Consider the following 110,512-nt stretch of genomic DNA (forward strand, 5'->3'; position numbering starts at 1 on the left):
CCCACGCGGTGCCGTCCCAGCGCTGGAGGGTGCCCGGGGTGTCCCGGTACTGGCCGGCGTAAGCGCCGTTGAAGCCGCTCGCCGGGACGATGCCGCCGAGTGCCGCGGTCGCGTAGCGGAGGTTGGTGACCGCCGTGTCCCAGGCGAGCCCGCCCGCCCCGGCCGAGGCGCCGGCGGGGACGAGGATCCGGTAGAGCGGCAGGGCCTGGCCGCCTGGGGTGTTGGGCACGACGGGCGTGGCGGCAGGCGTGCCCTTCACCAGCCGTACGGTCGCGGTGGCCGCCCCCGACCCGTCGAACTCGTCGTCGAGCACGGCGAGTTCGACGAGGTCGATCCGGGAGTACTGGGCGTCGCCGTCCGGCACGACGAGGGACTCCGGGTCCGTCACGGCCACCGGGTAGCACCCCTGGGGGATCAGCGCGCTCTGCACGAAGGCCCGCCCGGTCCCGATCGTGAACGTCATCGTCCCGGTGCCGCCGGTGAGAACGAACCCGCCGGGCACGATGCCGCCGCGCGCCTTGAGCGGGATGTTCTCGGCCGTGCTCGCGTTGACGGTGAGCAGGCCGGAGAGGGTGAGCCGGGTGTTCTGTCTGGTCTGGTCGGTGGGGCTGAGCCAGGAGGCGGTGACGGTCATGCGATCACCACTCCGCCGAGCGCCAGCGGACGGACAGCTGGGCGCCGGTGCCGTAGGTGTCGGGGCGGAACGCGAGCTGGGCGCGGCCCGGTTCGAAGGCGAACAGTTCCTCGGGGCTGCTGTCGGCGGCGGCCGTGTGGCGGCGGGAGGCGGTGGCGTTGAGGGTGACGGTGCCCTCCGCCGTGTCCACGACGAGCTCGTCGCCCGCCGCGAGGCTGATCTCGTAGCGGAGCCTGCGGCCCGAGGTCCGGTCCGTGACCGTGGGGTTGGCGCACGGGCCGGTGAAGGTGAGGACGGGGTGGGTGGGCGCCGAGCCGTTGTTGTCGGCGCTGACGTCGCCTGTGGAGGCGGCCTGCCCCCAGTGCAGCGGCCAGGTCAGCGGCCAGGTCAGCCCGCTCTCCGGCTGCGGGGCACCGGTCACGGCCGCCTGCTCGTCGACGGCGTACCGGCGCGGGTCGGTGGCGTACCACTGCACGGACGCCTTGGAGACGCCCTGCGTGGTGTACGTCCGGTCGGCGGCGAGCACGCGCTGCGCGACCCGGGCCCGCACGGCGAGCGTCTCACCGTGCAGCCGCACCGCGAGCCAGCGCTCCGAGTCGCCGAGCAGCAGGGCCTGGCGCAGGACGCGCATCGCGGCGAGCGAGGAGTCGGTGTCGTCGGACGGCGGTACGGTCCACACCGTGCCGCCGACCTTGCGGGGCTTGGCGTAGCGCGCGCCCGGCCAGGCGCCGTGCGCGGTCGGGTGGTCGGCGTCCGTCGTGTCGTAGTCCGGCAGGTCCTCCCACCCGGTGAGCCCGTCGCTGCCGATCTCGTACGGCGTACCGGGGCCGAGCAGCAGTCCGGCCCACTGCATCTGCCCGTCGCGGGTGATGAGTGAGCCGGGGGGAACGTCGTCGGTGTACGCGGTGGTGGTCAGGTCGGCCATCGGGCCTTCACCTCACAGAGGTCAGGGGCAGGCGTGAGCGGAGGCCAGGAAGAGCAGGTCGGTCGCGGTGGCGTGGGCGCCGGCGCCGTGGCTCTCGTGGAACTCCTTGATGCGGTGGGGGGCTTGGGCCTTGGTGCCGGTGCGGCGGGCGAGGGCGGTGAGGGGGAGCACCTTGCCCGGCCGGGCCGCGCCGGGGACGGCGACCCCGCCCTCCGCGAGCATCGGGATCTTGCTCAGGTGCACGCCGAACTTCTTGCCGAAGAAGCTGAAGCTGAGCTTGTTCAGCCCGTCGATCACCCAGTTCGCGAAGGCGATCAGCCCCTGGATCGGGCCCTTGATCACCCCGGCGACGGTCTGCGCGCCGGTGGTGACGAACTGGCCCATGGCGTGGAGGGTGCTGGCGGTGGCGTCCTTGATCCGGGTGAAGCCGCGGGGGATGTCCTTGGTGATCCAGTCCAGGACGGGGCGGACGGCGTTCTTGAACCCGCTCCAGATCGCCGACACCCTCCCGCTCAGCGCCCGGGTGTCGCCGGTGGTGAGTGCCTTGAGGACGGCGAAGCCGGTGCCGATGAGGGTGCCGAGCGCCTTGAGGACGCCGGTGATGACGGTGAGGCAGCCGGTGACGTACATGTTCACGGCACCGGCGATGGCCTTGAGGATCGGGGTCAGGATGGTCAGGTAGCTCTGGACGTACTGGAGGATCAGCTTGGCGAGCTGGTCCGTCAGCCGCTGCCCGGTCTCGGAGTTGACGGCGATGTCGATCAGCCAGCCGGCGACGGGGAGCAGGATGCCGGTGACGAAGCCGATGGGGTTGGCCCGGGTCAGGACGTTGATCAGGATCATCACGCCGGAGGCGATGGTCATGGCGGTGCCGAAGGTGTCGAGGAGACCGCCGAGCACACCGGAGGCGGCGATGAGGGAGCCGACGAGGGCGAAGACTCCGCCGAGGCCGGCCTTGAGCTTTCCGAGGGACTTTCCCGCGCCCCGGACCCTGCTGCCGACGGATTTGATGTCCGAGGCGGATCCGGTGGCGGTCTGCCCGGCCTTGGTGACGGAACGGGCGGCGTTCCCTGCCGCTTCCGTCACCTTGCTCAGGGCCACGGATGCCTGGTCGGCACCAGTACGCAACCGGGTGACCGCGTCAGAGGCGGAGCCCAGGACCGACTTGGCCGTCTGCAGCGACTTGGTGGCCTGAACGACGGCACTCTCGGACTTGTCGAGCGCTCTGACCGCGACGGCCAAAGCGCTTGCCATGCTGCTCATCCGCGCGCTTTCGCCAGGAACATCAGCGCGTCGGCGGTGCGCTGCGGGCTGCTGGTCTCGGCGGCGTGGTAGTGCTCGATGTGCAGCCCGCCGGCGATGTCGCTCGCGCCCGATGCCCGGCCGCGCGCGGCCGCCCGCTTCAGCAGCCGGTCGAGCTTGCTCAGCGGCAGTACGGCCTCCGCCTCACCGGCCTCGGCGAGCAGCGCCGGGACACCGCCCGAGCGAGGCATGACGACACCGCCGGTGGCCAGCGCCGGGATCCTCGGCAGGCTGACGCCGAACGTCTTGCCGCCGACCATCGGCACCCAGCCCGGGATGGAGACGTGGATGCCGTTGAGGGCGCCGATCGCGGAGTTGATGATGCCGATGACCGCGTTGACGGGGCCGCGGACCGCGCCCTTGATGCCGTCGAAGGCGCGGCTCGCGATGCCCTTGAGCCCGCCCCAGATGCTGGAGAGCCGGTCCTTGACCGCCTTGAAGGCGTTGGGGATCGCGGACTTGATCCAGCTGACGACCGGGGAGATGACGGCCTTGATGCCCTTCCACACCCCGGAGACGACCGTGCGGATCGCGTTGAGCACGCCGCTGATGATCGTCTTCCACATGGTGACGTAGGTGCGGATGACGGTGGCGACGGCCTTCACGATGTTCGTGATCGCCGTCTTGATGCCGCTCCAGACCGACTTGATCAGCTTGCCGGCGTTCTTCATGATCGGCCCGATGGCCTTCATGACGTTGCTGATCACGGTCTTGATGACCTCGAAGGCCTGCTTGAGGACCTTCTGCATGGTCTTCGAGTTGGTCACCATGTCGATGACCTTGTCGATGAGCGGCTGCAGCAACTGCATGAGCAGGCCGAAGAAGTTGCCCTTCATCGACTTGTTCATCTTGTCCTGGCCCTTGGCCGCCTTGCTCGCCCCGGACTCGTACTTCCCGAGGTTCTTGCCTGCGCTGGATCCGGTCTTGCCGGCCTTCCCGAGCGACTTCTCGGCCTGGTCCGACGCGCTCTTGAGGTCCTTCAGCTCCTTCGTCGAGCCCTGGGCCGATCCCTTCAGCTGCTTGAGAGTGGCTCCTCCGGACTTGGCGTTCTCTCCCACGCTCTTCGCGGCCTTGCCGGCAGCATCAGCCTGGGTCCTGAAGTTCTTGAGAGCCGTGGATGTGCTACTCAGCGAGCGAGCGAGTCCCATGGTTCATCCGTCCTTTCGGTGAGTACCGACCGCTATGCGGCGGCCTGCGCCACTCGCTCCATCTCCTGCGAAAGATTGGTCAGAGACCGCGCCAAGGTCGTGGCAACCCGCCGGGCATCCTTCAGGTTCTGGATGTCTGCAGGGCGTATCGGACCCTGCGGCTGCGGGGTGGTCGCTTTCTTCCCGTACTTGAAGAAACTGTCTGACTTTTCTTCGAATCCTCCCTTGTCCATTGCCTTCTTGAGCAGGCTGGTCCAGGAGACGAACTGAACGCCGAAGAGGGCCAGGATGGCCAGGGCGAGCGCTTCCCACTTGCCGGCAAGCAGATTTTCCACGACCTTTCCGATGCCCCCGAGAAGCCCATCCGACCAGTTGGAGATTCGTATCTTCCAGTCCTCGTCCTCCTTTTTCTCGGCAGAGGAATCCTTTCCGGAAAGTTGCTTGATTTTCGCGTCGAAGTCGGCCCGGCTGAGCATCTCCTGCCTGATGCGCTTGACGTCCGCGTCAACCAGGCCGAGTTGACCCTTGACCTCCACTATTCTGTTGTATATGTCCGCATTGCTAGGTTCGCTCATTTTTGATGACCCTCCAGTGGGTTCACCTCGTGGTGGTGAAGTCCGTACAGTGGGGCAGACTTGGCTGTTTTTCTCGTCGGAGGTGGGCGCTGTGAGCGTCTGGGCCTATGTGGTGATCGCAGCCGCCTGTGTCGGCGCACTGCTGTTGGACCTGCGCGGCGTGCGTATCTATCGCGCACTGCGCGTTCGGGGCGTTTCCGTGAAAGCCAGATGCGTCGGCATCGAGAAGGACAAGAGCGGCCAATACGTCATCAAGTTGAATTTCACGAACGTCCAGGACGGCCGCGTCTACCAATTCAAGGAGGCCAACTACAAGACTCCACCGCTCGAGATCGGTGAGGAGTCGGATGCGCTCTATGATCCGGCCGGATACGCGCCGGCCTCTCTCGTCTCGCGGCACACCTTGAAACGCGCCTTCCCTTATCTCTCCTGCGTTGCGCTGCCACTGTTGGCGGCGGCGACACTCGCGTTTGCGAGTGGATTCTGATCCTCGTCCCGCCGCGCGGCGGAAGTCTGGTACCTCTTCGTCTCCGTGGGGCTGTTGCCGGCCGCGGGGATTTTCTTCTTTGTTTCTTTCTCGGCTCGGGAGAGTAGCCGCAGGGTCCCGGAATTCCAGCCCAGGCCAAAGTTTGTCGCCGTAACAGCCGGAGCGGGTGTGGTCGTCTTGGGGCTCTCCGTGTTCCTTCTCGTCGCCCGGCCGACCTTCGTCGAGGGGAGGGAGGAGCGGCGGCTGTCTCGACGCAGTTGTTCGCGGTACTCGTCCCGCCGGCCGGAGTTGGATCGCGGCCATGCGCCGCAGGCGCTGCCCCCTGATGCCGAAGCGGCCCGCCTCCGTGTTGGAGATGGTGCTGGGGCGGGCCGGGCGGCGGTTCGCGGCGCCGTCGCTCCGGGTGGTGGTGGTCGATCGGGAGCCGGGGCGGATGCCTCAACTTGCCCTCAGCAGCGACCCGTTGGGTGAGAGCGGGAGGGGGCTGCGGTTGGTCGTGGCGGTGTCGCGGCGGTGGGGGTGGCACCGGGCGGGGTGCGGCGAGAAGCCGGTGTGGTGCACGTCGTGGTGTGAGTCGGAGGCTACGGGCGGCTTCGGCGGGCTTCCGTGAGGGCGTCGGTCCAGCCGGCGGCGTAGGCGCGGGACTCGCGGGTAAGCAGTTCCTCGTACAGCCGGTCGAGCAGTGCCTCGCGATCGGGCGCGGGGGAGTGCAGGAGATGGGCGAGGCGGGAGTAGGTGTCGATCGGCTGGTGCGGGAAGTTGCTCGTGCCAGTCGCCATGTCGTCGTCCTGCTTTCCGGTCTGTCCGCTGGGCTGGTGGTACAGGTGGGCGCTCCTGACGCGTTCGAAGCGTCTGTTCGAACTAGTGTACGAGTAATCCTACGGTGTCGCTCCGTGTTTGCCGAAGCCTCTTTCTTTCACTCTCCGTTGCCGCCCGGTCCGGACCTGCGGTGATGGCGGGGTGCAGTGGATGTTGTGTCAGAGTCGTGGAGGAGGATCCGGCCGTTCTCCCGTCGGTGAATCGAAAGTGAACGGTGCGGCCTGACAACGGACCTGAGGGCCTGTCATGCGACGGTGGACGGCCAACGGGCGGCCGTCCTCGCGCGGGGGCGCGATGGGGCAGGGACGAGAGCAAGGCCTACGGGGTGGACGGGGACGCGAGCAGCGCGCGGCAACGACACGTGATCGACTGGCTGGAACAGGCCTCCGATCTGCCACATCTCATCGCTCGTCTCTCCGAGCTGGTCCTGAGTTTCGGGTACGAGCCCGAGGACCTGGTGATCCTTCCGCGCGGTGAACTCGACCGGCGGGAGATGGCCGGGGGACGGGGAGCGGGGCGGTGAGGTGATTCCGCTGCCCTATGTCCAGCTTCTTCGGCCGCCGTCCGAATGGACGCGGGTAGAGCAGCGTGGCGAGCGGGAGTGGTCCGTCGCGGACGGGACACCGTGGGACGGCGTCGTCGACGAGGTCGAGGACTTCGAGGGCGACGAGGGTGCGGACGCCGGGCCCGGGGCCGACACCCTGCTGTCCGCGCGTGACGTGCGGGGGAAGCGGGTGGTGCCGGCCGCCGCCGAACGGCGTTCGGTCGTACGGCGGAACGGGCGGCCCAGTGTGCCTCCGCTGAAGCGGGACGCCTCCGGTGGTGGCCGGGACAAGGGGCGTCGGGGGGACGGTGGCGGTGAGGAGCGGGAGCAGCAGGAGTCTGCCGATGCTCCCGGCCGCCGCCTCTCCGACAAGGCCCGGGCCCTCGCGGACGAGCTGGAGGGCCGGGCCCCCGGTCGGCGCCGGGACGAGTGAGCAGGCCGACCGGGGCGGTGCCGTACAGCTGAATCAGCCGAAGAAGCGGGCCAGTTGTACGGCAGAGGGGGCCGAGTCGGAGGCGGGCGGGGCCGCACCCGGGTCCGGTTCCTTTGCGTCCGCCGGTTGTTCCGCGTCGTACGACGGTCTCGGCACCGGTGCCGGAGGTTCCGGCTGGTCGCCCTCCTCCGAGTTGACGCTTGCGAACATCCAGTTCGCGGCCGCCAGATGGTCCACCGCGGCGGCGAGGAGATGGTCGGACACCGACCACTCGGCGGCCTCGCCGTGCAGCTCCCTGTTCAGCGCGCTGTCGCGCGGCAGGTGCTTGATGAGCAGCGCGAGACGCCGTGCGGTCAGCGTCTCGCGGTGCCAGTCGAGCAGGTCGGTGCCGTAGTAGCGGAGCAGGTCCGCTTCGAGGGCCTCGGCGTGTTCTTCGACGAACCCGACGAGGCTCAGCCTTCCCCCAGGCCGAGCCCGGTCTCCTTGCCGTAGGCCTCCAGGATGGCGGCGATGTCCTGCATGGTGACCTCGTGCTGTTCGAAGCGGGTGAACTGCTTCTCGCCGAGCAGCAGGCGCAGCAGCCCGTCCACGTCGTTGTCGTCGAGCTTGCGCAGGGCCTTCGCGGTCGCGCGGGTCAGCTCCGTGGGCAGGGTGTAGCTCTCGCTGTCGAGTTCGAACGACCAGGTGCGGCCGAGGGCTTCGAGGCGCTGGGCGCGCGCCGCGTTGACGTCGAAACGGGCCATGGGGACTCCTTGGAGAGAGGCAGAAGGAAAAGGGGAGCAGCTCCGGGGTGGGGCGGACCGGGGTCCGCCCCACCCCGGGGGGTCAGGACGCGGCGTACGCGGCGTCCTTCATCACGAAGCTGGCCAGCGCCGAGCCGTCGGCGGCGGCCATCGCCGTGTAGGTGATGCCGAGCTGGGCCGCCGACTTGCGGGCCAGCTTGATGTCGTCCGCCGCGGTGACCTGGCCGCGCGGGATGCCGAAGCGGTAGGTGACGGTGGTGCCGTCGCTCGCCCGGACATCCGTGAACTCCAGGCCGAGGGCACGCACGTCCGCGAACGGCCGGTCGGCGATGTCGTACTTGTAGACGCCGGTCGAACCGGTCACCGCGTCCACCGTGCCGCCGCCCATGAAGAAGGGCAGCGTGTCCTCGTTGAACTGCATCAGCGAGAACTTCAGGGTGAGGTCGCGGTCCGAGTACACGAAGTGCACCGGGCTGACGGCCTGCCACACGTCGACCGGCTCCAGCTTGTCCTTCTTGGAGAAGGTGACGCCGTCACCGGAGGTGAAGCCGAGGTTCTTCCAGCTGGCCCAGTCGGTGGCGGTGTCGGAGGAGAAGGTCGTCGGCACCTTGGTGTCGGCGGTGGCGACGTAGAGGCGGCCTACGCCGGCGATGCGGATCTCGGAGGAGTTGGTTCCTGCCATGGTGGTTTCCCCTTGATATGAGGTGGGTTGTTCGGGCGGGGTGCCGTACCCGGGGTGTCCGGGTACGACGAAGGCCCCGCCGGGGTGGCGGGGCCTTCGGTCTGTGGGGCCGACGGTCAGTAGACGTCGACGTACACCTTCATCACGGTGACGTAGCGGTTGGCCGCCGAGTAGAGGTAGTCGGGCAGCCAGCGCGGGCCGTCCTGTTCCTCGACCTCCGTGACGAGGTTCGTGCCGTAGCGGTTGTTCGCCATCGACAGCAGGATCTGGCGGGCGTCGTTGGCCAGGACGTGTGCGGCGTGCTTGGTCGGGCCGTACACCTCCAGCTCGATCAGCGGCTGGTCGACGTGGCGTTCGCCGACCCAGGCGCCGCCGCGGCGGTTCACGAAGACGGCGGCGGTGGTGCCGTCGAAGCCGGTCGGTGCCTGTACGGCGACGGTGGCGCCGGAGAGCCGTGCGTCGTCCTCCAGGACGTCGACGATCATCGCCTCGACGTCGGGGAACGAGGCGGGTGGGGTGGGTGTGGTCATGCGTCACCTCGGGGCAGCGGGTGGGATGCGTGCGGAGGGGGGCGGGGCGCCGGGCACAGCTCCGCCGCTGCAGCAACTGTGACAGGGAGCGTGCGCGCACGCAACTAAATCTGCGAGGTGATGGAGAGGAGAGAGGGGGAGGGGCCTGAGGTGGGGGGTTTACTGCGGGCGCGTTGTGGCTGGTCGCGCCCGCGCGGCGGTAGCCGCACATTCAATGCAGCCCCGCGCCCCTGGCGGGGCGCCCGCGCCCCCCGTGAAGAGCGCCCGTCGGCCCACGGGTCTCCTTGATGGCGCGTCCAACAAAAGGGCGTTCAGTCCGCGATCGTCGTTGCCGCGTCCACCGGCTCGTCGTGTGCGTCGTTGGGCAGGAACTGTTCCACCACCCGCACGAACATCTCCCGTCGGTCGGCCGGGACTCCCAGCAGGTCGGCGACCTCCTCCAATGTGGGCCGGCGGCCGAACTCCGCGCTCGGGGCCGGGGAGGCCGGGTAGTCGTGCGGGTCGGCCAGTTCCTCCGCCGTCAGGCGGCCGGAGCGGATGAGCATCTCGCGGACCTGGACGCCCAGTACGCGGGCGAGCCGGCGTGTGGTCTCCAGGTCCGGCATGCTCTGGCGCTGCAGCAGGCGTGTGACGGCGGCCCGGTGCACCCCCGCCTCGTCCGCTATCCGCGACTTGCCGCCGCCGCGTGGACTGTCGATGTCGTAGCCGCGGTCGCGCATCAGGTCTTCGACCCACGCGGCGAACGCGTCCAGATCCTGGCTGGTCATCTGAGGGCTCGCTTCCTTTGGAGGGCAGCAAGCTTAGCTTGCTTGCGCGCACAGAATTACGTGCTCTCGTGCAAGCACTGAGGAAAGTCCGTGCCATGCGGGGAGATTCGGTGGCTGTGTGCGCCCGAGTGATCCCGGTCCTTCCATGATCTACCGAAAGGGTCACTGGCATATTTGTTGCGAGCGCGCGCGCAATCTGTAAGTCTTGACGGCGCTCGCCTCACACCAGCCCCACCGGAGCCACATTGGGAGGCCCCATGTCCGTCACCGGCAGCTCATGCCCACCGCCCGCCTGGCAGGCCACGGCCGCCTGCGCCGGGCTCCCGCCCCGGGTTGTCTTCTCGAAGAAGGTGAAGGAGGCCGCCCCCGCCCTGCAGGCCTGCGCCCGCTGCCCGGTACGGCGCGACTGCGAGGAGACCGTCGCCCCCGCCGCCAACTGGTTCGACGGCGTCTGCGGGGGCCGCCTCTGGCGCCGGGGCCGCCCGGTCGAGATCCCCGCGCGTCTCCTCCCGGTCATGCAGGGCCCGGTCGTCCAGGGCGCCCTGCGCCGCGGAGGCTCCGTTGCCTGATCGCCGTACGACCCCCGCACACCCACCCTCCGAAGACCGCGCCGCCGACAACGCCGCTCTCTGGATCGGCCTGCTTCTCCAGCAGTTCCCCGAGCTGGCCGTCGAGCTCGCCCCCGGCCGCGGCGCCGCCCCGGGCCGGCCGGCCACGCCCGCCCCGCCGCCCGCGGACCTCGCCGACCGGCTCCGGGAGGAGCGCGCCGAGGCGCTGCTGCTCCGGCAGACTCAGGGACTCGTCGCCCCCGGTCACAGTGCCGCGCCGCTGCGGCTGCACATCTCCGACACCATCCGCGACATCACCGACGGCGTGGTCGAACTGGAGGAAGCAGTGCGGGACCGGCTCGGGCTGCCCCGCGTCCGCCGCGCCTCCGTGCCCGAGCGGCTGCGCCGGATCGTCGGCCTCCTCGACGGCATCGCCGCCGACCCCGTCCTCGCCGCCCACGTCCGGGACGAGACCCGCCGGATGGCCCGGCGCTGCGCCCGCGCCCTGGGCGACACCGAGACCGTGGTCCGCGTCTCCGGGCGCTGCCCCTGGTGCGACTCCGTCTCCCTGCGCGCCTTCCCGGACCGCGCCGCCGTCCTCTGCGTCAACCCGGCCTGCCGCTGCACCGCCCCGGACTGCGGCTGCCACGACGACCCGGCCTACCGGCACACCTGGGACGAGGGGGAGTGGAGCCACCGATGACGAGCCCGGGTTCGCCCACTCTCGTCCCCGGGCCGCTCGCCGCCCAGGAGGCCGGCGTCGCCCCGGCGACCATCAGGAAATGGGTCCAATTGGGCCACCTCGAGGCCGCCGGAAAGGCCGGCCGGGCCGCCCTCTTCCGCCTGGAGGACGTCTTCGCGGCGGAACGCGCGGCCGCCCGGCGGCCGTAGCCGATCCGGGCCCGGTTTCAGACCTGGATCCAGGTCCGGGCCCGGACCAGGGGCGGGGGCATCCCGGCCTCCGCCCCTAGGGGATTCCCAGCTCGAAGATCACGTAGTGCGCGTACCACCCGGACGCGATCGCCGCCGTCGAGAAGAACACCGCCAGGCTCGGCCACCTCAGCCGGCTCATCGCCGCCGCCGGGGCCAGGAGGAGGGGGAAGACGGGGAGCAGATAGCGCGGGGTGTTCCCGAACATCTGCTGGGTGCCGAGGACCGTCACGATCGAGGCGAGGGTGTACGCCGTGAGCACCAGCGGCGGCCGTTTCCGCAGCATCAGCGCGACCAGGAACGGCAGCGCCACCACCAGCTGCACGGCGATCAGGTCCGGGACGGAGAAGGCGAAGAGATAGTCGCCGCGCCCCACCGCCACGTTCCGCAGCACGTCCAGGGTGTACGCGCCGAAGTCGAAGTAGTGGGACCAGGCCTCGCGCTGCAGCGCGAAGTAGGCGCCGGGGCCGCCCATCGACCAGCCGACCCAGGCGATATAGGTGAGCAGGCCGAGCGGGGCCGCGATCGCCGCGTACAGCGGGGCGGCGACCCCGTGCTCGCGCCGGCTGTCCGGTCGTAGCAGCGTCACCAGGGCGGCCAGGCCCACCGCGCCGATCAGTACGGCCGCCGTCGGACGGCTCAGGCCGGACAGGAACGCGAGCAGGCCCGCGGTCACCCAGCGGCGCTTCATCACGGCGTGGCAGGTCCAGGCGGCGATGGCGACGAAGAGGGATTCCGTGTAGACCGCCCACTCGACGCCGGCGGCGGGGGCCACCGCCCACAGGCCTGCGGCGATGGCGCCGACGCGGGCGCCGGCGAGCGTCGAGATCACGGCGTGGATACCGGCCGCCGCGACGAAGGAGCACAGGACCGAGACGAGGACCGCGGCGCCGTAGAGGCCGAGGCCCGTCACCTCCGAGACCGCTCGGATCAGGCCCGGGAACAGGGGGAAGAACGCGACCGAGTTCTGTTCCGCCGTGAACTGGCCGCCGGGGGCGAGGGGCTGCAGGGGCTCGGGGTGGTAGCCCTTCTGCGCGACCTGGAGGTACCACCAGCCGTCCCAGGTGGACAGGACGTCCCACCAGTGGGCGCCGCCGCCGAAGCGGGGGTCTTTGCGGCGGAAGTCGCCGGCGTAGGTCAGCAGCCAGGCGAAGACCAGGAGACCGGTGAGCTTGGCGGCGCCGTAGAGGGCCAGGGGTGGGAGGTAGGGGCGGAGCGCCGGGGGGAGGCGGCGGGGGCGCGGCGGGGTTTCGGTGGTCGGCGCGGTGTTGCTCTGAGCTGTGCTCATGGCGGTGGGGCCCCCTGGAGAACGCCGGAGCGGCTGCCGCGCGTGGTCGTCGGGCGGCTGCGGGTTCGTTGTGGCTGGTCGCGCCCACGCGGCGGAGCCGCATGTTTATGCAGTCCCGCGCCCCTGAGGGCGCGTTCCAGCAACCGGCGATCGGAAGATCCGATCAGCGTCGCACAGGTGCCTGGCTGAACCCGTCAGTCCGCGCCGCACTCCGTTCGCGTGTCGTTCGTCTTCGTGGTATATCGGAAGGCCTCCCAAAACCGCAGCTCAGGTCCTCCGCAACCGGTCCCCCTCCTTTTGTTTTGACCGGAGTGAATGCGCTGGGTACGCTCAGACCTTGTGCCTGGGGTGTGCCCTGACCCTCGTGCGTGCCTTCAAACCGCACCTGAGCGATGAAGTGGCCACCGTGATCCGCGCCCCCTTCTGCCATCCGGCAGGAGTTCGCGGAATCCGACACACCCGACCGCGTGGGTCGGCGACGTTCCAGGTTAGCTTCACCATCGGCACACAGAAACCGGAGAAGTAGTGCCTACGATCCAGCAGCTGGTCCGCAAGGGCCGGCAGGACAAGGTCGAGAAGAACAAGACCCCCGCACTCGAGGGCTCCCCTCAGCGCCGGGGCGTCTGCACGCGTGTGTTCACGACCACCCCGAAGAAGCCGAACTCGGCCCTGCGTAAGGTCGCGCGTGTGCGTCTGACCAGCGGGATCGAGGTCACCGCTTACATTCCGGGTGAGGGACACAACCTGCAGGAGCACTCCATCGTGCTCGTGCGCGGCGGCCGTGTGAAGGACCTGCCCGGTGTTCGCTACAAGATCATCCGCGGCTCGCTCGACACCCAGGGTGTCAAGAACCGCAAGCAGGCCCGCAGCCGCTACGGCGCCAAGAAGGAGAAGTAAGAATGCCTCGTAAGGGCCCCGCCCCGAAGCGCCCGGTCATCATCGACCCGGTCTACGGTTCTCCTCTTGTCACCTCCCTGATCAACAAGGTGCTGCTGAACGGCAAGCGCTCCACCGCCGAGCGCATCGTGTACGGCGCCATGGAGGGCCTGCGCGAGAAGACCAGCAACGACCCGGTCATCACGCTGAAGCGCGCGCTGGAGAACATCAAGCCGACCCTCGAGGTCAAGTCCCGCCGTGTCGGTGGTGCGACGTACCAGGTTCCGATCGAGGTCAAGCCCGGTCGCGCCAACACCCTCGCGCTGCGCTGGCTCGTCGGCTACTCCCGCGCCCGTCGCGAGAAGACCATGACCGAGCGTCTGCTCAACGAGCTTCTCGACGCTTCGAACGGCCTCGGTGCGGCCGTCAAGAAGCGCGAGGACACGCACAAGATGGCCGAGTCCAACAAGGCCTTCGCGCACTACCGCTGGTAGTCGCTACCCCCATCGAGACCGAGAGAAGACCGAAGCCTTATGGCTACCACTTCACTTGACCTGGCCAAGGTCCGCAACATCGGGATCATGGCCCACATCGACGCGGGCAAGACGACCACCACCGAGCGGATCCTGTTCTACACCGGCGTTTCGTACAAGATCGGTGAGGTCCACGACGGCGCCGCCACCATGGACTGGATGGAGCAGGAGCAGGAGCGTGGCATCACGATCACCTCTGCTGCCACCACCTGTCACTGGCCGCTCGAAGACGTCGACCACACCATCAACATCATCGACACCCCGGGCCACGTCGACTTCACCGTCGAGGTGGAGCGCTCCCTGCGCGTGCTCGACGGTGCCGTGACGGTGTTCGACGGCGTCGCCGGTGTCGAGCCCCAGTCCGAGACGGTGTGGCGTCAGGCGGACCGCTACGGCGTGCCGCGTATCTGCTTCGTCAACAAGCTCGACCGGACCGGTGCCGAGTTCCACCGCTGCGTCGACATGATCAGCGGCCGCCTGGGCGCCACGCCGATCGTCATGCAGCTCCCGATCGGTGCCGAGGCCGACTTCAAGGGCGTCGTCGACCTGGTCACGATGAAGGCCTTCGTGTGGTCCGCCGAGGCGGAGAAGGGCGAGATGTACGACGTCGTCGACATCCCGGCCACCCACACCGAGGCTGCCGAGGAGTACCGCGGCAAGCTCGTCGAGACCGTCGCCGAGAACGACGACGAGATCATGGAGCTGTACCTGGAGGGCCAGGAGCCTTCCGTGGAGCAGCTGTACGCCGCGATCCGTCGCATCACCATCGCGTCCGGCAAGTCCGACGGCGTCACCGTCACCCCGGTGTTCTGCGGTACCGCGTTCAAGAACAAGGGCGTCCAGCCCCTGCTCGACGCGGTCGTTCGCTACCTGCCCTCCCCCCTGGACGTCGAGGCCATCGAAGGCCACGACGTGAAGGACCCGGAGGTCGTGGTCAAGCGCAAGCCGTCCGACGAGGAGCCGCTGTCCGCGCTGGCGTTCAAGATCATGAGCGACCCGCACCTCGGCAAGCTCACCTTCGTCCGGGTCTACTCGGGCCGCCTGGAGTCCGGCAGCGCTGTGCTGAACTCCGTCAAGGGCAAGAAGGAGCGCATCGGCAAGATCTACCGCATGCACGCGAACAAGCGTGAGGAGATCGAGTCGGTGGGCGCCGGCGACATCATCGCCGTCATGGGTCTGAAGCAGACCACGACCGGTGAGACGCTGTGCGACGACAAGCAGCCGGTGATCCTGGAGTCCATGGACTTCCCGGCGCCGGTCATCCAGGTCGCCATCGAGCCCAAGTCCAAGGGTGACCAGGAGAAGCTGGGTGTCGCCATCCAGCGTCTCGCGGAGGAGGACCCCTCCTTCCAGGTCCACTCGGACGAGGAGACCGGCCAGACCATCATCGGTGGTATGGGCGAGCTGCACCTCGAGGTGCTGGTCGACCGTATGCGCCGTGAGTTCCGGGTCGAGGCCAACGTCGGCAAGCCGCAGGTCGCGTACCGCGAGACGATCCGTCAGGCCGTCGACCGCGTCGACTACACCCACAAGAAGCAGACCGGTGGTACCGGTCAGTTCGCCAAGGTGCAGATCGCGATCGAGCCGATCGAGAGCGGCGACGCCTCGTACGAGTTCGTGAACAAGGTGACCGGTGGTCGTATCCCGAAGGAGTACATCCCTTCGGTCGACGCCGGTGCGCAGGAGGCCATGCAGTTCGGCATCCTCGCCGGTTACGAGATGACCGGTGTCCGCGTCACGCTCCTCGACGGTGGCTACCACGAGGTCGACTCCTCCGAGCTGGCCTTCAAGATCGCCGGTTCGCAGGCCTTCAAGGAGGCCGCGCGCAAGGCCAAGCCCGTGCTCCTCGAGCCGATGATGGCCGTCGAGGTCACCACGCCCGAGGACTACATGGGTGAGGTCATCGGCGACATCAACTCCCGCCGTGGCCAGATCCAGGCCATGGAGGAGCGGGCCGGTGCCCGCGTCGTGAAGGGCCTCGTGCCCCTCTCGGAGATGTTCGGTTACGTCGGCGACCTGCGCAGCAAGACGTCCGGCCGGGCCAGCTACTCCATGCAGTTCGACTCCTACGCCGAGGTTCCGCGGAACGTCGCCGAGGAGATCATCGCGAAGGCCAAGGGCGAGTAAGTACCGCGTTCCACGCGGCGCGCACACACGCCTTAGGCTTGACCCCGGAGCCTCACGGGTCGTTCCTCCGCATTCGCGGTGGAATGGCCCGGGGCCCGGGACCCAACAGCAAAGATCACCTGGCGCCGATCGCATCAAACCGATCGAATCAAGGCGTACAGAACCACTCCACAGGAGGACCCCAGTGGCGAAGGCGAAGTTCGAGCGGACTAAGCCGCACGTCAACATCGGCACCATCGGTCACATCGACCACGGTAAGACGACCCTCACGGCCGCCATTACCAAGGTGCTGCACGACGCGTACCCGGACCTGAACGAGGCGACCGCGTTCGACAACATCGACAAGGCGCCCGAGGAGCGTCAGCGCGGTATCACGATCTCCATCGCGCACGTCGAGTACCAGACGGAGACCCGTCACTACGCGCACGTCGACTGCCCCGGTCACGCGGACTACATCAAGAACATGATCACGGGTGCCGCGCAGATGGACGGCGCGATCCTGGTCGTGGCCGCCACCGACGGCCCGATGCCGCAGACCAAGGAGCACGTGCTCCTGGCCCGCCAGGTCGGCGTTCCGTACATCGTCGTCGCCCTGAACAAGGCCGACATGGTGGACGACGAGGAGATCATGGAGCTCGTCGAGCTCGAGGTCCGTGAGCTCCTCTCCGAGTACGAGTTCCCGGGCGACGACCTGCCGGTCGTCAAGGTCTCCGCGCTCAAGGCCCTTGAGGGCGACCCCGAGTGGACCCAGTCCGTCCTGGACCTGATGTCCGCCGTCGACGAGGCCATCCCGCAGCCCGAGCGTGACGTCGACAAGCCGTTCCTGATGCCGATCGAGGACGTCTTCACGATCACCGGTCGTGGCACCGTCGTCACCGGTCGTATCGAGCGTGGTGTCCTCAAGGTCAACGAGACCGTCGACATCATCGGCATCAAGACCGAGAAGACCACCACCACGGTCACCGGCATCGAGATGTTCCGCAAGCTGCTCGACGAGGGCCAGGCCGGTGAGAACGTCGGTCTGCTGCTCCGCGGCATCAAGCGCGAGGACGTCGAGCGCGGCCAGGTCATCATCAAGCCGGGCTCGGTCACCCCGCACACCGAGTTCGAGGCGCAGGCCTACATCCTGTCCAAGGACGAGGGTGGCCGCCACACGCCGTTCTTCAACAACTACCGTCCGCAGTTCTACTTCCGTACCACGGACGTGACCGGCGTCGTGACCCTCCCCGAGGGCACCGAGATGGTCATGCCGGGCGACAACACTGAGATGAAGGTCGAGCTCATCCAGCCCATCGCCATGGAAGAGGGCCTGAAGTTCGCCATCCGTGAGGGTGGCCGCACGGTCGGCGCCGGCCAGGTCACCAAGATCAACAAGTGATCTCGGCCCGCAAGGGCTGACCAGGCAGGTCTGAAGGGGCCCGTACGACTCCGGTCGTACGGGTCCCTTTGCCGTTCGAAACTATTCGGCGCGTACGACCCCTGGTTCGCACGGGCCGCCCCCTCCACCATTTGTCATGCCGCTGACCAAATTCGGATGGAGGGGTGAGTCATGTCCGTGCGTCGAAGGACTGTCCTGGGTGCGGGGCTCGCCGCCGTGCCCGTGCTGTCGTCGGGCGTGGCGTGGGCCGAGGACGACAGCGCACCGCGGGTGACCGACCCCGGCGCCTGCATCTCCTTCACCGGCGGGGCGTTCTCGCTGGTCGGCGCCCCGGTGGTGGTGAGCGACGAGGACCACCCCGGAGTCGTGCGGGTGGCGGGCGACCTCCGCGACGACCTCGAACGGGTGACAGGCGTCCGGCCGGGCTCGACGATCGCCCGGCGCGTGGTGCTGGTCGGCACGATCGGCCGCAGCCCGCTGATCGACGGCCTGGTGGCGTCGGGCAGGCTGGACGTGACAGGGGTGCGGGGGAAGTGGGAGACCTCGCTCCAGACGGTCGTCGACCACCCGCTGCCCGGCGTCGACCGCGCGTTCGTCATCGCGGGCAGCGACCCGCGCGGCACGATCTTCGGGGCCTACGACGTCTCGTACGGCATCGGGGTCTCCCCCTGGTACTGGTGGGACGACGTGCCGCCGGTCCGCCGCGACCGGGTGTGGGTGCTGCCGGGCCGCCACACGCAGGGCACCCCGGCCGTGAAGTACCGGGGCTTCTTCATCAACGACGAGAACCCGGCGCTGGGGACCTGGGCGCCGGCGTACTTCGGCCCGGGGAAGGCGCCGGGCTACCCGGGCGGCTTCAACGCGGACTTCTACGCCCGTGTCTTCGAGCTGCTCCTGCGGCTGAAGGGCAACTACCTCTGGCCGGCGGTGTGGGGGCGGGCGTTCGCGGAGGACGACCCGGAGAACCACCGGCGGGCCGCCGCCTACGGCGTTGTCATGGGCACGTCTCACGAGGCCCCGATGATGCGCGGGATCGAGGAGTGGAACCGCCACGCGGGCGCCGGCACCGACCCTTACGGGGGAACCGGCGAGTGGTCCTACCGCCGCAACGCAAAGGCGATCCGGGCCTACTGGCGGGCCGGCATCCAGCGCATGGCCGACCAGGGCTTCGAGGGCGTGGTCACCCTCGGCATGCGCGGCAACGGGGACACGAGTCTCCCCGACGGCGACGGCATCGAACTCATGCAGGAGATCATCGCGGCCCAGCGGCAGATCATAGAGGAGGTGACGGGGCGACCGGCCGCCGAGACTCCGCAGGTGTGGACCCTCTACAAGGAGGTCCAGCGCTACTGGGACCGCGGCCTGCGCGCCCCGGACGACGTGACCGTGGTCCTCACGGACGACAACTGGGGCAACATCCGCAAGCACCCCTCCCCGGCGGAGCCGCGCGGCGGCGGATACGGCCTCTACTACCACTTCGACTACGTGGGCGCCGGCCGCAACTACAAGTGGGTCGACACCGCGAACCTCCGCAACGTCTGGGACCAGCTCCACCAGGCGCACGCCTACGGCAACCACGGCCTGTGGGTGGCCAACGTGGGGGACCTGAAGGGGAACGAGCTGCCGGCCGAGTTCTTCCTGAACTACGCCTGGAGTCCTGAGCGTTGGAGCTTCGACCGGTTGGGAGAGTGGGAGCGGAGGTACGCGAGGCAGAACTTCGGCGCGGCCGTGGCCGAGGAAGTCGCCGAAGTGCTGGCCGACTACGGCCGGCTGCAGGCGCGCCGCAAACCGGAGCTGCTGAACCGCCGGATCACGCTCGCGGACGACGGCCAGGTGCTGTACGACGACCGGCAGACGCCCTTCTACTTCGGCCACGGTGAGCTGGAGCGGGTCACGGAGGAGTGGCGGGAGCTGGGAAGACGGGCGGCGCGGATCGCCCGCCGGCTGCCGGCGGCCGCACAGGACGCGTGGTTCGAACTGGTCGGGTACGGGGTGACGGCGACCGCGAACCTGTACGCACTGCGGGCGGCCGAGTTCACCAACCTGCTGTACGCACGGCAGGGCAGAGCCGCGACGAACTCCCTGGCCGCGCAGGCGGAGCAGGCCCTGGACCGGGACTTCGCCCTGGCCGACCGCTTCAACTCGCAGGTGGCGGACGGCAAATGGCAGGGCTTCCAGACCCAGCCGCACATCGACTACGGGGACGTGGACCGCTACGGCCCCAACGCGCCCTGGCAGCAGCCGGAGAAGGACAACGTGGCCCTGCCGGACGTCCTCTTCCCGGCCGTACGGCGGATCGAGGTGCCGGAGGCGGCGGGGCTGGGGGTGTCGGTGGACGGCGAAGAGGACGTCCCGGGCGCGTCCGCGCGTACCTTGCCGCCGTTCAGCCCCTACCAGACCCGCCCGCGCCAGTACGTCGAGGTGTACAACCGGGGCCGTACGCCCTTCGACTACCGGGTGGAGGCGTCGGTGCCGTGGCTGGTGGTGGACCGGCCACGGGGGCGGGTGGCGCAGCAGGTGCGGGTGGAGGTGCGGGTGGACTGGTCGCGGGCACCGGGTGGACGGTCCTCCGGGGCGCTGACGGTGAGCGGGGCGGGGGAGTCGGTGACGGTGACCTGTGTCGCCGAGAATCCGTCCGCGCGGGGGCTGCGGGGTTTCGTCGAGGCGGGCGGCTATGTGGCGATCGACGCGGAGCACTACGACCGTGCGGTGGGGGAGTGGCGCCGGCTGGAGGGGATCGGCCGGACCGGGGCGGGGATGACGGCATGGCCGGTGACCGGGGGCTGGATCCCGGATGCCCGGCCCCGGCTGGAGTACGAGGTGAGCCTGCTGTCGGCCGGTGAGGTGACGGTGTGGGCCCACCTGTCCCCGCGGAATCCGACGCTGGGCTCCGGCGGTCTGCACTACGCGATGTCCTTCGACGACGACGAGCCGCAGTCGGTGGACATCACCGCGGGCGCGGACGACGGCCTGCTGAACACGGTCTGGGCCCGGAACACGTCCGACAACGTGAACAGGTCGGCGACGAGGCACATGATCGCCTCCGCCGGGGTCCACCGTCTGAAGTTCTGGGCGGTGGACCCCACGGTGGTGGCGCAGCGGCTGGTGATCGACACGGGCGGCCTGACAGCGACGTATCTGGGGCCGCTGGAGAGCCGGCGGATCCGCACGTCACCCCCTGGTACGGCCAGGTAGGCGTCATCGGCACCAGGCCGACCGGTGGGGCGGTCGTCGGTGAGGCGCCTGAGGCGGGAGGATCCACTGCCTGCCTCGCGTGCCCCGGCGCTCAGGTCCACAACTGGACCAGTCGGCCCACCACCCTGTCGATCTCCAGGGCGCACGCGCGCAGCTCCCTCGGAGACCCGCTCCAAGGGTCCGCGATGTCGTCCTCGGCCGGGGGGACGGGCGAGACGGCCCCCCGGCGTGCGGTCGCGGCCGCGAGCACGGCGCCGAAACCGCGGGTACCCCTCGCTCCCGTCTCCCCGTCCCCGTCCGCGAGCCGTACGAACTCCTTCAGGGTGAAGCAGCGCCGCATCGCCGACGGCGCGAGGCGCACGGCCGCCTCCCGGTGCTCCCGCGCCAGTCCCAGCACCAGTGCCGCGTCGTCCACGAGCCGCGCGGTGAGCGGACGCGACGCGAAGCCGGAGCCGTCACCGCCGAACTCCGCCAGCACCGCCCTGACCGAGTCCTCCAGGGGGGAGCGGTGCCACGCCTGGGTGCCGGCGCTCTCCGGCAGCAGGGCCGAGCCGGGCGGCAGCCGGGCCGCCAGCAGCCGTTCGGCGAGGACCGAGCGCTGCACATTGGCCGTGCAGACGAACAGGATGCGGGTCATCCCTCATCTCTCGCGGGCGTCTTCGCCGGCGCGGCCGCCTCCCTCCGCGGAGCCGAGGCGCGGGGCGCAGGCAACTCGCGGTGAGGTCCGTATCCGTAGACTCCGTACCGTCCGTAGCGGCCCCCCTTGGGCGTGGGGGCCATGCTGAAGACGGTGCCCAGGACACGGACGCCGACGCGCTCCAGCGATTGCGTGGCGCTGCGCACCTGGTCCCGGGTGGTCTTCCCGGCGCGGACGACGAACAGCGCGCCCTGGGCGAGCGAGGCGAGTCCGACCGTGTCGGCGACCGGCAGCAGCGGAGCGGTGTCGACGATCACGACCTCGTAGGCGGCCGTCAGGGCGCGCAGCACCTCCTCCATGCGCGCCGAGGCGAGCAGTTCCGTGGGGTTCGGCGGTACGGCACCGCTGGCCAGCACGGACAGGCCGCCGCCGACCTGTTGCATGACGTCCTCGATCCGGGCCTGCCCGATGAGCACCGTGGTGAGGCCGGCGCCCTGCACCAGGCCGAAGGCGGCGGCCACGCAGGGACGACGCAGGTCACCGTCCACCAGGCAGGTGGAGACCCCTGCCTCGGCGAGCGACAGGGCGAGGTTGATCGCGATGTCGGTCTTACCCTCACTGGGCACCGAGCTGGTCACCATGATGATCCGCGGCGGGGCGTCGACCTGCGAGAACTGCAGGTTGGTACGCAGCTTGCGAAAGGCCTCGGCGCGCCTGGAGTGCCCTTCGGCACTGACGAGCGGCTGCTTGGGGGTGTTCTTGTCGTAGGGGATGGAGGCGAGCGGCGGCAGCGCGGTGAACTCGCCGAGCGTCTCGCTCGCCTTGAAGGTCGTGTCGAGGGTCTCGCGCAGGGCGACGACCCCGGCACCGAGCAGCAGCCCGCCGAGCACGCCCGCGGCCAGGTTCAGCAACGGGCGGGGCGAGATCGGGGCTACGGGCGCGACGGCCTCCTGGGTGACGCCCAGGGACACGGGCGAGACGGGTGTGTCCTCGCGTGACTGCTTCTTCCCGGCCCTCGCCGAACCCGCCAGGGGCCGAGGGGTCTCAAGCCGCTCGACGACCGAGCCGAACTGCTTCGCCACGGCGTTGGCGATGCGCGCCGCCCGCCCGGGCGCGGTGTCCTGGACGGTGATGTCGATGAGCACGGTGTTGAGCGGGGCACGGGCGGTGATCCGAGAGGCCAGCTCCTCCGGTGTGGTGCGCAGCTTCAGCTCCTTGACCACGTGCTCGGTGACCTGACGGGTGGTCACGATGGCCGCGTACGACTGGACACGCGCCTGGGAGAACGTCTGGCCCTCGTTCAGCTGGGCGGTGTCCTCTCCGCTGCGGGTGGCGACGAAGAGCTGGGTCCTCGCCTCGTAGACCGGGGTGCTCAGGTTCGTCGCGGCGATGGCCGCCCCGACCGTGAGAACCAGACAGACCACGACGGTTGGCCAGCGTCTGGCAAGAGCCTTCAGGAATCCGTGGAAATCCAAGCTGCACCCCTCATAGAGCCGAGGGAACGGCCCGAATCACGGCGATTTGTTCCCTTCGTGTGCAGCCGACCATAGGGACTCGGGCGCTTCGAGTGACGGAGCCACCCCCGTTTCGCCACGCCCGGAGGTGAGGACTCCCCCATCCGGTGACTCCTGGCGGCACTCGGCGAGGCGCTATCCGTATGTCCCGTTTATTTCATGTATCCAGGTTCCGGTAGCCAGATCAGGTCGACGGCCGACGTCGCGATCTGGCCCGGACCGAAGCCAAGGAGTGCGCAGAACATGATGACATCGCCCAGATGGCGCGCTGCTCTCGCGGCAGCGGCATCGGCCCTCGTGCTCGCCGCGGTACCGCTGGTGGGGGCGCCACCTGCCCAGGCGTACGGGGGGTGCCACGTGTACCCGCCGGTGACGCCGAAACTCACCCTCAGCCGCACTGTGGTGCCCGCCGGAGGCAAGCTGGCCTTTCGCGGCACGTGTTTCGCGCCGTTCCAGCGGGTCGTCGCGGAACTGCACTCGCACGAGGTGGTCCTGGGCACGTTCAGGGCGAACGCGCACGGGGTCGTCGAGGGCACTGTGATCATTCCCCGCAAGACCAAGCCGGGATATCACATCTTCGAACTGGAGGCCAGCAAGCCCTTCCTGGAGCTGTCCGCCCGTATCAAGGTGGTGCGTGCGTGAGCACGAGCGGGACCGTGAAGGACCCCGGCGACCCGGCCGGCGCGACCACAGTGTGCCGGCGCCGTAGTTCATGACGCAGCTCGACCGCCGTACCGCGGCACCATGGCGTCTCGGCCCCGTCCGGGACGCCGTCCGCCCGTCCGGGGCCGTCCGCCGTCGCCGTTGGGGGTATGTCCTCCTGGTCGTCGTGGCGCTCCTGCTGACCGGCGCGGCCTGGATCATGGTCACCGGGCTCCTCGCCCGTTCGGAGTTGCTCGCGGCCCAGCGGGACCTCGAGACGGTGCGGCAGTCCTTCGCGGCCACGCCGGCGCAGGGCTCGGCCGGGGCACGGCGGCGGGCAGTGCGTTCCGCGGCCGACCACGCGGCGCGGGCGCACCGCCTCACCACCGGGCCGGCCTGGTACTGCGCCGCCCAGCTGCCCTTCGTCGGGGACCCGGTCAGGACCGTGCGGGGTGCCGCGTACGCGGCGGAGCGGCTGTCCGTCGGTGTGCTGACCCCGCTGGACCGTGCCCTGCCGGACTCCGCGCAGGATCGCCCCGGCACCGGGATCTCCGGGGTGCTCGTGTCCCTGCGGCGGCACACGCCGGACGTCGTCCGCGCCGCAGACGTAGCAACCCGGGTCCGGGCCGACGTGCACGGATTGCCACGTTCCAGCTGGCTGCCGCCGGCCGACCGGGCCCGTGCCGTGCTCGAGGGGCAACTCGACCGCCTCGCACCGGTGATGACCGACGCCTCCGTGGCGGCCCGCGTCCTGCCGTCCATGCTCGGCGTCCAGGGTGAACGGCGTTACTTCGTCGCGTTCCAGAACATCGCCGAAGCGCGCGGCACCGGGGGCCTGCCGGGGGCCTTCGCCGTCCTGCGGGCCGAACGGGGCCGGCTGTCCTTCGAGCGTTTCGGCAGCAACACGGAGATGGAGACCGTGCAGCCGCACGTCGGCCTGGGAGCCGAATTCGACGCCCGCTATCAGGGCAGCGATCCCACCCACGTATGGGCCAACTCCAACATGAGCCCGCACTTCCCCTACGCGGCCCGCATCTGGGCCGCCGCGTGGCGCGAGCACACCGGTGAGCGCGTGGACGGGGTGATCGCCCTCGACCCGGTCGCTCTGGGCCGTTTCCTGCGGGTCACCGGCCCGGCCCACATGGCCGACGGCACCCTGCTCACCGCGGACAACGTCGTGGACCTCACCGAACGGGCCAGCTACGCGCTCTACGACGACGTCACCAGGCGCAAGGCGTTCTTCATCGACACGGCCCGCGCAGCCGCCGGTCCCTTGATCGGCGCGGCTGACGACGCGCGCCGCCTGCCGGCCCTGGTCGTCGCCGCGAACGCCGTCCAGCGGGAAGGCCGACTGAGGGTGTGGAGCGCCCATCCGCAGGAGCAACGGCTCCTGGAGTCCCGCCCCTACGCGGGCACCCTCCCGGACACCCCCGGCCCCTTCGCGGGCCTGCTGGTGAACAACGCGGCCGGCTCGAAACTGGACTACTACCTCGACCGTGGCATGGTCTGGGAGGCGGACGGCTGTTCCGGCGGCGACCGCCGGGTCACCGTCACCGCGACCCTGGCCAACCGGGCCCCGGCCGCCGGCCTGCCCGGTTACGTCACGCTACGGGAGGACCGCCCTGCCTACCTCACCCGCCCGGGAGACAACCGGCTGCTGGTGTCGTACTACGCCGGGGCGGACGCCGGGCTCACCGATGCCACCCTCGACGGCCGCCCGGTGCAGTTGGAGGCCGGCGTCGAACGCGGCCACTCCGTGTTCACGCTGGACCTGGAGTTGCCCGCGGGGGCCCGCCGCACGCTGGTCCTGCACCTGCTCGAACCCCATGCGAACGGTGTCCCCACCCTGTTGCAGCAGCCCCTGACGACACCCCTGCGGGTGACGCTGAAGCCAGGGGCCGCCTGCGGAGGATGAGCGGCTATGGGTCACGGTGCCCGGCCGCCGGGACGGCTGAGTTTCGCATGGCACGGCGACCGAGACCGCCTCTCGCGGAGGCCGCACCCGTCGAGGTGTACCAGGCATAGGTGGCATGGATCCCGTCGTGCAACGGGATCTCGGGCTTCCAGCCCAGCGCGGTGATCCGTGAGATGTCCAGAACCTTGCGCGGTGTCCCGTCCGGCTGCGAGGGGTCCCACTCGACCTTTCCCCGGTACCCGGTGATGGACGCCACCGTTTCGGCGAGTTCCCGGATGGTCAGGTCCTCTCCGGTGCCCACGTTGACGGGCAGGCCGCCGTCGTACCGTTCGAGGAGGACGAGACAGGCCCGGGCCAGGTCGTCCACGTGCAGGAACTCGCGGTGCGGTGTGCCGGTTCCCCAGTTCACGACCTTCGGCGCCCGCTGGACGCGTGCCTCGTGAAAGCGCCTGATCAGCGACGGAAGTACGTGCGAGCGCTCGGGGTGGAAGTCGTCACCGGGGCCGTACAGGTTCGTCGGCATGGCACAGATCCACGGCAGACCGTGCTGCTTGCGCACGGCACGGACCTGCATGATGCCGGCGATCTTGGCAATCGCGTAGGCCTCGTTGGTCTCTTCCAGGGGCCCGGTCAGCAGGGCCTCCTCCCGCAGGGGCTGGGCGGCTTCCCGGGGGTAGATGCAACTGGAGCCCAGGAACAGCAATCGCTCCACACCGTGGCGCAACGCGGCGTCCATGACGTTCACCTGGATCCGGAGATTGTCGGAGATGAAGTCCGTGGGCCAGGTCGCGTTGGCCTTGATCCCTCCCACCCGCGCCGCGGCCAGGACCACCACGCGCGGCCGGTTGACGGAGAACCAGTCGAGGACGGCAGACCGGTTCCTCAGTTCCAGTTCCCTGGAGTCGGGTCCGAGCAGGCCGGTGAATCCTTCCGCGCTCAGATGTCGCCACACCGCGGAGCCCACGAGTCCTCTTCGGCCGGCGACAAGGATCCGGTCCGAGCGGCGAAGCGGTCGGTGCTTGATGACGGCTGATGCCCCGTCAGTGCTCACATTCACGGGCATGCGCTCCTGTCACCAGTACTTGACGTAGCAATTCGGGCACAGTGCAACAATAATCGAGAATCCGCTACAAATTGCCTACTCTGACACCGGATCCAGAGGCTACGCTCAGTGGGGAGCGCGTGTGGCAGTCAAGAAGGCCCTTGTCACCGGTATCACCGGCCAGGACGGCTCCTATCTGGGGGAGTTGCTGCTGGAAAAGGGATACGAGGTCCACGGCACCTCCCGTCGCGCGCCGGATCTCACGCGCCGAAGCGACGGCCGGCCTGTGGGAGACCGGAGTACGGAGCACCGCCTACGGGTGCACTACGGCGATCTGAGCGACGGTTCGCGGCTGGCTGCTCTGCTGGAGCAGGTGCAGCCGGACGAGATCTACCATCTCGCGGCGCAGTCCCATGTGCGGGTGTCGTTCGACGAGCCGGAGTTCACCGGCAACACCACCGGTCTGGGCACCGTCAGGCTGCTGGAGGCTGTCAGGATCACCGGTCTGCCGTGCCGTTTCTACCAGGCTTCCAGTTCGGAGATGTTCGGCGCCGCGCCGCCGCCCCAGCACGAGGGCACGCCTTTCCATCCCCGTTCTCCCTATGGGGTCGCCAAGGTCTACGCGTACTGGGCGACCCGTAACTACCGTGAGGCCTATGGCATGTATGCCGTCAACGGGATCCTCTTCAACCACGAATCGCCCCGGCGTGGTCCCACGTTCGTCACCCGCAAGATCGCGACGGCCGCCGCCCGTGTCAAGGCCGGTCTGCAGGACTCGCTCTACCTGGGCAATCTCGAGGCCCGGCGTGACTGGGGTTATGCCCGTGAGTACGTCGAGGCCATGTGGCTGATGCTGCAGCAGGAGCAGCCCGACGACTACGTCATCGCCACCGGTACCAGCCACAGTGTCCGCGACTTCGCGGAGCACTGTTTCGCCCATGTCGGCCTGGACTGGCGTGATCATGTCCGCTTCGACGAACGCTATCTGCGTCCCTCGGAGGTGGACGACCTGGTCGGCGACGGCTCCAAGGCCCACCGGATCCTCGGCTGGAAACCCTCCACCCACGCCCCCGAACTCGCACGCCTCATGGTCGACGCCGAACTCGAGTCCCTGAATTCCGTGGGCGGGGCATCCGCGAGGCGGGTGGTCGGCTGACCTGATCCGTTCGGCTGGACACATGACCCCGAAAAGGGCCGCCTGTCCAAAAGCAGCCCGAATGCGTGCCACCCTGACCGCGACAAGGAAAGCCATCCCGGACCAGCGGCGTGAGAGAAGGCATACATGCGGATTTTGTTCTCGCCGGACATGTTCGTCAAGCAGAGATTCGGCGGAATCAGCCGGTACTTCGCGGAACTCCATGCCGGACTGAGAGAAGGTGGCGTCGATGCGCGCATCTTTGCCGGGTTGCACAGCAACGAGTACATCGAGGGGCGTGCCGTCAGGCATCTGCGCCGGATTCCTTCCACTCCCCGACTCGTCCTCAGCCGCGGTGCTTTCACGGCCTATGCGAACGCCCAACGGAAACGTCCGGTCATTCACCCGACCTACTACACGGCACGGCCGGTGTCCAGGAAATTTCCGCATGTCTGCACCTTTTACGACCTGATCCACGTCCGGTTCGCGCCCAGTGACGCCATCATCGACCGGCAGCGGTTCTGGGCCCGCCGGTCCGACCGGATCATCGCCATCTCGCACGCGACGGCCGACGACCTGGTGGACCTGATGCACGTGCCCCGACACAAGATCACCGTCATCCACCTCGGTACGCATGTCCCGCGTCAGCTGCCACGGAGGGACCCGGACGACTACTTGCTGTACGTGGGAACCCGGGACGGCTACAAGAACTGGTCGATCGTCACCGACGCCCTGAGGGCACCCGAGCTGGCCGGCCTGCGTCTGGTCTGCTGCGGCAGAGGTCCGACGGGCAAGGAGATCGAGCTTCTCGAAGTGCGCGGGCTGCGCAACCGGGTCGATTTCGTGCAGGCCGACGAGGAAACCCTGGACCGCCTCTACCGACGGGCTGTCGCACTCGTCTACCCCTCGCTCTACGAGGGGTTCGGCCTGCCTCCGCTCGAAGCGATGGCCCGGGGAGTTCCCGTCGTGGCTTCCAGGGCCTCCTCCATTCCGGAGGTCGTCGGTGATGCCGCCGTGCTCTTCGACCCGGAGGATTCCGAAGCCCTCGTGCACGCCGTCAGCACGCTCCTCGACGGCGCGACCCGCGAAGTATTCGCAGAGCGCGGTCGAGCCCGAGCGGAGATGTTTCCCTGGAGCAGAACCGTTCAGCAGACGATCGACGTCTACCGGGATCTCGTTTCCTGAGCCGAGGAGAAAAACGCCCGCAGTCAACACGTGGCGGCAATACGGGAAATCAGCGGGCTGGTTGCCTAGCCTGAAACGACCGTCATCCCCGCTTTTTGCGGCAGGGGATTCACCACCCATCCCAGAACCGATCCGCAGGGAGCTCGTGTGGGCGTCAAAAAGGCTCTTATCACCGGTATCACCGGCCAGGACGGATCCTATCTGACCGAACTTCTGCTGCAAAAGAACTACCAGGTCCATGGCATTGTCCGCCGTGCGTCGACGTTCAACACCCAGCGGATCGACCACCTCTACCAGGACCCGCACGGCACGGACGTCCGGCTCTTCACACACTACGGCGATCTGAGCGACGGTTCGCGGCTGGCTGCTCTGCTGGAGCAGGTGCAGCCGGACGAGATCTACCATCTCGCGGCGCAGTCCCATGTGCGGGTGTCGTTCGACGAGCCGGAGTTCACCGGCAACACCACCGGTCTGGGCACCGTCAGGCTGCTGGAGGCTGTCAGGATCACCGGTCTGCCGTGCCGTTTCTACCAGGCTTCCAGTTCGGAGATGTTCGGCGCCGCGCCGCCGCCCCAGCATGAGGGCACGCCTTTCCATCCCCGTTCTCCCTATGGGGTCGCCAAGGTCTACGCGTACTGGGCGACCCGTAACTACCGTGAGGCCTATGGCATGTATGCCGTCAACGGGATCCTCTTCAACCACGAATCGCCCCGGCGTGGTCCCACGTTCGTCACCCGCAAGATCGCGACGGCCGCCGCCCGTGTCAAGGCCGGTCTGCAGGACTCGCTCTACCTGGGCAATCTCGAGGCCCGGCGTGACTGGGGTTATGCCCGTGAGTACGTCGAGGCCATGTGGCTGATGCTGCAGCAGGAGCAGCCCGACGACTACGTCATCGCCACCGGTACCAGCCACAGCGTCCGCGACTTCGCGGAGCACTGTTTCGCCCATGTCGGCCTGGACTGGCGTGATCATGTCCGCTTCGACGAACGCTATCTGCGTCCCTCGGAGGTGGACGACCTGGTCGGCGACGGCTCCAAGGCCCACCGGATCCTCGGCTGGAAACCCTCCACCCACGCCCCCGAACTCGCACGCCTCATGGTCGACGCCGAACTGAATCGGCTGCTGCGCCCCTCGATCCCCGGGGCGGCCGACCGGGCGTCCCTGACCCCTGCGGCCGGGTGACCCATGGCTTCGGCATGCGGGATCTGCGGCGGAACGACGCGGATCACCCATCGGGGCACCGTGCTCGGACGGCATGAAGCGACCTATCGCATGTGCGGCGACTGCGCGTACTGGTTCGTCGAGGAGCCGCATTGGCTGGACGAGGCCTACTCCGAGGCCGTCGCGGCCATCGACACCGGTGTCGTGCAACGCAATCTGGACCTGTATCCGAGGCTGACCTCGGTGCTCGGCCGCATGTTCGACCCTGCCGGGGTCTATGTGGACTACGGAGCCGGATACGGTCTGCTGGTGCGATTGATGCGTGACGTCGGCCTGGACTTCTACTGGCAGGACGCCCACTGCGAGAACCTCTTCGCCCGGGGCTTCGAGTGGAACGCCGCTCGCGACAAGCCCGCCACTGCGGTGACCGCCGTGGAGGTGCTGGAACACGTGACGGATCCGGTCGCGTTCGTGGACACCTCGCTGCGGGAGACCGGCGCCCACTCCTTCATCCTGACGCAGCACCTCCACGACCTCACCGCCGACCCGTCGTGGTGGTATCTGGCGCCGCAGGCCGGCCAGCACATCTCCTTCTACGCGCCCCGGACCATGCATACGCTCGCGGAACGGCTCGGCATGACGTACCACGCGGCCGGCACGCTGCATCTGCTGACGAAGCGGACGTTCCGCGACGGCACGTTCGCCCGCGCCGCGCGACTGCACCGCCTCACCTATCCGTTGCTCAGGCGCCGTTTGGGTTCGCGGGTCGTCCAGGATCATCAGCTCCTCACCGGGCGGTCCTGCCACACCGGCTGAGGTAACACGCCGACGCGGCGGACGAGGGTGCCCAAGCGCATCGCGGACCGGCGAACCGGACACCCTCGCCACCCGCGCCCCCGGCCCGCACGGATGCGGCCGCTGCCGTCCGCCGGCCCTACCGCGGTCGCCGCGCCGTCACGGCCGACTCGACCGTGGCCCTGAGCGCACGGACCCGCACACTCCAGTCCCCGACCTCGCGCACCCGGCGCAGCGCCTCGTCCACGTGCGGCTGCCACCGATGCGGTGCCGCGAGGATGTCCAGGACCTGCTCGGCGGGTGCCGTCCAGTCGACCTCGACCACGGGGTTGTACCCCATGAGCCGGACCAGTTCCGCGGGTGCGTGGCCCAGCACCAGGCATCCCGAGGCCATGCTCTCGAAGTAGCGCTGGGTCGTGGTCTCGACCTCACCCGCGACTCCCGGATGGGTGAGCGAGCGCGGGAAGCAGACGGAGATCACCGTGTTCGAAAAACCGCGGTACAGGTCCGCCTCACGAGGAAACACCACGTCGCCGATCCGCTGCTCGTAGAGGTGCCGCCGAGTCGACCGTGCCGTGACGGCATCACGCACGGCGTCGTGCCACTTCTGATGGCGCCGCCCCAGTTCCAGCACGCCGATACTCCTGGCCGCGAGGGGGCGGCTCGGGTCATGCAGGGACAGCCGCGTCGCTTCGGGAAGGTGGACCACCCGGGTGTCCGGCAGTGCGCGCGCGAGGAAGAGGGCGGACTGTTCCGCCGCCACGAAGACGGCGGGGGGTCGCAAGCGGCGCAGGTGGCGCGTCCACAGCTCCCACTGCGGCTGCCAGACGTCCCAGCAGTACGGCACCACGTCCCCTGCCAGGGCAGCCGTGTAGAGCCTGCCGAACCCGGGCCCCATCATCGGCACGATGATCGGCCCGTTGCGGCGGCGAAACCGGGCGGGGAGACGCAGTCCGGGCTCGGCGAGAACGTATCCGATCTTTCGCCCCACCGGCTGGGGGCGAACCCGCACGCCCTGCTCGGCGAGCGCTCTGACGAAATACCGGATCGCGGAGTGGCACGCTCGGCCCGAAGGCGGGGGCAGGGAAACACGGAGAGGCACCGGCCGGTCCCGCTCCCGCTGCACCCCCGCATTCCTCATTTCATCGTCCACCATTCCACCATTCGCAAGAAAACAAGGCGCGTCTTTCAGTGCCGGATACTTTCAATGCCGGAGCAAGGAAATATAAACTCCGCGATACGGGGCGGCGTGTATTTCACGACCTCGAACGAGCCGGGGGTCTGCTCATCGGGTGAGAGTTCCGCCTGACCCAGCGGCGCGTCTCACTTCCCCCGAGGGCAGCCGTACACACTCGATCAGACCCTTTTTATCCCGCCTGGAGGGCGAATGTGGCTGTTCGGGGAGACCATGCCCCAGGTACCGGTAGCACGACATCCGCAGACAAGGGTCATACAGGAGCAGCCGTCGGCCGGCCGCCGCACCGGCAAACCGCTCTGGTACGCGCCCGCCGTCGTCCTCGGCGACGCGATCGGCGCCTTCCTGCCGGTGTACCTGACGATCGCCCCGCTCGCCGCCGCCCGTGCCGTGGCCTGCGCGACCGTCGCGGCTGCTGCCTGGCTGCTCGTGCGGGCCTCACGGCACCGCTATGCCGAGCGCCGTCTCGGTGAGGGCGAAAACCTGCGCCCCGTGCTGCAGGACTGGCTCGTTCTGGTCGGTCTGCTCGCGGTGGTGAGGTCGGCGACAGGCGAGGAGTCCTCCTTCTTCCTCGCCCTCGCCGCCCTGGTGCCCTCCGTGTCCGTGAGCGCGACCGTGCACGCTCTGGTCCACCGGCACTTGGTCGCCCGGCGCCGTGGTGGCGAAGGCGTCCGCCGGGCGCTGGTGATCGGCGAGGCGGACGCCGTCGACGGCCTGGTCGGCCACCTCGCGCGGCGGACGGACCACGAGTTCGTCGTCGTCGGCGTGTGCCCGATCGGTGACGAGGACCCGCAGGCACTGGCCCCCGTGGCCGCCCGCCTCGGCAGACAGACACCACCGCACATGGTGGCCGACGCCGCCCCGGTGCTGGAGGCGGCCCGGCGATTCGGCGTGGACGCGGTTCTCGTCGTCCCGGGACCGCACATGACCGGAACACGCCTGCGCCGGCTCTCCTGGGCCCTGCACGGCGAGGGATGCCGGCTCGTGGTCGTCCCGGGCCTGACCGAGGTCGCCGGTCGCCGGGTGGGAATCTTCTCTGTCGCCGGGCTCACCATGCTGAACGTCGCCCCGCCCCTGACCCGCGGGCTCGCCGCACTCCTCAAGTCGGTGACCGACCGGCTGGGCGCGGCGCTGCTGATCGTGCTGCTCGCCCCGGTGTTCGCGGCGGTCGCTCTGGCCGTGCGCCTGGACTCCCCGGGGCCCGTCGTGCACCGGCAGACGCGCATCGGCCGTGGGGGAGTGCCCTTCACCATGGCGAAGTTCCGCACCATGGTCGCCGACGCGGAGCGGCTGCGGCAGCAACTGGCCGGGACCAACGAACAGGACGGCCTGATGTTCAAGATCCGTAACGACCCGAGGATCACCCGGGTCGGCCGGGTGCTGCGGAGCTGCTCCCTGGACGAACTGCCCCAGCTGTTCAACGTGGTACGGGGACACATGTCCCTGGTCGGCCCACGTCCACCGCTGCCGGACGAGGCCGCCGGTTACGACGAGGTCGAGTCGCGCCGCCTGGCCGTCAAGCCGGGTCTCACCGGCCTCTGGCAGGTCAGTGGCCGCTCGGACCTGTCGTGGGACGAGACCATCGCGCTGGACCTGAGATACGTGGACAACTGGTCGCCGTCCGGGGACCTCGGTGTACTGATGCGGACGGTGCGGGCGGTGGTGGCGCGAACCGGCGCCTACTGACCGCCGACAGCACCACGACCTCCCGGGAAGGACCATGCGGCACATCACCGGCAGACGCCTCCGTGATCTCTCCGGCCCCGACGAAAGCACCGGCGGCACCACGGACGTGCTCGACCTCGCCGACCGGCTCTTCCAGTGGGCCGACGCCCGCGCCTGGGCGGGCCCCGACCCGTACGACGGGCTCACCGGACCGCTGGGACGGCTGGCCGCGCACCGTGTGCTGCGCCAGGTACTCCTGCAGGCCGTCAAACGCAGCCCGGCCGACCTGCGACCGGCCCTGGGCATCCGCCCGCTGCGCACCGCCACGGCCACCGGCTGCGCCGCCGGTGCCTGCGCCCGGCTCTCCGCGTCACCGGTGTGGCGCGAGCGGGCCGTGCGCCTGGGCCGGTGGACGGCGGCCGAGCAGTTGTCCGGGCGCTACGCCGGGCTGTGGCGCTACGAGTTCGACGTACAGACCCGCTGGTCGTACTACCCGGCCTCGGTCCCCAACCTGGTGGCCACCACCTTCTGCGCGGACGGCTGCCTGGACGCCGGGACACTCGGCGGCGAGGCGGCGGGGGCGCTCGCCCGCGGGCTGCTGGCGCACCTGCACAACGGCGAGTTCTTCACCTACACCCCGACCAGCGGCGTCCTGGTCCACAACGCCAATCTCATGGGCGCCGCGCTCGCCGCCCGCCTGGCCCGCACCACGCCCCTGTCCGCGGCCCTGGCGGACCGGCTGGCCGACGCGGCCCGTCGAGCGGTCGAGGTGAACCTGGCGGGCCAGCGCCCCGACGGCTCCTGGCCGTACGGCCCAGGACCGGGCCTGGACTGGGTGGACGGCTTCCACACCGGGTACGTGCTGCTGCGCCTCGACCAGGCCGCGACCCTGCTCGGCATGGACGTGCGGGCCCCGCTCGAACGCGGGGTGGACCACTATCTGCGGCACTTCTTCGACGGTCCGCTGCCCCGCTACTTCGCGGGTGCCCGGACCCGACGCGACCCGAACAACGACGCCACGGCGGTACGGATGGCGGCGTGGGCGGCCGAACGCGGCTTCACCGGCACCGGTTTCGCCAGGGAGGTGCTGGCGGCGGTCGTGGACCGCTACCCCGGCCTCGGCACCGGCACCTCCAGGAGGAACAGCGCCCTGTGGGAGTCACCCCGATGGAGCGCCGCCCCCCTCCTGGACGCACTGACCGCCCTGCACGTCGTGCTGCCGTGGTGAGACCGCGTGCGGTCACCCCGGCCGGCCGGTCGACGGCGGCCGCCTCACAGCGGGCAAGGACGTCCCCGGCCCGCCCGCCGCGCTCCTCGCACGACGACCGGGCGGGGCACGTGCGGCCCCCTGCCGTTGCGGCCGGCGAGGTCCAGCCGCCGCACCCGCGAGCTTGGCCCCCGCCCGGCTCCGGCTCCGGCTGCGGCCCTCAGCCGGCCCCGGCCGCCTCGTACCCCGCCAGGACCTCCGCCGTCCGGCCCGCGCCGCCCGCCGCGTACCGCTCCCACCACACGGCCGCACACAGCAGCCCGAACACGGCGAGGCCACGGTCACGTCGGCCGTGCACGTGCTCGGCGACGAAACGGTCCGCCGTGCGTCGGTCGAAGAGGTCGTCGAACAGCGGGGAGCGCCGTACCTCGGTCCACAGCCGGTCGCCGTGCTCGCGCAGTAGCGACCGCACCGGCGCCCCGAACCCCGTCTTGGGGCGCCGGGCGACGAACTCCGGCACGCCGGAGGCCACCGCGGCCGCGCGGAAGCGCGCCTTGCCGTTCCCCATCCGCAGCTGCTCCTCCGGGGCGGCACCGAGAGCGGCGGCCACCACCGGCTCCGCCAGGAACGGCACCCGCAGCTCCACGCTCGCACGCATCGACGCGCGGTCGCCGTACAGCAGGTTCAGTCCCGGCAGGAACAGCCGCCGGTCGCACTCCGCCAGCGCCGCGAGGGGCGTTCCGCCCGCGTCCAGCACGGTGCCGGCCACCTCACGGTGCCGCTCGGTGACCGCGTCCAGCCGCACGAGGGGTGACAGCGCCGCCCACTCCTTCCCGGAGTAGTACGACTGCGTCGCCCACGCCCAGTCGCGGGCACCGAGCTGGAGCAGCCGCCCGAACTTGTCCGCGCGGCCCCGGTAACGACGGGGCGCGGGAACCAGTGTGGCGGCGCCGAAGGTCGGGCGCGTCCAGGCGGGAAGCTGTTGCAGCAGCAGGACGGCCTGGTAGCGCTCGTAGCCCAGGAACAGCTCTTCGACGCCCAGCCCCGACAACAGCACCGTTGCCCTGTCGCGGGCGGCGCGGGACAACTGCATGAGGGCGACGGCGGCGGGGTCCCCGAACGGCAGCTCCATGGTGGTCACCAGCTCGGGGATCCGGCGCAGCACGTCGACGTCGAGGTCGACCCAGGCCAGCGGCAGGCCGAACTCGTCGGCTACCCGGGCGGCGTAGGGCGCGTCCTCCTCGAACGGCTCCGTGCCGGGCATCGCGGTGCGCGACCTGGCGCTGAAGGCGGGTCCGGTGAAGCCCTCCCTGAGGAGTTCCACGCCCAGCCAGGTGCTGTCCAGGCCTCCGCTGAGCAGCAGCCCCACCTTCACATCGGCCCGCACCTGACGCGCGACCGACTCACGGACAGCGGCGGCGATGTCCGCGGCGGGCGCGAGGGCGGGAGCGCGCCACCAGGTCGACGCCTCGTCGTACGCGGGCCCGCGCCGGGACAGCACCGTCCCGGCCGGTACGGCACGCACGCGCTGCCAGCCGGTCCGCGGCGGCGGTGTCCACAGGAACATGGCACCCTGCGCCACCGCGACCGGGTCGGCGCCCCCGGTCAGCCCCGCGGCCCGCAGCGGTTCGATCTCGCTGGCGAGGCCGACCATGTGCCCCGCCGCGTCGGCCGCCACGTACAGCGGTTTGACGCCCAGCCGGTCACGTCCGTAGCGCACCTCGCCGTCGGGCAGGACGAGGGCGAAGGCGAACATGCCGTCCACCTGGTCGAGCAGCCGTGGCGCGTCCGGTTGCAGCAACAGTTCGTAGAGGACCTCCGTGTCGCCCTCGGTCGTGAACCTCACGTGCCGCCCGCGCAGCAGCTCGCGCAGGTACGGCGCGTTGTAGACCTCGCCGTTGTAGACCAGCACGCCCCGTTCGGGCGAGCCGAAGGGCTGACCGCTCCTCGGATCGAGGTCCACGACGGCCAGGCGGCGGAAGTGCAGCGCCGCCCGCCAGCCGGGGCCGACGAGGGTGAGGTGGCCGCTCGCGTCGGGGCCGCGGTGGGCGAGCGCCCCGCACGGGTCGGGCAGCGACCGCGACCGGCTGTGCGCGGCCCCGTTCAGCAGGACGAGGAAGCCGCACATCACAGCACCTCCGTGGTCGACGTGAGGCCGTCCGCAGGCCCGCCCGGGTCGGGCACGGTGGCAGCGACGGCAGGGAGCTGCGGGCGCCCAAGGGCTCCGGCCAGGGCCGGTGTCGCAGGAGTGCAGTCGACCGGCCGGTCCTCCGTGAGAGAGCGGGCCGCCCGGCAGGTGACGAGGGAACTCTCCAGCGCCGAGGCGAAGCCCGCGGCGGCGGCGGTCCCGGTGTCGAGCGACTCCCCGCGGACCAGGCGGACCAGGGTGCGCATCTCCGCGGCGTGTCCCTTGGGCGCACCCCGGTACGTGGTCGTCTTGGGCCTGCCTCCCGTCCACACGGTGAGCGTGCGGAAGTCGTCGATCCTCGCGGCCACCCCGTCGCCGGCGACCTCCAGGAGTTCCTTGGGCGCGCCGGGCGGTGTGAGCCCCCCGTACACGACGGACGCGGACGAGCCGTCGTCGTACGCGATCTGGAGGGTGACGCTCTGCGCGGTGGCGGGGTCCGCGGTGTCCACGCCGGTGGCCCGCACCCGGACCGGCCGGCCGGGCACGAGGAAGCCTGCGGTGTCGACGAAGTGGCACACCTCGCCGAGCAGCCGGCCGCCCTGTCCGGGCTGGAAGTACCAGTGGTCGGCCGGGAGCCGGCCCGCGAACACCCGGTAGACGACCTGGAGCGGCGCTCCCGCGGGCAGCACGGCCCGCAGGTCCGCGACGGCGGGCGCGAACCGCCGGTTGAACCCGGCCATCGCCGGGGCGCCGGAGGCCGACCATGCCCGGGCGACGTCCTCCAGTTCCGTCTCCGTGAGGCCCACCGGCTTCTCGCAGTACAGGGCCCTGCCACCGCGCAGCACCCCGGCCGCGTACCGGCCGTGGCTGTTGTGGCGGCTGAGCACCATCACGCAGTCCGCTCCACCCGACGCCAGGCCGGCGTCGACGCTCTCCGCGACCTGGTCGAACCCCCACCGCCGGCCCTGGTGCGCGGCGGACAGGCCGCGTCCGCCGGCGACCCAGGAGAAGGCGACGCCGGCTTCGCGCTTCAGCTCGGGAAAGAGCGTCCGCGTCGCGAAGTTGCCCGCGCCGATGGCCGCGATCCGCAGCGTGCCGCGCGGGGCGGTCCAGGTGCGGGGTGCGGTGCGCGGGGCCGGCGGCGACGGCAGCTGCGCGGTGCCGGGGTAGCGCAGCAGCAGGGCGACGCTGCGATCACCGGGCGACGGCTTGAGCGCCTCGTACGCCTCGGCCGCGTCCTCCACGGCGAAGATCCGCGGCTTCAGGTCGGCGAAGTCCACGGCGCCCGTCTGAAGGAGCCGCAGCACCTCGGCGAGGTTGCGCCGTTCCGTCCACGGCACATAGCCCTCGGGGTAGGGATGGCCGCCCTCTTCGAAGCGGGGGTCGTAGCGGCCGGGGCCGTAGGACCTCGCGTAACGGATCGTCAGTTCCTTGTGGTAGTACGACGACCGGGGCGGCGCGACGCCCACGTCGCCGACGACCACCACGGTGGCCCGGTCGCGGGCGAGACGGCCCGCGAACTCGACGGGGTCGGGACTGGGTGTGGCCGCGGTGATGAGCACGGCGTCCGCGCCGGCGCCCGCCCAGCGCCGCAGGACCAGGCGCGGCAGACCGTCCGCGTCCCGTGGGAAGGCGGTGAGCCCGGCGGACTCGGCGAGCGCCACCATGGCCGGGTCGGGGTCGATGCCCACTGCGTCGTAGCCGTAGCCCCGCAGCAGCCGGAGCGTGATCTGGCCGAGCAGGCCGAGGCCGATGACGGCGATCCGGGAACCGGGCGCGACCTCGGCCTGGTGGATGCCCTGCAGCGCGATGGCGCCGACCGTGGCGAATGCGGCCCACCGGGTGTCCACCCCGTCCGGCACCGGCACCACGAGGTTGCCCGGGACCGCGACGATCTCCGCGTGCGACGCGTAACGGGCCCCTGCGGCGGCCACCCGCATGCCTGGGCGGAGGTCGTCGACGCCCTCCCCCGTCCGCAGCACCGTCCCCGCGCAGGAGTAGCCGAGCTGCACCGGCCGGTTCAGACGGTCCCTGACGGTCCGGTAGGTGTCCGCGAGCCCTGCCCGCTTCACGCTGTCGATCACCTGGGCGACCTGGTCGGGGCGCTGCCGCGCCTTGCCGATCAGGCCCTTCGCGCCGGTGGAGACGGTCGCCCGCTCCGTACCCGCACTGATGAGCGACCAGTCGTTGCGGATGACCACCGTCCCGGCGGCCGCCTCGGGGGCGGGAACATCCGCCACCGTGATGGAACCGGTGCGCGGGGACAGGAGCACTGTCTTCACTTACCTGCCTTACGGAAGTAATCGCTGGTCGGGAGGGTGGCCGCGAGCCACGGCGCACTGTAGGGGCGGGCCGTTCCCCGCCACGCGGGTCCGTCCCGCGCAAAGGGCCAGACGGACGAAGATCTCCATACGCGGGGGTGAACGCGCCGACGGCATGACCCGGAATCGTCGCGGAACACCCATTCACTGGTGCCCGCGGAGCGCCTCGTCCGCTCCGCGGACACCACGGCCACCGGTGTGGTCCGCCCGGGGTGCGGTCCGGCGCCGCTCGGAAGGAGACTCGGGTGAAGCGACTGATGGTCGTCTACGGGACAAGGCCGGAGGCCATCAAACTGGCCCCGGTCATCGAGGAGCTCGGGCGATCCCGGATGTTCCGGCCGACGGTGACGGTGACCGCCCAGCACCGCGGGCTGCTCGACCAGGTACACGCGTTGTTCGGCATCCGCACCGACCACGACCTGGACATCCTCACCCAGGGCCAGTCCCTCGCCGACATCACCGTGCGCGCCCTCGAGGGACTGTGCCCCCTGCTGCGGCGGGAACGCCCGGACGCGGTGCTGGTCCAGGGCGACACCACGACCGCGTTCGTCGGGGCCCTCGCCGCCTTCTACAGCCGTATCCCCGTGGTCCACCTGGAGGCAGGCCTGCGCACCGACGACCGGTACGCGCCCTTCCCCGAGGAGATCAACCGCCGGCTCGCCACCCAGTTGGCCTCGCTGCACCTGGCGCCCACACCGCACGCCCGTGACAACCTCCTGCGGGACGGTGTCCCCCCGCCGTCCGTCCTGGTCACCGGGAACACGGTCATCGACGCCCTGCGCTGGGCGGTCGGGCGCAGGGCGCACTACGGCGACCCGGCGCTGGCCGACCTCGACGACACAGCCCGCCGGGTCCTGCTGGTGACGGCTCACCGCCGTGAGTCGTGGGGCAGCGGCATGGAGCGCATCGGCGGCGCCCTCGCCGACCTCGCCCGTACCGAGCCCGACCTCCTCATCGTGCTGCCGCTGCACCCCAACCCGGTGGTACGGGCGGCGATCCTGCCCCAGCTGTCGGGGGTGCGGAACGTCCGGCTGACGGAGCCGCTCGAGTACGGCGCCTTCGCCCGGCTGCTGGACCGCTCGCACCTGATCCTGACCGACAGCGGCGGCCTCCAGGAGGAGGGGCCGGGCCTGGGCAAGCCGGTGCTGGTCATGCGGGACACCACAGAACGTCCCGAGGCCCTGAGGGCGGGCGCGTCCCGGCTGGTGGGCACCGACCGGGAACGCATCGTGAAGGAGGTGCGGCGCCTCCTGCACGAACGGGAGGCGTACGCCGCGATGGCGAAGGCCGTCAACCCCTATGGCGACGGGCGCGCCGCGGACCGGACCGTACGGGCGATCGGCCACTGGATGGGGGTGTGCGGCCGCCCGGCGGAGTTCACGGGCGGCGGTGGCGGGTCAGCGCCACAGACCACGGGTGTCGAACACAGCCTTGCCGCGCAGCGCGGTCCGCTTGACGTCTCGGAAGGCGTCGTGGTCCACGAGCAGGACGACGATGTCCGCGTCCCGCACGGCGGTGGTGACGTCGACCAGTTCGGCCACACCCGTGCATGCCAGTGACCCGGGCAGCTCACGGATGTGCGGCTCCGCCACCAGCAGCCGGCCGACCCGCAGCTCGGCCAGCCGTGTGGTGATGCGCAGGGCGGGGCTCTCCCGCAAGTCGTCGATGTTCGCCTTGAAGGCCAGGCCGAGGCAGGCGATCACCGGGTCCTTGAACCGTCCGGCCGTACTGACCACCTCGGCGAGCACGTGATCGGGCCGCTCGTCGTTGACCTCGCGGGCGAGGCGGACGAGCCGGGCCTGCCGGGGCGCGGCGGAGACGATGAACCAGGGATCCACGGCGATGCAGTGCCCGCCGACGCCCGGCCCTGGCCGCAGGATGTCGACGCGGGGGTGCCGGTTGGCCAGGTCGATGACGTCCGCGGCGTCGATGCCGAGTTGCTCGCAGATCACGGAAAGCTCGTTGGCGAAGGCGATGTTGACGTCCCGGAAGGCGTTCTCGCTGAGCTTGGCCATCTCCGCCGTCGTGGCGTCGGTGAGCAGGCACTCTCCCTTGGCGAACACCTCGTACAGCGTCCGCGCCCGCTCGGCGCAGCCCGCTCCGACGCCCCCGACGACCCGGTCGTTGGTCACGATCTCGATCATGGTCCGGCCGGGCAGGACTCGCTCCGGGCAGTGGGCGACCCGCACGTCGGGGGCGTCCGCCGCCTGATGCGGGAACGTCAGGTCGGGCCGGTGTCTGCTGAGCCACCGGCACAACTCGACGGTGGTGCCGGGCGGCGAGGTGGACTCCAGGACGACGAGGTCGCCCGTCTTGAGCACCTCGGCCACCGAGGCGGCGGCGGCCCGCACGTACGACAGGTCCGCGGTGCGGTCGTCCTGGAGCGGGGTGGGCACGGCGATGACGAACGCGTCGGCGGCCTCGGGCACCGTGGTCGCCCGCAGTCGGCCCATGGCCATGGCCTCGCTCACCGCCATGGCCAGGTCCGGCTCGACGAAGGGGGTACGGCCCGCGTTGACGAGGTCGACGGTGACCGGGTTGACGTCGACACCGACGACGTCGATCCCGTTGGTGGCGAGGGCGGCGGCGGTGGGCAGGCCGATGTAGCCGAGGCCGACGACGCAGACGGTGGAGAACACCGGGAGGATTCCTTTCCTCGAAGTGCCGGGGAACGAAAGGCGTGCCGCGGACGGGGACCGGTCCCGAGGAAGTCCGCGGAAATCTCCGGAAGGCACCCCACAGAATGGACCGAAGAACACGCATCGTCTGCCCAGCGCGCCGCACCGAGGGTGAACTCACCTGTTCCCTCCGCACGGCGGCGGCATGTCGTCGCGCCCTCGGTGTAGCACTTGAGTACGGCCGCACGGCACGACGAAGGAAACCGGAGGCTGCGCAGTGGACTTCTGTACTTCCCCGCGGGTGCGGATGGTGGTGCCGACCAACGGCGAGCGCCCCGAATACCTGGAGGAATGCCTGACTTCCATCCGGCGCCAATGGGAACCCGTGGACGTCGTGGTCGTCGGCCCGGAGCGAGCGGCTCCCGTGCTGCGCGCGGCGGCGCGGCGGCACGGCTGCCGGTTCCTGGCCGAGAGCCGGCGAGGGCTCAGCAACGCCGTCAACCAGGGCTGGCTGGGAGCCACCACGGACTATCTGGCCTGGCTCGGCGACGACGACCTGCTCACCGAGGGAAGCCTGGCCGCGGCCTGCGAGGAACTCGACCGCAGGCCCGACGCCGCGATGGTGTACGGGCGCCTGGAGGTGATCGACTCCGCCGGGGGAACGCTGTACACCCTGCGCCCCGGCACGTTCGCCTCCTGGTTCTTCCGGTACGGCCAGAACTGGGTGGGCCAGCCGGGGTCCCTCTACCGGCGCACGGCCGTGCGGGACGTGGGCGTGCTGGATCCCGCCCTGCGCTACACGATGGACTTCGACCTCCACCTTCGTCTGCGGCGATGCGGACGGATGGCCTACCTGCCGCGCGTGCTCGGACGCTTCCGCGTCCATCCCACGTCGCTGACGGTGACCAATCCCCAGCCGTACGACGAGGTCCGACGCGTCATGCGCCGCTATCTCGGCCCGAAAGCGCGCTTCTGGGAGAACTGCTGGTGGCCCGTCGCACGAGGCGTCAGCCGAGGATGGGGCACATTCATGAAGCTCCCTTTCCTGCTGCGCCCCGCGGAAAGCAGCGCGTCAAAATAACACGGGAAACATGGCTCTGCTATGTTGCCCGAGTGACTGATTCTGCCACGGCCTCCAGGGAAATGACGCCGAATAGAATTGCTCAGGCTCTGCTGTCCTGGGCGACAATGACGTACGGCGGCTCCACCGGGCGGGTCATCAGAGCTTCGGCGCAGCGCACCCGTCGTTTCTGGGCAGCACACGGCGACCCGTACATCACCTGCCGGGTGGCGGGCCGGGAACTCGTGATGCCACTGTCCCACGACCTGCCCGTCATCCTCTCCGGGTGGCCGCACTATTCGCAGAATCTGGCCCGCCTGACCGCCCTGGCCGCGAAGGACCGTCAGGACTTCACGATGGTGGACATCGGCGCGAACATCGGCGACACGGCGGTACTCATGCGCGGAGCCGTCACCGCCCCGGTCCTCTGCGTGGAGGGAGACGGGCTCTTTCTCCGCTTTCTCCGCCGTAACCTGCGGCACCTGGACGACATCGAGATCGAGGAAGCGTACGTCGCGACGTCCCGCGAGGACATCGGTCGCTCTCACGCCGTCCTGCGGCAGGCGGGCACGGCGGCGCTGGTCCCTTCGGGCTCGGATGTGGCCCCGACGCGTCCCTTCCGGTCGCTGACGGACATCCTGAGTTCGCATCCGCGCTTCTCGTCACCGGGTTTCGTGAAGATCGACACGGACGGAGCGGACCCCCGCATCATCGTCGCCAACGCGGAACTGCTCGCCCGCGCGCGTCCTGTCGTCTTCTTCGAGTTCGCGCCCCTCTGGGCCGCCAAGGCGGGTGACGACAACCCGTACCGCGCGATCACGGCGCTCGCCGAGGCCGGCTATCAAGGAGCGCTCGTCTACGCCAACACCGGGGAACTCCTGCTCGTGACGCGGCTCACCGAGCCCCACCTGTGGCAGGACCTCGGCCGTTACACGCTGTCCCGCGGGCCGCGGACCCACGGGCAGGGCTCGTACTACGACGTCGCGGCCTTCCACGCCGACGATGCCGGTCTCTTCGAGGAGGCCAGTGCGGCGGAGCGGGTCTTCTTCGACGGCGCGACCGCCGCGTCCGCCTGATCAGACCCCGAACGTCTCGGCGATCGACACGTCCCTGTTCTCGTCCACCACGTGCACGCCGAGATCGCGCATCGAACGCAGCGACTGCGCGTGGTCGTCCCCCGTGTACGTCGGCTCACCGCTCAGGCCGCGGGCGGTCCGGAGACGGGAACGGACGAAGCCGGCTTCGGGCGTCAGGCTCCACAGGCCGCCGGCGACGTCCGCACGCACGAAGAACGCGTTGACGCCGTTGCTGCCGACACCGACGAGGCGGTATCCCAGCTCGGTCCCGAGATGGTGGAGGGCCCCGAGAGAGGCGCCGAAGTACAGGCCGGTGTGGTGCGCCCTCGACGCCATGAAATCGGGACGGTAGGGAACGGTCACGGCTTTCTCGGCTCCGAAGACACTGTTGTACTCGACCACGACGATCCACGGCGAAACGGCCCGGACGGCCCGCCACACCCAGTAGTCGACCCCGTCGATGTCGATCGAGAGAATGCCGACATCGCCTCGGATGCCGGTTTTCACGATCAACTCGTCGATGTTTTCCGCGGTGACGAACGCCGATACCGGCTCGATGCTCCACTGCCATGCCATCCCGCTGCGCCGAAGGAATTCGACGTGAGCTGTGCCGCCGTTGAAGATCGCACCGCGCCAGTTGTCCTTCATCGCCAGGAAACGAGTATTGGCCTCCGAGTAGTCACCGACCCCGACCTCGATGAACACGTCGGGCGGGGCGAGCTGAGACACCAGGAACTGCAGGATGCCGTCCTCGCCCCCCTGCGAGAACACCTTGAACTCGGCGTCCCGAAGCCGCCGCGGTTCCGGCAGCAGGGCCGCCAGCCGGCTCTCCATGGCTCCCACCGAGAAGCGCAGTTCATCGATCCTGGCCTGGACTCCTCGACTGACGGCCCTTTGGGTGAGGCCCAGAACGGCGTTTTTCAGCACTTGGGAACCGTATCAAGGAGGCCGAACGATGCACGCTTCGACGAGTAGGGCGGAATTTCACGGCCGCGGAGCTTCGCCCGTTTGGAGCAGCCGGGTTCACCGGGTCAAGGCGCTCAACCGCATCCCGTTCGGACGGGCCCTTCACAACGGCCTTCGTCGTGGCGGTCGTCCGCCATCGGCCGACGGCGGCTCAGCCGGCGGTCCGCAGCACCTTCCCGGCGGCGGTCCGGGGACGCGCCAGCCGTCGACGCGCGATCAGCAGAGAAGGCACGAGGACCACCAGAGTCTGGGCGACGACCGTCGACCACAGCGGTCCCGACAGACCGAGACGGCGCACGGACCAGATCGACCCCACCACGTTCACCACGGTCATGACGGCCCCGACGACGATCTGCGGCCTCAACTCGCCCGCACCGTTGAGGAACACGGCGACCGCGGTGGTCGCGCACATGACGACGACATAGCTTCCCAGTGCCGCCAGCAGTCCGGCGGACGGAACGGCCGCACCGGCACCGATCCACAGACGCAGCAGCCATGGGGTGATCGGGACCAGCACACCTGCTGCGACCGCACCGGTCACGGTCAGCAGCCCCACCGACCGCAGGTACGCGGTGCGCACCCAGGCCTGGTCGCCGTGTGCCCAGGCCTCCCGGTAGCTGGCCCACAACGGCGTGAGAAACGCTCCGGCGACCGTGGGCACCAGGGCGTACAGGGTGAACGGCAGTACGTACTCCGCCACTCGGTCCGCGCCCAGAAAGTGTCCGACGACGAGGGCGTCCGACTTGAAGGACACGAGTCCCATCACCGTCAGAAGGAAGAGCTGCGCGCCTTCGCGGCCGAGCCGGACGCAGGTCGGCCGGTCGACGTCACGGAGCCGGGGCCGCAACGCGCGCACCGACCGCGCCAGGAGGAGCGCCAGGGTGACGCCGGCGAGCGGGTACGTCGCGAGATACACGGCCAGGAACCAGCGGAGATCCGGCGCGAAGGCCGCCACGCCCAGCAGCCCCGCCGCCTGCGCGAGGAGGCCGAGTGAGTTCGACAGTGCCGCCACATGGCCACGCTGAAGGGCGTAGGACAGGCGGTCGGCGATCGACAGGGGGAGGCTGATCGCGGCTGTCACTCCCACCGCGAACACCAGCAGGCCCACCTCCGAGGCAGGCACCCCGGGTCCCGCGCCCAGGAGATACCGCCAGTCCAGCGTGAGCGCGAGAAGGCCGGAGAGCACCAGCAGGACGACAGCCGCACCGCCCAGCAGGACGAGGGCCGTCGTCACGACCCGTCGCACCGCTCCCGCGTCATCGCGTCCACGAGCGTCGGACACCTGTCCCATCACCGCGAGTCCGACGCCGAAGTCGAGTGCGGACAGCATGGTGAAGGTGCTGGTGAGGTTCAGCCACAGCCCGAACTCCCCCTTGTCCAGGGAATGGACGACGAACGGAAGCACCAGCAGGTTGACCATGAGGGAAATGCCTCGTGCGCCCGTCGTGGTGGCGCCGACCGCGAAGATCCTCCGCCACCGGGCGCTGCGCCTCGGCCCGCCCGAACCGGGCTCGCATCCTCGTGGCTGCGGATGGTGGAACTGGTTCACGGGCACACCCCGAGGGTTGGACTGTCTCGGCACACGGGAGCCATCGGTGACGGCCGTGCCGCTCAGTGGCGGCTAGGGAACGCTGCGGTGTGTTTGTACGGCGCCGGGGAGATGTCGGGCGGGAAGGCGCGCCGTCGGTGCGGCAGCGGTGCGGGCCGTGCTCCGGCCGGTTCCGCCGCTCGGGACGAGACGCCGCTGAGCGGTGAGGCGGCCGCTGCCCTCGTCGCCGGCCCGGTCTCTCCCTCATCACCTCGGGGCACGCCCACGAGGCCGTAGGCGCAGGAGAGGACCAGCCAGGACGGGAGTCCCATGTAGGTGGTCTCGAAGGTGACGTTGGTGAAGGCGATGACACAGACGCCGACGGTCGCCCCGAACCAGCAGGCGGCGAACCGATGGTGCCGGGCACGCCAGGTCCGGCGCAGGGTCGCGGCAGTGAGCAGGATGAAGCCCAGACCCGCCGGCCAGCCGAGGTAGTAGAGGTAGCCGACGAAGGAGTTGTGCGGTCCGGCCTTGGGTTCGTGACGGGGCCGCCCCTCGAACACCAGCTCAAGCGGGTGTCCCGTTCCGGCGCCGATCAGGGGGTGTTCCAGCGATTCTCCGAGCGCTTCCTCCCACAGCGCGAACCTGATGCCCACGTTGTTGGCCGCTTCGCTGCCGCTCGTCTGCCAGCCCGACGCCGCTCGGGTGGTGAGGCCGCCGACCACGGGGGCTTCGACCAGGCGGTGCCCGGACAGGGTGAACGCCACCACGGCGGCCACCGCCGTGGTGGCGATGCCCCAGGAGAGGGCCGACCGGCGGGAGGCGGACCGCCGACCGGCCCGATCGGCGACGGCCGTCGCCACCATGGCGGCGACGACGGCCAGAAAGGGACCCCGCTTGCTGGCCAGGGCGGTGATCACTCCGGTTCCCGCCACCGTCCAGAAAAGCAACCGGCTGTCTCCCCGACGGTGCAGGGAAACGGCGAAGGCACCGGCGATCGCGAGGTAGAGGCCGGTGGCCGCGACAATCGTCGGAAGCCCTGTCGCCATACTCACAAGCGCCCCGAGAGCCGGCATGTAAAGGACCCACCGGCAACGGGTGAGTTCCCTTTCGGGGCGCGTCAGCAGCCAGGTCGTGGCACATAGTCCGAACATCGGATAAACGCCGAGGATCACCCCCTTGAGTGGATCGGGATATCCCGCGGCGACCCCCCGGTACACCGCCTGGGCGGTAAACGCCGCGAGCAAGAACGCGACCATGCGAAATCCCCGCAGACGCGGCTCCGAGACCAGACGTGGACCCCACGCTCCGGCTGTCACGAGCAAGGCGAGCACGGCGAGCAGGTCCATCAGGTAGACCGGGGGAAACCCCACGGTCGCATAGGCTCTGCCCAGCAGGAAGAGCGGCACCAGACAGGCTCCCCACAAGAGCCGGGCGGATCCTCGAAAGCACAGCGCGAGGAGGATGGTGACCGCGGAGCAGACTACGGCCAATACAGAGAAGAACAACAGCTCAGTTTGGCCGATCATCCTCACATCGCTTTCTATCGGAAGTCTCGCGAAAATCTTCTATCACGCTTGTGCGGGAACGCAGGTTTATCCTCTCCGTGAAGCGTCGATTGATCGCGAAGGCTTCGGAACTCCGGAAGCGGGAGACGGAAGGAAGAGGGAATGTTTCCGACCTTGTCGAGACGTTCACGGCTACGCTTACGGCCGCCCGGCCCCGGACGGCCGGGCCAGGCCGCTCTCCCGTCCGTCCTCGTGCTGCGGCACGGGGCCTGTCTCGGCGGCATGGGGCGCGCCGCGCAGTTCTTCACGCCCCTGATCGAGAAACACTGCCGGGTGCCCGGCGTCGTGTGTCTCTCGGCGGATCGCGGCGGATCGGACCGGTTCGAGGCGTCCTGGGCGGCGAAGACCCACGCCACGGCGGCAGCCCTCCAGCGGTGCCTGCGCCTGCTGGTCCTCTGCCGGCCCGATGCCCTGTACCTGCCGATCTCCCAGTGGGGGCTGCCCCTCCTGCGCGATCTGTTCGTAGTGGTGTGCGCGAGGGCGGTCGGCAGCGCCCGTGTGGTGCATCTGCACGGCGCACAGTTGCCGGCCCGGTTGGCCAAGAGCCGCGCGCTGCGGATCGTGCTGGCGGGGGCCCACTGGATCGTCCTGAGCGAGGAGGTCGCGGAGGAGCTGAGGGTCGGCAGCTGCCGCACGGCGTCGGTCACGGTGGTCCGCAATCCGGCGCCGCCGAGGGACCTCTCGCCGTCGCGACGGCCCGGCCCGCCCCGTGTCCTGCGCGTCGGCTGGCTCGGCACGATGAGCAGGGCCAAGGGGTTCGACCTGCTGTGCGCGGCAGTCGCCCGGCTGAAGAGCCGGGGTGTCCGGCTGGAGTTCCGCGTCGCCGGGATGCGTCATGACGTACCGCCCTCCCACACGGCGGTCGTGGACGAGGATCTCGGCGTGCTCCGCCCGGAGCAGGTCTCCTCGTTCTGGGCGGAAACCGACGTGGCCGTCCTCCCGGCCCGGTGGGTCGAGGGACTTCCCTTCGTCCTCCTCGAGGGGCTCCAGGCGGGCTGCGCCGTCGCGGTCACCCCGTCCCCCGGGTGTGCCGAGCTCCTCGGCCACGGGTGCGTGGACGTGGTGGAGGCGACGGTGGACTCGGTGGCCGGGTTCCTCACCGGCTGCTGCCACGACCTGGAGGAGATCCGCCGCCGCCAGCAGAAGGCATGGGAGGCGCTGCGGCCGCTCTACCGGCCCGAGCGGGTCGAGGAGGCGTTCGCACGGTTCTGGCGGAACGGGGAGCTGGGGTGGCACCCGTGACGCGGCGGAGACACGCAGCGGAGGCGACCGCACCGCCGCACGAGATCCCGGCGCCGGGGGCCGCCTGTCCCGGCCGACCCGTGACCGTGTGCGGGCTGCCCGTCCATCCGCTCACTCTCGCGGAGTCGGTGGCCTTCGCGGAGGCCCTGATCGAGGACGGCGGCCCGCACCAGCACGTCGTACTGAACGCGGCCAAGGTCGTCCAGGCGCACAGGGACGCGGAACTGGCACGGATCATCCGCTCGTGCTCACTCGTCAACGCGGACGGGCAGTCCGTCGTCTGGGCGAGCCGGATCCTGCGTCGGCCCGTCCCGGAACGGGTCGCCGGAATCGACTTCATGCAGGCGATGTGGCACAGCGCCGCACGCCACGGCTACCGCGTCTACCTGCTGGGAGCCGAACGTCAGGTGGTCGAGGAGACGGCACGGATCGCCGTCGCCCAGGGCGTTGAGGTCGTGGGGTACCGGGACGGCTACTGGGACGAGACGCAGGAGCAGGAGGTGGTGGCCGGGGTCCGCGCGGCGGGGCCGGACCTTCTCTTCCTCGCTGTGCCGAGCCCGCGCAAGGAGTACTTCCTCGCCCAGCGTCTGAAGGCCCTGGGCTGCCCCCTGGTGGTGGGCGTCGGCGGGTCCTTCGACGTGGTCGCGGGAGTGCGCAGCAGGGCGCCTCGATGGATGCGCCGCTCCGGCCTGGAGTGGTTTCACCGGATGGTCCAGGAGCCGCGCCGGATGTTCCTGCGGTACACGGTGGGGAATCTTCGCTTCGTCGCTCTGGTGCTGGTTCACTGGGCCAGGGGGCTGCTCCGGTGACGGACCACGGGAGCCCGGGAACTCCGCGGAGACGCCGGCTTGCCAGAGCCTGAGGTTGTACCCCATGGGACCGGACGTTCACCGACAGCCGGGAGTGAATGAGAGCGGGGACTTCCCCGGCCGGGTGCCGGCGAAGAGTCAGGGTCCGCGCTGGCCGCACGGTCGGCGCCGGCCAGGTCACCAAGATCAACAAGTGATCTCGGCCCGCAAGGGCTGACCCGGCAGGTCTGAAGGGGCCCGTACGACTTCGGTCGTACGGGCCCCTTCGCTGCTTCGGCAGGGCTCACTGCATGTTCTGCACGGGCGGGTGGTCGTACGACGCCTCGCACACGTACACCTGGAGGCTGTAGCTGCGCCCGATGGTGATCCCCGTGGCCAGCGCCGGTCCGAGGGAGTGGTAGCCGGTGTAGCCCGCGTCCTCCACCGGCGCCCAACTGCCGCTGCCGCCGTCCCACTCGGTGCCGTCGATCGTGAGCAGGGGCCGCACCCCGGCGCCGCACTCGGCGCAGGCCATGGGGAACGGGTCGGAGAAACTCCAGGGCGCGTGGCCCCCGAGCTTCCATCCCGGGGCGACGGCCAGGCCGTACTGATAGCAGACCTTCGGCACCTCGCCCTCGGTGCCCTCCTCCCACTCGTGGATCCGGTCCGCCAACTCCTCCGGCAGCTCGTGCGGGGCCGGGTACTCGGTGACGGTCTCGGGGTGCAGTACACACGGCTCGGGCAGATAGTCGTCGCTGCCGATGACGGCGGGCCGCGGGGGAGCGGCGAGCGGGGTCAGGACATCGGCGGCCCTGCGCCAGCGCAGCTCGACCCTCGGCGCGTAGTCGTCTTCGGGATGGTCGAAGGCGCACCACAGCACCTGGAGCAGATCGGTGCCCTCGGGCCGGGGCAGCGCCGGCACGTCGGCGGCACGTATCTGCGCGACCGGCACCAGCGGCACCGGCCCGTCCAGGGCGGTCCGGCACGGCTTGGTCCCCCGGTCGACCAGCGCGCGCTCCTCCTCGGTCAACAGGCCGGCGCCCTCGGCACGCGGCCGGGCCCAGGCCTCGCGCAGGACACGCCGGCCGACGTGGACATCGTCCGGTGCCACACCGCGCTGCCAGGGACCCGCATGCTCCGGACAGGTCGGCCACGGCTCCCCGGCCGGCCACAGCAGGGGCCCGCCGACGGAACTGTCGGCCGCGGTGGGCGCACCGGCACGGGGATGCAGGCGTACGGCGGCGCGGGCGAGCGGGGCCAGTTCGGGGAAGACCGCGGTGATGTCCAGGGGGCGGGGCGGCGTCGTGCGGGTCGTCATGGCCGGAGGCTACTGGACCGATCTGACATCACCGCTTCCCACCAGGGGGCCCTCGCTCCACCGTTTGTCATGCCGCTGAGCAAATCAGGGTGGAGGGGTGAGGCATGTCCGCGCGTCGTAGGACCGTCCTGGGTGCGGGGCTGGCCGCCGCGCCCGTGCTGTCGTCGGGCGTCGCGGGGGCCGGGGGCGACGGCGCACGGCGGGCGGCCGGCCTCGGCGCGTACGTCTCGTGGGGCAACATCCGCAAGTACCCGTCCCCGCGGGAGCCGCGCGGCGGCGGGTAAGGCCTCTACCACCACTTCGACCACGTGGGCGCCGGCCGCAACTGCAAACGGGTCGACACCGCCAGCCTCCGCACCGTCTGGGACCAGCTCCACCAGGCGCACGCCTACGGCATCCACGGCCCGCGGAACCCGGCGCTGCCGACGGGCGCGGGCCTCCACTGCGCCCTGTCCTTCGACGACGCCGAACCCCAGCGGGTCGACATCACCGCGGGCGCGGACGACGGCCTGCTCAACGCGGTGTGGGCCCGGAACACCTCCGACAACGTCAACCGGACGGCGACTCGCCACACCCTCGCGTCGTCCGGGGTCCACCGCCTGAAGTTCTGGTCGGTGGACCCCACGGTGGTGCCGCAGCGGCTGGTGCTCGACACGGGCGGGCTGACGTCGACGTATCTGGGGCCGCTGGAGAGCCGGCGGTTGCAGGCGCCGGCTACCGGGCTCAGCCGAAGGCCAGCTTGCCGGTCCAGGTTCCGATCACTGTGTTGTAGCTGCCGATCGCCGTCCTGCCACCGAAGTAGAGGCGCACGCTGCCGCTGCTCGTGTGGGCGTACAGGTCGGGGATCCCGTCGGCGTTGACGTCCGGGACGGCGAAGAAGCGGGGCACGTCGGTGCCGGACCAGCCGCTCGCCGCGTATTCGGCGTCGGAGCCGTCGGCACTCGCCGCCGCGGTGGCGAGGGAGAGGACGTCGACGCCGGTGCCGGCCGACCTGGTCGCCCGCCGCTCCTATGTCTGGCCGGCCAGACGCCTGTCCTGGTCCACAACTGTCCAACGGGAGCCGACGAAGAGCCCGTAAAGCTCTATCGTTCACCTCAGAAGGGGAATCGGGCATCGGAGGCACGAGGCCTGAATCCGGCGAATCACACGGATGTGGATGCCAACGGAAACAGCTTTGCCTATCTGGGCGACTCGGAGTCCGTAGTCCGGCAGTACGCGGGGCAAGGAGTATACGAGGATGGCTATCACGTCTTCACGATGAAGCCGGGTTTCCTCGACGAGTTTCACCCGAGCGCATATAGGCGATTCCATGACAAGGATGGCGGCCTTCAATGGATTATCGACGTTGAGGATATTGAGGACTTTAATTCCTTCATCGACCATTCGAAGACGGAGTGGGTTCCTTGGGAACATGGTGTCAACTTCTAGAGTGGTGGCGGGATGAGCAACCGGGAGCTGTGGCTGCGCTGTGGACTTGTGCAGTTCCAAAGAGTGCGCTGCGTGGTCACGGCTCGCAGGGGGCGCTTCGGCATCGACGTGAAGATCGTCGAGCCGGATACCGGTCTAGCCGCTTTTATCGACTTCGTGATGCTGAGTGATGGAAGGCATCTCGCTGCGGACGAGTTCCCGGATGTCGGTTCTCGACTGGATGCCATCGCAATCGACTTCATGCCGAACGGCGAACTGCGCCTTTCCGCAAGGCCGTCCGATCTGGAGTGACGACGGCACACGAGCCGTCATCCGTCATACACCGGCCGAAACCTGTATCGGGAGCAAGATGCCCACCCGCAGTACCTTTCTCGAAGTCCGCACGGTCGCTGCCACGGCCTGTGCAGCGTTCGCGGCGAGCCTGGCACTCACTCTCCCATCCACCGCAACCGCCGCCACTCCCGCCACCTACGCCGACGACTTCAACGGTGACGGTTACCGCGACTACGTGACGGGAGACAACGGCTCGTTCACGGTCGCGTACGGGGCAGCGGACGGGCCCGGTGCCACCACCAGCACGTTCACTCAGAACGGCCCAGGCATACCTGGGGCGTCAGGTGGCAGCACCGACGCTTTCGGCGAGTCGTTGGCGACTGCCGACTTCAACAGCGACGGGTTTGCCGACGTCGCTGTGGCCGACAAGACGGAGAAGGCGGCCGGCAAGGCCGAAGCCGGTGCTGTCACGATCGTATGGGGCTCGAAGTCGGGCCTTGCGTCGAGCGCGACCCGCCTACCGCTCACATCCCCCCACGCACACTACGAGTTCGGTTGGTCGATCGCGGCCGGCGACTTCAACGGAGACGGCAAACCCGACCTGGCGGTCGCCGACATCGACAAGGTCTACGTATACCGGGGTGGCTTCTCCAAGGCGGGCCGTACGGGAAAGGTCACTCAGCACAGCCCAAGTCGCACTGTCACCAGGGTTTTCGAGCCGACAGGGCTGATCGCCGGGAAGGTCACCAAGGACAGAACCACCGACTTGTACGTGCTGGGGCAGGGTGAGAAGAACGGCCACATGACGCAAGCCGCGTGGTTCCTGAAGGGCGGCTCCGCGCTGAAGTCAGGGACGTTCACGACGTACGACAAGACTTCGCCGGACTGGAAACCGGGCGGAGTCATCGCCGACTTCGACAAGAACGGCTACGGCGACCTCGCGGTCAGCGACATCCCGTACAACAACCACGCGGGCTCTGTGGTCGTGCTGCGGGGCGGACCCAAGGGAGCCGCGAGTTCCTATCGCCTGACGCAGTCCACCACCGGCGTCGCCACCGCGGCGGCCAAGGACGAGCAGTTCGGCCACTCCGTCTCGGCGGGTGACAGCAACCGGGACGGCTATCCGGACCTCGCCGTCGGCGTGCCGTACGAGAAGGTCGGGTCTGCGAAGGAGGCGGGGGGTGTGCACGTGCTCCGGGGCGGCCGGAAGGGGCTGACCGGCGCGGGCTCGCAATGGTTCACTCGCGCTACGGCGGGCGTGCCGGGCAATGCCGTTCAGTACGCGTCCTTCGGTATCCATGTCCGCCTGCGTGACGTGAACCGTGATGGCTACTCCGACCTCCTGGTCTCCGACCAGTACGAGAACTACGACACCAGCGTTCTTCTCCCAGCAGGCGCGCAGGGTGTCGTGACGTCCGGCAGTCGTGAACTGTCCATTTGGGCCGATTTCCCGCAGTGACCGGCCACCGGGGCACGAGCGTCGGCCCCGCACAGGTGCGACGGATGGTGGCGCCTTCGATGGTATGGCCGGTGCGAGGCAGGGGCCGGGGGCAGCCTCAGTGCCGCGGTGCGAAGAGCAGGTTGCGGGTGTGCGGCGGGCGGGGTTCGTTCCAGGGGACCAGTGCGCCGTCGTGCTCGGCGATCCAGTGGACGTCGTAGCCGAGGGGGTCGAACTCGGCGATGAGGTCGTCGAGGGCGGCGTCGACCAGGGCCTCCATCACCAGGGTCGGCCGGTCGCGCTTCAGTACCTGCCGGGCGCCGCGGAGCACCGACATCTCGTGCCCCTCCACGTCGATCTTGACGAGGTCCAGCTTGGTCTCGGCGAACACCTCATCGAGGGTGAGCAGCTGGATGCGCTTCTGCTGGGCGTCAGGGGCGGCGCCGCCCTCCAGGGTCGAGCCGGTGGAGAGCAGGTTCCCGGAGAAACGGACGCTGATGTCGGCCCAGCCGGGCTCGCTGGAGACGCCGGCCTGGTGGAGCTTGATGTTCTGGACGCCGTTGGAGCGGACGTTCACCGAGAGCCGGGCGTGGATCTGGTCGACCGGCTCGAAGGAGTGCACCTTCGCCTTCGGGTTGGCATGCGCGGCGATCATCGAGAAGTAGCCGACGTGGGCGCCGACGTCCGCGATTGTCGTGCTCCGCGCGGCCAGTTGGGACCAGGTGGCGAGCGTACCGGGCTCGTAGCCGAACGTGCCGTTCCACAGGGTGTCCATGGCCACCGCATCGTCATTCACGCAGAACATCACGAACGGCGGACAGTACGGCGACTCGATCTCCACGTAGCCCCGGTACGGCAACTTCTTGCGGTGCACGCGGATGATGTCCCCGGTGGCGACCGGCCTGACCGACGGTGCGTGGGCCAGCATGCGGGCGTTGGCGGCTTCGACCTCGGAAATACGCATTGGGCGATGGTAAAGCCGAGGTCAGAAAATGTCACAGGGTTTCGAAATGATCAGAAAGGGCAGCGCACAGGTTTTTGTGGGCGGCATTTCCGGAGCTTGTTCATTTCGAATAACCTGGAATTAACCCGCTCTTTCGCTCGGGCTGCCTACCCCTCTGTGTCTGCGAAGAGTTCGGCCGTGGTGGTGGCCGTGGCGGCGCGGGTCAGCCACGTGGTGAGGGTGTCGTGGTCGTCGCAGGTGGTGATGCGGGCGCGGGCTTCGTCGCTGACGTGGATGCCACGGCTGCTGAGGACGACGAGGAGGGCTTCGGAGAGGCCTTCGGCGCGCAGGGCCTGGGCCGTCTGGGACTGGAAGATGGAGAGGTCGACGGCCATGAGGTGCCTCCAAAGGTCCGCGGCGGGCGTCTTGCCCAGGCCTTGTTCGGTGAGCTCGATGTAGATGCTCGCGGTGTCTTCGTCGTCGGCCTGCAGGCCCTTCAGGGCGGCTGCCAGTGCCTTCAGTATGGCATCGGACTCAGGCGCGCGGCTGTGCAGCGCGGAGGACAGCACGGCGAGGGAGATGTCCTTGGCGGCCGCCTCCGGCGTGTCGATGACGGGCACGGTCTCCGGGCCCAGGACGAGCGGGCGCAGGGTGAGGGTGGGCCACTGCGGGGGACCGAAGCTGACCTGCCGTGCCGCCCAGGCGGCCGTGTGCCTGTCCTGGCAGACGACCAGCAGTACTGCCGGCATCTTGTACTTGGCGTAGAGATACGCCAGGTAATAGGCCCAGCTGGCGGGCTTGTCGGCGTCCTGCCCTCCCTGGGCCTCCACGGCGAGCAGGAAGCTGCCGTCTTTGGCCGTGTCGAGGCGGAGGAGGGTGTCGACGCGGCGTTCCAGGGGGCGGGTCTCCGTCAGGTCCGTGGGAAACGGCGACGCCGAGACCGGATCGCTGAAGGAGACGCCGAGCGCCCTTACGGCTCGGGGGAAGAGCCCCGGATCCTGCTGGAAGATCCGGTGCATCGCTTCGTGTGGGGAGCTGACCATGGGGGGAGTCGGGGCCTCTCGTCGTAGTCATACAGACCTGGGTGGTCATGCCGCTCTCTGCAGCGGCTGGTGAGTGCGGCAGTCCCGGCAGCGGCCAGGCACCGCCGCGCGGAACGGGCGGTCGCAGCCGTCGCAGTCCTGGAAGGGGAGCGGACGCGGCGGGGCGGGCGGTGGCGGCGGTGGCAGGTACTCCGTCAGGCGGTGGGCCAGGAGGCCTGCCGGGTGGCGGAGCGGCTCGGCCGGGAGGCAGGACGTGAGGGTGCGGCGTACGGCTTCGGGTGAGGCGCCGCGCTCCAGCCAGGCGTCGACGGCCGGGGCGAGCCGTCGTACCTCGCGTTCGGGGAGGAGGAGGCGGGGGTCGTCGTGGTGGAGGCGGGAGAGGAGGGTGGTGGCCGTGCGCTGCGGATCGGGCGTGCCGGGGGTGCTGCGCGTGGGTTCCGGCAGAGGTGGCTTCGGCGGGCGGGGCGCCGGTGCCGGTGCCGGAGGGGGTGGTGGCGGTGGCGGCGTAACCTCTCGTCCCTCCTCCGCCCCCGTCGGCCGGTTGTACGACACGGTCCGCGATTTCATCCGGCCGTTCGGCAGCCGCTCACGCGTCCGGGACAGATAACCGTGGGCTTCCAGTTCGCGCAGCGCCGCCGCGATCCGCACCTCGCCCTCCGGGAAACGCCCGGTCAGCGACTTGATGTCCACGCGGGCGCCGGTCGGCAGCGACTGGATGTGACCGGCGAGGCCGATCGCGGTGAGGGAGAGTTCGCGGTGCTGGAGAAGGCGGTTGTCGACCACCGTGTACCGCGTGGTGAGCCGGACGTTGACGTGGGTCACCCCGTACGAGGGGTTCGACCCGGGAACGGCTGACCGGGCGCGCGGGGGCGCGCTAGTGTGCTCTGCATCCATCGGGAAGGTACTGCTTCCTTGGTGGTCAGGCCCTCGATCGGGATCGCTAGTCCCGGCCGGGGGCCGTCGTATGTGCGGGGGTGACCGTCTGCGTGCTCGCATGGTCACCCGGCGTTGTCGCGGCGAGCATATGCCGTGCAACCTGCACCGAATCCAGCCCAGTTGGCCATGTTCACTCCGGAGGGTGACGGGCGGCGGCGGGGAGGCGGGTGGGGTTGGGAAGGGGGATTTCCCCTGGGTTTTTTAACTACTTGGCGGCGGGCGTCACCGTCTCGCGGCGGACCGCGTGACGGTCAGTTCGGCCCAGACGGTCTTGCGGGGACGGGGCCCGAGGGAGACGCCCCAGCGGTCCGCGAGGGCCTCGACGATCACCAGTCCACGACCGTGTCGTCCGCCCCGGAGGGGAGTTGCAGTCGAGGGGGGCGCTCCCCGCAGGTGTCCGTCACCTCGATGCGGACCGTGTTCCCGACGACGTACATCAACAGCCGGAAACCACGGCCCGCCGTCCGCCCGTGCGCCGCCGCGTTGGCCGCCAGTTCCGCGACGACGTGCGCCGCGTCCTCCGACGGCAGTCCCCACGACCGCAGTTGCTCGGTCGCCAGCAGCCGCGCCAGCCGGGCTCCTCTGCGTGTGGGTGACAGCAGCACGCTGTAGTTGCGGATCGGACAGGCGAGGGGGGTGGAGATTTCCTGGTTCACGTCACTCAGCGTGGCCGCCCATGCCTACCGTGAACAGTGACGGAGTCGTTGCGTACGGTCACTGTCCGCTGCTTGTCCGGTGCTGTCCGGGCTGTCGGACACGGCCGTACGGGTAGGGCGTCGTCGAGGCACGGTCGTACGACGGAGGGGTGCGGGATGAGCGTAGATGGCGCGGTGGGGCGGCTCAGGAGCGAGGCGGACGAGCCCGGTTGGGAGGTGGATCCCGATGACGACTGGGGCGTCGCGGTCATCGCGACCGTCGGGCGGCAGCTGAAGCTGCGGCGGGAGGCGGTGGGGATGCGAGCCGCCGAGTTCGGGGAGGCGGTCGGCTACGGGGAGGACATGGTGTACAAGATCGAAGGCGGGAAGCGGATTCCCCGGCCGGAGTACCTGGACAGGGCGGACGAGGTGCTGGGGGCGGGTGGGCTGCTCTCGGCGATGAAGGAGGACGTACGGCGGGTCCGGTATCCCAAGAAGGTGCGTGACCTGGCGCAGCTGGAGGCGAGGGCGGTCGAGCTCCAGCTCTACGACCCGCTCAACATCCACGGGTTGTTGCAGACACCCGAATACGCGCGCGGGCTGCTTCTGATGCGGCGTCCGGCGTACACCGGGGACGAGGTGGAGCGGTTCATCGCCGCGCGCGTGGCCCGTAAGGCCGTCTTCGAGCGGGACCCGGCGCCCGAACTCAGCTTCGTCCTGGAGGAGTGGACGCTGCGGCGGCCGCTCGGCGGGCGGGCGGTGCTCCGTCAGTAGCTGGAACACCTGCTGGAGGCGGCGCAGTTGCGGAACGTCGAGCTTCAGGTGATGCCGATGGACCGTGAGGAGCACGCGGGGCTGGCCGGCGGAATCGAGGTGCTGAAGTCCGAGGACGGCTCGGCGGTGGGGCGTTCGCTAGCAGTGGCCAACGGCCGGCCGGTGTCCGATCCGAAGCAGCTCCGTATCCTTGAACTGCGGTACGGCATCATCCGGGCTCAGGCGCTCACGCCGCGTGAGTCGACGGCCTTCATCGAACAACTGCTGGGGGAGACATGATCCGCAAGACCACGGCCGAGGACGCCTCCGGTCTGACGTGGTTCAAGAGCAGCTACAGCAGCAGCAGCGAAGGCGACTCCTGCGTCGAAGTCGCCGTCAGCCCCGCCACCGTCCACGTCCGCGACTCCAAGAACACCGCGACCCCCTCCCGCGGTCCCCATCTCACCTTCCCGCCCGCCACCTGGACGGCCTTCCTCTCCCACGCGGCCGCCGCCGGCGAGTGAGGTACGCCCGCGAGCTGTTCGCACCGCTCGGGGCGGTCCTGGCCGTGGGCGCGCTGAACGCCACCGGCACCTGGTCGTTCACCGACGTCTCGGTCGGCGCGTTCCTGGCGGGCAGACGGCAGCAGTGGGACCGCCTCTTCGCCACGCTCTGCGCGCTCTGCGCCTTCGACCGCTACGAGGCGACGGCGATCGCCGATGAGATGGCCTACTTCCGCGACTACGACCTGTCCGCGCCGCTCCTCGTCTTCTGGTCGGCCGGAGTGACAGGGACCGAGAGCCTCCACGACCCGTCGCCGCCGGTCGTACGCTGCATGTGCCGCATGGCTGCCGACCTCCAACTGACCGAGTTCCTGGACATGTTGGTGGGGGCGGCCCTCGACGCGGGTACGGACGCCGCTTCGGGTGCGCCTCAGGTCACCGAGATCCTCACCGCCGCCTGCGACCTGGCGGACCCGGCCGGAAAGGTAACCCCGCCCCTCGTCCACCGCATGTGGCGAGTCGCCCGTCTGCCGTCGGCGCTCCGCCCGGACTCATCCACTCCGGACCACGTCAAGGCGGGGCTCCGGTCGTACGACGGGACGCTGGAGGAACTGCTCGGCGGTGGCCCGCCGGAGCGCGGCTACAGCTATGTGGGCCCCGCCGAACTCGCCGTGACGGCAAGGCGATCCTCGGCCCCCGGCGCCCGGATCGCCTCCGTGGCCGACTTCGAGTCGTGGGCCGCTCGGCAGTCACCGGCGGAGCTGGCCGAGCCGTTCACGTACGTCGTCGGCGCCGACGGGCTGCTACGGCTGGCGCCCCGCCGGAGCGAGCACGTGGCCTGTGCGGGCGGAGCGGCCGTCCTTGGCGCCGGGGAGATCACCTTCGTACGCGAAACGGGGCGCTGGGCGGTGGGCGAGGTCAGCAACCAGTCGACGGGCTACTGCCCCGACGTCACGTCCTGGCCGGCGGTGGCCCGGGCCCTCGACGGCATCCCGCTCCGCCGCCCCGCCGCCTTCACCCACGAGGTGGTGTTCCGCCGCTGTCCCGCCTGCGCGGAGCACAACATCGTCCGGGAGGCCGACTTCGTCTGTGTCTTCTGCGGCGGTGAACTGCCGGAGGCGTGGAACGTGGACGACGCTGGCCGCTCAGACGGTCGGTGAGGTTTCGAACCGGATCTCCGCCGCCGGGGCCACCGTGGCCGAGCGGTTCGCGTACTGGATGACGGAGAAGATTCCGTTGTGGTGGGCGACGATCTGGGCGGCCGTCGGGACGGTGCCGGCCGGGCGTTCGATCGTGGTGTGGCCGTCGGCGACGAGGACGAGGTCGTAGCCGTGCGAGAGGGCGCTGCGGCTCGTGGAGTCGACGCAGTAGTCGGAGGCGTAACCGGTGACGACGAGACGGCGGACCGCCCGCTCGGCCAGGACCTCGCCGAGCGTCGTACCGAGGAAGGAGTCCGCGCTGTCCTTGTCGAGGACCAGGTCCCCCGGCTCGGGTGTCAGTGTGGGGTGGACCTCCAGCCACTCGGCGGGCACCTGGTCGAAGCGCTGGCGCAGATAGACGACCGGTACGCCGGCGGCGCGGGCCCGTGCCGCCAGTTCGGCGACCGTGCTCAGGCAGGCCTCGCCGTCATGGGCGTCCTTGAGCATGGCGCGCTGCATGTCGATGATGAGCAGTGCAGTGTCCGGCATGCCGTGAGCCTGTCCACCCGCCGCCGGGACAATGCCGGAAGAACGCCGAACCGGACCCCTGTTTGACGTGCGTCACCCCCGGGGTATGCTCTCGGGCCCCCGATTGGCCAGCCCCCCGCCCTCTATGGCAGACTGTCGGAGTTGCTCGGTCGAGTGTTGATGCTGCGCGCCTCCCGCCGGGAGGACCGGAAGCGAGTCCCACAGTACTCGTCGCCCTAACTGCCTCACGGCAGCGCTGGGGCGGACGTACGGGAATCTTTCGGGAAGTGTGGTGCAGCACCGGCCAGGCGCCCGGTGGGCCTTCCGCCCTCGGCTTGCGGTTCCGGAAGGGCCGTGTGCATTCCCCGCAGGGATGTTCGAACAAGGGGCATCTGTGTCAGCGGGAGCGCGACACGCCCGACCGCGTGGGTCGGAGGAACGAAGGCAGCAGAAGGAATCCGCCGGGTTCCAGAGCGTTAACAGAGACAGGACTACTGAGTAGCCATGGCGGGACAGAAGATCCGCATCCGGCTCAAGGCCTACGACCACGAGGTCATCGACTCCTCGGCGAAGAAGATCGTCGAGACGGTGACCCGCACTGGTGCGTCGGTCGCGGGCCCGGTGCCGCTGCCCACTGAGAAGAACGTGTACTGCGTCATCAAGTCGCCGCACAAGTACAAGGACTCGCGCGAGCACTTCGAGATGCGCACCCACAAGCGCCTGATCGACATTCTCGACCCCACCCCCAAGACCGTTGACTCTCTGATGCGACTCGACCTCCCGGCCGGTGTCGACATCGAGATCAAGCTCTGAGGGTCGGTGAGCTGAGAATGGCTAAGCAGATCAAGGGCATCCTGGGCGAGAAGCTCGGCATGACGCAGGTGTGGGACGAGAACAACCGTGTTGTTCCGGTCACCGTCGTCAAGGCCGGCCCCAACGTCGTCACCCAGGTCCGTACCAACGACGTCGACGGCTACGAGTCGGTCCAGATCGCCTTCGGCGAGATCGACCCGCGCAAGGTGAACAAGCCCCTCAAGGGCCACTTCGCGAAGGCCGACGTCACCCCCCGTCGCCACCTTGTCGAGATCCGCACGGCTGACGCCGCCGAGTACACCCTCGGCCAGGAAGTCACCGCCGAGGTCTTCGAGGCCGGCGTGAAGGTCGACGTCACCGGCAAGAGCAAGGGCAAGGGCTTCGCCGGTGTCATGAAGCGTCACAACTTCAAGGGCCTCGGCGCCGGTCACGGCACCCAGCGCAAGCACCGCTCGCCCGGTTCCATCGGTGGCTGCGCCACCCCGGGCCGCGTGTTCAAGGGCCTCCGCATGGCGGGTCGCATGGGCAACGAGCGTGTCACCACCCAGAACCTGACCGTCCACGCCGTTGACGCGGAGAAGGGTCTGCTGCTCATCAAGGGCGCGGTTCCCGGTCCGAACGGCGGCCTCGTCCTGGTCCGCACCGCGGCCAAGGGGGCCTGAGGTAACCGATGAGCACTGTTGACATCCTTTCGCCTGCCGGCGAGAAGACCGGTAGCGTCGAGCTCCCCGCGGAGATCTTCGGCGTGGAGAAGGTCAGCATCCCGCTGATCCACCAGGTCGTCGTCGCGCAGAACGCCGCTGCCCGTCAGGGCACGCACAAGACGAAGACCCGTGGCGAGGTCCGTGGTGGCGGCAAGAAGCCGTACCGCCAGAAGGGCACCGGCCGCGCCCGTCAGGGCTCGACCCGCGCCCCGCAGTTCGCCGGCGGTGGCGTCGTCCACGGCCCGCAGCCGCGTGACTACTCGCAGCGCACCCCCAAGAAGATGAAGGCTGCCGCTCTGCGTCACGCCCTCACCGACCGGGCGCGCCACAACCGCATCCACGTCGTCACCGGCGTGATCGAGGGCGAGACCCCCAGCACCAAGGCCGCTCGCACGCTGTTCGGCAAGATCTCGGAGCGCAAGAACCTGCTCCTGGTCGTCGACCGCGCCGACGAGGCCGCGTGGCTGTCCGCCCGCAACCTGCCCCAGGTCCACATCCTGGAGCCGGGCCAGCTGAACACGTACGACGTGATCGTCTCGGACGACGTGGTCTTCACCCAGGCCGCTCTCGAGTCCTTCGTCGCCGGCCCGAAGGCCAACGACACCGAAGGGACCGAGGTCTGATGGCTACCCGCCACCCGAGCATCGCCTCGAAGGCCGCCAAGGCCGCCAAGGCCGCGCGCGTCGCCAAGGCGCGCCGCCACGAGGCCGAGGGCAAGAACACCGTCGAGACCCCGATCAGCAAGTCGTACACGGACCCCCGTGACGTCCTGCTGAAGCCGGTCGTCTCGGAGAAGAGCTACGCGCTCCTCGACGAGAACAAGTACACGTTCATCGTCGCCCCGAACGCCAACAAGACCCAGATCAAGCAGGCCGTCCAGGCGGTCTTCTCGGTCAAGGTCACCGGGGTCAACACGCTCAACCGCCAGGGCAAGCGCAAGCGCACGAAGACCGGTTTCGGTCAGCGTGCCGGCAGCAAGCGCGCGATCGTGACCCTTGCCGAGGGCGACCGTATCGACATCTTCGGCGGTCCGTCCGCGTAAGCGGGTCGGATCGTCCGATATCGGACGAGGACTGAGAAATGGGAATCCGCAAGTACAAGCCGACTACGCCGGGCCGTCGTGGCGCCAGCGTCGCCGACTTCGTCGAGGTCACGCGGTCCACGCCGGAGAAGTCGCTGGTCCGCCCCCTGCACAGCAAGGGCGGCCGTAACAACGCCGGTCGTGTGACCGTTCGCCACCAGGGTGGCGGACACAAGCGCGCCTACCGAGTGATCGACTTCCGTCGTCACGACAAGGACGGCGTGCCGGCGAAGGTCGCGCACATCGAGTACGACCCCAACCGCACCGCGCGCATCGCGCTGCTGCACTACGCGGACGGCGAGAAGCGCTACATCCTCGCCCCGCGCAACCTGCAGCAGGGCGACACCGTGGAGAACGGTCCCGGGGCCGACATCAAGCCGGGCAACAACCTGGCCCTCCGCAACATCCCGGTCGGTACCACGATCCACGCGATCGAGCTCCGTCCCGGTGGTGGCGCCAAGTTCGCCCGCTCCGCGGGTGCCTCGGTGCAGCTGCTCGCCCGTGAGGGCGCCATGGCGACCCTCCGTATGCCGTCCGGCGAGATCCGCATGGTGGACGCGCGCTGCCGCGCCACCGTCGGTGAGGTCGGCAACGCCGAGCAGTCGAACATCAACTGGGGCAAGGCCGGCCGTAAGCGGTGGCTGGGCGTTCGCCCGACCGTCCGTGGTGTCGTGATGAACCCGGTCGACCACCCGCACGGTGGTGGTGAGGGCCGGACCTCCGGTGGTCGCCACCCTGTGTCCCCGTGGGGCAAGAAGGAAGGCCGTACTCGTTCGCCCAAGAAGGCGTCGAACAAGTACATCGTCCGCCGCCGCAAGACGAACAAGAAGCGCTAAGGACGGGTTGAGATGCCGCGTAGCTTGAAGAAGGGGCCCTTCGTCGACGACCACCTGATCAAGAAGGTGGACGCCCAGAACGAAGCCGGCACCAAGAACGTCATCAAGACCTGGTCCCGCCGCTCGATGATCGTCCCGGCCATGCTGGGTCACACCCTGGCGGTGCACAACGGCAAGACCCACATCCCGGTGTTCGTCACCGAGTCGATGGTCGGCCACAAGCTCGGCGAGTTCTCGCCGACCCGCACCTTCCGGGGCCACGTCAAGGACGACCGGAAGTCGAAGCGCCGCTAGTAGCGGATCGCATTCAGACACGTAAGTAACTGAGAGGGACAACCATGGAAGCCAGGGCCCAGGCGCGGTACATCCGCGTTACGCCCATGAAGGCCCGCCGCGTGGTGGACCTTATCCGTGGCATGGATGCCACGGAGGCTCAGGCTGTTCTGCGATTCGCTCCGCAGGCAGCCTCCGTGCCGGTCGGCAAGGTGCTCGACAGCGCCATCGCCAACGCCGCGCACAACTACGACCACACCGACGCCGACAGCCTCTTCATCTCCGAGGCGTACGTCGACGAGGGCCCGACCCTGAAGCGGTTCCGTCCGCGCGCCCAGGGCCGTGCCTACCGGATCCGCAAGCGGACCAGCCACATCACCGTGGTCGTCAGCAGCAAGGAAGGAACCCGGTAATGGGCCAGAAGGTTAACCCGCATGGGTTCCGGCTCGGCATCACCACGGACTTCAAGTCCCGGTGGTACGCCGACAAGCTGTACAAGGACTACGTCAAGGAAGACGTCGCCATCCGCCGGATGATGACGTCCGGCATGGAGCGCGCCGGTATCTCGAAGGTGGAGATCGAGCGCACCCGTGACCGTGTGCGTGTGGACATCCACACCGCGCGTCCGGGCATCGTCATCGGCCGCCGTGGCGCCGAGGCCGACCGCATCCGCGGTGACCTCGAGAAGCTCACGGGCAAGCAGGTCCAGCTGAACATCCTCGAGGTCAAGAACCCCGAGACGGACGCTCAGCTGGTTGCTCAGGCCGTTGCCGAGCAGCTCTCCTCCCGCGTCTCCTTCCGCCGCGCCATGCGTAAGAGCATGCAGTCGGCGATGAAGGCCGGCGCCAAGGGCATCAAGATCCAGTGCGGTGGCCGCCTCGGCGGCGCCGAGATGTCCCGCTCGGAGTTCTACCGCGAGGGCCGTGTGCCCCTGCACACGCTCCGCGCGAACGTGGACTACGGCTTCTTCGAGGCCAAGACGACCTTCGGCCGTATCGGTGTGAAGGTCTGGATCTACAAGGGCGACGTCAAGAACATCGCCGAGGTCCGCGCCGAGAACGCCGCAGCCCGTGCCGGCAACCGCCCGGCCCGTGGTGGCGGCGCTGCCGACCGCCCGGCCCGTGGTGGCCGCGGTGGCGAGCGGCGCGGTCGCAAGCCGCAGCAGGCTGCCGGCGCCGAGGCCCCCAAGGCCGAGGCCCCCGCCGCCGCTCCGGCTGAGAGCACCGGAACGGAGGCCTGACCGACATGCTGATCCCCCGTAGGGTCAAGCACCGCAAGCAGCACCACCCGAAGCGCGACGGCGCTGCCAAGGGTGGCACCACGGTTGCGTTCGGCGAGTACGGCATCCAGGCGCTCACCCCGGCGTACGTGACGAACCGTCAGATCGAGGCCGCTCGTATCGCCATGACGCGTCACATCAAGCGTGGTGGCAAGGTCTGGATCAACATCTACCCGGACCGTCCCCTCACCAAGAAGCCCGCCGAGACCCGCATGGGTTCCGGTAAGGGTTCCCCGGAGTGGTGGATCGCCAACGTCAAGCCCGGACGCGTGATGTTCGAGCTGTCGTACCCCAACGAGAAGATCGCCCGTGAGGCCCTCACCCGCGCAGCCCACAAGCTGCCGATGAAGTGCCGGATCGTCAAGCGCGAGGCAGGTGAAGCGTGATGTCGGCCGGTACCAAGGCGTCCGAGCTGCGCGAGCTGGGCAACGAGGAGCTTCTGGGCAAGCTCCGCGAGGCCAAGGAAGAGCTGTTCAACCTCCGCTTCCAGGCGGCGACGGGTCAGCTCGAGAACCACGGTCGGCTCAAGGCCGTCCGTAAGGACATCGCGCGGATCTACACCCTGATGCGTGAGCGCGAGCTGGGCATCGAGACGGTGGAGAGCGCCTGATGAGCGAGAGCAACGTGACTGAGAACACTGAGGCGCGCGGCAGCTTCCGCAAGACCCGTGAGGGTCTCGTCGTCAGCGACAAGATGGACAAGACCGTCGTCGTCGCCGTCGAGGACCGCGTCAAGCACGCGCTGTACGGCAAGGTCATCCGCCGTACGAACAAGCTCAAGGCGCACGACGAGCAGAACGCCGCGGGCGTCGGCGACCGTGTCCTCCTCATGGAGACCCGGCCGCTGTCCGCGACGAAGCGCTGGCGCGTCGTCGAGATCCTCGAGAAGGCCAAGTAATCTCCTGCGGGGCATCCCTCGCAGGACAGTTCCGCCAGGCTCCGGGGGCCGTTCCTGAACGGCCCCCGGGGAACCGGCAGACACACAGGAGATAGACGTGATCCAGCAGGAGTCGCGACTGCGCGTCGCCGACAACACTGGTGCGAAGGAGATCCTTTGCATCCGTGTGCTCGGTGGCTCCGGTCGCCGCTACGCGGGCATCGGTGACGTCATCGTCGCCACCGTCAAGGACGCGATCCCCGGCGGCAACGTGAAGAAGGGTGACGTCATCAAGGCGGTCATCGTTCGCACCGTCAAGGAGCGCCGCCGTCCGGACGGCTCGTACATCCGCTTCGACGAGAACGCCGCCGTCATTCTGAAGAACGACGGCGACCCTCGCGGCACCCGCATCTTCGGCCCGGTCGGGCGTGAGCTGCGCGAGAAGAAGTTCATGAAGATCATCTCGCTGGCTCCGGAGGTGCTGTAAGCATGAAGATCAAGAAGGGCGACCTGGTCCAGGTCATCACCGGCAAGGACAAGGGCAAGCAGGGCAAGGTCATCGCGGCCTACCCCCGCGAGGACCGTGTCCTGGTCGAGGGTGTCAACCGGGTCAAGAAGCACACCAAGGCCGGCCCGACCGCTCGCGGTTCCCAGGCCGGCGGCATCGTCACGACCGAGGCGCCCGTCCACGTCTCCAACGTCCAGCTGGTCGTTGAGAAGGACGGCAACAAGGTCGTCACGCGTGTCGGTTACCGCTTCGACGACGAAGGCAACAAGATCCGCGTTGCCAAGCGGACGGGTGAGGACATCTGATGGCTACCACCACTGCTCCGCGTCTGAAGCTGAAGTACCGCGAGGAGATCGCGGGCAAGATGCGTGACGAGTTCAAGTACGAGAACGTCATGCAGATCCCCGGCCTCGTCAAGATCGTGGTCAACATGGGTGTCGGCGACGCCGCCCGTGACTCGAAGCTGATCGAGGGCGCCATCCGCGACCTCACCACGATCACCGGCCAGAAGCCGCAGGTCACCAAGGCCCGCAAGTCCATCGCGCAGTTCAAGCTGCGTGAGGGCCAGCCGATCGGTGCCCACGTCACGCTCCGTGGCGACCGCATGTGGGAGTTCCTGGACCGCACCCTGTCGCTCGCGCTCCCGCGCATCCGCGACTTCCGTGGTCTGTCCCCCAAGCAGTTCGACGGCCGTGGCAACTACACCTTCGGTCTCACGGAGCAGGTCATGTTCCACGAGATCGACCAGGACAAGATCGACCGTACCCGGGGCATGGACATCACCGTGGTCACCACGGCGACCAACGACGCTGAGGGCCGCGCGCTCCTTCGTCACCTCGGCTTCCCGTTCAAGGAGGCGTGAGCGAGATGGCGAAGAAGGCTCTGATTGCCAAGGCTGCTCGCAAGCCCAAGTTCGGTGTGCGTGGCTACACGCGCTGCCAGCGCTGCGGCCGTCCGCACTCCGTGTACCGCAAGTTCGGCCTCTGCCGCGTGTGCCTTCGTGAGATGGCTCACCGTGGCGAGCTGCCGGGCGTGACCAAGAGCTCCTGGTAATCCCCGCTTTTAGGGATTCCCGAAGCTCTCGGTAAGCAATGGGCGTGTCAGGTGCCCTGCTCTCCATGGCTTAGGCTTGGAGGGTTGGGCGCCTGACGGTCGCCCGTACGACTTACTACGCCGTAGGTCCACCGCGCCGCACCCGTCCCGTCTCGGATCGGGGAGAGGGATGGCGCACCAGGAAACCCCGGCGAGAGAGGCCGAAGGCCAATTCATGACCATGACTGATCCGATCGCAGACATGCTTACGCGTCTGCGGAACGCGAACTCGGCATACCACGACTCCGTGACGATGCCGGCGTCCAAGATCAAGTCTCACATCGCGGAGATCCTCCAGCAGGAGGGCTTCATCACGGGCTGGAAGGTCGAGGACGCCGAGGTCGGCAAGAACCTCGTCCTGGACCTGAAGTTCGGTCCCAACCGTGAGCGCTCCATCGCGGGCATCAAGCGGATCTCCAAGCCCGGTCTCCGGGTGTACGCGAAGTCCACCTCCCTGCCGAAGGTGCTGGGCGGCCTCGGCGTGGCGATCATCTCCACGTCGCACGGGCTCCTCACCGACAAGCAGGCCGGCAAGAAGGGCGTGGGTGGGGAAGTCCTCGCCTACGTCTGGTAGCAGAAGGGAACGGAGGAAACAGCTATGTCGCGTATCGGCAAGCTCCCCATCGCGGTTCCCGCCGGCGTGGACGTCACCATCGACGGCCGCACGGTGCAGGTCAAGGGCCCCAAGGGCGAGCTGACCCACACCATCGTGGCTCCGATCGACATCGCCAAGGGCGAGGACGGCACTCTCGCGGTGACCCGCCCCAACGACGAGCGTCAGAGCAAGGCCCTGCACGGCCTGTCCCGCACGCTGGTGGCGAACATGATCACCGGCGTGACCCAGGGTTACGTGAAGAAGCTCGAGATCAGCGGTGTCGGTTACCGCGTGACCGCCAAGGGCTCGAACCTCGAGTTCGCGCTCGGTTACAGCCACCCGATCCTGGTCGAGGCCCCCGAGGGCATCACCTTCAAGGTCGAGGCTCCGACCCGTTTCTCGGTCGAGGGCATCGACAAGCAGAAGGTCGGCGAGGTCGCGGCCAACATCCGCAAGCTGCGCAAGCCCGACCCGTACAAGGCCAAGGGCGTCAAGTACGAGGGCGAAGTCATCCGCCGCAAGGTCGGAAAGGCGGGTAAGTAAGCCATGGCATACGGACAGAAGATCCTCAAGGGCGACGCCTACAAGCGCGCCGCGATCAAGCGCCGTCACATCCGGATCCGTAAGAACATTTCCGGTACGGCGGAGCGTCCCCGTCTGGTCGTTACCCGCTCGAACCGCCACATCGTGGCCCAGGTGATCGACGACATCAAGGGTCACACCCTGGCGTCGGCGTCCACGCTGGACACCTCGGTCCGCGGTGGCGAGGGCGACAAGTCCTCGCAGGCCAAGCAGGTCGGCGCCCTGGTCGCCGAGCGTGCCAAGGCCGCCGGTGTCGAGGCCGTGGTGTTCGACCGTGGTGGTAACCAGTACGCCGGGCGCATCGCCGCCCTGGCGGACGCCGCCCGCGAGGCCGGGCTCAAGTTCTGAGCCGCTTGTAGCTAGCGGAAAGAGAGAGGTAATCCAATGGCTGGACCCCAGCGCCGCGGTGGCGGTGCCGGTGGCGGCGAGCGGCGGGACCGGAAGGGCCGTGACGGCGGCGCTGCTGCCGCCGAGAAGACCGCGTACGTTGAGCGCGTTGTCGCGATCAACCGCGTCGCCAAGGTTGTGAAGGGTGGTCGTCGCTTCAGCTTCACCGCGCTGGTCGTGGTGGGCGACGGTGACGGCACCGTGGGTGTCGGTTACGGCAAGGCCAAGGAGGTGCCGGCCGCCATCGCCAAGGGCGTTGAGGAGGCCAAGAAGCACTTCTTCAAGGTCCCCCGTATCCAGGGCACCATCCCGCACCCGATCCAGGGTGAGAAGGCTGCCGGCGTCGTGCTGCTCAAGCCCGCGTCCCCGGGTACCGGTGTTATCGCCGGTGGTCCGGTGCGTGCGGTGCTCGAGTGCGCCGGTATCCACGACATCCTGTCGAAGTCGCTCGGCTCCGACAACGCGATCAACATCGTGCACGCCACCGTGGCGGCCCTCAAGGGCCTGCAGCGTCCCGAGGAGGTCGCGGCCCGCCGTGGCCTGCCGCTCGAGGACGTCGCGCCCGCGGCTCTGCTGCGTGCCCGCGCCGGAGTGGGTGCGTGATGGCGCAGCTGAAGATCACGCAGGTCAAGTCCTACATCGGCAGCAAGCAGAACCACCGTGACACCCTGCGTTCCCTTGGTCTCAAGGGCATCAACACGCAGGTCGTCAAGGAGGACCGCCCCGAGTTCCGCGGCATGGTGCACACCGTCCGCCACCTCGTGACGGTCGAGGAGGTCGACTGATCATGGCGGAGCAGAACCCGCTCAAGATCCACAACCTCCGTCCGGCCCCCGGCGCCAAGACCGCCAAGACCCGTGTCGGTCGTGGTGAGGCGTCGAAGGGTAAGACGGCCGGTCGTGGTACCAAGGGTACGAAGGCTCGTTACCAGGTTCCGGAGCGCTTCGAGGGTGGCCAGATGCCCCTCCATATGCGTCTCCCGAAGCTGAAGGGCTTCAAGAACCCGTTCAAGACCGAGTACCAGGTCGTGAACCTCGACAAGCTGGCCGCGCTGTACCCGGAGGGTGGCGAGGTCACCGTCGAGGGTCTCGTCGCCAAGGGTGCCGTTCGCAAGAACAGCCTCGTCAAGGTCCTCGGCCAGGGTGAGGTCTCCGTGGCGCTGCAGGTGACGGTCGACGCCGTCTCCGGCTCCGCCAAGGAGAAGATCACCGCCGCCGGCGGCACCGTCACCGAGCTCGTCTGAGACTCTCGGACGTCATCGATGACGTAAGCGATCCCGACCGGGGATACCCTCTAGTGGGGTATCCCCGGTTGGTCGTTCCTCGGGGGCACGGTCGCCGGTAAGGTGGCCTGCGCTGTTCTTTTTTCTTATTCGTCGAACCTCAAGACCGTCACCCTTGACGCAGTTGCGCGGGGGTCGCAGGAGGCACCGTGCTCACCGCGTTCGCCCGGGCGTTCAGGACGCCCGACCTGCGCAAGAAACTGCTCTTCACGCTCGGGATCATCGTGGTGTACCGGGTCGGCACCCATGTCCCGATCCCCGGCGTCAACTACAAGGCCGTCCAGACGTGTGTGAACGAGGCCTCGGGCAACCAGGGCCTGTTCGGTCTCGTCAACATGTTCAGCGGCGGTGCGCTGCTCCAGATCACGATCTTCGCGCTCGGCATCATGCCGTACATCACGGCCAGCATCATCCTTCAGCTGCTGACCGTGGTCATCCCGCGCCTGGAAGCCCTGAAGAAGGAGGGCCAGGCGGGTACGGCGAAGATCACGCAGTACACCCGTTACCTGACGGTGGCGCTCGCCATCCTGCAGGGCACCGGCCTGGTCGCCACCGCGCGCAGCGGCGCTCTCTTCTCCGGGTGCACGGTCGCCTCCAGCATCGTCCCGGACCAGGCGATCTTCACCACCATCACGATGGTCATCTGCATGACCGCCGGTACGGCCGTCGTCATGTGGCTCGGTGAGCTCATCACCGACCGCGGCATCGGCAACGGCATGTCGATCCTGATGTTCATCTCGATCGCCGCGACCTTCCCGTCCGCGCTGTGGGCCATCAAGAAGCAGGGCACCCTGGCCGGCGGCTGGATCGAGTTCGGCACCGTCGTCCTCGTCGGCCTGGTCATGGTCGGCCTGGTGGTCTTCGTCGAGCAGGCGCAGCGTCGTATCCCGGTGCAGTACGCGAAGCGGATGATCGGCCGCCGTTCCTACGGTGGTACGTCCACGTACATCCCGCTCAAGGTGAACCAGGCCGGTGTGATTCCGGTCATCTTCGCCTCGTCGCTGCTCTACATTCCGGCGCTCGTGGCGCAGTTCGCCGGCGGTGACTCGGGCTGGAAGCGGTGGGTCACCACGAACCTCACCAAGGGCGATCACCCGGTTTACATCACTTCGTACTTCTTGCTGATCGTTTTCTTCGCGTTCTTCTACGTCGCTATCTCCTTCAACCCCGAGGAAGTAGCCGACAACATGAAGAAGTATGGTGGCTTCATCCCGGGCATCCGGGCTGGCCGACCGACCGCTGAGTACCTCAGCTACGTACTCAACCGGATCACCTGGCCGGGTTCGCTGTATCTGGGACTGATCGCTCTCGTACCGACGATGGCGTTGGTTGGTTTTAAGGCAAACCAGAACTTCCCGTTCGGTGGTACCAGCATCCTGATCATCGTGGGTGTGGGCCTTGAGACGGTGAAGCAGATCGAGAGCCAGCTTCAGCAGCGCAATTACGAAGGGTTCCTCCGCTGATGCGTATCGTCCTCGTCGGGCCGCCGGGCGCTGGTAAGGGAACGCAAGCCGTTCGCCTTGCCGGGGAGCTGAAGATCCCGCACATCTCCACGGGCGACCTCTTCCGCGCCAACATCAGCCAGGAGACGGAGCTCGGGAAGCTCGCGAAGTCCTACATGGACGCCGGCAACCTCGTCCCCGACGAGGTCACCATCGCGATGGCGAAGGACCGCATGGAGCAGCAGGACGCCGTGAACGGCTTCCTGCTGGACGGTTTCCCGCGCAACGTCTCGCAGGCCGAGGCGCTGGACGAGCTGCTGCAGACCGAGGGCATCAAGCTGGACGCGGTGCTGGACCTGGAGGTTCCCGAGGAGGAGGTCGTCAAGCGGATCGCCGGTCGGCGCATCTGCCGCAACGACTCCTCGCACGTGTTCCACGTGACGTACAAGCAGCCGGCCAAGGAAGGCGTCTGCGACGTCTGCGGCGGCGAGCTGTACCAGCGGGACGACGACTCCGAGGCCACCGTGCGTACGCGCCTCGAGGTCTACCACACGCAGACCGAGCCGATCATCGACTACTACAAGGCGCAGGGGCTGGTGGCCACCATCTCCGCGCTCGGCAAGGTGGAAGAGGTCACGACTCGCGCCATGGAGGCGCTGCAGCGCGACGAGGACTAGAAGTGCCGTGAAGATCTCGGAATCGCGCCCGGCTCACGCTGGTGTGAGCTGACTGACACTCATCGGGACGTGGGTGTCGATTCGGGCGACCGCGGCGAGATCTTCCACTGCCTTCCAAGCCCTGTTGTCCTGTCCTGGCGGATGGCCGGCCTTTGCCATCCGCTGGGCCTGTTGATGGCTCCGAGGACCGCGAACGAAACGCACGATCACCGTACATGTGGGCCGCCCCTGGCTGGGGCGGCCCACATTGGCATGTGCGGCCGTATAGGGGCGGGCCGGCCTCTGCTCCGCATAGGGCTATGGCATAGATCACCTCAGGTGGAGGGGCTCTTACCTAATGTGCTTTCAGCGCGCTCAATCCTGTTCGCATCTGTCCCGATTGGTAGCGCATTGAATTCCTGCTTCCGTTTGGAATCCCTTCGTCCGCTCACCCTCCGTCACCACGGGCGACCCTCAAATGAACCTCAAATCTGTTCATCTGCTGATCACACTCGCTTAAAGTCGCTGATCAGCCGGACGAATTATTTCGTTGACGAACTCTGGTTGAACCGGTTTTCTTTCCTGTGGGGGTACTGGCATGAAACCCGGGCAACTGGTCCGTGAGGATCGCGGGCCGGCTTCTGGTGCGCGACGCCGGAAAGTCCGTCCTTTCGTGGTGGCAGGCATGGCCGCGATCCTTGTCGGGGCCGGAATTACGGTGGCGCTGGCCACAACCGGCGATGATGCTCCGGAGCGGCCCGTGAGCAAACCCGCGGGCATGGTGGCGCATCCGGATCAGTCGCCGCCGAGGGAATTGATTGCCGCGGGGAAAGTCGCCGTCTCGGCGTACTACACGGTGCGGGTGGAGAAGCGGGCGCATGGCGATGGAGCCCTTGTCTACACATGGAGCCTCCTGAACTCCACCACCGGTCGATATGAGAAGACCGACTGGGCCTGGCTCGATGTGGCACCGGGGATGAAGACCGCCGCGGTCTTGGAACGCGGTCTGCCGGTCAACCGCATTGGGCTGGTGGATCTCTCCACCGGCAAGGTGGAACGGTGGATAAAGACAGATCATGGCGTTGGCGGTGTGCAGTTTTCGCCGGATGGCAAGCGCCTGGTGGCAACCACCTATGACGCCAATCCTGATGGGCTTTTCAAGGACGCGTCCTACCGGTTGAACGGCAAGGTGGTGCCGGGGCCGAAGCCGAGCCGTACGGGGTTTTATGTCATCGATGTCGCCTCTGGTCGGGCGGATTTCACTGCGCGCCCGCCCAGGAAGGACGACCACGGGTTCGTCGTCGGCGGCGGGCGCCAGGACCTCGGCTGGAGCCGTGACGGCACGCTGCTGTGGGAGCCCTGGGATACCAAGGTGGGCAGGGTTTTCTACCGCGTGGACGGTGAAGAGGTGCCTGCCCCCAGGTCGGAGAAGGAACTGAGATCCCCGCGAGCGATCCTCTCCCCCGACGGGAAGCTGGTGACAGGCCAGTACGCGGGCGACGGTGACCAGATCGTCTCCGAGGTGTTGGATGTCAGGACCGGGAAGCGCGACGCACTCGTGCCCGGTCAGCAGCTGCTGGCCTGGGCTGACGACGATTGGCTCATCGCCTTCAGGTGTGATCCCGAGCAATGTGAACCCGGTAAGGGTGAGTTCCGAAACCAACTCATCCTTACCAGCCTGGACGGAAAAGACGTTATCCCCCTTTCCGGCTTCCGGGATTCTGACCTTCGCGACCCCAGTCGCTGGACTCCGATCCTCAGCAATCGCTGACCTACTGAGCGGGACTCTGGCTACCGCGAGCTCTGGGTCTTGTCGCCTTCGGCGTCCGGATTCAGCGGCGCTGGGAGTTTCCGTACGCCTGACTGGTGCTCGTATTTTTGATTCCCCTACTTATCAAGAGTCGATTGACCGTGGACATTCAGAAACTTGATCGGTAGGGTAAAGCTGGATCACCGGAACCGCCCCAAAGCGGTTCTGCAGATTGGTTGGGCCGGTTTAAGGCCCATGAGTAAAAGGGGTGGGAAATCGAATGACTAAGACCACGATTAGGCGTGTGGCAATGGCCGCCGCGGCCGCAGCCACAGTGGTTGGTTTTGCGAGTGTTCCGGCTGCAGCAGCGACTGGCGGCCAGATCGTCTACCTTCCGTCCAGCCGTGGCTTCATGGAGTACTGGGACGACGGTGACAAGTTCGAGGTCTGCGACACCAAGGCTGACGGCTACGGCGTCACCGGGAAATTGCGGACCGCCGTCGACGGCCAGATCCAGGAGGTCTTCACCATCGACGACGGTGGTGACAGCGGCTGTGACTGGAAGACCCACGACATCATCGGCCGCCAGGCGTACGACATGATCGTGAACTGGCACGGCAACAACGACTGGTACGGCTCCGTGTACTTCTCCGAGTCCTGAGCACAGTGCTCCAGCGAAGCCCCGGTCGGTGCGACCGGGGCTTCGTCGCGCTCGACGTGCTGCTTCCCGCCCCGTTCGATACGGGCCAGAACGTACGCGTATCCTGGAGCGCCGTGATTCCAGTGGCCAGGAGGCGCAATCCATCGTGGTGGAACTCAAGACCCCGGAGCAGATCGCCAAGATGCGTGAGGCGGGGCTGGTCGTCGCCGCCATCCACGCGGCCACTCGTGAGGCCGCGGTGCCCGGCGCCACCACCAAGGACCTGGACGAGGTGGCCCGCAAGGTCCTCGCCGAGCACGGCGCCAAGTCGAACTTCCTCGGCTACGGCGGTTTCCCCGCCACCATCTGCACGTCCGTCAACGACGTGGTCGTCCACGGCATCCCCTCCGAGGACGTCGTCCTCAAGGACGGCGACATCATCTCCATCGACTGCGGCGCGATCGTCGACGGCTGGCACGGCGACGCCGCATACACCGCGTTCGTGGGCTCGGGGCACGCTCCGGAGCTGATCGAGCTCTCCCGGGTGACCGAGGAGTCGATGTGGGCCGGCATCGCGGCGATGAAGCAGGGCAGCCGCCTGGTGGACGTGTCCCGGGCGATCGAGACGTACATCCGCCGGCAGCCGAAGCCGGGCGGCGGCAAGTACGGGATCATCGAGGACTACGGCGGCCACGGCATCGGCACCGAGATGCACATGGACCCGCACCTGCTGAACTACGTCGACCGGCGGCGCGGCAAGGGGCCGAAGCTGGTGCCCGGGTTCTGCCTGGCCATCGAGCCGATGGTGTCGCTGGGGACGCCGCGGACGGAGGTCCTGGAGGACGACTGGACCGTCATCACGACGGACGGGACCTGGTCGTCGCACTGGGAGCACAGTGTGGCGCTGACCGAAGAGGGGCCCCTGGTGCTGACGGCGCCCGACGGGGGCAAGGCCAAGCTGGCCGAGCTGGGGATCACGGCCGCGCCGGATCCGCTGGGCTGAGCACCGTTCGAAGCCGTGGCTCCGGTGAGGACCGAGCGCGCCGTTCCTGGTGCCCCTGAAGGGGCGCTTCAGCGGGGCGCGCTTAACGATCTGCCTTGTGGGGCAGGATCTCTCGATTCGTCTTTCCGGGTGCGCTGACGTAGACTGACTCGTCGGCTCTCGTGCACCCGCATGTCCGCATGCACCCGAGAGGGGAAAGTGCGGGAGTCGATCAAGGTAGTCGATTCGAAGGGCGAAGCGTGGCCAAGAAGCAAGGTGCCATCGAGATCGAGGGCACTGTCGTCGAGTCTCTTCCGAACGCCATGTTCAAGGTCGAGCTCCAGAACGGCCACCAGGTCCTGGCACACATCAGCGGCAAGATGCGTATGCACTACATCCGCATCCTCCCTGACGACCGGGTCGTGGTGGAGCTGTCTCCGTACGACCTGACGCGTGGCCGGATCGTCTACCGCTACAAGTAGATCCCTCTGACTCGGAGAACCTCAATCCCATGAAGGTCAAGCCGAGCGTCAAGAAGATCTGCGACAAGTGCAGGGTGATCCGCCGTCACGGTCGGGTCATGGTCATTTGCGAGAACCCGCGCCACAAGCAGCGCCAGGGCTGACGCACGACCGATCCCTCTGCATCGACATCGCAGAGATTCGCGCGACGCGAGCTGAATTTGTTCATACGCAGGACCCAGGTGCCGAAGGCGCCTGACACCCCCGGTTCGGAGGCCGGGGACCCAGTTCGTACCTGGTACGGCGGCTGGGAACCGGTTCTGCGGAAGACCTCCGAAGATCACCAGGAGCCATTGAAGTGGCACGCGTTTCCGGTGTTGACATCCCGCGCGAAAAGCGCGTGGAGGTCGCCCTCACCTACGTGTTCGGCATCGGCCGGACGCTCTCCCAGCAGACGCTGGCCGAGACCGGTATCGACCCGAACACCCGTGTTCGCGACCTGACCGAAGAGCAGCTGGTCGCCATCCGCGAGTACGTCGACAACAACATCAAGACCGAGGGTGACCTCCGTCGCGAGATCCAGGCCGACATCCGCCGCAAGGTCGAGATCGGTTGCTACCAGGGTCTGCGTCACCGTCGCGGTCTGCCCGTCCGCGGTCAGCGCACCAGCACGAACGCCCGCACCCGCAAGGGCCCGCGTCGCGCCATCGCCGGCAAGAAGAAGCCGGGCAAGAAGTAGTCCGCAGCGGACCTCTGTCCACGGTCTTCGCTGTAGGACCGACCACCTCCCGTAGGAGTTAGTAGATGCCCCCCAAGGGTCGTCAGGGCGCTGCCAAGAAGGTGCGCCGCAAGGAAAAGAAGAACGTCGCTCACGGCCACGCGCACATCAAGAGCACGTTCAACAACACGATCGTCTCCATCACGGACCCGTCCGGCAACGTGATCTCCTGGGCCTCCGCCGGCCACGTCGGCTTCAAGGGCTCCCGGAAGTCCACGCCGTTCGCCGCGCAGATGGCCGCCGAGTCGGCTGCCCGCCGCGCCCAGGAGCACGGCATGCGCAAGGTCGACGTGTTCGTGAAGGGCCCGGGTTCCGGTCGTGAGACCGCGATCCGCTCCCTGCAGGCCACGGGCCTCGAGGTCGGCTCCATCCAGGACGTCACCCCGACCCCGCACAACGGCTGCCGTCCGCCGAAGCGCCGTCGCGTCTGACGTCGCTTCGCAGGGCTGCCCGGGCGGTACGGCTCCGTAAGGGGCGTACCGCCCGTACCCTTGCAGTACCCGTGCTGTGTGTATGCGGCGCGGTCCCGTAGGACGTCAAATAGCGGGCGTCCACGAAAGAAGGATCTGATCCACACATGCTGATCGCTCAGCGTCCCTCGTTGACCGAAGAGGTCGTCGACGAATTCCGCTCCCGGTTCGTGATCGAGCCGCTGGAGCCGGGCTTCGGCTACACCCTCGGCAACTCGCTTCGCCGTACCCTCCTGTCCTCGATCCCCGGCGCTGCTGTCACCAGCATCCGGATCGACGGCGTGCTGCACGAGTTCACCACCGTGCCGGGCGTCAAGGAGGACGTCACCGACCTGATCCTCAACATCAAGCAGCTGGTCGTCTCCTCGGAGCACGACGAGCCGGTCGTGATGTACCTGCGCAAGCAGGGTCCGGGTCTGGTCACCGCCGCCGACATCGCGCCCCCGGCCGGTGTCGAGGTGCACAACCCCGACCTGGTCCTGGCCACGCTCAACGGCAAGGGCAAGCTGGAGATGGAGCTGACGGTCGAGCGTGGCCGCGGTTACGTCTCCGCCGTCCAGAACAAGCAGGTGGGCCAGGAGATCGGCCGTATTCCGGTCGACTCCATCTACAGCCCCGTGCTGAAGGTGACGTACAAGGTCGAGGCGACCCGTGTCGAGCAGCGGACCGACTTCGACAAGCTGATCGTCGACGTCGAGACGAAGCAGGCCATGCGGCCGCGCGACGCCATGGCGTCGGCGGGCAAGACCCTGGTGGAGCTGTTCGGTCTCGCCCGCGAGCTGAACATCGACGCCGAGGGCATCGACATGGGCCCGTCCCCCACGGACGCGGCGCTGGCGGCCGACCTCGCGCTCCCGATCGAGGAGCTCGAGCTGACCGTCCGTTCCTACAACTGCCTCAAGCGCGAGGGCATCCACTCCGTGGGTGAGCTCGTGGCGCGTTCCGAGGCGGACCTTCTGGACATCCGCAACTTCGGTGCGAAGTCCATCGACGAGGTCAAGGCGAAGCTGGCCGGCATGGGCCTGGCCCTCAAGGACAGCCCGCCCGGATTCGACCCCACGGCCGCTGCCGACGCCTTCGGCGCCGACGACGACGCGGACGCGGGTTTCGTGGAGACCGAGCAGTACTGATCGGTCGTATGCCGATGGGCAGCCGCTCATCGGGTTCCTGACTCCGGTACCTGACACGGCCGGGGCAGACACACAGGAGAAGAACAATGCCGAAGCCCACCAAGGGTGCCCGTCTGGGCGGCAGCGCCGCGCACGAGAAGCTGCTCCTCGCGAACCTCGCGAAGTCGCTGTTCGAGCACGGCCGTATCACCACCACCGAGGCGAAGGCCCGCCGCCTGCGCCCGTACGCCGAGCGTCTGGTCACCAAGGCGAAGAAGGGCGACCTTCACAACCGCCGTCAGGTGCTCCAGGTCATCACGGACAAGAGCATCGTGCACACGCTCTTCACCGAGATCGGTCCGCGCTACGAGAACCGTCCGGGTGGCTACACCCGCATCACCAAGATCGGTAACCGCCGTGGCGACAACGCGCCCATGGCTGTCATCGAGCTGGTCGAGGCGCTGACGGTCGCGCAGCAGGCCACCGGCGAGGCCGAGGCCGCCACCAAGCGTGCGGTCAAGGAGGCCGAGGAGACCAAGGTCGAGGAGACCAAGGTCGACGAGGTCGAGGAGACCGAGGCTGCCGAGGAGACCAAGGAGGCGTAAGCCGTCCTTGGGCTGCCGGTCTGTTGTGGCTGGTCGCGCAGTTGCCCCTGACGGGGCGCACCAGTGGGCCCGTTCCGATAGGGGACGGGCCCACTTTCATGTCCTGGGAGGATTGTCGGGTGAGTGACGAAGTTCAGCCCGGTTACGTCCGTGTCCGTCTCGACCTGTCGTACGACGGGTCCCACTTCCACGGCTGGGCCAAGCAGGCCGGCGGGAAGCGGACCGTGCAGGGGGAGATCGAGGACGCGCTGCGGGTCGTCACGCGGTCGCAGGACACGGTGTACGAGCTGACCGTGGCCGGGCGTACGGATGCCGGGGTGCACGCGCGGGGGCAGGTGGCGCATGTCGATCTGCCGGCCGGGGTGTGGGAGGAGCAGCGGGAGAAGCTGCTGAAGCGGCTCGCGGGGCGGCTGCCGAAGGACGTGCGGGTGTGGTCGGTCGGCGAGGCGCCGGCGGGGTTCAACGCGCGGTTCGCGGCGCTGTGGCGGCGGTACGTGTACCGGGTCGGGGACCGGCCGGGCGGCGTGGACCCGTTGCTGCGCAACCACGTGCTGTGGCACGACTGGGAACTGGACGTCGACGTCATGAACGCGGCCGCCAAGTCACTCGTCGGGGAGCACGACTTCGCCGCCTACGCGAAGAAGCGCGAGGGCGCGACGACGATCCGGGAGATCCTGGACTTCGGGGTGAGCCGGCGCGGCGACGGGGTCGTCGAGATCGAGGTCCGGGCCGACGCCTTCTGCCACAACCAGGTGCGGTCGATGGTCGGCGCGCTGCTGTTCGTGGGGGACGGGCACCGGGGCGTGGAGTGGCCGCGGAAGGTGCTGGACGCGGGGGTGCGGGACAGCGCCGTGCACGTCGTACGACCGCACGGGCTGACCCTGGAGGAGGTCGCGTACCCGGCGGCCGACCAGCTGCTGGAACGGCAGCGGCAGGCTCGCCGGGTGCGGGTGCGGACGGTCTGAGGGGTCAGCCGGCGAGGACCTTCTTGAACTTCGGTTCCAGGTACGGGGCCAGGGAGCTGGCGTAGCTGCCGCTCATGTGGCTGTAGTCCCAGTAGACGACATGTCCGCCGATCACGGCCGGGCAGAAGCCGTCGGCGCAGAAGGCGGGGATCGTGTCGACGACCTTGAACCCGTACTGCTGGGCCGCTTCCCGTTCCATGAGTCGGAACTCGGCCCGGTCGATCACCTCCGTGGACGGGCGGGTGCAGGTGCCGATGTCGTCGGAGTTCTGGGCGAGGCAGTCCGGAACGGAGCGGTTCGGGTACGGCGTGTCCGTGAGGTAGACCAGCTTCGCTCCGGTGGCCTTCAGCCGCTTGAAGGTCTGGTCCGCGCCCTCCTCGGTGGTGGTCCCCTGGACCCGGTTGGCGACGACGAGCACGTCCGGATGCAGCTGGTCGATCTTGTCGAGAGCCGTCTTCCGCCAGCTGGTGCACTCGGTGTAGTCGCGCCCGAGATCCTCACGGGTGATCTTGTATGCCTCAGGCGTGCAGCCGCTCTTGATCACGGTGATGACCTTGACGTGCAGCTTCTTGCCGAGTTCGTTGAACGCGTTGCCCCATTGGAAGGCGTGCGAGTCGCCCATCAGCACCATCGTCCGCTTGGCCGTGGTGTCGCCGATCACGCACTCGTCGCGCAGTGAGTAGCCGGTGATGAGCAGGTCGTCGATGCAGCCGAAGTCGCCGCGGTCGTGGGGGGCCTTGAGCAGGGCCGCCTCGCTGATGCTGGGGTGGCCGCGGTCCTTCACGGCCTGTTTGACGGAGGCGATGCCCTGGTAGCCGTTGGCGGCGGCGCCGGAGGCGGTCTGGACCGACAGGTTGAGCGGCACCCGCACGGCGAGGGTCGTGGCGACGGCCGCGGTGGCGGTCAGGCTTAGGCCGACGAGGATGCCGCGCCACGGTATCTGCACGAGCTTGGCGTTGCTCTTCAGGCGCCGTTCGATCAGGTAGTGCGTGACGACGGCCAGCACGAAGGAGCCCGTGGCTACCCGGAAGCGGTCGGAGTAGGTGAACTCGCGGGTGACGATCTCCGGCCACAGGATCAGCATCGGCCAGTGCCAGAGGTACCAGCCGTAGCTGACGTTGCCGACGAAGTCGGTGACCGGGTTGAACAGGATCCGCTCGACGCCGAGGCGGGGGGCGGCACAGCCGCCCGCGATCACCAGGGCGGCGCCCAGCACCGGGCCTCCGACGGCGTATCCCGGCAGCGGGGTCTTCTCCGTGATGAGCAGCGCGGTGACCAGAGTGGTGCCCAGCCCGGCCCAGGTGAGGAAGGCCGCGAAACCCTGGTTCATACGGGACAGGAGCCGGGCGTTGAGGGAGACGAAGACGCCGAGGGCGAGTTCCCACACGCGGGTCTGGGTGCCGAAGTAGGCGAGCGGCTGGTTGGTGTGGGTCTGGATGACCGACAGGTAGAGCGAGCCGCCGATCACGGTGGCCAGGAACAGCCCGATGAAGAAGCGGCTGCGGAAGACGACCCGGCTGATCCAGGCCACGGCGACCAGCGCGAGCGGCGCGACGACGTAGAACTGCTCCTCGATGCCCAACGACCAGAAGTGCTGGTACGGCGACTGGGTGCCGTCGTTGGCGAAGTAGTCGGTGCCGTTCTCGGCGAGGCGCCAGTTGATGAAGCTCAGCGAGGCGGCGAAGCCGTCCGACATGTAGTCGCGGAAACGGAACGGGCTGGCGTAGAGCCAGGCCACGACGGCCGTCACGACGATCACGAGGGAGGCGCCGGGCGCCAGCCGCCGGAACCGGCGGGCCCAGAACTTTCCGAGGGACACCTTGCCGGTCTTGTCGATCTCCGCCAGCAGCTGGCTGCCGATGAGGAAGCCGCTGAGCGTGAAGCTGACGTCGACACCGCCGTGGATGCCGAGGATGCCCGTGTGCATCAGCACGACCATGGTGATCGCGACGGCACGCAGGCCCTGCAGGTCGGGGCGATACTTCCGCAGGCGGTCCTCCTTCGAGGATCTGCGGCGGTGCTGCTCAGCCCGGTGTCCGTGCGGCTGCGTGGGGTCGCCTACCGCGGTGGCTGGATGGGTGGTCACGTCTCTCCCGTAGCTGTCCGGTCGGACCGGCGACTTCAGTGGGCCGTCAGGCAGGCGGCAGCCGTACCGCTGACGCGCACACCTTGGGTGGGAATGCGGATGCCGCACGACAACCGCAGCTGGGCGGGCAGCTCGTTCTCGGCGCCGACATGCGCGTGGCAGCCCACCACGACCTCGCAGAGAAACGATTCATTGCCGATCGAGGAGTCGTGGTCGACCACGGACTCGTGGATCCGGGCGCCCTCGGCCACGGTGACGCGCGCACCGATGATGGAGCGGTCGACGGCCACGCGCGGGCCGATGACCGCGTGCGGGCCGACCGTGGACCCGCCCGTGACGCGGGCGCTCGGGTGCACGGTGGCCGTGGGATGGACCAGGGCCTCGGCCGGCGGTCCCACCAGGGGCGAGGTCGCCCTGCCGGTGACCAGGTCGGCCGACCCGTGGACGAAGGCCAGCGGGGTGCCGAGGTCGCGCCAGTAGTCGTCGGTGGTGTGGCCGAAGACCCGCCCGCCGTCCGCGACGAGCCGGGGGAAGGTCTCCTGTTCGACGGAGACCTCCCGGTCGCCCGGGATGGCGTCCAGCACGGACCGGCGGAAGACGTAGCACCCGGCGTTGATCTGGTCGGTGACGCACTCCTCCTGGGTCTTGGGCTTCTCCAGGAAGGACAGCACCCGGCCGGACGCGTCGGTGGGCACCAGGCCGAAGGCGCGGGGGTCGGCGACCCGGGTGAGGTGCAGCGTCACGTCCGCGTCGTTGGCCTCGTGGTGCGCCAGGACGGCGCGCAGGTCCACGCCGGAGAGGATGTCGCCGTTGAGGACGAGCACCGGGGCGTCGGCCGGGCCGCGCAGCCGCTGCCCGGCGTTGCGGATCGCGCCGCCCGTGCCGAGCGGGACCTCCTCGACGGCATAGGAGATGTCCAGGCCCTCGGAGAAGCCCCGGAACTCCTCCTCGAAGAGGCCGGCGAGATAGGACGTGGCGAACACCAGGTGCTCGACACCGGCGTTCATCAGCTTGGCCACCTGGTGCCGGATGAAGGAGGAGCCCGCGACGCCCAGCAGGGGCTTCGGGGTGTGGTTGGTCAGTGGGCGCAGCCGGGTTCCCTTGCCGCCCACCAGAATGATGGCTTCCTGCATGAATGCCTCGCTCGGTCAGCTAGCGGTGGTGGTGGTCCCGGGGCCTGCGTAGTCGGAGGTGAAGCAGGTCTTGATGGCCTTCTCGGACAGCGGGCGGCCGGCGAAGTCGAGCCGGGAGGCGACCTTGTCGTCGGGCTTGGTGTGGGGGTCGTCGTCGAAGTAGATCGACCACCAGTAGACGCCGCTCATCTTCCGTTCCTGGACCACCTTGCAGACGGCGGTGTACCAGTTGGCCTGCACCTGGGGGTTGACCGCCCGCTTGGTGTAGAAGTCGCCCGGGGCGTGGTAGGCGCCCTTCATGGCGCCGATGCCGGCCTCGGCGACGGTGATCTTGGGCAGGGAGCCGGTGGCCTTTCGGTCCAGCCACTTGTTCCAGCCGTCGACCAGGTCCTGCACCGGGGCGTCGTCGTCGACCTTGACCGGGAAGTACGCGTCGATGCCGAGATGGGTGACCGGCATGGTGATCGGTCCCTCGACGTAGTTGTCCCAGTTCGCGTCGTAGGCGACCTCGCCGCTGAACAACTTCTCGGCGTCGTCCACGACGGTCTCCCAGTGCGCGTCGCCCTCCAGGGAGTTCAGCTCGGTGCCGATGACGAAGGTGGCGGCCTTCTCCTTCTCCGCCGCCTTCAGATACGGGGCGACAAACTTCTCGTACGAGGCGAACCAGGCGCTGCGGTCGGTGGGCTTGATGGCGCCGCGCCAGCCGTTCTCAGCCTTCAGGGAGTGCTCGTCCATCAGGGGCCGGATGGTGGTGCGCAGCCCCGCCTCGTGGAAGATCTCCAGGACGCGGGCGAGCCGGTCGGGGGTCGGGGTCTTGTCCCCTCGGCTGACCGTCGTCGAGGCGAGCTTCCCGGTGAAGAACGGGAAGGAGACGCTGACGGAGTTGGCGTGCAGACCGACCAGATAGTTTGCCTGCAGCCGGGCCTGCTTCTCGACGTACTTCAGGGGGTGCTTGGGGTTGTCCTCCCAGTAGAGCTGGGCGCCCCACTGGGGCATGCCCGGCTTCCACTCCTTGTCCACCTTGGCGACCTCGGCGGTCGGCGAGGTGCCGGCGGAGGTCTTGCCGTCGCCGTTCTTGGAGCCGGTCCTGCGGTTCTGCTCCTTGCCGTCGAGCACCAGGTGGGGTACGAGCGAGCCCGACGACCACTGCAGCGGGTGGTCGCCGACCACGAAGGGGGCCGCGACCACGAGGGAGATGATGGTGACGGGGAGCACGGCGAGCAAGGGCAGGCGTGCGCGCTTCATGTGGGTGACGTCTCTTCCGGGTCAGGCGGGCTTGGCGATGACGACGAACTTGTTCTCCTCGCGGCGGACGAACTTCCACAGGCCCTTGATGCCGCCGATCCCCTCGATGAGGGAGAAGTAGGGCAGCATCACGAGGACGGCCATGGGTTCCCACCACTTGCGCCTGCCGTTGACGGAGGCGATCGCGTTGAGCCGCAGCCCTTCCCAGTACGCCCAGATCACATAGGCGAAGCTGATCGACCAGAGCAGGACGACGGACTGGGTCACGGGGGAGGTGTTCATGTCGCCGATGAACCAGGAGACGAACAGGATCGTGCCGACGTGCTGCAGCGGACCGAGGATCCAGCTGGTCACGCAGATGGTCAGGAACCAGCGGTAGCGCAGCGGCACCTTGCGGTTGAAGCAGAGCGCGACCAGACCCCAGGCCCAGCGCTCGCGCTGCTTGATGAAGTCCTTGGTGTTGGCGGGGGAGGCGCCGTAGCAGCGGCCGTTGAACCAGTCGCTGCGGCCCGGGTAGAGGCGGCAGAAGGTCAGGGCCAGCCGGGCGTCCTCGACGATCTCCTTGGGACCGAAGTCCCAGCCGATCTCCGCCTCGATGGAGGCGCGGATGACGAGCAGCTCGCCGTGGACTCCGGCGGCCGGGGTGCCGAGGCCGGTGAAGGCGCGGAACCGGGCGATGTCGTCGGCTGGACGGATGGCGTCGGCGAACCAGGTCAGCAGGGACACCGCGTTCTCGCGCGGGTACGTCAGGATGCCCTGCGCCATGTGCTTGACCTCTTCGGGGGTCGCACGGCGCTGCCGGTTGATGAACTGGGCGAGGGACGCCGAGGTGTCGGGGCCGACCCCGGTGTCGTCGTCCATGTGCAGCACCCACACGTGGTCGAGGGCCTCGCCCTCCTCGATGCGCAGCTCGTGGGCGTAGTTGTTGGCGCGGGCCTTGAAGCGGGTGCCGTTCTTGGTCTGGTAGGCCTTCGGGACCGTGACCACCCGGATCAGGTGGCTGGTCGCGGCAAGCGCGTCGATGCGCTCGGCGGCCTCGCAGCCCTCCTCGGTGAGCACGTCGACGCGCATGTACGGGAACCACTCCGGCATGTGCTCCACGTAGGAGAGGACGGAGCGCTCCAGGGCCGGGTAGGTGTCGTGACGCCCGATCGTCGGCACCAGCACGATCAGGAAGTCCTGTTCGACCAGGGCCGGCGGCGTCATCAGATGCGCCTTGCGGATCCGGCGGCGGATCAGCACGAAGCCCTGGATCGACACGAGCACTCCGGGCACCGGAAGAGCCCAGCAGATGGTGATCAGCCAGGCCAGCGGCGAGTCGCTGGGCGTGTAGGACCACAGGCTGAAGAGAGTGAGGAAGACCAGCGGGATCAGGAACGGCAGGATGCCCGGTTTCCACTCAGCAGTGCGCTTGGCCAGCTTCGCGGTATGCCGCGAATGCGGGGCTCCCCCGTCGACCACTGTCGATGCCATACGGCTACATGCTCTTCCGTGAGATCGGCGGTCGCCGGACGGCATGGCACAGCGACGGGGCGCGGGTGACACGAGAAACCTCGGTCACGCTCGCCCCGCTCCGGGCCGTGATTTCGCCCCCCGGCGCCTTCTTAGGCGTTCTTCGGCCGGCACAGATGCCCCCCCGGGCGACCTGGCGCCCCGGCCGTACAAGAAAACAAATCCTGCCACGTAAGAATCAGCCATGAAGGCTTCGTGAGCAAGATGTATTAGGAAAGTAATAAACCTACGTCTTGTGCAACGAGGCCCAGTCGAAGTCGGGTTGCTCGCCGTCGGTGCCGGTGATGACCCTGGAGGACCAGTAAGTCCTCTTCACGTCTTCTGGGGTGTTTTTCCGGCTCGTGCCGGAGACATTGCCGTAGGAAAGCGCCTGTCCCCATACCGTCCAGAGCACCCAGGGGGTGTCCGAAAGAGTCCTCGGCTGAGCGGTGCTGAGCGGGACGTGGAAGGACTCGGCCATGACACGGGGCCGGTCGTAGTGCTCCAGGCCCCGGTACCAGACCTCGGTCCAGCGCTTGCCCCCGAACGGCCGCTGTGGGGTGTCGCTGTAGTCGTCCACGCCGACGACGTCGACGTACCGCCCGCCCGGGTAGTAGTCGCCGGGCTCCCGCGTGGAGGTGCCGTTCCAGGCGCTGGGGGCCCAGACGAAGAGGAGGTTGTGCAGACCGCGGCTGCCCACGAGGTAGTCGTATGTGACATGCCACAGTTTCTGGTACATGGCCGGATCCTGCCCCGCCCACCAGAATCCGTGGCCCGGCCTGGAGTTCATCTCGTGGTACGGGCGCAGCAGCACCGGTACCCCCTGCTCCGCGAGGTACTGCAGATGGTCGGCGAGATAGGCGAGGTTCACCAGCAGGGCCCGGTGCTCGGCGGTGCCCGGGGTGACCACCCGGCCGAACCAGCCGCTGTCACCGGCCGCGGGGGAGTTCCGGTACAGGGTCTGGTCGAAGCCCTTGACGGGGCTGCCCGGGTAGGGCTGGTGGAAGGAGAGGCCGACGATGCCGGCCGGGCGGCCCCCGTTGTGCGGCAGGGTCACCCGGGTCCCGGAGGCGCAGTCGAGGCGGGTGCCCGAGGGGTGGTACGAGCCGTCCGCCGGCCGCGGCAGCCCCGCCCACACCCCGAGTGCCAGGTCCACCGCGTCGTCGGCGTACCCCCAGTACTTGCGGCAGCTCGGCCACGAGGAGCGGGAGTAGGAGCGCGGCTCGCCCACCGCCCAGCCCGGCTGCCCGTACCCCGGTCCCAGATCCAGCTCCACGAACCCCGGGAACTTCCCGGTGATGTCGTGGGCCTTCCTGTAGTAGTAGCCGGGCTGCTTGGTGCCCCGGTAATCGCCGTACGACGGGTTGTAACGCTCGTTCTGCAGCTCGACGTGCTGGCCGATGACCGTCCGTGACGGCTCGCCGCGCCGTGCCCTGTTCTCCAGGCCGGCGAGCAGGGCGTAGACCCGGCGGGCGGCGGGTGTCGCGTGCGGGTCCCGTGCGCGCAGGTCGGCGGGGACCTGGCGGGGGCCGTCGGTGGCCTCGGGCCGGGTGGCCCACCAGGCCAGGGGAGCGAGCAGCGCCGCCGTCGCCCCGGCCCCGATCAGCCGGACCCGGCCGCGCATGTGCATCTGCATGTCCCCCCGACCTCTCCCCGGCGCACCCTGTGTCAGATTCTGCCCCGGAGCGGTCGGGTCCCGCCGACCCGGGCGGCCTAGCCCTGGGCCGCCTCCGACGCCTGGGCCTCGCCGCGCCTGCGGATCTGGCGGAAGGTGAACTCCGCCAGGTCGTCGCCGGTCTGGAAGACCTTGGTGTCCTTGGTGGTGACGTCCTTGCCGTTGAGGAAGCCGGTGGTGGTGAAGTAGGCGTAGCGGCCGTAGGAATTGGTCGTCGTACGGCAGACGCCCGAGTCGCAGAAGGCCTTCACGCCGGAGCCGGCCAGGGTCGCGACGAAGCCCTTCTTGTCGGCCTCGGTCTTGGCCTTGCTCGCCTGTGCTTCGGTGTTGAACACGGCCACGCCGACCGTGACCGCGACGCCGTCCTTGAAGTAGGTGACGCGCAGCAGGCGGGTGCAGTTGTTCTTGGTGAGGACGTTCGGGAGGGTGCCCTTGGCGACCGACGCGCACTTCTTGGTGTCGGCCGTGGGGCCCTTCTTGTAGACCGTCTCGCCCATGGTCAGCTGGGTGCCCGGGAAGAGGGTCCCGGCGCTCAGTGGCGCGGTGTCCTTCTGGACGCTGCCTATGAACTCCTCCGGGTCCAGCGGCGGCGGTGCGCTGGTCGGCGCGAAGGACGGCGTCGAGTCGGCCGAGTCACTGGGCAGCGAGGCGCTCGCCGGCAGGTTCGAGGGCGTGCCGGAGGCGTTGTTGTCGCCGTTCGCGGACACCACGGCCATGGCGACGGCGGTGCCGATCGCGAGCGTGGCGACCACGCCGCCGCCGATGAACAGCACGCGGCGCCGTTTGTTCCGCGTTTCCGAGGCGTCGGCGAGCGCGGCCCAGTCCGGGGTCGGCCCGGAACTGTCGCGCCAGGGCTGCTGAGACTGCGGTTTCCAGGGATCCCACTGGGACTGGGGTCCCCCCTGCCCATAACTCATGGGGCGCATCTTAGACGGGGGAAGAGGGGTACCGGTGCGACAGTACGAACGGTGATAGTGGACCTTTGGGGGCAGGACGGCGCATCCCGGCCGCGCCGGGCGCCCCGGGTTCGCGCCAATGTCGACGACGGCTCGTCCGGATGTCGGCGGGAGCTCGTTTTGACCCGTCCGGGGGCAGCCTTGTAGGCTTGCCCTTCGTTGTGTATTGGCTCGCTCATTCTCACGGGAGTGGCCTCTACCTAGGTTCCCTGGAGCAGTTACCAGTGGGCGGCATACGGGCAGCGTTCCCGGCATTGTCGTCCCCAGCTGCACGATCGCTTCAGTGATGCCATGTGTCAGCACCCATCCACTGAAGAAGAAGGCTGCGAAGTGCGTACGTACAGCCCCAAGCCCGGCGATGTGACTCGCCAGTGGCACGTCATTGACGCTCAGGACGTCGTCCTGGGCCGTCTCGCCACCACCGCCGCGTCCCTTCTCCGCGGCAAGCACAAGCCGATCTACGCGCCCCACGTCGACACCGGTGACTTCGTCATCATCATCAACGCCGACAAGGTGCACCTCTCCGGCAACAAGCGGACCCAGAAGATGGCGTACCGCCACTCCGGCTACCCGGGTGGTCTGCGCTCCGTCCGCTACGACGAGCTGCTCGACAAGAACCCCGAGAAGGCCATCGAGAAGGCCGTCAAGGGCATGCTCCCCAAGAACACGCTGGGCCGTCAGATGCTCTCGAAGCTGAAGGTCTACAAGGGTGACGTGCACCCGCACGCTGCGCAGCAGCCGGTGCCGTTCGAGATCACCCAGGTCGCGCAGTAGTTCCGGCCACCCCCTAAGACAGAAAAGAATCTGAGGAGCATCGTGGCCGAGACCACCGTTGAGCAGCCGGTCGAAGAGACCGAGACCGAGCTCGTCGACATCGACAGCTACACCACCGAGTCCGAGGTCCCCGTCGAGGGCGAGTACACCTCGGAGTCGCTGGCGTCCCGCTTCGGCGACCCGCAGCCGGCCGCCGGCCTGGGCCGTCGCAAGAACGCCATCGCCCGCGTCCGGATCGTCCCGGGCACCGGCAAGTGGAAGATCAACGGTCGCACCCTTGAGGACTACTTCCCGAACAAGGTGCACCAGCAGGAAGTCAACGAGCCCTTCAAGGTGCTCGAGCTCGAAGGCCGTTACGACGTCATCGCCCGCATCGCCGGTGGCGGTGTCTCCGGCCAGGCCGGTGCGCTCCGTCTCGGTGTCGCCCGCGCGCTGAACGAGGCCGACGTCGACAACAACCGCGGCCCGCTGAAGAAGGCCGGCTTCCTCAAGCGCGACGACCGTGCGGTCGAGCGCAAGAAGGCCGGTCTGAAGAAGGCCCGCAAGGCCCCGCAGTACAGCAAGCGCTAATCACCAGCTGCCTGCACGTACTCCGAACGCCCCGGCGGCACGCCACGTGTGCCGTCGGGGCGTTCGTTTATCCAAGCCAAGGGCGTATAACGACACAAGACGCTCAAAGGCTGGTGTGATCGCACGACCGGGCGCCTGTCATCATTTCCAGGCAGCAAGGACGCTTCCTCAGGAGGACAAGTGGGACGACTCTTCGGCACGGACGGCGTGCGCGGTGTCGCCAACGCGGACCTGACCGCCGAGATGGCGCTCGGCCTGTCCGTCGCGGCGGCGCACGTGCTGGCCGAGACGGGCACGTTCGAGGGCCACCGGCCTACGGCGGTCGTCGGACGGGATCCGCGTGCGTCCGGGGAGTTCCTGGAGGCGGCCGTGGTCGCCGGTCTGGCGAGCGCGGGCGTGGACGTCCTGACCGTCGGCGTGCTGCCGACCCCCGCCGTGGCCTTCCTCACCGGCGCGCTCGGCGCCGACCTCGGCGTCATGCTCTCCGCCAGCCACAACGCCATGCCCGACAACGGCATCAAGTTCCTCGCCCGCGGCGGGCACAAGCTCGACGACGAGCTGGAGGACAGGATCGAGGGCGTCTACGAGTCCCACCGGCACGGCGAGCCCTGGGAGCGGCCCACCGGCGCGGGCGTCGGCCGGGTGCGGTCGTACGACGAGGGAGCCGAGCAGTACATCGCCCATCTGCTCGCCGTCCTGCCCAACCGGCTCGACGGCCTGAAGATCGTCCTGGACGAGGCGCACGGCGCGGCCGCGGGGGTCTCGCCGGAGGTGTTCCGCCGGGCGGGCGCGGAGATCGTCACCATCGGCGCGGAGCCGGACGGGCTCAACATCAACGCCGGCTGCGGCTCGACCCACCTCGGCCCGCTGAAGGCCGCGGTCGTCGAGCACGGGGCCGACTTCGGCATCGCGCACGACGGGGACGCGGACCGGTGCCTCGCCGTGGACCACGCCGGCGAGGAGGTCGACGGCGACCAGATCATGGCCGTCCTCGCCCTCGCCATGCGGGAGCGGGGCGCGCTGCGCGCCGACACCGTCGTCGCCACCGTCATGTCCAACCTCGGCTTCAAGCTGGCGCTGGAGCGGGCGGGGCTGCACCTGGTCCAGACCGCGGTCGGCGACCGGTACGTCCTGGAGGAGATGAAGGAGCACGGCTATGCCCTCGGCGGCGAGCAGTCCGGGCACGTCATCATCCTCGACCACGCGACGACCGGTGACGGCACGCTGACCGGGCTGCTGCTGGCGGCGCGGGTCGCTCAGACCGGGACGGCGCTGCGGGAGCTGGCGGGCGTGATGGAGCGGCTGCCTCAGGTGCTGATCAATGTGCCGGACGTCGACCGGGCGCGGGTGCGGACCTCGGCCGACCTCGCCGCCGCGGTCGCGGAGGCGGAGCGGGAGCTGGGGGAGACCGGGCGTGTGCTGCTCCGCCCTTCGGGCACGGAGCCGTTGGTGCGGGTGATGGTGGAGGCGGCGGACATCGAGCAGGCTCGGTCGGTGGCCGGGCGGCTGGCCGATGCCGTGAAGTCCGCGCTGGGTTAGGACCGTTGCGGGGGTGGGCGGGGAAGGCGCGTCGCGGGCTGACGGTTCGTCATGGCTGGTCGCGCGGTTCCTCCCCCGGCCTTCGGCCGGGGGTACCCCCAGCGCCCCTGAGGGGCGCTACAGCTTGCGGAGTCTCAAGCGCTGCACCTTGTGGTCCGGGCCCTTGCGGAGGACCAGGGTGGCGCGGCCTCGGGTGGGGGCGATGTTCTCCACCAGGTTGGGCTTGTTGATGGTGCGCCAGAGGGTGCGGGCGTAGTCGAGGGCCTCCTCCTCCGACACCTGGGTGTACTTCCTGAAGTACGAGTCGGGGTTCTGGAAGGCGGTCTGACGCAGCTTCTTGAAGCGGTTGAGGTACCAGTTCTCGATGTCCTCGGCGCTCGCGTCGACGTACACGCTGAAGTCGAAGTAGTCCGCGAGGCCGACCCGGGTGCGGCCGTCGCTGCCGGGCAGGGCGGGCTGCAGGACGTTGAGGCCCTCGACGATCAGGATGTCCGGGCGGCGGACGGTGAGCTTGCGGTCCGGGACGATGTCGTAGATGAGGTGCGAGTAGACGGGGGCGGTGACCTCGTCCTTGCCGGCCTTGATGTCGGCGACGAAACGGGTCAGGGCCCGGCGGTCGTACGACTCGGGGAACCCCTTGCGGGACATCAGCCCGCGGGCCTGGAGCTCCTTGGTGGGGAGCAGGAAACCGTCGGTGGTGACCAGCTCGACACGGGGGTGCTCCGGCCAGCGGGAGAGCAGGGCCTGCAGGAGCCGGGAGACCGTGGACTTGCCGCAGGCCACCGAGCCGGCCACGCCTATCACGAACGGGGTGCCGGCCTGGGAGCCCTGCTCGCCCAGGAAGGTGTTCAGGGCGCCCCTGAGGCCGTCGGTGGCACCGACGTAGAGATTCAGCAGCCGGGAGAGCGGGAGATAGACGTCCCGGACCTCGTCGAGGTCGATGACGTCGCCGAGGCCGCGCAGCTTCTCGACCTCCTCGGCGGTGAGCGGCAGCGGTGTCTTGTCGCGCAGCGCGCTCCACTCGTCACGGGTGAGGTCGACGTAGGGAGTCGCCTCCGGCCTGTGCCGGTGGGCGCTCCGGGAGATCGGGGAGACCGGAGAGATCACATTCCATTGTTAACGGAGTTTGAACAGAACGGCGGGTGGGGTCGGTCACGGTCGCCCGCGCGGGAGGGCGGCCGGAAGGCGCGTACGGCGGCGGGAATTTCCGATTTCGGGCACGCGGTGCCTCTTTTCGCGGCCGTCTCGCACTTAGGCTGCCGCTCATGTGTGGAATCGTGGGATACGTGGGGGCGCAGTCGGCGCTCGATGTGGTCGTCTCCGGGCTGAAGCGGCTGGAGTACCGGGGGTACGACTCGGCCGGCGTCGCCGTGCTCGCGGACGGCGGGCTGGCCTCGGCGAAGAAGGCCGGGAAGCTGGTCAACCTGGAGAAGGAGCTGCAGGAGCGGCCGCTGCCGACCGGGTCCACCGGTCTCGGGCACACCCGCTGGGCCACGCACGGCGGGCCGACGGACGCCAACGCGCATCCGCACCTCGACAACGCGGGCCGGGTCGCCGTCGTCCACAACGGGATCATCGAGAACTTCGCCGCGCTGCGGGCCGAACTGGCCGAGCGCGGCCATGACTTGGCCTCGGAGACGGACACCGAGGTGGTCGCGCACCTGCTCGCCGAGGAGTTCTCCGCCGCCGCCGATCTCGCGGAGGCGATGCGACTGGTGTGCCGCCGCCTCGAGGGCGCGTTCACGCTGGTCGCGGTGCACGCCGACGCACCGGACGTGGTCGTGGGCGCCCGCCGCAACTCCCCGCTGGTGGTGGGCGTCGGCGAGGGCGAGGCCTTTCTCGCCTCGGACGTCGCCGCGTTCATCGCCCACACCCGGTCGGCGATCGAGCTGGGCCAGGACCAGGTGGTGGAGCTGCGCCGGGACGGCGTGACGGTGACGGGCTTCGACGGCGCCCCGGCGGAGGTCCGCTCGTACCACGTCGACTGGGACGCGTCGGCGGCGGAGAAGGGGGGCTACGACTACTTCATGCTCAAGGAGATCGCCGAGCAGCCCAAGGCGGTCGCCGACACCCTCCTGGGCCGCATCGACGCGAACGGCTCCCTGACCCTGGACGAGGTCCGGATCGGCGCCGCGGAGCTGCGCGAGGTCGACAAGGTCGTCATCGTCGCCTGCGGTACGGCCTTCCACGCCGGCCTGATCGCCAAGTACGCCATCGAGCACTGGACGCGCATCCCGTGCGAGGTGGAGCTGGCCAGCGAGTTCCGCTACCGGGACCCGATCCTGGACTCGCGCTCGCTCGTCATCGCCATCTCGCAGTCCGGCGAGACCATGGACACGCTGATGGCGCTGCGGCACGCGCGGGAACAGGGCTCGAAGGTGCTCGCCATCTGCAACACCAACGGCTCGACGATCCCCCGCGAGTCGGACGCGGTGCTGTACACCCACGCCGGACCGGAGGTCGCGGTCGCCTCGACCAAGGCGTTCCTCACCCAGTTGGTCGCCTGCTACCTGGTGGCCCTCTACCTCGGCCAGGTGCGGGGCACCAAGTGGGGCGACGAGATCGGCGCCGTGATCCGGGACCTCTCGCAGATCTCCGGCGAGGTCGAGCGGGTCCTGGAGACCATGAAGCCGGTACGGGCGCTGGCGCGCACCCTGGCCGACAAGAAGACGGTGCTGTTCCTCGGCCGGCACGTCGGCTACCCGGTCGCCCTCGAAGGCGCCCTGAAGCTCAAGGAGCTGGCGTACATGCACGCCGAGGGCTTCGCGGCGGGCGAGCTGAAGCACGGGCCGATCGCGCTGATCGAGGAGGACCTGCCGGTGGTGGTCGTCGTCCCGTCCCCGCGCGGCCGGTCCGTCCTGCACGACAAGATCGTCTCCAACATCCAGGAGATCCGGGCCCGGGGTGCCCGCACCATCGTGATCGCGGAGGAGGGCGACGAGGCGGTCGTCCCGTACGCCGACCACCTGATCCGCATCCCGGCCACCCCGACCCTGCTGCAGCCGCTGGTCGCGACGGTCCCGCTGCAGGTCTTCGCCTGCGAACTGGCCACCGCCCGGGGCAACGAGGTGGACCAGCCGCGCAACCTGGCGAAGTCGGTCACCGTGGAGTGACCTTAGGGTGCTGACCATGAGCATCATCGGGGTCGGTATCGACGTCGCCGAGATCGACCGGTTCCGGGAGTCGCTGGAGCGGACTCCCGGGCTGGCCGGGCGGCTCTTCGTCGAGCGGGAGTTGTTCCTGCCGAGCGGGGAGCGGCGCGGGCACGCCTCGCTCGCCGCGCGGTTCGCGGCCAAGGAGGCCCTGGCCAAGGCGCTGGGCGCGCCGCCCGGGCTGCTGTGGACGGACGCGGAGGTCGTCGTCGAGGACAACGGGCGGCCACGGCTGCGGGTGCGGGGCAGCGTGGCCGCGTGCGCGGCGCAACTGGGCGTCATGTCGTGGCATGTGTCGCTCAGTCATGACGCGGGCGTCGCCTCGGCGGTGGTGATCGCGGAGGGGTGACCCCGGTGCCGCCCCGGGGCGCGGGCGGATGCGCGGGCCGCCGGTTCCGGGGGAGACTCGGGGCATGCGGACTGCTTACAGCGTGGAGACGGTACGGGCGGCCGAGCGGGAGCTGATGGCACGGCTGCCGGAAGGGGCGCTGATGCAGCGGGCCGTCGCCGGGCTGGCCGCCGCCTGCGCCGATCTGCTCGGACGGGTGTACGGCAGCCGGGTGGTGCTGCTGGTCGGCAGCGGGGACAACGGCGGCGACGCGCTGTACGCCGGGGCCCGGCTGGCGCGCCGGGGCGCGGGGGTCACGGCGGTGCTGCTCGCGCCGGAGCGCACGCACGAGGGCGGTCTCGCGGCGCTGCGCCGGGCCGGTGCGAGCGCCGTACTGCCGGGCGCCGCCGAGGAATTGGTGCTGCGGGCCGATCTTGTCGTCGACGGGATCGTGGGGATCGGCGGGAAGGGCGGGCTGCGGCCCGAGGCGGCCGCGCTGGCGGCGGTCGTGGCGCGGTCCCGGGCGGCCGTCGTCGCCGTGGACCTGCCGAGCGGGGTGGAGGCGGACAGCGGCGAGGTGCGCGGGGCGGCCGTACGGGCGGACCTGACCGTCACCTTCGGGACGCACAAGCCGGGACTGCTGATCGATCCGGCGCGGGAGTACGCCGGTTCGGTGCGGCTGGTCGACATCGGGCTCGAACTGCCCGCGGCGGCCGAGCTGGAGGCCTTGCAGGACGTGGACGTGGCCCGGCTGCTGCCGGCGCCGTCGGCCGAGAGCGACAAGTACCGGCGGGGCGTGGTCGGGATCGCGGCCGGCTCGGCACGCTATCCGGGCGCCGCCGTGCTCGCCGTCGCGGGCGCGCTGCGGGGCGGGGCCGGGGCCGTACGGTACGTCGGGCCCGCCGGGGACGAGGTGCTGGCCCGGTTCCCCGAGACGCTGGTGTCGGACGGGGGGCCGCGCAAGGCGGGGCGGGTGCAGGCGTGGGTGGTCGGGCCCGGGGCCGGGGACGACGCCGAGGCCGTCGCCGGGGTGCTGGAGGAGGACGTGCCGGTGCTGGTCGACGCCGACGGGCTGCGGCTGGCCGACCGGGACGTGGTGCGGGCGCGGACGGCGCCCACGCTGATGACACCGCACGCAGGGGAGGCCGCCGCGCTGTTGGGGGTACGACGGGAGGAGGTCGAGGCCGGGCGGCTCGCGGCGGTGCGGGAGCTGGCGGCGGCCTATCGGGCGACGGTGCTGCTGAAGGGGTCGACGACGCTGGTGGCGGCGCCGGGGGGCGGGGTGGCCGTACGGGTGAACGCGACGGGGACGCCGTGGCTGGCCACCGCAGGGAGCGGGGACGTGCTGTCGGGGCTGGCGGGGTCGCTGCTGGCGTCCGGGTTGGACGGGCGGGACGCGGGGAGTGTGGCCGCGTACCTCCACGGGCTCGCGGGGCGGTTCGCGGCGGAGGGGGCGCCGACGGTGGCCCACGAGGTCGCCGAGCAGCTGACGTCCGCTTGGCGGGGTGTTTTCCCACCCACCCACCCGACTCGGTAGGCCGAGAAGGCGCCGTCTAGGGGCGGTTCGGTCGTGGTGCGTGTGCGGGTGGGTGGGGGGTGAGCGCGCCCACGCGGCGGGGCCGCATATCGATACAGCCCCGCGCCCCTGACGGGGCGCTCCACCCGGGTGACCTCGCCGCGCGGCTCCTCGGGATTGGGGCGTGGGCGGGGTTGTCTGATCGCATGATTGGTGGACGAATCGTGCGTGAGGCCGCGGGGACCCTTCTTGCCGCTGTGACGGTTGTGTCGGTCGGGGCCGGGAGTGTCGTCGCCGACAGTGGTGCTCCCGAACCCCCTGCCGCCGTTCCGGAGTCGGACCTGGTGCCGGGGGTCGCGCCGGGGCCCGCGCAGCCGTGGCAGATCGACACGCCGGACCAGAGGCTGGCGCCGAAGGTGTACACGCCGAGCGCCGAGGAGGACGCGGTCGAGCCGAAGGCGGCGGCGCCGGGGACGTACGACCTGATCGAGTACGTGCCGCTCAGCGACGCCGTCTCCAAGGTGAGCTGCTCCAAGCTGACCGGGCCGTACCAGAAGCAGATCGAGCAGTGGCTGAAGCTGAAGGCGGACGGGAAGCAGTCCACCGCCGACTGCAAGGCCATCCAGAAGTTCCAGAAGCAGTACAAGATCAAGCCCGCCATCGGGTTCGCCGGGCCGGTGACCTGGTACCAGATGATGCTGCTCTCGGCGAAGAAGAACCCGAACGCCAAGAAGAACTGCCCGGTGAAGTCGTACCGGGTCGCCTGTGTCGACCTCAACCGGCAGGTCACGTGGGTGCAGAGGGGCAGCAAGGTGATCTACGGGCCCGTGCAGATGCGGAGCGGGCGGAAGGGGTACGCGACCCGGGCCGGGTGGCACTCCGTCTACTGGCGGCACAAGAACCACTGGTCGACGCTGTACAACTCGCCCATGCCGTACGCCCAGTTCTTCGACGGCGGGCAGGCCTTCCACGCCGTCTACGGCTCCATCTACACCACCGTCGGCTCCTGGGGCTGTGTGAACCTCAAGCTCGGCGACGCGAAGAAGCTGTGGAGCGTGCTGAAGAAGGGCGACAAGGTGTACGTGTGGGGGCACCGGACGGGTACCTGAGTCCTGTCCGGTGCCGGTACCGGGGCCTGTGCCCGAGGGCTGTCCGGGGCCTCTGAGACACTGGGGGCGCGATGACTGAGACAGCGACTGCACCGACCGCGCCCCGACGCGCCCGCGCCGAGATCGATCTGGCCGCTCTGCGGGCCAACGTGCGGACCCTGCGTGCCCTCGCGCCGGGCGCGGCCCTGATGGCCGTGGTGAAGTCCGACGCGTACGGCCACGGGGCACTCCGGTGTGCCCGCGCGGCCGTCGAGGCGGGCGCGAGCTGGCTCGGCACGGCCACCCCCGAGGAGGCCCTGGCGCTGCGCGCGGACCCCGGGCTGCCCGCGGACGTGCGGATCATGTGCTGGCTGTGGACCCCGGGCGGCCCCTGGCGGGAGGCCGTCGAGGCCGACCTGGACGTATCGCTGAGCGGGATGTGGGCGCTGCGCGAGGTGACCGAGGCCGCGCGCGCCGCCGGACGGCCCGCGCGCGTGCAGCTCAAGGCCGACACCGGACTCGGGCGCAACGGCTGCCAGCCCGCCGACTGGCCCGAGCTGGTCGCCGAGGCGCTGCGCGCGGAGGCCGCGGGGCTGGTCCGGATCACCGGGCTCTGGTCGCACTTCGCCTGCGCGGACGAGCCTGGGCATCGCTCCATCGCGGCCCAGCTCACCCTCTTCCGCGAGATGCTCGCGGACGCCGAGGGGCAGGGCGTGCGCCCCGAGGTGCGGCACATCGCCAACTCGCCGGCCACCCTCACCCTCCCCGAGTCCCACTTCGACCTGGTCCGCACGGGCATCGCGCTGTACGGCGTCTCGCCCAGCCCCGAGCTGGGCAGCGCGGCCGACTTCGGCCTGCGCCCGGTGATGACCCTGTCCGCCTCCCTCGCCCTGGTGAAGCACGTACCGGGCGGCCACGGCGTGAGCTACGGGCACCACTACGTCACGCCCGGCGAGACCACCCTCGGGCTCGTCCCCGTCGGCTACGCGGACGGCATCCCGCGCCACGCCTCCGGCACCGGACCGGTGCTGGTCGGCGGCAAATGGCGGACGGCCGCCGGACGCATCGCCATGGACCAGTTCGTCGTCGACCTCGGCGGCGACGAGCCCGAAGTCGGCTCCGAGGCCGTGCTGTTCGGACCGGGCGACCGGGGCGAGCCCACCGCCGAGGACTGGGCCCAGGCCGCGGGCACGATCGCATACGAAATCGTCACGCGCATCGGAACCCGGGTTCCCCGCGTCTATGTGAATGACGAACCGAGTGGGCAGGAACCAGGGGACGGCGACTGACCCCCGGGGTTCGGCAGCGGCACAACCCGGTTACACCTGTAGCAGCATCTGTCACCTCGTCGGCATCACCCGTGTCACCGAACCGGCGAACTGTAGTACGGCGAAGAGGAGCGGTACGTGAGCGAGAGCAGTGCGGAGGCCGTAGCCGACGCCGCGGCGGCCGTCGCCTCCGCCACGGGGGTGGACGGGAACTGGCGCAAGGTGACCGGTATCGCCGGCGCCGCCATAGGAGTGCTCGCGGCCGGGGCGGCCGCGGGGGTCGCCGTGGAGCGGATGACCGTCGGCCGCGGGATGCGCCGCAAGGCCCGGCTGGCCCTGGACTCGGCGGGCCCCTACGGCACCCTGCGCGGCAACCCCGGCAAGGCGCGGGCCGACGACGGCACCGAGCTGTACTACGAGGTCGACGAGGTGGAACCCGACCTCGGCCCGGCCGTCTCGCCGCGCCGCCGCCGGCTCTTCGGCCGCAAGGCGCCCGCGCCCGTCACCGTCGTCTTCAGCCACGGCTACTGCCTCAACCAGGACTCCTGGCACTTCCAGCGCGCGGCCCTGCGCGGGGTCGTCCGCACCGTGCACTGGGACCAGCGCAGCCACGGCCGCTCCGGGCGGGGCGTCGCCCAGCACGAGAACGGGGTGCCGGTCACCATCGACCAGCTGGGCCGGGACCTGAAGGCCGTCCTCGACGCGGCCGTCCCCGAGGGGCCGATCGTCCTTGTCGGGCACTCGATGGGCGGCATGACGGTGATGGCGCTGGCCGCGCAGTACCCCGAGCTGGTGCGGGAACGGGTGGTGGCGACCGCGTTCGTCGGCACCTCGTCGGGGCGGCTCGGCGAGGTGAACTTCGGGCTGCCGATCGCCGGCGTCAACGCGGTGCGCCGGGTGCTGCCCGGAGTGCTGAAGGCGCTCGGTACACAGGCCGCGCTGGTGGAGAAGGGGCGGCAGATCACCGCCGACCTCTTCGCCGGGATCATCAAGCGGTACTCCTTCGCGAGCAGGGACATCGACCCGGCCGTCGAGCGGTTCGCCGAACGGATGATCGAGTCCACGCCGATCGATGTGGTCGCCGAGTTCTACCCGGCCTTCACCGACCACGACAAGACCGCGGCCCTCGCCCACTTCCAGAAACTGCCGGTCCTGGTGCTGGCCGGGGTGCAGGACCTCGTCACGCCCAGCGAGCACAGCGAGGTCATCGCCGACCTGCTGCCCGACGCCGAGCTGGTGCTGGTCGCGGACGCCGGGCACCTGGTCATGCTGGAGCACCCGGAGGTGGTCACCGACCGCCTCGCCGACCTGCTCACCCGCGCGGGTGCCGTGCCGGCAGGGGCTACGGTAAGTGGCTATGGAAGCACCAGCAGCACGGCACCGCCGGGCTGAGACCGAGTTGACCGTCAGTTCCCCCGGGCAGATGGGGGAGCTGGGCCGCAGACTGGCCAAGTTGCTGCGCGCCGGTGACCTCGTGATGCTCAGCGGCGAGCTCGGCGCCGGAAAGACCACGCTGACCCGCGGACTGGGCGAGGGGCTCGGCGTGCGGGGCGCCGTCACCTCGCCCACGTTCGTCATCGCCCGCGTCCACCCCTCCCTCGGGGGCGGGCCGCCGCTCGTCCACGTCGACGCGTACCGCCTGGGCGGCGGGCTCGACGAGATGGAGGACCTGGACCTCGACGTCTCGCTGCCCGAGTCCGTGATCGTCGTGGAGTGGGGCGAGGGCAAGGTCGAGGAGCTGACCGACGACCGGCTCATGGTCCAGATCCACCGGGCGGTCGGCGACACCACCGACGAGGTACGGCACGTCACCCTGGCGGGGGTGGGGGAGCGGTGGGCCGGGGTGGACCTGGGGGTGCTGTCGGCCTGAGGACCGTGTGAACGTTCCGACAAGGCGTCGGCAAGATATTGCGCCGGACGTATCGGGCGTGGTCACATGGTATCCAGTCCGTGGTTAGGTCTGCCTAACTACGTCCGCCCCCGTACCTCAGGAGGCGCCGGTGTCCGGGTCCGAGTCCGAGCAGCGGCGACCGGTCGCGGTCGCCGGAGTGTCCATGCGCGAGCTGTTGGCGTCGTGTGCGGCCGCTGACGCGGTGTCTCGGCCGCCGAGAGCGCCGGAGCCGGTGTCGAGGCCGGTGGAGCAGGACCGTAAGGCTGCCTGAGCGGGGTCCGCCGGTTGGTGGTCCGGTGCGGGTGCGTGGGGGTTGATCGCGCAGTTCCTCGCGCTCTCTCTCAAGAGCTAGCGGATCACGAGGACCTTCACGCCGATCGTCGCGAATTTCCACATGGCGTCGCCGTCGGGGCGGGTCTCGCGGATGCCGCCTGTTTTCACCGTGGGGTCGGGGGTCGCGCCGGCGCCCATGGGGGTGAGGGCGCTGAAGCCGATCGCGGAGCCGTCCTTCGTGGTGGCGAAGCGGACCACGTGTTCGATGGGGAGGCCGTCGGTGCCGGTGACGGCCTTCGAGCGGGACGTGACCCAGTAGGCGCCCGGGGACGGGTCGATGGTGCCGGGGGTGACTTTGAAGGTGCGCGCGACGCGGCCCCGCTCGTCGACGAGCCAGACCCGGTCGTCGTCCACCGAGTACACCACGCGTTCACCCGTTCCGGATCCGTTCGGAAGGGCGGCGGGGTGCCGGTGGTCGCGGGGTGCCTTGGAGGCCGACGCGCCGGGCGCCGGGCTCACCGCCGGCCGGCCGCCGAGACCGGGCGGGACGGTGGCCGAGGCCTGGTAGGCGAGCAGACCGACCGCCCCGACGGCCGCCGCGGTGAGGCCGGCCACGACTCCCGAGCTGGTCCCTGCCACGTGTGCCACCCCTGCCTTGCCGTAGAGCCTCGCCGTATATGTCGTACTTCGTACAGACCGTAGCAGTCAGTGACCGCCCGACCCGGCCGGGCGTGCGCACGGCGCCGGAGCCGTAGGCTGTTCGCGTGCTCTTGCTCGCTCTGGATACCGCCACCCCCGCCGTCACCGTCGCGCTGCACGACGGTACGGCCGTCATCGCCTCGTCGAGCCAGGTGGACGCACGCCGGCACGGCGAGCTGCTGCTGCCGGCCGTCGACCGCGTCCTCGCCGAGGCCGGGGTCCGGCTGGACGCCGTCACCGCGATCGTCGTGGGCGTCGGCCCCGGCCCCTACACCGGCCTGCGGGTCGGTCTGATGACCGCGGACACCTTCGGGCTCGCGCTCGGGGTGCCCGTCCACGGTCTGTGCACACTCGACGCCCTCGCCTACGCGGCCGACATCGGGAAGGGGCCGTTCGTCGTGGCGACCGACGCCCGCCGAAAAGAGGTCTACTGGGCGACCTACGCCGACTCGCGCACCCGGCTCACCGAACCGGCCGTCGACCGGCCCGCCGACATCGCCGGGCAGGTCGCGGGGATGCCCGCCGTCGGGGCCGGGGCGCTGCTCTACCCCGACACCTTCCCGGTCGTGCACGAACCCGAGCACGTCTCCGCCGCGGCCCTCGCGTCGCTCGCCGTGGAGCGGCTGGCCGCGGGCGGGGAACTGCCCGCGCCCCGGCCGCTGTACCTGCGCCGCCCGGACGCCCAGGTGCCCAAGAACTACAAGGTGGTCACGCCCAAGTGACCGCACAGCTGCGCGAGATGCGCTGGTGGGACATCGACCCGGTCCTGGAGCTGGAGAAGGACCTGTTCCCCGAGGACGCCTGGTCCCGGGGGATGTTCTGGTCCGAACTGGCGCACGCCAGGGGACCGGCGGCGACCCGGCGGTACGTCGTCGCCCTGGAGGGCGACCGGATCGTCGGCTACGCGGGACTCGCCGCCCAGGGCGCCGCGCCCGACGGCGAGGCCGCCCCGGTGGGCGACATCCAGACCATCGCCGTACGCCGTGACCAGTGGGGCACCGGGCTCGGCGGCGAGCTCCTCACCGAGCTGCTGCGGGCCGCGACCGCCTTCGAGTGCGCCGAGGTCATGCTGGAGTGCCGGGTCGACAACATCCGTGCCCAGAAGCTCTACGAGCGGTTCGGCTTCGAGCCCATCGGGTTCCGACGCGGCTACTACCAGCCGGGCAACGTGGACGCCCTGGTGATGCGGCTGACGACGAAACCCGACAGCGGCCCCGCCGACGGACCGACCTCCGAACAAGGAACCGAGATCAATGGCTGACGAACCCCTGGTCCTGGGGATCGAGACCTCCTGCGACGAGACCGGTGTCGGCATCGTCCGGGGCACCACCCTGCTCGCCGACGCCGTCGCCTCGTCCGTGGACGAGCACGCCCGCTTCGGCGGGGTCGTCCCGGAGGTGGCGTCCAGGGCGCATCTGGAGGCGATGGTCCCGACCATCGAGCGGGCGCTGAAGGACGCGGGCGTGAGCGCCAGGGACCTGGACGGCATCGCGGTCACGGCCGGCCCCGGCCTGGCCGGCGCCCTGCTGGTGGGTGTCTCGGCGGCGAAGGCGTACGCGTACGCGCTCGGCAAGCCCCTGTACGGCGTGAACCACCTCGCCTCCCACATCTGCGTCGACCAGCTGGAACACGGCCCGCTCCCGGAGCCGACGATGGCCCTGCTGGTCTCGGGCGGCCACTCGTCCCTCCTGCTGTCCTCGGACATCACCTCCGACGTACGGCCGCTCGGCGCGACCATCGACGACGCGGCCGGCGAGGCCTTCGACAAGATCGCCCGTGTGCTGAACCTGGGCTTCCCCGGCGGCCCGGTCATCGACCGGTACGCGAAGGAGGGCGACCCGCAGGCGATCGCCTTCCCGCGCGGTCTGACCGGCCCCCGCGACCCGGCGTACGACTTCTCCTTCTCCGGACTCAAGACGGCGGTGGCCCGCTGGATCGAGGCCAAGCGCGCGGCCGGCGAGGAGGTCCCGGTCCGCGACGTGTCGGCTTCCTTCCAGGAGGCGGTCGTCGACGTCCTGACCCGCAAGGCCGTCCGCGCCTGCCGGGACGAGGGCGTCGACCACCTGATGATCGGCGGCGGTGTCGCCGCCAACTCCCGGCTGCGCGCCCTCGCCCAGGAGCGCTGCGAGGCGGCCGGTATCCGGCTCCGGGTGCCGCGCATGAAGTTGTGCACGGACAACGGCGCGATGGTGGCCGCGCTCGGCGCGGAGATGGTCGCGCGCAACCGGACCCCGTCCGGCTGGGACCTCTCGGCGGACAGCTCCCTGCCGGTGACGGACCCGCACGTCCCCGGCACCCACCACCACGACCACGTGCACGAGGTCAGCAAGGAGAACTTGTACTCGTGACGGTCGCCTTGATGTGGGAGGCACGGGCGACGGAGGGCCGGGGCGCGGAACTCGTCGCCTGGGCGCGCGAGCAGAAGCTGCCCGAGGCCCCGTCGCGCCGGGAGACCTTCCGGGCACCGCAGGACCGGGTGCTGGTGATCACGTGGTGGGAGGCGGCGTACGACGCCTCGGACCTTCCCGAACTCCCCGACCCGCCCGGTGACTTGGTCACCCGGCCGGTCCACCGCTGGCGGTTCGAGGCCGTCGGCGAGGGCTAGTCGGTGGAGATCAGCGGACGCGATCGTCGTTGTCGGCGGCCTATTGCCGGAACGTCCTGCCTGGAGCACGGGTGATCTGGGTGACGGTGTCGCGTACGGCGAGAAGTTCAGCAGTGCCCAGGGCGACGACTGCATAGAATTGACTTGCTCCTCGGGTTGAAGCCCGGGGATTTTGGCCTTCTCGGCCGGTTGCCGTGCCGCTACGCGGCGCGGGGTTCGGTCGGGAGTCCGTGGCTTCCTGTTTCTTCGCGCTGTGCCGGGATTTCTCCTGGTCTTACCGGCGCTCCGCAGGCCGATGCCGCCAGTCCGGCGGGCTGTTTGACGTTGATCGCGGCGTTGTGGTCCCGGTCGTGGACGGTGCCGCAGGCGCTGCAGGTCCATTCCCTCACGTTCAGGGGTTTGGGTCCGTCCTTGGCGCCGCAGGTGGAGCAGGTCCGGGAGGTCGGCCCGAACCGGCCGATCTTGACCAGGGTCCAGCGGGCGTTGGCGGTGAACCGGACCGACTGCCGAGCGTCCTTACGGGACTTGAACCGTGGTGCTCCCACCTTCGGTCCCTGGCGCGCGCCTTTGAGGGAGGCGAAGAAGTTGCGGTACGCCCTCTCAGCGTCCCGCAGGGCCTGCTGGAGGATGACGGCGGAGACCTCGCCCAGCCAGGAGCGTGCCGCCGTCCGCTTCGCCTCGGTGACCAGCTTCCGGGACAGTTCCCCTGCCGTCGGGAACGGCCGCCCGGCCTGTCGGGCGTCCTCGCGGGCGCGGACCGTGTCGTTGAACACGACACGGGCGCATCCGAAAGCCCTGGCCAGCGCGGTGCGCTGACCGGCATCCGGGTAGAGCCTGAACGCGTACCGGAGCTGCATGCCGATCACTCCAGAAAGATCGAACACCCGCTGTCGTCGGGAACATGTGCACGAGATGTCACCGGCCGGTGGCCTGCCCGGCTCCGCCGGAACAACACCACAACGCTCCGCGTCGCCCACACGAGATTCGCTTCACCCCCCAGCCTGGAGGTCGGGGCGCTGCGAATGAATCCCGGCAGCCATCGCCCCCACCCCCGCCACCATCCACCTCCGCGACTCCAAGGACCGCACCCGCCCCCACCTCGCCCTCACCCCCGCCGCCTGGGCCCCCTTCGTCGCGCACGCGGCCGCACGCTGACGGTCACTCCATCTCCGTCTCGCAGCGCAGCACCCGGTCCGGCCCCAACCGTCGTACCGGACCCGTCAGTTGGAGTGTCACCGTGCCCTGGGTGTCCGCGCTCGACGCCCCCACCCGCAGCTCCAGTGCCCCCGGCTCCACCACCCGCGCCCCCTCCCGGTCCGTGAACGCCGACAGGTCCGCGTGGAAGCGGAAGGTCAGCCTTCGGGACTCGCTCGGGGGCAGGTCCACGCGCCGGTAGCCGATGAGGCGGACGTCCGGGCGGGTTACCGACGCCACCGGGTCGTGCAGGTACAGCTGTACGACTTCCGCGCCGGCGCGCTCGCCCGTGTTGCGTACCGCCACCGTCACGTCGTACGAACCGTCCGTGCCGATCTCGGCCGTGTCCGGCGAGACGAGGTCCCACGCGAACGCCGTGTACGAGCGGCCGTGGCCGAAGGCGTACAGCGGGGTCGGGTCCAGATTGCTGACCTCGCCCGCGAGGCCCAGCGGGGGCTGGAGGTAGGTCCACGGCTGGCCCCCCGGCTCGCGCGGCACGCTCACCGGCAGGCGGCCCGACGGGTTGACGCGGCCCGACAGCACTCCCGCCACCGCCGGGCCGCCCTCCTCCCCGGGGAAGAACGCCTGCACCACCGCGCCGAGCCGGCCGTGCCAGCGGCCCAGTGCGTACGGGCGCCCGGTGAGGAGGACGAGGACCACCGGGACGCCCGTCGAGAGCAACGCGTCCAGCAGGTCGGCCTGGACGCCCGGCAGTCCCAGGTCCGTCACGTCGCAGCCCTCGCCCGATGTGCCCCGCCCGAACAGGCCCGCTCGGTCGCCCAGGACCGCCACGCACACGTCCGCCTCCGAGGCGCGGGCCACCGCCTCCTCGAAGCCCGAAGTGTCCGGGTCCGAGACGTCGCAACCCTCGGCGAACGTCACCTTCGCGTCCGGGAGTTCGGCGCGGAGGGAGTCGAGGACGGTGGGGATGGCGATGCCCAGGTCGACCTCGGGGTGGTGGGTGAGGACGTGGGACGGGAAGGAGTAACAGCCGAGCATGGCGAGAGCGTCGGCGGCTCGGGGGCCCACCACCGCTATACGGGTGTCGGGGGCGAGGGGGAGTACGCCGTCGGGGTTGTCCAGCAGGACCACGGACTCCTCGGCCAGCCGGCGGGCCAGGGCGCGGTTCGCCGTCGAGTCGAGGTCGATCGGGCGTTCCTGCGCGGGCTCCGGGGTCCAGCCCTCGTCCAGCAGGCCCAACTCGCACTTCTGGAGCAGGACCCGGCGGGCCGCCCGGTCGATCAGCGACTCCGGGATCGTGCCCTCCCTGACCGCCGCCACCAGCGGACGCCCGTAGCACTTCAGCGTCGGCAGTTCGACGTCGATCCCCGCCGCCAGGGCGAGATGGGCCGCCTCCGCCTCCGTACCCGCCACCCGGTGGAGCGTCTGGAGGAAGCCGATGCCGAAGTAGTCGGCGACGACCGTGCCGTCGAAGTCCCAGTCAGTGCGCAGGAGTTCGGTCAGGAGGCGGGGGTCAGCGGAGGCCGGCACGCCGTCCGTCTCGTTGTACGCCGCCATCACCGAGCGGGCCCCGCCCTCGCGGAGTGCCATCTCGAACGGGGGGAGGGTCACGTCCGCGAACTCCCGTACCCCCGCCCGGACCGGAGCCAGGTTGCGGGCTCCGACGGAGGAGGCGTAGCCCGCGAAGTGCTTGAGCGTGGCGATGATCCCGGCCGACTCCAGGCCCCGGACGTAGGCCGTGCCGATCGTCCCCACCAGGTACGGGTCCTCGCCGATCGTCTCCTCGACCCGCCCCCAGCGTGGGTCGCGGACCACGTCCAGGACGGGGGCCAGGCCCTGGTGGACGCCGACCGAGCGGAGATCGTCGCCGATGTGCCGGCCCAGTTCCTCCACCAGGTCGGGGTCGAAGGCCGCGCCCCAGGCGAGCGGGACCGGGTAGGCCGTGGCCTGCCAGGCCGTGAAGCCGGCCAGGCACTCCTCGTGGGCGATCGCCGGGATGCCGAAACGGCCGGCCGCGGTGATCCGGCGCTGGGCGCGGGCCAGTGCTCGCGCGCCCAGCGCCGGGGCCACCGGGGCGGTGCCGAAGGAGCGGGTCAGCTGGCCGAGGCCGAGGGTGATCAGCTCGTCCCAGTCGTAGTCGGCGGTCATCTCGCGCTGCAGTGGGGCGACTCCGTCGCCGTCCGTGGCGGCGCCCACCCAGACGCCGTACAACTGGGCGGTCTTCTCCTCCAGGGTCATCCGGGAGAGCAGGTCGTCGACTCGGGCGGTGGCGGGCAGCGCGGGGTCGCGCCAAGGAGCGGTGGTCATGAAACTCCCGTCTCTGCTCTCTGCATGCTGCGAATGTTTCGTACCACACACCGAATGTTCCGGGAACCTATGGCGCGCGAAGGTCTTCGTCAAGGGGGAGCGCGGGGATACGATCGCGGGCATGACGCCTCCGAAGCCCACAGAAACGCAGACGGCGACGCTCGCCGAAATCGCCCGTGAGGCCGGTGTGTCCGCTCCGACTGTTTCGAAGGTCCTGAACGGGCGTGCGGACGTCGCCCCGGCCACCCGCACCCGGGTCGAGGAGCTGCTGCGCGCCTACGGCTACCGGCGGCGCCGCGCCGAGGCCTCCCGGTCGCCGCTGATCGACCTGGTCTTCCACGAACTGGAGAGCGCCTGGGCGATGGAGGTCATCAGGGGCGTCGAGAACGTGGCGCGCGACGCCGGGCTGAGTGTGGTGCTGAGCGAGTCCGCGGGGCGGCTGACCCCCGGGCGGACCTGGGCCGACCAGGTGGCGGCGCGGCGGCCGCACGGGGTGGTGCTGGTGCTGTCGGGGCTCGACGAGTCGCAGCGGGCGCTGCTGCTGAGCCGGTCGATCCCGTTCGTGGTGATGGACCCGGCGGGGGACCCGGGGCCGGACGTGCCGTCGATCGGGGCGACCAACTGGCAGGGCGGGCTCGCCGCCACCCGGCACCTGGTCGAGCTGGGGCACCGGCGGATCGGGGCGATCAGCGGGCCGTCGCGGATGATGTGCAGCCGGGCCCGGGTGGACGGCTACCGGGCCGCGCTGGAGACCGCCGGGCTCCCCGTCGACCTGGGTCTGGTCAAGGCCGGCGACTTCCACCACGACGCCGGCTACCGGCTCGGCCTGGAGCTGCTGCGGATGCCCGACCGGCCCACCGCGATCTTCACCGGCAACGACCTCCAGGCCCTCGGGCTGTACGAGGCCGCGCGCGAGCTGGGGCTGCGGATCCCGGAGGACGTGAGCATCGTCGGGTTCGACGATCTGCCGGTGGCCCGGTGGGTGGGGCCGCCGCTGACGACCGTACGGCAGCCGCTCACCGAGATGGCCGAGGCGGCGGCGCGGCTGGTCCTGGAGATGGGCCGGGCGGAGGAGGCGACGACGGCGACCCGGGTGGAGCTGGCGACCAGCCTGGTGGTGCGGTCGAGCACGGCGGCGCCCCCGGCGCTGTGAGGCCCCGGGCGGGAGTGGCCGGATGTTGACGTATTGACGGGTGGTGCGGGCGTCCCCACACTCCTCCGAAGCCAGTCGGTTGCACAACCGAAACTTTCGGAGGCACCCGCAATGAGATCTCTGAGAACCGGCTTATCCCTGGCGGCCCTGGTCACCGGCGCCGCCCTGCTCTTCACGGCACCCGCCGCGCACGCCGCCGACACCCCGCTGCGCGACCTCGCCGCCGCCCAGGGCAAGGTCATCGGCACCGCGGTCACCGGCTCCAGGCTCACCGGGACCTACGGCGACCTCGCCGGCGGCCAGTTCAGCTCGCTGACCCCGGGCAACGCCATGAAGTGGGGGACCGTCGAGCCCACCCAGGGCAGCTTCAACTGGACCGAGGCCGACCAGATCGTCGCCTTCGCCCAGGCCCACAACCAGCAGGTGCGCGGCCACACCCTGGTCTGGCACAGCCAGAACCCCAGCTGGCTGACGAACGGCACCTGGACCTCCGCCCAGCTCAGCAGCCTGCTGCAGAACCACATCAGCACCGAGGTCGGCCGCTACAAGGGCGAGATCGCCGCCTGGGACGTCGTCAACGAGCCCTTCGACGAGGACGGCACCTACCGCTCGACGCTCTGGTACAACGGCCTCGGCTCCGACTACATCGCCAA

General features: G+C 69.5%; 117 protein-coding genes and 4 pseudogenes (2 of these 121 only partly in view). 82 read left to right on the forward strand and 39 right to left on the reverse strand.

The window, feature by feature from the left end:
- The 5 genes in view from ACFZDK_RS01425 to ACFZDK_RS01445 are tightly spaced (at most 32 nt apart) and all read right to left on the reverse strand, a layout consistent with a single transcriptional unit that may run on beyond the window.
- On the reverse strand, positions 1-634 hold the 5' portion of the coding sequence (locus tag ACFZDK_RS01425; protein ID WP_390968654.1) for a hypothetical protein. Its footprint begins 560 nt before the window's first position; the window shows 634 of its 1,194 coding nt (coding positions 1-634); its start codon is at positions 632-634; the stop codon falls past the left edge of the window.
- Between the two features lie 4 nt (positions 635-638).
- Positions 639-1,559 carry a phage distal tail protein gene (locus ACFZDK_RS01430; protein WP_390968655.1) on the reverse strand — a complete coding sequence of 307 codons (921 nt, stop codon included), beginning with the start codon at positions 1,557-1,559 and terminating at the stop codon, positions 639-641.
- A 21-nt stretch (positions 1,560-1,580) separates the two neighbouring features.
- Complete coding sequence (locus tag ACFZDK_RS01435) at positions 1,581-2,822, reverse strand: tape-measure protein (RefSeq protein WP_390968657.1); 1,242 nt, start codon at positions 2,820-2,822, stop codon at positions 1,581-1,583.
- Positions 2,819-4,009 (reverse strand): phage tail protein, encoded by a 1,191-nt coding sequence (locus ACFZDK_RS01440; protein WP_390968659.1) that lies wholly within the window; start codon positions 4,007-4,009, stop codon positions 2,819-2,821. The genes ACFZDK_RS01435 and ACFZDK_RS01440 overlap by 4 nt, the downstream gene beginning before the upstream one ends.
- Before the next feature lie 32 nt (positions 4,010-4,041).
- Positions 4,042-4,545 (reverse strand): hypothetical protein, encoded by a 504-nt coding sequence (locus tag ACFZDK_RS01445; protein WP_390968661.1) that lies wholly within the window; start codon positions 4,543-4,545, stop codon positions 4,042-4,044.
- Positions 4,546-4,675: 130 nt separating this feature from the next.
- Between ACFZDK_RS01445 and ACFZDK_RS01450 the strand changes: the two genes are divergently transcribed.
- Positions 4,676-5,071, forward strand: a complete 396-nt coding sequence (locus ACFZDK_RS01450) for a hypothetical protein (protein ID WP_390968663.1) — start codon at positions 4,676-4,678, stop codon at positions 5,069-5,071.
- Between the two features lie 581 nt (positions 5,072-5,652).
- Here the strand turns inward: ACFZDK_RS01450 and ACFZDK_RS01455 are convergent.
- On the reverse strand, positions 5,653-5,850 hold the full coding sequence (locus ACFZDK_RS01455) for a hypothetical protein (RefSeq protein WP_390968665.1): 198 nt from the start codon (positions 5,848-5,850) through the stop codon (positions 5,653-5,655).
- A 365-nt stretch (positions 5,851-6,215) separates the two neighbouring features.
- On the opposite strand from ACFZDK_RS01455, the gene ACFZDK_RS01460 reads away from it, so the two are divergent.
- Positions 6,216-6,413, forward strand: coding sequence for a hypothetical protein (locus tag ACFZDK_RS01460; protein WP_390968667.1), 198 nt, complete (start codon positions 6,216-6,218; stop codon positions 6,411-6,413).
- Between the two features lies 1 nt (position 6,414).
- On the forward strand, positions 6,415-6,867 hold the full coding sequence (locus tag ACFZDK_RS01465; RefSeq protein WP_390968671.1) for a hypothetical protein: 453 nt from the start codon (positions 6,415-6,417) through the stop codon (positions 6,865-6,867).
- 33 nt (positions 6,868-6,900) lie between these two features.
- Here the strand turns inward: ACFZDK_RS01465 and ACFZDK_RS01470 are convergent, their stop codons facing one another.
- The 5 genes from ACFZDK_RS01470 to ACFZDK_RS01490 form a co-directional block, all read right to left on the reverse strand.
- Positions 6,901-7,272: a hypothetical protein gene (locus tag ACFZDK_RS01470; protein ID WP_390970040.1), complete on the reverse strand. Its 372-nt coding sequence runs from the start codon at positions 7,270-7,272 to the stop codon at positions 6,901-6,903.
- Positions 7,273-7,319: 47 nt separating this feature from the next.
- Entirely contained in the window at positions 7,320-7,610 is a 291-nt protein-coding gene (locus tag ACFZDK_RS01475; RefSeq protein WP_351487295.1) for a hypothetical protein, read from the reverse strand.
- Positions 7,611-7,692: 82 nt separating this feature from the next.
- Entirely contained in the window at positions 7,693-8,292 is a 600-nt protein-coding gene (locus tag ACFZDK_RS01480) for a phage tail protein (protein WP_351487298.1), read from the reverse strand.
- A 116-nt stretch (positions 8,293-8,408) separates the two neighbouring features.
- On the reverse strand, positions 8,409-8,822 hold the full coding sequence (locus ACFZDK_RS01485) for a hypothetical protein (protein WP_390968675.1): 414 nt from the start codon (positions 8,820-8,822) through the stop codon (positions 8,409-8,411).
- A 311-nt stretch (positions 8,823-9,133) separates the two neighbouring features.
- Positions 9,134-9,589, reverse strand: a complete 456-nt coding sequence (locus ACFZDK_RS01490) for a helix-turn-helix domain-containing protein (protein WP_390968677.1) — start codon at positions 9,587-9,589, stop codon at positions 9,134-9,136.
- Positions 9,590-9,846: 257 nt separating this feature from the next.
- On the opposite strand from ACFZDK_RS01490, the gene ACFZDK_RS01495 reads away from it, so the two are divergent.
- The 3 genes from ACFZDK_RS01495 to ACFZDK_RS01505 are packed head-to-tail and all read left to right on the forward strand — an operon-like array spanning position 9,847 to position 11,028.
- Positions 9,847-10,158 (forward strand): WhiB family transcriptional regulator, encoded by a 312-nt coding sequence (locus ACFZDK_RS01495; protein ID WP_390968679.1) that lies wholly within the window; start codon positions 9,847-9,849, stop codon positions 10,156-10,158.
- Entirely contained in the window at positions 10,151-10,840 is a 690-nt protein-coding gene (locus ACFZDK_RS01500; RefSeq protein WP_390968681.1) for a hypothetical protein, read from the forward strand. Before ACFZDK_RS01495 ends, ACFZDK_RS01500 begins: the two co-directional genes overlap by 8 nt.
- Entirely contained in the window at positions 10,837-11,028 is a 192-nt protein-coding gene (locus ACFZDK_RS01505; protein ID WP_390968682.1) for a hypothetical protein, read from the forward strand. The genes ACFZDK_RS01500 and ACFZDK_RS01505 overlap by 4 nt, the downstream gene beginning before the upstream one ends.
- Before the next feature lie 76 nt (positions 11,029-11,104).
- Here the strand turns inward: ACFZDK_RS01505 and ACFZDK_RS01510 are convergent, their stop codons facing one another.
- Positions 11,105-12,355, reverse strand: coding sequence for a hypothetical protein (locus ACFZDK_RS01510; RefSeq protein WP_390968684.1), 1,251 nt, complete (start codon positions 12,353-12,355; stop codon positions 11,105-11,107).
- 525 nt (positions 12,356-12,880) lie between these two features.
- Between ACFZDK_RS01510 and rpsL the strand changes: the two genes are divergently transcribed.
- The 5 genes from rpsL (at position 12,881) to ACFZDK_RS01535 (ending at position 20,464) form a co-directional block, all read left to right on the forward strand.
- Positions 12,881-13,252, forward strand: coding sequence for a 30S ribosomal protein S12 (rpsL, locus tag ACFZDK_RS01515; protein ID WP_003948652.1), 372 nt, complete (start codon positions 12,881-12,883; stop codon positions 13,250-13,252).
- A 2-nt stretch (positions 13,253-13,254) separates the two neighbouring features.
- Positions 13,255-13,725: a 30S ribosomal protein S7 gene (rpsG, locus tag ACFZDK_RS01520; protein ID WP_005481264.1), complete on the forward strand. Its 471-nt coding sequence runs from the start codon at positions 13,255-13,257 to the stop codon at positions 13,723-13,725.
- Positions 13,726-13,764: 39 nt separating this feature from the next.
- A complete protein-coding gene (gene fusA / locus ACFZDK_RS01525; RefSeq protein WP_355720010.1) occupies positions 13,765-15,891 on the forward strand; it encodes an elongation factor G in 2,127 nt (708 codons plus the stop codon).
- 184 nt (positions 15,892-16,075) lie between these two features.
- The gene (gene tuf, locus ACFZDK_RS01530; RefSeq protein WP_390968687.1) at positions 16,076-17,269 is read left to right on the forward strand and encodes an elongation factor Tu; all 1,194 of its coding nucleotides are present in this window, start codon (positions 16,076-16,078) and stop codon (positions 17,267-17,269) included.
- Between the two features lie 171 nt (positions 17,270-17,440).
- Entirely contained in the window at positions 17,441-20,464 is a 3,024-nt protein-coding gene (locus ACFZDK_RS01535) for a glycosyl hydrolase 115 family protein (RefSeq protein WP_390968689.1), read from the forward strand.
- 91 nt (positions 20,465-20,555) lie between these two features.
- Here the strand turns inward: ACFZDK_RS01535 and ACFZDK_RS01540 are convergent, their stop codons facing one another.
- Together ACFZDK_RS01540 and ACFZDK_RS01545 are read right to left on the reverse strand one after the other, a co-directional pair.
- The gene (locus ACFZDK_RS01540) at positions 20,556-21,101 is read right to left on the reverse strand and encodes a low molecular weight phosphatase family protein (protein WP_390968691.1); all 546 of its coding nucleotides are present in this window, start codon (positions 21,099-21,101) and stop codon (positions 20,556-20,558) included.
- Positions 21,098-22,576: a polysaccharide biosynthesis tyrosine autokinase gene (locus ACFZDK_RS01545; RefSeq protein WP_390968693.1), complete on the reverse strand. Its 1,479-nt coding sequence runs from the start codon at positions 22,574-22,576 to the stop codon at positions 21,098-21,100. The genes ACFZDK_RS01540 and ACFZDK_RS01545 overlap by 4 nt, the downstream gene beginning before the upstream one ends.
- Positions 22,577-22,858: 282 nt before the next feature.
- Between ACFZDK_RS01545 and ACFZDK_RS01550 the strand changes: the two genes are divergently transcribed.
- Positions 22,859-23,257, forward strand: coding sequence for a hypothetical protein (locus ACFZDK_RS01550; protein WP_390968694.1), 399 nt, complete (start codon positions 22,859-22,861; stop codon positions 23,255-23,257).
- Between the two features lie 70 nt (positions 23,258-23,327).
- Positions 23,328-25,172, forward strand: a complete 1,845-nt coding sequence (locus tag ACFZDK_RS01555; RefSeq protein ID WP_390968696.1) for a DUF4012 domain-containing protein — start codon at positions 23,328-23,330, stop codon at positions 25,170-25,172.
- Between the two features lie 4 nt (positions 25,173-25,176).
- Here ACFZDK_RS01555 and ACFZDK_RS01560 read toward each other — a convergent pair whose 3' ends face one another.
- Positions 25,177-26,235: an NAD-dependent epimerase/dehydratase family protein gene (locus tag ACFZDK_RS01560; RefSeq protein ID WP_390968698.1), complete on the reverse strand. Its 1,059-nt coding sequence runs from the start codon at positions 26,233-26,235 to the stop codon at positions 25,177-25,179.
- A gap of 121 nt (positions 26,236-26,356) precedes the next feature.
- On the opposite strand from ACFZDK_RS01560, the gene gmd (ACFZDK_RS01565) reads away from it, so the two are divergent.
- From gmd (ACFZDK_RS01565) to ACFZDK_RS01580, 4 genes are all read left to right on the forward strand, one after another.
- Entirely contained in the window at positions 26,357-27,370 is a 1,014-nt protein-coding gene (gene gmd, locus ACFZDK_RS01565; protein ID WP_390968700.1) for a GDP-mannose 4,6-dehydratase, read from the forward strand.
- A gap of 126 nt (positions 27,371-27,496) precedes the next feature.
- A complete protein-coding gene (locus tag ACFZDK_RS01570; protein WP_390968702.1) occupies positions 27,497-28,534 on the forward strand; it encodes a glycosyltransferase in 1,038 nt (345 codons plus the stop codon).
- Positions 28,535-28,681: 147 nt separating this feature from the next.
- A complete protein-coding gene (gene gmd / locus ACFZDK_RS01575; protein WP_390968704.1) occupies positions 28,682-29,716 on the forward strand; it encodes a GDP-mannose 4,6-dehydratase in 1,035 nt (344 codons plus the stop codon).
- 60 nt (positions 29,717-29,776) lie between these two features.
- The gene (locus ACFZDK_RS01580; RefSeq protein WP_390968705.1) at positions 29,777-30,511 is read left to right on the forward strand and encodes a methyltransferase domain-containing protein; all 735 of its coding nucleotides are present in this window, start codon (positions 29,777-29,779) and stop codon (positions 30,509-30,511) included.
- A 118-nt stretch (positions 30,512-30,629) separates the two neighbouring features.
- Here the strand turns inward: ACFZDK_RS01580 and ACFZDK_RS01585 are convergent, their stop codons facing one another.
- Positions 30,630-31,391: a glycosyltransferase gene (locus ACFZDK_RS01585; RefSeq protein WP_390968707.1), complete on the reverse strand. Its 762-nt coding sequence runs from the start codon at positions 31,389-31,391 to the stop codon at positions 30,630-30,632.
- A gap of 507 nt (positions 31,392-31,898) precedes the next feature.
- Here ACFZDK_RS01585 and ACFZDK_RS01590 point away from each other — a divergent pair.
- Together ACFZDK_RS01590 and ACFZDK_RS01595 are read left to right on the forward strand one after the other, a co-directional pair.
- Positions 31,899-33,371 carry an exopolysaccharide biosynthesis polyprenyl glycosylphosphotransferase gene (locus ACFZDK_RS01590; RefSeq protein WP_390968709.1) on the forward strand — a complete coding sequence of 491 codons (1,473 nt, stop codon included), beginning with the start codon at positions 31,899-31,901 and terminating at the stop codon, positions 33,369-33,371.
- 34 nt (positions 33,372-33,405) lie between these two features.
- Complete coding sequence (locus ACFZDK_RS01595) at positions 33,406-34,578, forward strand: hypothetical protein (RefSeq protein WP_390968711.1); 1,173 nt, start codon at positions 33,406-33,408, stop codon at positions 34,576-34,578.
- A 199-nt stretch (positions 34,579-34,777) separates the two neighbouring features.
- Here the strand turns inward: ACFZDK_RS01595 and asnB are convergent, their stop codons facing one another.
- Both asnB and ACFZDK_RS01605 read right to left on the reverse strand, forming a co-directional pair.
- A complete protein-coding gene (gene asnB, locus ACFZDK_RS01600) occupies positions 34,778-36,685 on the reverse strand; it encodes an asparagine synthase (glutamine-hydrolyzing) (protein WP_390968712.1) in 1,908 nt (635 codons plus the stop codon).
- Complete coding sequence (locus ACFZDK_RS01605; RefSeq protein WP_390968714.1) at positions 36,685-38,967, reverse strand: Gfo/Idh/MocA family oxidoreductase; 2,283 nt, start codon at positions 38,965-38,967, stop codon at positions 36,685-36,687. The genes asnB and ACFZDK_RS01605 overlap by 1 nt, the downstream gene beginning before the upstream one ends.
- 284 nt (positions 38,968-39,251) lie before the next feature.
- Between ACFZDK_RS01605 and wecB the strand changes: the two genes are divergently transcribed.
- Complete coding sequence (wecB, locus tag ACFZDK_RS01610; RefSeq protein WP_390968716.1) at positions 39,252-40,565, forward strand: non-hydrolyzing UDP-N-acetylglucosamine 2-epimerase; 1,314 nt, start codon at positions 39,252-39,254, stop codon at positions 40,563-40,565.
- Here wecB and wecC read toward each other — a convergent pair.
- Positions 40,467-41,765: pseudogene (wecC, locus tag ACFZDK_RS01615) on the reverse strand (UDP-N-acetyl-D-mannosamine dehydrogenase); the annotation flags it as partial. The gene wecB and the pseudogene wecC sit on opposite strands and share 99 nt — an antisense overlap.
- A gap of 136 nt (positions 41,766-41,901) precedes the next feature.
- On the opposite strand from wecC, the gene ACFZDK_RS01620 reads away from it, so the two are divergent.
- Both ACFZDK_RS01620 and ACFZDK_RS01625 read left to right on the forward strand, forming a co-directional pair.
- A complete protein-coding gene (locus tag ACFZDK_RS01620; RefSeq protein ID WP_390968718.1) occupies positions 41,902-42,705 on the forward strand; it encodes a glycosyltransferase in 804 nt (267 codons plus the stop codon).
- A 62-nt stretch (positions 42,706-42,767) separates the two neighbouring features.
- Positions 42,768-43,760: an FkbM family methyltransferase gene (locus ACFZDK_RS01625; RefSeq protein ID WP_390968720.1), complete on the forward strand. Its 993-nt coding sequence runs from the start codon at positions 42,768-42,770 to the stop codon at positions 43,758-43,760.
- Here the strand turns inward: ACFZDK_RS01625 and ACFZDK_RS01630 are convergent, their stop codons facing one another.
- From ACFZDK_RS01630 to ACFZDK_RS01640, 3 genes are all read right to left on the reverse strand, one after another.
- Entirely contained in the window at positions 43,761-44,687 is a 927-nt protein-coding gene (locus ACFZDK_RS01630; protein WP_390968722.1) for a hypothetical protein, read from the reverse strand.
- Between the two features lie 190 nt (positions 44,688-44,877).
- Complete coding sequence (locus ACFZDK_RS01635) at positions 44,878-46,308, reverse strand: oligosaccharide flippase family protein (protein ID WP_390968724.1); 1,431 nt, start codon at positions 46,306-46,308, stop codon at positions 44,878-44,880.
- A gap of 29 nt (positions 46,309-46,337) precedes the next feature.
- Positions 46,338-47,783, reverse strand: coding sequence for an O-antigen ligase family protein (locus ACFZDK_RS01640; protein WP_390970042.1), 1,446 nt, complete (start codon positions 47,781-47,783; stop codon positions 46,338-46,340).
- A gap of 231 nt (positions 47,784-48,014) precedes the next feature.
- On the opposite strand from ACFZDK_RS01640, the gene ACFZDK_RS01645 reads away from it, so the two are divergent.
- Positions 48,015-49,064, forward strand: coding sequence for a glycosyltransferase (locus ACFZDK_RS01645; RefSeq protein WP_390968726.1), 1,050 nt, complete (start codon positions 48,015-48,017; stop codon positions 49,062-49,064).
- On the forward strand, positions 49,061-49,873 hold the full coding sequence (locus tag ACFZDK_RS01650) for a WecB/TagA/CpsF family glycosyltransferase (protein WP_390968728.1): 813 nt from the start codon (positions 49,061-49,063) through the stop codon (positions 49,871-49,873). Before ACFZDK_RS01645 ends, ACFZDK_RS01650 begins: the two co-directional genes overlap by 4 nt.
- 283 nt (positions 49,874-50,156) lie before the next feature.
- On the opposite strand, the gene ACFZDK_RS01655 is transcribed toward ACFZDK_RS01650, so the two are convergent.
- Positions 50,157-51,170, reverse strand: a complete 1,014-nt coding sequence (locus ACFZDK_RS01655; RefSeq protein ID WP_390968730.1) for a hypothetical protein — start codon at positions 51,168-51,170, stop codon at positions 50,157-50,159.
- Positions 51,171-51,274: 104 nt separating this feature from the next.
- On the opposite strand from ACFZDK_RS01655, the gene ACFZDK_RS01660 reads away from it, so the two are divergent.
- Positions 51,275-51,454 carry a hypothetical protein gene (locus ACFZDK_RS01660; protein WP_390968732.1) on the forward strand — a complete coding sequence of 60 codons (180 nt, stop codon included), beginning with the start codon at positions 51,275-51,277 and terminating at the stop codon, positions 51,452-51,454.
- Between the two features lie 72 nt (positions 51,455-51,526).
- Positions 51,527-51,874 (forward strand): annotated as a pseudogene (locus tag ACFZDK_RS01665) (glycosyl hydrolase); the annotation flags it as partial.
- Positions 51,875-51,893: 19 nt separating this feature from the next.
- Here the strand turns inward: ACFZDK_RS01665 and ACFZDK_RS01670 are convergent.
- The gene (locus tag ACFZDK_RS01670) at positions 51,894-52,058 is read right to left on the reverse strand and encodes a hypothetical protein (protein ID WP_390970121.1); all 165 of its coding nucleotides are present in this window, start codon (positions 52,056-52,058) and stop codon (positions 51,894-51,896) included.
- Here ACFZDK_RS01670 and ACFZDK_RS01675 point away from each other — a divergent pair.
- From ACFZDK_RS01675 to ACFZDK_RS01685, 3 genes are read left to right on the forward strand one after another with little or no spacing between them, the layout of a single operon-like run.
- Entirely contained in the window at positions 51,996-52,598 is a 603-nt protein-coding gene (locus ACFZDK_RS01675) for a hypothetical protein (RefSeq protein WP_390968734.1), read from the forward strand. The two genes, ACFZDK_RS01670 and ACFZDK_RS01675, sit on opposite strands and share 63 nt — an antisense overlap.
- A 12-nt stretch (positions 52,599-52,610) precedes the next feature.
- Entirely contained in the window at positions 52,611-52,889 is a 279-nt protein-coding gene (locus ACFZDK_RS01680; protein ID WP_390968737.1) for a hypothetical protein, read from the forward strand.
- 58 nt (positions 52,890-52,947) lie between these two features.
- Complete coding sequence (locus ACFZDK_RS01685) at positions 52,948-54,330, forward strand: FG-GAP-like repeat-containing protein (protein ID WP_390968739.1); 1,383 nt, start codon at positions 52,948-52,950, stop codon at positions 54,328-54,330.
- A 97-nt stretch (positions 54,331-54,427) separates the two neighbouring features.
- On the opposite strand, the gene ACFZDK_RS01690 is transcribed toward ACFZDK_RS01685, so the two are convergent.
- The 4 genes and pseudogenes from ACFZDK_RS01690 to ACFZDK_RS01705 all read right to left on the reverse strand — a co-directional run bounded on the left by ACFZDK_RS01690 (position 54,428) and on the right by ACFZDK_RS01705 (position 57,887).
- Positions 54,428-55,273 (reverse strand): FkbM family methyltransferase, encoded by an 846-nt coding sequence (locus tag ACFZDK_RS01690; protein WP_390968741.1) that lies wholly within the window; start codon positions 55,271-55,273, stop codon positions 54,428-54,430.
- A 146-nt stretch (positions 55,274-55,419) separates the two neighbouring features.
- The gene (locus ACFZDK_RS01695) at positions 55,420-56,295 is read right to left on the reverse strand and encodes a hypothetical protein (protein ID WP_390968743.1); all 876 of its coding nucleotides are present in this window, start codon (positions 56,293-56,295) and stop codon (positions 55,420-55,422) included.
- Positions 56,296-56,340: 45 nt separating this feature from the next.
- Entirely contained in the window at positions 56,341-57,189 is an 849-nt protein-coding gene (locus tag ACFZDK_RS01700) for a helix-turn-helix domain-containing protein (protein WP_390968745.1), read from the reverse strand.
- Between the two features lie 264 nt (positions 57,190-57,453).
- Positions 57,454-57,887, reverse strand: a pseudogene (locus tag ACFZDK_RS01705) (ATP-binding protein).
- Positions 57,888-58,043: 156 nt separating this feature from the next.
- Here ACFZDK_RS01705 and ACFZDK_RS01710 point away from each other — a divergent pair.
- The 3 genes and pseudogenes from ACFZDK_RS01710 to ACFZDK_RS01720 all read left to right on the forward strand — a co-directional run bounded on the left by ACFZDK_RS01710 (position 58,044) and on the right by ACFZDK_RS01720 (position 60,282).
- Positions 58,044-58,919 (forward strand): annotated as a pseudogene (locus ACFZDK_RS01710) (helix-turn-helix domain-containing protein).
- A complete protein-coding gene (locus tag ACFZDK_RS01715; protein ID WP_390968747.1) occupies positions 58,916-59,143 on the forward strand; it encodes a DUF397 domain-containing protein in 228 nt (75 codons plus the stop codon). The pseudogene ACFZDK_RS01710 and the gene ACFZDK_RS01715 overlap by 4 nt, the downstream one beginning before the upstream one ends.
- A 650-nt stretch (positions 59,144-59,793) precedes the next feature.
- Positions 59,794-60,282, forward strand: a complete 489-nt coding sequence (locus ACFZDK_RS01720; RefSeq protein WP_390970043.1) for a hypothetical protein — start codon at positions 59,794-59,796, stop codon at positions 60,280-60,282.
- On the opposite strand, the gene ACFZDK_RS01725 is transcribed toward ACFZDK_RS01720, so the two are convergent.
- Positions 60,268-60,810, reverse strand: a complete 543-nt coding sequence (locus ACFZDK_RS01725; RefSeq protein ID WP_390968749.1) for an isochorismatase family protein — start codon at positions 60,808-60,810, stop codon at positions 60,268-60,270. The two genes, ACFZDK_RS01720 and ACFZDK_RS01725, sit on opposite strands and share 15 nt — an antisense overlap.
- Positions 60,811-61,293: 483 nt before the next feature.
- Between ACFZDK_RS01725 and rpsJ the strand changes: the two genes are divergently transcribed.
- The 33 genes from rpsJ (at position 61,294) to truA (ending at position 80,955) form a co-directional block, all read left to right on the forward strand.
- The gene (gene rpsJ, locus ACFZDK_RS01730) at positions 61,294-61,602 is read left to right on the forward strand and encodes a 30S ribosomal protein S10 (protein WP_003948644.1); all 309 of its coding nucleotides are present in this window, start codon (positions 61,294-61,296) and stop codon (positions 61,600-61,602) included.
- 17 nt (positions 61,603-61,619) lie between these two features.
- Entirely contained in the window at positions 61,620-62,264 is a 645-nt protein-coding gene (gene rplC, locus ACFZDK_RS01735) for a 50S ribosomal protein L3 (RefSeq protein ID WP_046732368.1), read from the forward strand.
- A gap of 8 nt (positions 62,265-62,272) precedes the next feature.
- Complete coding sequence (gene rplD, locus ACFZDK_RS01740) at positions 62,273-62,929, forward strand: 50S ribosomal protein L4 (protein ID WP_123974799.1); 657 nt, start codon at positions 62,273-62,275, stop codon at positions 62,927-62,929.
- Complete coding sequence (gene rplW, locus ACFZDK_RS01745; protein ID WP_390968752.1) at positions 62,929-63,348, forward strand: 50S ribosomal protein L23; 420 nt, start codon at positions 62,929-62,931, stop codon at positions 63,346-63,348. Before rplD ends, rplW begins: the two co-directional genes overlap by 1 nt.
- A gap of 38 nt (positions 63,349-63,386) precedes the next feature.
- Positions 63,387-64,223: a 50S ribosomal protein L2 gene (rplB, locus tag ACFZDK_RS01750; RefSeq protein WP_041665436.1), complete on the forward strand. Its 837-nt coding sequence runs from the start codon at positions 63,387-63,389 to the stop codon at positions 64,221-64,223.
- Positions 64,224-64,235: 12 nt separating this feature from the next.
- Entirely contained in the window at positions 64,236-64,517 is a 282-nt protein-coding gene (gene rpsS / locus ACFZDK_RS01755) for a 30S ribosomal protein S19 (protein ID WP_003992359.1), read from the forward strand.
- A gap of 44 nt (positions 64,518-64,561) precedes the next feature.
- Positions 64,562-64,909, forward strand: a complete 348-nt coding sequence (gene rplV, locus ACFZDK_RS01760; protein WP_003974262.1) for a 50S ribosomal protein L22 — start codon at positions 64,562-64,564, stop codon at positions 64,907-64,909.
- Positions 64,909-65,736 carry a 30S ribosomal protein S3 gene (gene rpsC, locus ACFZDK_RS01765; protein ID WP_383712988.1) on the forward strand — a complete coding sequence of 276 codons (828 nt, stop codon included), beginning with the start codon at positions 64,909-64,911 and terminating at the stop codon, positions 65,734-65,736. Before rplV ends, rpsC begins: the two co-directional genes overlap by 1 nt.
- A 5-nt stretch (positions 65,737-65,741) precedes the next feature.
- Positions 65,742-66,161: a 50S ribosomal protein L16 gene (gene rplP, locus ACFZDK_RS01770; RefSeq protein ID WP_103837549.1), complete on the forward strand. Its 420-nt coding sequence runs from the start codon at positions 65,742-65,744 to the stop codon at positions 66,159-66,161.
- Positions 66,161-66,385 (forward strand): 50S ribosomal protein L29, encoded by a 225-nt coding sequence (gene rpmC, locus ACFZDK_RS01775; RefSeq protein ID WP_030174543.1) that lies wholly within the window; start codon positions 66,161-66,163, stop codon positions 66,383-66,385. The genes rplP and rpmC overlap by 1 nt, the downstream gene beginning before the upstream one ends.
- Complete coding sequence (gene rpsQ, locus ACFZDK_RS01780) at positions 66,385-66,672, forward strand: 30S ribosomal protein S17 (protein WP_189268843.1); 288 nt, start codon at positions 66,385-66,387, stop codon at positions 66,670-66,672. Before rpmC ends, rpsQ begins: the two co-directional genes overlap by 1 nt.
- 97 nt (positions 66,673-66,769) lie before the next feature.
- Positions 66,770-67,138, forward strand: coding sequence for a 50S ribosomal protein L14 (gene rplN / locus ACFZDK_RS01785; RefSeq protein ID WP_003992364.1), 369 nt, complete (start codon positions 66,770-66,772; stop codon positions 67,136-67,138).
- 2 nt (positions 67,139-67,140) lie between these two features.
- Positions 67,141-67,464: a 50S ribosomal protein L24 gene (rplX, locus tag ACFZDK_RS01790; RefSeq protein ID WP_030967306.1), complete on the forward strand. Its 324-nt coding sequence runs from the start codon at positions 67,141-67,143 to the stop codon at positions 67,462-67,464.
- Positions 67,464-68,021 carry a 50S ribosomal protein L5 gene (gene rplE, locus ACFZDK_RS01795; RefSeq protein WP_123974794.1) on the forward strand — a complete coding sequence of 186 codons (558 nt, stop codon included), beginning with the start codon at positions 67,464-67,466 and terminating at the stop codon, positions 68,019-68,021. Before rplX ends, rplE begins: the two co-directional genes overlap by 1 nt.
- Positions 68,022-68,026: 5 nt before the next feature.
- Entirely contained in the window at positions 68,027-68,212 is a 186-nt protein-coding gene (locus ACFZDK_RS01800) for a type Z 30S ribosomal protein S14 (RefSeq protein WP_003948630.1), read from the forward strand.
- 214 nt (positions 68,213-68,426) lie between these two features.
- Positions 68,427-68,825, forward strand: a complete 399-nt coding sequence (gene rpsH, locus ACFZDK_RS01805; RefSeq protein WP_089099428.1) for a 30S ribosomal protein S8 — start codon at positions 68,427-68,429, stop codon at positions 68,823-68,825.
- Positions 68,826-68,849: 24 nt separating this feature from the next.
- On the forward strand, positions 68,850-69,389 hold the full coding sequence (rplF, locus tag ACFZDK_RS01810; RefSeq protein ID WP_089099427.1) for a 50S ribosomal protein L6: 540 nt from the start codon (positions 68,850-68,852) through the stop codon (positions 69,387-69,389).
- A gap of 3 nt (positions 69,390-69,392) precedes the next feature.
- Entirely contained in the window at positions 69,393-69,776 is a 384-nt protein-coding gene (gene rplR / locus ACFZDK_RS01815; protein WP_360519446.1) for a 50S ribosomal protein L18, read from the forward strand.
- A 36-nt stretch (positions 69,777-69,812) separates the two neighbouring features.
- Positions 69,813-70,418: a 30S ribosomal protein S5 gene (gene rpsE / locus ACFZDK_RS01820; RefSeq protein ID WP_285561820.1), complete on the forward strand. Its 606-nt coding sequence runs from the start codon at positions 69,813-69,815 to the stop codon at positions 70,416-70,418.
- On the forward strand, positions 70,418-70,600 hold the full coding sequence (gene rpmD, locus ACFZDK_RS01825; RefSeq protein WP_003974250.1) for a 50S ribosomal protein L30: 183 nt from the start codon (positions 70,418-70,420) through the stop codon (positions 70,598-70,600). Before rpsE ends, rpmD begins: the two co-directional genes overlap by 1 nt.
- Positions 70,601-70,602: 2 nt before the next feature.
- Positions 70,603-71,058, forward strand: coding sequence for a 50S ribosomal protein L15 (rplO, locus tag ACFZDK_RS01830; protein ID WP_030745257.1), 456 nt, complete (start codon positions 70,603-70,605; stop codon positions 71,056-71,058).
- Positions 71,059-71,246: 188 nt separating this feature from the next.
- Positions 71,247-72,560, forward strand: coding sequence for a preprotein translocase subunit SecY (gene secY, locus ACFZDK_RS01835; RefSeq protein ID WP_390968759.1), 1,314 nt, complete (start codon positions 71,247-71,249; stop codon positions 72,558-72,560).
- Positions 72,560-73,216, forward strand: coding sequence for an adenylate kinase (locus ACFZDK_RS01840; protein ID WP_390968760.1), 657 nt, complete (start codon positions 72,560-72,562; stop codon positions 73,214-73,216). The genes secY and ACFZDK_RS01840 overlap by 1 nt, the downstream gene beginning before the upstream one ends.
- Positions 73,217-73,880: 664 nt before the next feature.
- Entirely contained in the window at positions 73,881-74,966 is a 1,086-nt protein-coding gene (locus ACFZDK_RS01845; protein WP_390968762.1) for a hypothetical protein, read from the forward strand.
- Positions 74,967-75,357: 391 nt separating this feature from the next.
- The gene (locus ACFZDK_RS01850) at positions 75,358-75,606 is read left to right on the forward strand and encodes a hypothetical protein (protein WP_390968764.1); all 249 of its coding nucleotides are present in this window, start codon (positions 75,358-75,360) and stop codon (positions 75,604-75,606) included.
- Between the two features lie 145 nt (positions 75,607-75,751).
- Positions 75,752-76,588, forward strand: coding sequence for a type I methionyl aminopeptidase (map, locus tag ACFZDK_RS01855; RefSeq protein ID WP_390968766.1), 837 nt, complete (start codon positions 75,752-75,754; stop codon positions 76,586-76,588).
- Between the two features lie 239 nt (positions 76,589-76,827).
- Positions 76,828-77,049 carry a translation initiation factor IF-1 gene (gene infA / locus ACFZDK_RS01860; protein WP_003948620.1) on the forward strand — a complete coding sequence of 74 codons (222 nt, stop codon included), beginning with the start codon at positions 76,828-76,830 and terminating at the stop codon, positions 77,047-77,049.
- A gap of 29 nt (positions 77,050-77,078) precedes the next feature.
- Positions 77,079-77,192 (forward strand): 50S ribosomal protein L36, encoded by a 114-nt coding sequence (rpmJ, locus tag ACFZDK_RS01865; protein ID WP_003998809.1) that lies wholly within the window; start codon positions 77,079-77,081, stop codon positions 77,190-77,192.
- 194 nt (positions 77,193-77,386) lie between these two features.
- Positions 77,387-77,767: a 30S ribosomal protein S13 gene (rpsM, locus tag ACFZDK_RS01870; RefSeq protein WP_031167100.1), complete on the forward strand. Its 381-nt coding sequence runs from the start codon at positions 77,387-77,389 to the stop codon at positions 77,765-77,767.
- Between the two features lie 65 nt (positions 77,768-77,832).
- Positions 77,833-78,237, forward strand: a complete 405-nt coding sequence (gene rpsK, locus ACFZDK_RS01875; protein ID WP_003956432.1) for a 30S ribosomal protein S11 — start codon at positions 77,833-77,835, stop codon at positions 78,235-78,237.
- Positions 78,238-78,383: 146 nt separating this feature from the next.
- Positions 78,384-79,406 (forward strand): DNA-directed RNA polymerase subunit alpha, encoded by a 1,023-nt coding sequence (locus ACFZDK_RS01880; protein ID WP_003966937.1) that lies wholly within the window; start codon positions 78,384-78,386, stop codon positions 79,404-79,406.
- 86 nt (positions 79,407-79,492) lie between these two features.
- Positions 79,493-79,990 (forward strand): 50S ribosomal protein L17, encoded by a 498-nt coding sequence (gene rplQ / locus ACFZDK_RS01885; RefSeq protein WP_390968769.1) that lies wholly within the window; start codon positions 79,493-79,495, stop codon positions 79,988-79,990.
- A 119-nt stretch (positions 79,991-80,109) separates the two neighbouring features.
- Complete coding sequence (truA, locus tag ACFZDK_RS01890) at positions 80,110-80,955, forward strand: tRNA pseudouridine(38-40) synthase TruA (protein ID WP_390968771.1); 846 nt, start codon at positions 80,110-80,112, stop codon at positions 80,953-80,955.
- Positions 80,956-80,959: 4 nt separating this feature from the next.
- Here the strand turns inward: truA and ACFZDK_RS01895 are convergent, their stop codons facing one another.
- The 6 genes from ACFZDK_RS01895 to ACFZDK_RS01920 form a co-directional block, all read right to left on the reverse strand.
- Positions 80,960-83,041 carry an SGNH hydrolase domain-containing protein gene (locus tag ACFZDK_RS01895; RefSeq protein WP_390968773.1) on the reverse strand — a complete coding sequence of 694 codons (2,082 nt, stop codon included), beginning with the start codon at positions 83,039-83,041 and terminating at the stop codon, positions 80,960-80,962.
- Between the two features lie 35 nt (positions 83,042-83,076).
- Positions 83,077-84,174: a sugar phosphate nucleotidyltransferase gene (locus tag ACFZDK_RS01900; RefSeq protein ID WP_390968775.1), complete on the reverse strand. Its 1,098-nt coding sequence runs from the start codon at positions 84,172-84,174 to the stop codon at positions 83,077-83,079.
- Between the two features lie 15 nt (positions 84,175-84,189).
- On the reverse strand, positions 84,190-85,419 hold the full coding sequence (locus ACFZDK_RS01905) for a glycoside hydrolase family 113 (protein WP_390968777.1): 1,230 nt from the start codon (positions 85,417-85,419) through the stop codon (positions 84,190-84,192).
- A 21-nt stretch (positions 85,420-85,440) separates the two neighbouring features.
- Positions 85,441-86,892 (reverse strand): glycosyltransferase family 2 protein, encoded by a 1,452-nt coding sequence (locus ACFZDK_RS01910; RefSeq protein WP_390968779.1) that lies wholly within the window; start codon positions 86,890-86,892, stop codon positions 85,441-85,443.
- Between the two features lie 265 nt (positions 86,893-87,157).
- The gene (locus ACFZDK_RS01915; protein ID WP_390968781.1) at positions 87,158-88,546 is read right to left on the reverse strand and encodes a glycosyl hydrolase; all 1,389 of its coding nucleotides are present in this window, start codon (positions 88,544-88,546) and stop codon (positions 87,158-87,160) included.
- Between the two features lie 77 nt (positions 88,547-88,623).
- A complete protein-coding gene (locus ACFZDK_RS01920; protein ID WP_390968783.1) occupies positions 88,624-89,502 on the reverse strand; it encodes a hypothetical protein in 879 nt (292 codons plus the stop codon).
- A 369-nt stretch (positions 89,503-89,871) separates the two neighbouring features.
- Between ACFZDK_RS01920 and rplM the strand changes: the two genes are divergently transcribed.
- From rplM to glmM, 3 genes are all read left to right on the forward strand, one after another.
- Positions 89,872-90,315, forward strand: coding sequence for a 50S ribosomal protein L13 (rplM, locus tag ACFZDK_RS01925; RefSeq protein ID WP_020941688.1), 444 nt, complete (start codon positions 89,872-89,874; stop codon positions 90,313-90,315).
- A gap of 42 nt (positions 90,316-90,357) precedes the next feature.
- Positions 90,358-90,885, forward strand: a complete 528-nt coding sequence (gene rpsI, locus ACFZDK_RS01930) for a 30S ribosomal protein S9 (protein ID WP_359215039.1) — start codon at positions 90,358-90,360, stop codon at positions 90,883-90,885.
- A 180-nt stretch (positions 90,886-91,065) separates the two neighbouring features.
- Positions 91,066-92,424: a phosphoglucosamine mutase gene (gene glmM / locus ACFZDK_RS01935; RefSeq protein WP_390968787.1), complete on the forward strand. Its 1,359-nt coding sequence runs from the start codon at positions 91,066-91,068 to the stop codon at positions 92,422-92,424.
- Positions 92,425-92,541: 117 nt separating this feature from the next.
- Here glmM and coaA read toward each other — a convergent pair whose 3' ends face one another.
- On the reverse strand, positions 92,542-93,531 hold the full coding sequence (coaA, locus tag ACFZDK_RS01940; RefSeq protein WP_355711262.1) for a type I pantothenate kinase: 990 nt from the start codon (positions 93,529-93,531) through the stop codon (positions 92,542-92,544).
- Between the two features lie 158 nt (positions 93,532-93,689).
- On the opposite strand from coaA, the gene glmS reads away from it, so the two are divergent.
- From glmS to tsaE, 7 genes are all read left to right on the forward strand, one after another.
- On the forward strand, positions 93,690-95,537 hold the full coding sequence (gene glmS / locus ACFZDK_RS01945) for a glutamine--fructose-6-phosphate transaminase (isomerizing) (protein WP_390968790.1): 1,848 nt from the start codon (positions 93,690-93,692) through the stop codon (positions 95,535-95,537).
- Between the two features lie 16 nt (positions 95,538-95,553).
- Entirely contained in the window at positions 95,554-95,925 is a 372-nt protein-coding gene (locus tag ACFZDK_RS01950) for a holo-ACP synthase (RefSeq protein WP_390968791.1), read from the forward strand.
- 64 nt (positions 95,926-95,989) lie between these two features.
- Positions 95,990-97,441 (forward strand): NAD(P)H-hydrate dehydratase, encoded by a 1,452-nt coding sequence (locus ACFZDK_RS01955; protein WP_390968793.1) that lies wholly within the window; start codon positions 95,990-95,992, stop codon positions 97,439-97,441.
- Between the two features lie 185 nt (positions 97,442-97,626).
- Positions 97,627-98,529 carry a L,D-transpeptidase family protein gene (locus ACFZDK_RS01960; protein ID WP_390968795.1) on the forward strand — a complete coding sequence of 301 codons (903 nt, stop codon included), beginning with the start codon at positions 97,627-97,629 and terminating at the stop codon, positions 98,527-98,529.
- 71 nt (positions 98,530-98,600) lie between these two features.
- The gene (alr, locus tag ACFZDK_RS01965; protein ID WP_390968797.1) at positions 98,601-99,797 is read left to right on the forward strand and encodes an alanine racemase; all 1,197 of its coding nucleotides are present in this window, start codon (positions 98,601-98,603) and stop codon (positions 99,795-99,797) included.
- A gap of 117 nt (positions 99,798-99,914) precedes the next feature.
- Entirely contained in the window at positions 99,915-101,168 is a 1,254-nt protein-coding gene (locus ACFZDK_RS01970) for an alpha/beta fold hydrolase (protein WP_390968799.1), read from the forward strand.
- The gene (gene tsaE, locus ACFZDK_RS01975; RefSeq protein ID WP_390968801.1) at positions 101,134-101,646 is read left to right on the forward strand and encodes a tRNA (adenosine(37)-N6)-threonylcarbamoyltransferase complex ATPase subunit type 1 TsaE; all 513 of its coding nucleotides are present in this window, start codon (positions 101,134-101,136) and stop codon (positions 101,644-101,646) included. Before ACFZDK_RS01970 ends, tsaE begins: the two co-directional genes overlap by 35 nt.
- 369 nt (positions 101,647-102,015) lie before the next feature.
- Here the strand turns inward: tsaE and ACFZDK_RS01980 are convergent, their stop codons facing one another.
- Positions 102,016-102,579 (reverse strand): hypothetical protein, encoded by a 564-nt coding sequence (locus tag ACFZDK_RS01980; RefSeq protein WP_390968803.1) that lies wholly within the window; start codon positions 102,577-102,579, stop codon positions 102,016-102,018.
- Between the two features lie 125 nt (positions 102,580-102,704).
- Here ACFZDK_RS01980 and tsaB point away from each other — a divergent pair, with 125 nt between their 5' ends.
- Genes tsaB through ACFZDK_RS02000 form a run of 4 tightly spaced genes read left to right on the forward strand, consistent with a single transcriptional unit; the run spans position 102,705 to position 105,244 of the window.
- On the forward strand, positions 102,705-103,361 hold the full coding sequence (gene tsaB / locus ACFZDK_RS01985; protein ID WP_390968805.1) for a tRNA (adenosine(37)-N6)-threonylcarbamoyltransferase complex dimerization subunit type 1 TsaB: 657 nt from the start codon (positions 102,705-102,707) through the stop codon (positions 103,359-103,361).
- A 17-nt stretch (positions 103,362-103,378) separates the two neighbouring features.
- Complete coding sequence (gene rimI / locus ACFZDK_RS01990; protein WP_390970045.1) at positions 103,379-103,900, forward strand: ribosomal protein S18-alanine N-acetyltransferase; 522 nt, start codon at positions 103,379-103,381, stop codon at positions 103,898-103,900.
- Complete coding sequence (gene tsaD, locus ACFZDK_RS01995; RefSeq protein WP_390968807.1) at positions 103,893-104,987, forward strand: tRNA (adenosine(37)-N6)-threonylcarbamoyltransferase complex transferase subunit TsaD; 1,095 nt, start codon at positions 103,893-103,895, stop codon at positions 104,985-104,987. The genes rimI and tsaD overlap by 8 nt, the downstream gene beginning before the upstream one ends.
- Positions 104,984-105,244 (forward strand): hypothetical protein, encoded by a 261-nt coding sequence (locus tag ACFZDK_RS02000; RefSeq protein WP_390968809.1) that lies wholly within the window; start codon positions 104,984-104,986, stop codon positions 105,242-105,244. The genes tsaD and ACFZDK_RS02000 overlap by 4 nt, the downstream gene beginning before the upstream one ends.
- Positions 105,245-105,444: 200 nt before the next feature.
- Here the strand turns inward: ACFZDK_RS02000 and ACFZDK_RS02005 are convergent, their stop codons facing one another.
- Entirely contained in the window at positions 105,445-106,101 is a 657-nt protein-coding gene (locus ACFZDK_RS02005) for a helix-turn-helix domain-containing protein (RefSeq protein ID WP_390968811.1), read from the reverse strand.
- Between the two features lie 181 nt (positions 106,102-106,282).
- Here ACFZDK_RS02005 and ACFZDK_RS02010 point away from each other — a divergent pair, with 181 nt between their 5' ends.
- Complete coding sequence (locus ACFZDK_RS02010; RefSeq protein WP_390970047.1) at positions 106,283-106,399, forward strand: DUF397 domain-containing protein; 117 nt, start codon at positions 106,283-106,285, stop codon at positions 106,397-106,399.
- 3 nt (positions 106,400-106,402) lie between these two features.
- Here ACFZDK_RS02010 and ACFZDK_RS02015 read toward each other — a convergent pair whose 3' ends face one another.
- Entirely contained in the window at positions 106,403-108,706 is a 2,304-nt protein-coding gene (locus ACFZDK_RS02015; RefSeq protein WP_390968813.1) for a glycoside hydrolase family 3 N-terminal domain-containing protein, read from the reverse strand.
- Between the two features lie 121 nt (positions 108,707-108,827).
- Here ACFZDK_RS02015 and ACFZDK_RS02020 point away from each other — a divergent pair, with 121 nt between their 5' ends.
- Both ACFZDK_RS02020 and ACFZDK_RS02025 read left to right on the forward strand, forming a co-directional pair.
- Positions 108,828-109,859 carry a substrate-binding domain-containing protein gene (locus ACFZDK_RS02020; protein ID WP_390968815.1) on the forward strand — a complete coding sequence of 344 codons (1,032 nt, stop codon included), beginning with the start codon at positions 108,828-108,830 and terminating at the stop codon, positions 109,857-109,859.
- 111 nt (positions 109,860-109,970) lie between these two features.
- Positions 109,971-110,512, forward strand: partial view of an endo-1,4-beta-xylanase gene (locus tag ACFZDK_RS02025; protein WP_390968817.1) — the beginning only. Its footprint extends 802 nt past the window's final position; the window shows 542 of its 1,344 coding nt (coding positions 1-542); it begins with the start codon at positions 109,971-109,973; its stop codon lies beyond the right edge, outside the window.

Source organism: Streptomyces sp. NPDC007901, assembly GCF_042959465.1.
Classification (GTDB): Bacteria; Actinomycetota; Actinomycetes; order Streptomycetales; family Streptomycetaceae; genus Streptomyces.

What these genes read in the sequence shown, in the direction of transcription:
- ACFZDK_RS01430 (WP_390968655.1), bottom strand. Translation starts at nt 1,559, where the DNA reads ATGGCCGACCTGACCACCACCGCGTACACCGACGACGTTCCCCCCGGC.
- ACFZDK_RS01435 (WP_390968657.1), bottom strand. Translation starts at nt 2,822, where the DNA reads ATGAGCAGCATGGCAAGCGCTTTGGCCGTCGCGGTCAGAGCGCTCGAC.
- ACFZDK_RS01440 (WP_390968659.1), bottom strand. Translation starts at nt 4,009, where the DNA reads ATGGGACTCGCTCGCTCGCTGAGTAGCACATCCACGGCTCTCAAGAAC.
- ACFZDK_RS01455 (WP_390968665.1), bottom strand. Translation starts at nt 5,850, where the DNA reads ATGGCGACTGGCACGAGCAACTTCCCGCACCAGCCGATCGACACCTAC.
- ACFZDK_RS01475 (WP_351487295.1), bottom strand. Translation starts at nt 7,610, where the DNA reads ATGGCCCGTTTCGACGTCAACGCGGCGCGCGCCCAGCGCCTCGAAGCC.
- ACFZDK_RS01480 (WP_351487298.1), bottom strand. Translation starts at nt 8,292, where the DNA reads ATGGCAGGAACCAACTCCTCCGAGATCCGCATCGCCGGCGTAGGCCGC.
- ACFZDK_RS01485 (WP_390968675.1), bottom strand. Translation starts at nt 8,822, where the DNA reads ATGACCACACCCACCCCACCCGCCTCGTTCCCCGACGTCGAGGCGATG.
- ACFZDK_RS01490 (WP_390968677.1), bottom strand. Translation starts at nt 9,589, where the DNA reads ATGACCAGCCAGGATCTGGACGCGTTCGCCGCGTGGGTCGAAGACCTG.
- ACFZDK_RS01495 (WP_390968679.1), top strand. Translation starts at nt 9,847, where the DNA reads ATGTCCGTCACCGGCAGCTCATGCCCACCGCCCGCCTGGCAGGCCACG.
- ACFZDK_RS01505 (WP_390968682.1), top strand. Translation starts at nt 10,837, where the DNA reads ATGACGAGCCCGGGTTCGCCCACTCTCGTCCCCGGGCCGCTCGCCGCC.
- ACFZDK_RS01510 (WP_390968684.1), bottom strand. Translation starts at nt 12,355, where the DNA reads ATGAGCACAGCTCAGAGCAACACCGCGCCGACCACCGAAACCCCGCCG.
- rpsG (WP_005481264.1), top strand. Translation starts at nt 13,255, where the DNA reads ATGCCTCGTAAGGGCCCCGCCCCGAAGCGCCCGGTCATCATCGACCCG.
- fusA (WP_355720010.1), top strand. Translation starts at nt 13,765, where the DNA reads ATGGCTACCACTTCACTTGACCTGGCCAAGGTCCGCAACATCGGGATC.
- ACFZDK_RS01535 (WP_390968689.1), top strand. Translation starts at nt 17,441, where the DNA reads ATGTCCGTGCGTCGAAGGACTGTCCTGGGTGCGGGGCTCGCCGCCGTG.
- ACFZDK_RS01540 (WP_390968691.1), bottom strand. Translation starts at nt 21,101, where the DNA reads ATGACCCGCATCCTGTTCGTCTGCACGGCCAATGTGCAGCGCTCGGTC.
- ACFZDK_RS01550 (WP_390968694.1), top strand. Translation starts at nt 22,859, where the DNA reads ATGATGACATCGCCCAGATGGCGCGCTGCTCTCGCGGCAGCGGCATCG.
- ACFZDK_RS01555 (WP_390968696.1), top strand. Translation starts at nt 23,328, where the DNA reads ATGACGCAGCTCGACCGCCGTACCGCGGCACCATGGCGTCTCGGCCCC.
- ACFZDK_RS01560 (WP_390968698.1), bottom strand. Translation starts at nt 26,235, where the DNA reads ATGCCCGTGAATGTGAGCACTGACGGGGCATCAGCCGTCATCAAGCAC.
- ACFZDK_RS01570 (WP_390968702.1), top strand. Translation starts at nt 27,497, where the DNA reads ATGCGGATTTTGTTCTCGCCGGACATGTTCGTCAAGCAGAGATTCGGC.
- ACFZDK_RS01585 (WP_390968707.1), bottom strand. Translation starts at nt 31,391, where the DNA reads ATGATGGGGCCCGGGTTCGGCAGGCTCTACACGGCTGCCCTGGCAGGG.
- ACFZDK_RS01590 (WP_390968709.1), top strand. Translation starts at nt 31,899, where the DNA reads ATGCCCCAGGTACCGGTAGCACGACATCCGCAGACAAGGGTCATACAG.
- ACFZDK_RS01595 (WP_390968711.1), top strand. Translation starts at nt 33,406, where the DNA reads ATGCGGCACATCACCGGCAGACGCCTCCGTGATCTCTCCGGCCCCGAC.
- asnB (WP_390968712.1), bottom strand. Translation starts at nt 36,685, where the DNA reads ATGTGCGGCTTCCTCGTCCTGCTGAACGGGGCCGCGCACAGCCGGTCG.
- ACFZDK_RS01625 (WP_390968720.1), top strand. Translation starts at nt 42,768, where the DNA reads ATGACGCCGAATAGAATTGCTCAGGCTCTGCTGTCCTGGGCGACAATG.
- ACFZDK_RS01640 (WP_390970042.1), bottom strand. Translation starts at nt 47,783, where the DNA reads ATGATCGGCCAAACTGAGCTGTTGTTCTTCTCTGTATTGGCCGTAGTC.
- ACFZDK_RS01655 (WP_390968730.1), bottom strand. Translation starts at nt 51,170, where the DNA reads ATGACGACCCGCACGACGCCGCCCCGCCCCCTGGACATCACCGCGGTC.
- ACFZDK_RS01660 (WP_390968732.1), top strand. Translation starts at nt 51,275, where the DNA reads ATGTCCGCGCGTCGTAGGACCGTCCTGGGTGCGGGGCTGGCCGCCGCG.
- ACFZDK_RS01680 (WP_390968737.1), top strand. Translation starts at nt 52,611, where the DNA reads ATGAGCAACCGGGAGCTGTGGCTGCGCTGTGGACTTGTGCAGTTCCAA.
- ACFZDK_RS01685 (WP_390968739.1), top strand. Translation starts at nt 52,948, where the DNA reads ATGCCCACCCGCAGTACCTTTCTCGAAGTCCGCACGGTCGCTGCCACG.
- ACFZDK_RS01690 (WP_390968741.1), bottom strand. Translation starts at nt 55,273, where the DNA reads ATGCGTATTTCCGAGGTCGAAGCCGCCAACGCCCGCATGCTGGCCCAC.
- ACFZDK_RS01695 (WP_390968743.1), bottom strand. Translation starts at nt 56,295, where the DNA reads ATGGTCAGCTCCCCACACGAAGCGATGCACCGGATCTTCCAGCAGGAT.
- ACFZDK_RS01700 (WP_390968745.1), bottom strand. Translation starts at nt 57,189, where the DNA reads ATGGATGCAGAGCACACTAGCGCGCCCCCGCGCGCCCGGTCAGCCGTT.
- ACFZDK_RS01715 (WP_390968747.1), top strand. Translation starts at nt 58,916, where the DNA reads ATGATCCGCAAGACCACGGCCGAGGACGCCTCCGGTCTGACGTGGTTC.
- ACFZDK_RS01725 (WP_390968749.1), bottom strand. Translation starts at nt 60,810, where the DNA reads ATGCCGGACACTGCACTGCTCATCATCGACATGCAGCGCGCCATGCTC.
- rpsJ (WP_003948644.1), top strand. Translation starts at nt 61,294, where the DNA reads ATGGCGGGACAGAAGATCCGCATCCGGCTCAAGGCCTACGACCACGAG.
- rplC (WP_046732368.1), top strand. Translation starts at nt 61,620, where the DNA reads ATGGCTAAGCAGATCAAGGGCATCCTGGGCGAGAAGCTCGGCATGACG.
- rplD (WP_123974799.1), top strand. Translation starts at nt 62,273, where the DNA reads ATGAGCACTGTTGACATCCTTTCGCCTGCCGGCGAGAAGACCGGTAGC.
- rplW (WP_390968752.1), top strand. Translation starts at nt 62,929, where the DNA reads ATGGCTACCCGCCACCCGAGCATCGCCTCGAAGGCCGCCAAGGCCGCC.
- rplB (WP_041665436.1), top strand. Translation starts at nt 63,387, where the DNA reads ATGGGAATCCGCAAGTACAAGCCGACTACGCCGGGCCGTCGTGGCGCC.
- rpsS (WP_003992359.1), top strand. Translation starts at nt 64,236, where the DNA reads ATGCCGCGTAGCTTGAAGAAGGGGCCCTTCGTCGACGACCACCTGATC.
- rplV (WP_003974262.1), top strand. Translation starts at nt 64,562, where the DNA reads ATGGAAGCCAGGGCCCAGGCGCGGTACATCCGCGTTACGCCCATGAAG.
- rpsC (WP_383712988.1), top strand. Translation starts at nt 64,909, where the DNA reads ATGGGCCAGAAGGTTAACCCGCATGGGTTCCGGCTCGGCATCACCACG.
- rplP (WP_103837549.1), top strand. Translation starts at nt 65,742, where the DNA reads ATGCTGATCCCCCGTAGGGTCAAGCACCGCAAGCAGCACCACCCGAAG.
- rpmC (WP_030174543.1), top strand. Translation starts at nt 66,161, where the DNA reads ATGTCGGCCGGTACCAAGGCGTCCGAGCTGCGCGAGCTGGGCAACGAG.
- rpsQ (WP_189268843.1), top strand. Translation starts at nt 66,385, where the DNA reads ATGAGCGAGAGCAACGTGACTGAGAACACTGAGGCGCGCGGCAGCTTC.
- rplX (WP_030967306.1), top strand. Translation starts at nt 67,141, where the DNA reads ATGAAGATCAAGAAGGGCGACCTGGTCCAGGTCATCACCGGCAAGGAC.
- rplE (WP_123974794.1), top strand. Translation starts at nt 67,464, where the DNA reads ATGGCTACCACCACTGCTCCGCGTCTGAAGCTGAAGTACCGCGAGGAG.
- ACFZDK_RS01800 (WP_003948630.1), top strand. Translation starts at nt 68,027, where the DNA reads ATGGCGAAGAAGGCTCTGATTGCCAAGGCTGCTCGCAAGCCCAAGTTC.
- rpsH (WP_089099428.1), top strand. Translation starts at nt 68,427, where the DNA reads ATGACCATGACTGATCCGATCGCAGACATGCTTACGCGTCTGCGGAAC.
- rplF (WP_089099427.1), top strand. Translation starts at nt 68,850, where the DNA reads ATGTCGCGTATCGGCAAGCTCCCCATCGCGGTTCCCGCCGGCGTGGAC.
- rplR (WP_360519446.1), top strand. Translation starts at nt 69,393, where the DNA reads ATGGCATACGGACAGAAGATCCTCAAGGGCGACGCCTACAAGCGCGCC.
- rpsE (WP_285561820.1), top strand. Translation starts at nt 69,813, where the DNA reads ATGGCTGGACCCCAGCGCCGCGGTGGCGGTGCCGGTGGCGGCGAGCGG.
- rpmD (WP_003974250.1), top strand. Translation starts at nt 70,418, where the DNA reads ATGGCGCAGCTGAAGATCACGCAGGTCAAGTCCTACATCGGCAGCAAG.
- rplO (WP_030745257.1), top strand. Translation starts at nt 70,603, where the DNA reads ATGGCGGAGCAGAACCCGCTCAAGATCCACAACCTCCGTCCGGCCCCC.
- ACFZDK_RS01840 (WP_390968760.1), top strand. Translation starts at nt 72,560, where the DNA reads ATGCGTATCGTCCTCGTCGGGCCGCCGGGCGCTGGTAAGGGAACGCAA.
- ACFZDK_RS01845 (WP_390968762.1), top strand. Translation starts at nt 73,881, where the DNA reads ATGGCCGCGATCCTTGTCGGGGCCGGAATTACGGTGGCGCTGGCCACA.
- ACFZDK_RS01850 (WP_390968764.1), top strand. Translation starts at nt 75,358, where the DNA reads ATGGAGTACTGGGACGACGGTGACAAGTTCGAGGTCTGCGACACCAAG.
- rpmJ (WP_003998809.1), top strand. Translation starts at nt 77,079, where the DNA reads ATGAAGGTCAAGCCGAGCGTCAAGAAGATCTGCGACAAGTGCAGGGTG.
- rpsK (WP_003956432.1), top strand. Translation starts at nt 77,833, where the DNA reads ATGCCCCCCAAGGGTCGTCAGGGCGCTGCCAAGAAGGTGCGCCGCAAG.
- ACFZDK_RS01880 (WP_003966937.1), top strand. Translation starts at nt 78,384, where the DNA reads ATGCTGATCGCTCAGCGTCCCTCGTTGACCGAAGAGGTCGTCGACGAA.
- rplQ (WP_390968769.1), top strand. Translation starts at nt 79,493, where the DNA reads ATGCCGAAGCCCACCAAGGGTGCCCGTCTGGGCGGCAGCGCCGCGCAC.
- ACFZDK_RS01900 (WP_390968775.1), bottom strand. Translation starts at nt 84,174, where the DNA reads ATGCAGGAAGCCATCATTCTGGTGGGCGGCAAGGGAACCCGGCTGCGC.
- ACFZDK_RS01905 (WP_390968777.1), bottom strand. Translation starts at nt 85,419, where the DNA reads ATGAAGCGCGCACGCCTGCCCTTGCTCGCCGTGCTCCCCGTCACCATC.
- ACFZDK_RS01910 (WP_390968779.1), bottom strand. Translation starts at nt 86,892, where the DNA reads ATGGCATCGACAGTGGTCGACGGGGGAGCCCCGCATTCGCGGCATACC.
- ACFZDK_RS01915 (WP_390968781.1), bottom strand. Translation starts at nt 88,546, where the DNA reads ATGCAGATGCACATGCGCGGCCGGGTCCGGCTGATCGGGGCCGGGGCG.
- ACFZDK_RS01920 (WP_390968783.1), bottom strand. Translation starts at nt 89,502, where the DNA reads ATGAGTTATGGGCAGGGGGGACCCCAGTCCCAGTGGGATCCCTGGAAA.
- glmS (WP_390968790.1), top strand. Translation starts at nt 93,690, where the DNA reads ATGTGTGGAATCGTGGGATACGTGGGGGCGCAGTCGGCGCTCGATGTG.
- ACFZDK_RS01950 (WP_390968791.1), top strand. Translation starts at nt 95,554, where the DNA reads ATGAGCATCATCGGGGTCGGTATCGACGTCGCCGAGATCGACCGGTTC.
- ACFZDK_RS01955 (WP_390968793.1), top strand. Translation starts at nt 95,990, where the DNA reads ATGCGGACTGCTTACAGCGTGGAGACGGTACGGGCGGCCGAGCGGGAG.
- ACFZDK_RS01960 (WP_390968795.1), top strand. Translation starts at nt 97,627, where the DNA reads ATGATTGGTGGACGAATCGTGCGTGAGGCCGCGGGGACCCTTCTTGCC.
- alr (WP_390968797.1), top strand. Translation starts at nt 98,601, where the DNA reads ATGACTGAGACAGCGACTGCACCGACCGCGCCCCGACGCGCCCGCGCC.
- tsaE (WP_390968801.1), top strand. Translation starts at nt 101,134, where the DNA reads ATGGAAGCACCAGCAGCACGGCACCGCCGGGCTGAGACCGAGTTGACC.
- rimI (WP_390970045.1), top strand. Translation starts at nt 103,379, where the DNA reads ATGCGCTGGTGGGACATCGACCCGGTCCTGGAGCTGGAGAAGGACCTG.
- tsaD (WP_390968807.1), top strand. Translation starts at nt 103,893, where the DNA reads ATGGCTGACGAACCCCTGGTCCTGGGGATCGAGACCTCCTGCGACGAG.
- ACFZDK_RS02005 (WP_390968811.1), bottom strand. Translation starts at nt 106,101, where the DNA reads ATGCAGCTCCGGTACGCGTTCAGGCTCTACCCGGATGCCGGTCAGCGC.
- ACFZDK_RS02015 (WP_390968813.1), bottom strand. Translation starts at nt 108,706, where the DNA reads ATGACCACCGCTCCTTGGCGCGACCCCGCGCTGCCCGCCACCGCCCGA.
- ACFZDK_RS02020 (WP_390968815.1), top strand. Translation starts at nt 108,828, where the DNA reads ATGACGCCTCCGAAGCCCACAGAAACGCAGACGGCGACGCTCGCCGAA.